This is a genomic window from Streptomyces lincolnensis (genome assembly GCF_021173675.1).
Lineage (GTDB): Bacteria > Actinomycetota > Actinomycetes > Streptomycetales > Streptomycetaceae > Streptomyces > Streptomyces lincolnensis_B.
In genome coordinates, this window is record NZ_JAIHON010000025.1 from 1 (window position 1) to 101,361 (window position 101,361).

General features: G+C 70.7%; 89 protein-coding genes and 2 tRNA genes. 54 read left to right on the top strand and 37 right to left on the bottom strand.

Going from position 1 to position 101,361, the window contains the following annotated elements:
- Positions 1–770, top strand: a 770-nt coding sequence (locus tag K4B79_RS44770; RefSeq protein WP_232033212.1) for a LacI family DNA-binding transcriptional regulator, incomplete at its 5' end; no start/stop codon positions are given.
- A gap of 327 nt (positions 771–1,097) precedes the next feature.
- Positions 1,098–1,703, top strand: a complete 606-nt coding sequence (locus K4B79_RS44775; protein WP_232033213.1) for an SMI1/KNR4 family protein — start codon at positions 1,098–1,100, stop codon at positions 1,701–1,703.
- A 1-nt stretch (position 1,704) separates the two neighbouring features.
- On the opposite strand, the gene K4B79_RS44780 is transcribed toward K4B79_RS44775, so the two are convergent.
- Positions 1,705–6,036, bottom strand: coding sequence for a golvesin C-terminal-like domain-containing protein (locus tag K4B79_RS44780; protein WP_232033214.1), 4,332 nt, complete (start codon positions 6,034–6,036; stop codon positions 1,705–1,707).
- 227 nt (positions 6,037–6,263) lie between these two features.
- Entirely contained in the window at positions 6,264–7,061 is a 798-nt protein-coding gene (locus K4B79_RS44785; RefSeq protein WP_232033215.1) for a peptidase inhibitor family I36 protein, read from the bottom strand.
- Here K4B79_RS44785 and K4B79_RS44790 point away from each other — a divergent pair.
- Positions 7,036–7,398 carry a hypothetical protein gene (locus K4B79_RS44790; RefSeq protein ID WP_232033216.1) on the top strand — a complete coding sequence of 121 codons (363 nt, stop codon included), beginning with the start codon at positions 7,036–7,038 and terminating at the stop codon, positions 7,396–7,398. The two genes, K4B79_RS44785 and K4B79_RS44790, sit on opposite strands and share 26 nt — an antisense overlap.
- A 63-nt stretch (positions 7,399–7,461) precedes the next feature.
- Here K4B79_RS44790 and K4B79_RS44795 read toward each other — a convergent pair whose 3' ends face one another.
- From K4B79_RS44795 to K4B79_RS44810, 4 genes are read right to left on the bottom strand one after another with little or no spacing between them, the layout of a single operon-like run.
- The gene (locus tag K4B79_RS44795; protein ID WP_232033217.1) at positions 7,462–8,745 is read right to left on the bottom strand and encodes an ABC transporter permease; all 1,284 of its coding nucleotides are present in this window, start codon (positions 8,743–8,745) and stop codon (positions 7,462–7,464) included.
- Positions 8,742–9,530: an ABC transporter ATP-binding protein gene (locus K4B79_RS44800; RefSeq protein WP_232033296.1), complete on the bottom strand. Its 789-nt coding sequence runs from the start codon at positions 9,528–9,530 to the stop codon at positions 8,742–8,744. Before K4B79_RS44800 ends, K4B79_RS44795 begins: the two co-directional genes overlap by 4 nt.
- 11 nt (positions 9,531–9,541) lie before the next feature.
- Positions 9,542–10,828 carry a peptidoglycan-binding protein gene (locus K4B79_RS44805; protein WP_232033218.1) on the bottom strand — a complete coding sequence of 429 codons (1,287 nt, stop codon included), beginning with the start codon at positions 10,826–10,828 and terminating at the stop codon, positions 9,542–9,544.
- Positions 10,825–11,760 (bottom strand): hypothetical protein, encoded by a 936-nt coding sequence (locus tag K4B79_RS44810; protein ID WP_232033219.1) that lies wholly within the window; start codon positions 11,758–11,760, stop codon positions 10,825–10,827. The genes K4B79_RS44805 and K4B79_RS44810 overlap by 4 nt, the downstream gene beginning before the upstream one ends.
- Before the next feature lie 427 nt (positions 11,761–12,187).
- Between K4B79_RS44810 and K4B79_RS44815 the strand changes: the two genes are divergently transcribed.
- A complete protein-coding gene (locus tag K4B79_RS44815; RefSeq protein ID WP_232033220.1) occupies positions 12,188–12,403 on the top strand; it encodes a hypothetical protein in 216 nt (71 codons plus the stop codon).
- 25 nt (positions 12,404–12,428) lie between these two features.
- On the opposite strand, the gene cpt is transcribed toward K4B79_RS44815, so the two are convergent.
- Positions 12,429–12,965, bottom strand: a complete 537-nt coding sequence (gene cpt, locus K4B79_RS44820; RefSeq protein ID WP_232033221.1) for a chloramphenicol phosphotransferase CPT — start codon at positions 12,963–12,965, stop codon at positions 12,429–12,431.
- Positions 12,966–13,170: 205 nt separating this feature from the next.
- Between cpt and K4B79_RS44825 the strand changes: the two genes are divergently transcribed.
- The 4 genes from K4B79_RS44825 (at position 13,171) to K4B79_RS44840 (ending at position 16,901) form a co-directional block, all read left to right on the top strand.
- Positions 13,171–13,806, top strand: a complete 636-nt coding sequence (locus K4B79_RS44825) for a dihydrofolate reductase family protein (protein WP_232033222.1) — start codon at positions 13,171–13,173, stop codon at positions 13,804–13,806.
- Positions 13,807–13,809: 3 nt separating this feature from the next.
- Positions 13,810–15,033, top strand: coding sequence for an FAD-dependent monooxygenase (locus tag K4B79_RS44830; protein WP_232033223.1), 1,224 nt, complete (start codon positions 13,810–13,812; stop codon positions 15,031–15,033).
- Between the two features lie 64 nt (positions 15,034–15,097).
- Positions 15,098–16,030, top strand: a complete 933-nt coding sequence (locus tag K4B79_RS44835; protein ID WP_232033224.1) for a bifunctional helix-turn-helix transcriptional regulator/GNAT family N-acetyltransferase — start codon at positions 15,098–15,100, stop codon at positions 16,028–16,030.
- A 70-nt stretch (positions 16,031–16,100) separates the two neighbouring features.
- Positions 16,101–16,901, top strand: coding sequence for a sugar phosphate isomerase/epimerase family protein (locus tag K4B79_RS44840; RefSeq protein ID WP_232033225.1), 801 nt, complete (start codon positions 16,101–16,103; stop codon positions 16,899–16,901).
- 94 nt (positions 16,902–16,995) lie between these two features.
- On the opposite strand, the gene K4B79_RS44845 is transcribed toward K4B79_RS44840, so the two are convergent.
- Both K4B79_RS44845 and aroA read right to left on the bottom strand, forming a co-directional pair.
- Positions 16,996–17,625: a GNAT family N-acetyltransferase gene (locus K4B79_RS44845; protein WP_232033226.1), complete on the bottom strand. Its 630-nt coding sequence runs from the start codon at positions 17,623–17,625 to the stop codon at positions 16,996–16,998.
- Between the two features lie 12 nt (positions 17,626–17,637).
- Positions 17,638–18,873, bottom strand: a complete 1,236-nt coding sequence (gene aroA / locus K4B79_RS44850; protein WP_232033227.1) for a 3-phosphoshikimate 1-carboxyvinyltransferase — start codon at positions 18,871–18,873, stop codon at positions 17,638–17,640.
- 412 nt (positions 18,874–19,285) lie between these two features.
- On the opposite strand from aroA, the gene K4B79_RS44855 reads away from it, so the two are divergent.
- Together K4B79_RS44855 and K4B79_RS44860 are read left to right on the top strand one after the other, a co-directional pair.
- Positions 19,286–21,079, top strand: a complete 1,794-nt coding sequence (locus K4B79_RS44855; RefSeq protein ID WP_232033228.1) for a glycoside hydrolase family 3 protein — start codon at positions 19,286–19,288, stop codon at positions 21,077–21,079.
- A 112-nt stretch (positions 21,080–21,191) separates the two neighbouring features.
- Complete coding sequence (locus K4B79_RS44860) at positions 21,192–21,827, top strand: hypothetical protein (RefSeq protein ID WP_232033229.1); 636 nt, start codon at positions 21,192–21,194, stop codon at positions 21,825–21,827.
- A 64-nt stretch (positions 21,828–21,891) separates the two neighbouring features.
- Here K4B79_RS44860 and K4B79_RS44865 read toward each other — a convergent pair whose 3' ends face one another.
- The 5 genes from K4B79_RS44865 to K4B79_RS44885 form a co-directional block, all read right to left on the bottom strand.
- Complete coding sequence (locus K4B79_RS44865; RefSeq protein ID WP_232033230.1) at positions 21,892–23,322, bottom strand: S28 family serine protease; 1,431 nt, start codon at positions 23,320–23,322, stop codon at positions 21,892–21,894.
- Between the two features lie 120 nt (positions 23,323–23,442).
- Positions 23,443–23,847 carry a hypothetical protein gene (locus K4B79_RS44870; RefSeq protein WP_232033231.1) on the bottom strand — a complete coding sequence of 135 codons (405 nt, stop codon included), beginning with the start codon at positions 23,845–23,847 and terminating at the stop codon, positions 23,443–23,445.
- A gap of 76 nt (positions 23,848–23,923) precedes the next feature.
- Positions 23,924–27,661, bottom strand: coding sequence for an ABC transporter ATP-binding protein (locus K4B79_RS44875; protein WP_374208588.1), 3,738 nt, complete (start codon positions 27,659–27,661; stop codon positions 23,924–23,926).
- A 128-nt stretch (positions 27,662–27,789) separates the two neighbouring features.
- Entirely contained in the window at positions 27,790–28,812 is a 1,023-nt protein-coding gene (locus tag K4B79_RS44880) for an esterase-like activity of phytase family protein (protein ID WP_232033232.1), read from the bottom strand.
- 53 nt (positions 28,813–28,865) lie between these two features.
- Positions 28,866–29,708 carry a serine hydrolase gene (locus K4B79_RS44885; RefSeq protein WP_232033233.1) on the bottom strand — a complete coding sequence of 281 codons (843 nt, stop codon included), beginning with the start codon at positions 29,706–29,708 and terminating at the stop codon, positions 28,866–28,868.
- A 144-nt stretch (positions 29,709–29,852) separates the two neighbouring features.
- Between K4B79_RS44885 and K4B79_RS44890 the strand changes: the two genes are divergently transcribed.
- On the top strand, positions 29,853–32,057 hold the full coding sequence (locus tag K4B79_RS44890; RefSeq protein WP_232033234.1) for a glycosyltransferase family 39 protein: 2,205 nt from the start codon (positions 29,853–29,855) through the stop codon (positions 32,055–32,057).
- Positions 32,058–32,284: 227 nt separating this feature from the next.
- Positions 32,285–33,088 (top strand): endonuclease I family protein, encoded by an 804-nt coding sequence (locus tag K4B79_RS44895; RefSeq protein ID WP_232033235.1) that lies wholly within the window; start codon positions 32,285–32,287, stop codon positions 33,086–33,088.
- Between the two features lie 55 nt (positions 33,089–33,143).
- On the opposite strand, the gene K4B79_RS44900 is transcribed toward K4B79_RS44895, so the two are convergent.
- Complete coding sequence (locus K4B79_RS44900; RefSeq protein WP_232033236.1) at positions 33,144–35,321, bottom strand: P-loop NTPase fold protein; 2,178 nt, start codon at positions 35,319–35,321, stop codon at positions 33,144–33,146.
- 166 nt (positions 35,322–35,487) lie between these two features.
- Complete coding sequence (locus K4B79_RS44905; protein WP_232033237.1) at positions 35,488–36,246, bottom strand: GntR family transcriptional regulator; 759 nt, start codon at positions 36,244–36,246, stop codon at positions 35,488–35,490.
- Between the two features lie 295 nt (positions 36,247–36,541).
- On the opposite strand from K4B79_RS44905, the gene K4B79_RS44910 reads away from it, so the two are divergent.
- From K4B79_RS44910 to K4B79_RS44920, 3 genes are all read left to right on the top strand, one after another.
- Complete coding sequence (locus tag K4B79_RS44910; RefSeq protein ID WP_232033238.1) at positions 36,542–36,868, top strand: ATP-binding protein; 327 nt, start codon at positions 36,542–36,544, stop codon at positions 36,866–36,868.
- Between the two features lie 71 nt (positions 36,869–36,939).
- Entirely contained in the window at positions 36,940–37,239 is a 300-nt protein-coding gene (locus K4B79_RS44915) for a hypothetical protein (RefSeq protein ID WP_232033239.1), read from the top strand.
- On the top strand, positions 37,236–37,694 hold the full coding sequence (locus tag K4B79_RS44920) for a type II toxin-antitoxin system VapC family toxin (RefSeq protein ID WP_232033240.1): 459 nt from the start codon (positions 37,236–37,238) through the stop codon (positions 37,692–37,694). Before K4B79_RS44915 ends, K4B79_RS44920 begins: the two co-directional genes overlap by 4 nt.
- A 15-nt stretch (positions 37,695–37,709) precedes the next feature.
- On the opposite strand, the gene K4B79_RS44925 is transcribed toward K4B79_RS44920, so the two are convergent.
- From K4B79_RS44925 to K4B79_RS44935, 3 genes are all read right to left on the bottom strand, one after another.
- Positions 37,710–39,395, bottom strand: coding sequence for a thiamine pyrophosphate-binding protein (locus K4B79_RS44925; protein ID WP_232033241.1), 1,686 nt, complete (start codon positions 39,393–39,395; stop codon positions 37,710–37,712).
- Complete coding sequence (gene speB, locus K4B79_RS44930; protein WP_232033242.1) at positions 39,392–40,360, bottom strand: agmatinase; 969 nt, start codon at positions 40,358–40,360, stop codon at positions 39,392–39,394. Before speB ends, K4B79_RS44925 begins: the two co-directional genes overlap by 4 nt.
- An 84-nt stretch (positions 40,361–40,444) precedes the next feature.
- Positions 40,445–41,905, bottom strand: coding sequence for a sodium:solute symporter (locus K4B79_RS44935; protein WP_232033243.1), 1,461 nt, complete (start codon positions 41,903–41,905; stop codon positions 40,445–40,447).
- A gap of 122 nt (positions 41,906–42,027) precedes the next feature.
- Here K4B79_RS44935 and K4B79_RS44940 point away from each other — a divergent pair, with 122 nt between their 5' ends.
- Both K4B79_RS44940 and K4B79_RS44945 read left to right on the top strand, forming a co-directional pair.
- A complete protein-coding gene (locus tag K4B79_RS44940; RefSeq protein WP_232033244.1) occupies positions 42,028–43,485 on the top strand; it encodes a PucR family transcriptional regulator in 1,458 nt (485 codons plus the stop codon).
- Between the two features lie 106 nt (positions 43,486–43,591).
- On the top strand, positions 43,592–44,380 hold the full coding sequence (locus K4B79_RS44945) for a phosphatase (RefSeq protein ID WP_232033245.1): 789 nt from the start codon (positions 43,592–43,594) through the stop codon (positions 44,378–44,380).
- Here K4B79_RS44945 and tesB read toward each other — a convergent pair.
- On the bottom strand, positions 44,377–45,258 hold the full coding sequence (gene tesB / locus K4B79_RS44950; protein ID WP_232033246.1) for an acyl-CoA thioesterase II: 882 nt from the start codon (positions 45,256–45,258) through the stop codon (positions 44,377–44,379). The two genes, K4B79_RS44945 and tesB, sit on opposite strands and share 4 nt — an antisense overlap.
- Positions 45,259–45,304: 46 nt before the next feature.
- Positions 45,305–46,462, bottom strand: coding sequence for an acyl-CoA dehydrogenase family protein (locus tag K4B79_RS44955; RefSeq protein WP_232033298.1), 1,158 nt, complete (start codon positions 46,460–46,462; stop codon positions 45,305–45,307).
- Between the two features lie 319 nt (positions 46,463–46,781).
- On the opposite strand from K4B79_RS44955, the gene K4B79_RS44960 reads away from it, so the two are divergent.
- Positions 46,782–47,636 carry a thermonuclease family protein gene (locus tag K4B79_RS44960; protein WP_232033247.1) on the top strand — a complete coding sequence of 285 codons (855 nt, stop codon included), beginning with the start codon at positions 46,782–46,784 and terminating at the stop codon, positions 47,634–47,636.
- A 9-nt stretch (positions 47,637–47,645) separates the two neighbouring features.
- Here the strand turns inward: K4B79_RS44960 and K4B79_RS44965 are convergent, their stop codons facing one another.
- Entirely contained in the window at positions 47,646–48,242 is a 597-nt protein-coding gene (locus tag K4B79_RS44965) for an SACE_7040 family transcriptional regulator (RefSeq protein WP_232033248.1), read from the bottom strand.
- Between the two features lie 96 nt (positions 48,243–48,338).
- Between K4B79_RS44965 and K4B79_RS44970 the strand changes: the two genes are divergently transcribed.
- Genes K4B79_RS44970 through K4B79_RS44985 form a run of 4 tightly spaced genes read left to right on the top strand, consistent with a single transcriptional unit; the run spans position 48,339 to position 54,032 of the window.
- Positions 48,339–49,970 (top strand): carboxyl transferase domain-containing protein, encoded by a 1,632-nt coding sequence (locus K4B79_RS44970; protein ID WP_232033249.1) that lies wholly within the window; start codon positions 48,339–48,341, stop codon positions 49,968–49,970.
- 16 nt (positions 49,971–49,986) lie between these two features.
- Complete coding sequence (locus tag K4B79_RS44975; RefSeq protein WP_232033250.1) at positions 49,987–51,918, top strand: acetyl/propionyl/methylcrotonyl-CoA carboxylase subunit alpha; 1,932 nt, start codon at positions 49,987–49,989, stop codon at positions 51,916–51,918.
- Positions 51,915–52,865 (top strand): hydroxymethylglutaryl-CoA lyase, encoded by a 951-nt coding sequence (locus tag K4B79_RS44980; RefSeq protein ID WP_232033251.1) that lies wholly within the window; start codon positions 51,915–51,917, stop codon positions 52,863–52,865. Before K4B79_RS44975 ends, K4B79_RS44980 begins: the two co-directional genes overlap by 4 nt.
- Before the next feature lie 6 nt (positions 52,866–52,871).
- Positions 52,872–54,032 (top strand): acyl-CoA dehydrogenase family protein, encoded by a 1,161-nt coding sequence (locus tag K4B79_RS44985; protein ID WP_232033252.1) that lies wholly within the window; start codon positions 52,872–52,874, stop codon positions 54,030–54,032.
- Positions 54,033–54,051: 19 nt separating this feature from the next.
- On the opposite strand, the gene K4B79_RS44990 is transcribed toward K4B79_RS44985, so the two are convergent.
- The 5 genes from K4B79_RS44990 to K4B79_RS45010 form a co-directional block, all read right to left on the bottom strand.
- Positions 54,052–54,363 (bottom strand): hypothetical protein, encoded by a 312-nt coding sequence (locus tag K4B79_RS44990; RefSeq protein WP_232033253.1) that lies wholly within the window; start codon positions 54,361–54,363, stop codon positions 54,052–54,054.
- A gap of 50 nt (positions 54,364–54,413) precedes the next feature.
- On the bottom strand, positions 54,414–55,181 hold the full coding sequence (locus K4B79_RS44995) for a hypothetical protein (protein WP_374208590.1): 768 nt from the start codon (positions 55,179–55,181) through the stop codon (positions 54,414–54,416).
- Positions 55,181–55,660: a hypothetical protein gene (locus K4B79_RS45000; protein WP_232033255.1), complete on the bottom strand. Its 480-nt coding sequence runs from the start codon at positions 55,658–55,660 to the stop codon at positions 55,181–55,183. The genes K4B79_RS44995 and K4B79_RS45000 overlap by 1 nt, the downstream gene beginning before the upstream one ends.
- 4 nt (positions 55,661–55,664) lie before the next feature.
- Positions 55,665–57,911 carry a glycoside hydrolase domain-containing protein gene (locus K4B79_RS45005; RefSeq protein WP_232033256.1) on the bottom strand — a complete coding sequence of 749 codons (2,247 nt, stop codon included), beginning with the start codon at positions 57,909–57,911 and terminating at the stop codon, positions 55,665–55,667.
- A gap of 85 nt (positions 57,912–57,996) precedes the next feature.
- Complete coding sequence (locus K4B79_RS45010) at positions 57,997–58,266, bottom strand: DNA-binding response regulator (protein WP_232033257.1); 270 nt, start codon at positions 58,264–58,266, stop codon at positions 57,997–57,999.
- A 486-nt stretch (positions 58,267–58,752) separates the two neighbouring features.
- On the opposite strand from K4B79_RS45010, the gene K4B79_RS45015 reads away from it, so the two are divergent.
- From K4B79_RS45015 to K4B79_RS45060, 10 genes are all read left to right on the top strand, one after another.
- Positions 58,753–61,044 (top strand): glycoside hydrolase domain-containing protein, encoded by a 2,292-nt coding sequence (locus K4B79_RS45015; RefSeq protein ID WP_232033258.1) that lies wholly within the window; start codon positions 58,753–58,755, stop codon positions 61,042–61,044.
- A gap of 41 nt (positions 61,045–61,085) precedes the next feature.
- Positions 61,086–61,505, top strand: coding sequence for a hypothetical protein (locus K4B79_RS45020; RefSeq protein ID WP_232033259.1), 420 nt, complete (start codon positions 61,086–61,088; stop codon positions 61,503–61,505).
- A gap of 15 nt (positions 61,506–61,520) precedes the next feature.
- On the top strand, positions 61,521–62,201 hold the full coding sequence (locus K4B79_RS45025) for a hypothetical protein (protein ID WP_232033260.1): 681 nt from the start codon (positions 61,521–61,523) through the stop codon (positions 62,199–62,201).
- Positions 62,202–62,460: 259 nt separating this feature from the next.
- On the top strand, positions 62,461–63,507 hold the full coding sequence (locus tag K4B79_RS45030) for an ABC transporter substrate-binding protein (protein ID WP_232033261.1): 1,047 nt from the start codon (positions 62,461–62,463) through the stop codon (positions 63,505–63,507).
- A 92-nt stretch (positions 63,508–63,599) separates the two neighbouring features.
- Complete coding sequence (locus K4B79_RS45035) at positions 63,600–64,433, top strand: siderophore-interacting protein (protein WP_232033262.1); 834 nt, start codon at positions 63,600–63,602, stop codon at positions 64,431–64,433.
- A 171-nt stretch (positions 64,434–64,604) separates the two neighbouring features.
- Complete coding sequence (desA, locus tag K4B79_RS45040; RefSeq protein ID WP_232033263.1) at positions 64,605–66,047, top strand: lysine decarboxylase DesA; 1,443 nt, start codon at positions 64,605–64,607, stop codon at positions 66,045–66,047.
- Positions 66,031–67,311, top strand: a complete 1,281-nt coding sequence (locus tag K4B79_RS45045; RefSeq protein ID WP_232033264.1) for a lysine N(6)-hydroxylase/L-ornithine N(5)-oxygenase family protein — start codon at positions 66,031–66,033, stop codon at positions 67,309–67,311. The genes desA and K4B79_RS45045 overlap by 17 nt, the downstream gene beginning before the upstream one ends.
- The gene (locus K4B79_RS45050) at positions 67,308–67,850 is read left to right on the top strand and encodes a GNAT family N-acetyltransferase (RefSeq protein WP_232033265.1); all 543 of its coding nucleotides are present in this window, start codon (positions 67,308–67,310) and stop codon (positions 67,848–67,850) included. The genes K4B79_RS45045 and K4B79_RS45050 overlap by 4 nt, the downstream gene beginning before the upstream one ends.
- The gene (locus K4B79_RS45055; protein WP_232033266.1) at positions 67,847–69,619 is read left to right on the top strand and encodes an IucA/IucC family protein; all 1,773 of its coding nucleotides are present in this window, start codon (positions 67,847–67,849) and stop codon (positions 69,617–69,619) included. Before K4B79_RS45050 ends, K4B79_RS45055 begins: the two co-directional genes overlap by 4 nt.
- A 114-nt stretch (positions 69,620–69,733) precedes the next feature.
- Complete coding sequence (locus K4B79_RS45060; protein WP_232033267.1) at positions 69,734–70,621, top strand: DUF4429 domain-containing protein; 888 nt, start codon at positions 69,734–69,736, stop codon at positions 70,619–70,621.
- A gap of 22 nt (positions 70,622–70,643) precedes the next feature.
- On the opposite strand, the gene K4B79_RS45065 is transcribed toward K4B79_RS45060, so the two are convergent.
- Entirely contained in the window at positions 70,644–72,206 is a 1,563-nt protein-coding gene (locus tag K4B79_RS45065) for a purple acid phosphatase family protein (RefSeq protein ID WP_232033268.1), read from the bottom strand.
- A 187-nt stretch (positions 72,207–72,393) separates the two neighbouring features.
- On the opposite strand from K4B79_RS45065, the gene K4B79_RS45070 reads away from it, so the two are divergent.
- Both K4B79_RS45070 and glmS read left to right on the top strand, forming a co-directional pair.
- Positions 72,394–72,651 carry a hypothetical protein gene (locus K4B79_RS45070; RefSeq protein WP_232033269.1) on the top strand — a complete coding sequence of 86 codons (258 nt, stop codon included), beginning with the start codon at positions 72,394–72,396 and terminating at the stop codon, positions 72,649–72,651.
- Between the two features lie 13 nt (positions 72,652–72,664).
- Positions 72,665–74,482, top strand: a complete 1,818-nt coding sequence (glmS, locus tag K4B79_RS45075; RefSeq protein WP_232033270.1) for a glutamine--fructose-6-phosphate transaminase (isomerizing) — start codon at positions 72,665–72,667, stop codon at positions 74,480–74,482.
- Positions 74,483–74,631: 149 nt separating this feature from the next.
- Here the strand turns inward: glmS and K4B79_RS45080 are convergent, their stop codons facing one another.
- Together K4B79_RS45080 and K4B79_RS45085 are read right to left on the bottom strand one after the other, a co-directional pair.
- Positions 74,632–75,198 carry a GPR1/FUN34/YaaH family transporter gene (locus tag K4B79_RS45080; RefSeq protein ID WP_232033271.1) on the bottom strand — a complete coding sequence of 189 codons (567 nt, stop codon included), beginning with the start codon at positions 75,196–75,198 and terminating at the stop codon, positions 74,632–74,634.
- Between the two features lie 116 nt (positions 75,199–75,314).
- Positions 75,315–75,842, bottom strand: coding sequence for a universal stress protein (locus K4B79_RS45085; RefSeq protein WP_020277234.1), 528 nt, complete (start codon positions 75,840–75,842; stop codon positions 75,315–75,317).
- A 354-nt stretch (positions 75,843–76,196) separates the two neighbouring features.
- On the opposite strand from K4B79_RS45085, the gene K4B79_RS45090 reads away from it, so the two are divergent.
- From K4B79_RS45090 to K4B79_RS45115, 6 genes are all read left to right on the top strand, one after another.
- Positions 76,197–76,559, top strand: a complete 363-nt coding sequence (locus K4B79_RS45090; RefSeq protein ID WP_232033272.1) for a hypothetical protein — start codon at positions 76,197–76,199, stop codon at positions 76,557–76,559.
- A gap of 378 nt (positions 76,560–76,937) precedes the next feature.
- The gene (locus K4B79_RS45095) at positions 76,938–78,203 is read left to right on the top strand and encodes a helix-turn-helix domain-containing protein (RefSeq protein WP_232033273.1); all 1,266 of its coding nucleotides are present in this window, start codon (positions 76,938–76,940) and stop codon (positions 78,201–78,203) included.
- A gap of 165 nt (positions 78,204–78,368) precedes the next feature.
- Positions 78,369–78,971: an oligoribonuclease gene (orn, locus tag K4B79_RS45100; RefSeq protein WP_232033274.1), complete on the top strand. Its 603-nt coding sequence runs from the start codon at positions 78,369–78,371 to the stop codon at positions 78,969–78,971.
- Positions 78,972–79,080: 109 nt separating this feature from the next.
- A tRNA-His gene (locus K4B79_RS45105) sits at positions 79,081–79,153 on the top strand.
- A gap of 88 nt (positions 79,154–79,241) precedes the next feature.
- Positions 79,242–79,532 (top strand): zinc-ribbon domain-containing protein, encoded by a 291-nt coding sequence (locus K4B79_RS45110; RefSeq protein ID WP_232033275.1) that lies wholly within the window; start codon positions 79,242–79,244, stop codon positions 79,530–79,532.
- 16 nt (positions 79,533–79,548) lie between these two features.
- Positions 79,549–80,058, top strand: a complete 510-nt coding sequence (locus tag K4B79_RS45115) for a GNAT family N-acetyltransferase (RefSeq protein WP_232033276.1) — start codon at positions 79,549–79,551, stop codon at positions 80,056–80,058.
- On the opposite strand, the gene K4B79_RS45120 is transcribed toward K4B79_RS45115, so the two are convergent.
- Positions 80,044–80,853 (bottom strand): serine/threonine protein kinase, encoded by an 810-nt coding sequence (locus tag K4B79_RS45120; RefSeq protein WP_232033277.1) that lies wholly within the window; start codon positions 80,851–80,853, stop codon positions 80,044–80,046. The genes K4B79_RS45115 and K4B79_RS45120 overlap by 15 nt on opposite strands.
- A gap of 92 nt (positions 80,854–80,945) precedes the next feature.
- On the opposite strand from K4B79_RS45120, the gene K4B79_RS45125 reads away from it, so the two are divergent.
- On the top strand, positions 80,946–81,263 hold the full coding sequence (locus K4B79_RS45125) for a hypothetical protein (RefSeq protein ID WP_232033278.1): 318 nt from the start codon (positions 80,946–80,948) through the stop codon (positions 81,261–81,263).
- A gap of 89 nt (positions 81,264–81,352) precedes the next feature.
- On the opposite strand, the gene K4B79_RS45130 is transcribed toward K4B79_RS45125, so the two are convergent.
- The gene (locus tag K4B79_RS45130) at positions 81,353–82,405 is read right to left on the bottom strand and encodes a LacI family DNA-binding transcriptional regulator (protein ID WP_232033279.1); all 1,053 of its coding nucleotides are present in this window, start codon (positions 82,403–82,405) and stop codon (positions 81,353–81,355) included.
- Positions 82,406–82,806: 401 nt separating this feature from the next.
- On the opposite strand from K4B79_RS45130, the gene K4B79_RS45135 reads away from it, so the two are divergent.
- The 4 genes from K4B79_RS45135 to K4B79_RS45150 all read left to right on the top strand — a co-directional run bounded on the left by K4B79_RS45135 (position 82,807) and on the right by K4B79_RS45150 (position 87,629).
- Entirely contained in the window at positions 82,807–84,123 is a 1,317-nt protein-coding gene (locus K4B79_RS45135; RefSeq protein WP_232033280.1) for an ABC transporter substrate-binding protein, read from the top strand.
- Between the two features lie 5 nt (positions 84,124–84,128).
- A complete protein-coding gene (locus K4B79_RS45140) occupies positions 84,129–85,145 on the top strand; it encodes a carbohydrate ABC transporter permease (protein ID WP_232033299.1) in 1,017 nt (338 codons plus the stop codon).
- 11 nt (positions 85,146–85,156) lie between these two features.
- The gene (locus K4B79_RS45145; RefSeq protein WP_232033281.1) at positions 85,157–86,065 is read left to right on the top strand and encodes a carbohydrate ABC transporter permease; all 909 of its coding nucleotides are present in this window, start codon (positions 85,157–85,159) and stop codon (positions 86,063–86,065) included.
- Positions 86,066–86,168: 103 nt separating this feature from the next.
- Positions 86,169–87,629, top strand: coding sequence for a GH1 family beta-glucosidase (locus tag K4B79_RS45150; RefSeq protein WP_232033282.1), 1,461 nt, complete (start codon positions 86,169–86,171; stop codon positions 87,627–87,629).
- 85 nt (positions 87,630–87,714) lie between these two features.
- Here the strand turns inward: K4B79_RS45150 and K4B79_RS45155 are convergent, their stop codons facing one another.
- Positions 87,715–89,112 carry a sensor histidine kinase gene (locus K4B79_RS45155; RefSeq protein WP_232033283.1) on the bottom strand — a complete coding sequence of 466 codons (1,398 nt, stop codon included), beginning with the start codon at positions 89,110–89,112 and terminating at the stop codon, positions 87,715–87,717.
- Positions 89,109–89,840, bottom strand: coding sequence for a response regulator transcription factor (locus tag K4B79_RS45160; RefSeq protein WP_232033284.1), 732 nt, complete (start codon positions 89,838–89,840; stop codon positions 89,109–89,111). The genes K4B79_RS45155 and K4B79_RS45160 overlap by 4 nt, the downstream gene beginning before the upstream one ends.
- Before the next feature lie 111 nt (positions 89,841–89,951).
- Here K4B79_RS45160 and K4B79_RS45165 point away from each other — a divergent pair, with 111 nt between their 5' ends.
- On the top strand, positions 89,952–90,461 hold the full coding sequence (locus K4B79_RS45165; protein ID WP_232033285.1) for a hypothetical protein: 510 nt from the start codon (positions 89,952–89,954) through the stop codon (positions 90,459–90,461).
- A 42-nt stretch (positions 90,462–90,503) separates the two neighbouring features.
- On the opposite strand, the gene K4B79_RS45170 is transcribed toward K4B79_RS45165, so the two are convergent.
- Positions 90,504–91,370, bottom strand: a complete 867-nt coding sequence (locus K4B79_RS45170; protein WP_232033286.1) for a spermidine synthase — start codon at positions 91,368–91,370, stop codon at positions 90,504–90,506.
- 45 nt (positions 91,371–91,415) lie between these two features.
- Complete coding sequence (locus tag K4B79_RS45175) at positions 91,416–91,802, bottom strand: hypothetical protein (RefSeq protein WP_232033287.1); 387 nt, start codon at positions 91,800–91,802, stop codon at positions 91,416–91,418.
- A 267-nt stretch (positions 91,803–92,069) separates the two neighbouring features.
- Here K4B79_RS45175 and K4B79_RS45180 point away from each other — a divergent pair, with 267 nt between their 5' ends.
- Positions 92,070–93,539, top strand: coding sequence for a hypothetical protein (locus K4B79_RS45180; RefSeq protein ID WP_232033288.1), 1,470 nt, complete (start codon positions 92,070–92,072; stop codon positions 93,537–93,539).
- Between the two features lie 329 nt (positions 93,540–93,868).
- Here K4B79_RS45180 and K4B79_RS45185 read toward each other — a convergent pair whose 3' ends face one another.
- Complete coding sequence (locus tag K4B79_RS45185) at positions 93,869–94,468, bottom strand: histidine phosphatase family protein (protein WP_232033289.1); 600 nt, start codon at positions 94,466–94,468, stop codon at positions 93,869–93,871.
- Between the two features lie 207 nt (positions 94,469–94,675).
- On the opposite strand from K4B79_RS45185, the gene K4B79_RS45190 reads away from it, so the two are divergent.
- The 7 genes from K4B79_RS45190 (at position 94,676) to K4B79_RS45220 (ending at position 101,219) form a co-directional block, all read left to right on the top strand.
- Positions 94,676–95,662 carry a phosphatase PAP2 family protein gene (locus K4B79_RS45190; RefSeq protein WP_232033290.1) on the top strand — a complete coding sequence of 329 codons (987 nt, stop codon included), beginning with the start codon at positions 94,676–94,678 and terminating at the stop codon, positions 95,660–95,662.
- Complete coding sequence (locus tag K4B79_RS45195; RefSeq protein ID WP_232033291.1) at positions 95,613–96,755, top strand: hypothetical protein; 1,143 nt, start codon at positions 95,613–95,615, stop codon at positions 96,753–96,755. The genes K4B79_RS45190 and K4B79_RS45195 overlap by 50 nt, the downstream gene beginning before the upstream one ends.
- 91 nt (positions 96,756–96,846) lie before the next feature.
- Positions 96,847–98,442 (top strand): hypothetical protein, encoded by a 1,596-nt coding sequence (locus K4B79_RS45200; protein ID WP_232033292.1) that lies wholly within the window; start codon positions 96,847–96,849, stop codon positions 98,440–98,442.
- Positions 98,439–99,803, top strand: coding sequence for an AAA domain-containing protein (locus K4B79_RS45205; protein WP_232033293.1), 1,365 nt, complete (start codon positions 98,439–98,441; stop codon positions 99,801–99,803). The genes K4B79_RS45200 and K4B79_RS45205 overlap by 4 nt, the downstream gene beginning before the upstream one ends.
- Positions 99,804–100,068: 265 nt before the next feature.
- A complete protein-coding gene (locus K4B79_RS45210) occupies positions 100,069–100,437 on the top strand; it encodes a hypothetical protein (protein WP_232033294.1) in 369 nt (122 codons plus the stop codon).
- Between the two features lie 118 nt (positions 100,438–100,555).
- Complete coding sequence (locus tag K4B79_RS45215) at positions 100,556–101,155, top strand: bifunctional DNA primase/polymerase (RefSeq protein WP_232033295.1); 600 nt, start codon at positions 100,556–100,558, stop codon at positions 101,153–101,155.
- Positions 101,146–101,219 (top strand) — tRNA-Lys (locus K4B79_RS45220). The genes K4B79_RS45215 and K4B79_RS45220 overlap by 10 nt, the downstream gene beginning before the upstream one ends.
- Positions 101,220–101,361 lie beyond the last annotated feature (142 nt).

Genomic DNA, 101,361 nt, shown 5'->3' on the forward strand with positions numbered 1-101,361 from the left:
CCGGAGGTGAGCGGCTGGCGGTCGTGTGCAACACGGGGGGTTCTCCCGAGCGGGAGCTGACGTATCTGACCCTGCTGCAGCGGCAGCGGGCCGCGGCGGTCGTCCTGACCGGCGGGGCCGTGGAGGACGTGCCGCACCAGGCGGCCATGTCGGCGAAGCTGCGGAAGCTCGCGGAGGCGGGGACGCGGATCGTGCTGTGCGGGCGGCCGCCGGCGCCGGAGACCGGGGCGATCGCACTGACCTTCGACAACCGTGGGGGCGGGCGGGAGCTGACCGAGCACCTCATCGGGCTGGGGCACCGGCGGCTCGGCTACATCGCCGGACCCGAGGAGCGCACGACCACGCGGCACCGGCTGGAGGGGCACCGGGCGGCCCTCGACGCCCACGGGATCGCCGAGGATCCCCGGTGGACCGTGTGGGGGCGCTACGACCGGCAGTCCGGCTACGACGGCACGCTGGAGCTGCTGCGGCGGGATCCGGCGTTGACCGCTGTCGTCGCCGCGAACGACTCCGTCGCGCTCGGGGCGTGTGCGGCGCTGCGCGATTCCGGGCTGCGGATTCCTGAGGACGTCTCCGTCGCCGGGTTCGACGATCTGCCGTTCAGCGTGGACGCGGTGCCCGCGCTGACGACCGTGCGGTTGCCGCTCGCGGAGGCGGGGGCTCGGGCGGGGCGGATCGCGATGGGGCGGGAGGAGCCGCCGCCGGGGGGTATCGCGACGGTTCGGGGGGAGCTGATGGTCCGGGGGTCTTCTGGGGGGCCGCGCGGGTGACGGTGGGCGTGGGTGCGTGGGGTGCCCTGTGTTCGGGTGACCGCCCCCAGGGGGCTCCGCCCCCTGGACCCCCTGTCGGCCCTTAAGGGGCCTCGTCCTCAAACGCCGGACAGACTGAAAATGCGGGTGGGTGGGGGGGCCGGGACGGCTGGGCCTCGGTCTCGAACACCGGGCGAGCCGAGATGGCCTGGACCGGGAGTGAGATGTACTGCCTCCCACGAGTCAGCCTCCTGCGGGTGGGTGCGGGGTGCGCTTCAGCGCGTCCTTGTGCAGAACGATGCACTCGCATGGCCCGAGGATTAATCACCAGGTGGTAGAGAATCAGTCATGGCTACCGGAATACCTGGTCTCACCGAATTGTGGCAGCGCTTCGACAACTGGCTGGTCGAGCATGCTCCCGGAGACCACGGGTCCTTGCGGCCGGGCTGTTCGAACGGCGAGACAAAGCGCCTGGAGGACAGCCTCGGCTTCCCTCTCCATGAGGATGTGAGGACCACCCTCGCACTGCACAACGGCGTCGCCCCGCGGAGGTCCAGTACGGAGCCGGGAGCCTTTCTCCTCGGCTACAGCCTCCTGGACGTCGACGGAATCCTGGAAGCTCATCGGGATCTCGTCTCGATGGTGGAGGACGCCCGCGAGGAGGGGGAGGAGGACCTGGTCGTCGGCCGCATCGCCGACACGCAATGGGTGCCGCTCGCCCGGAACATCTCCGGCGATCTGCTGTTCGTGGACCATCGGCATCATCACCGGGGAGAGATCGGGGAGATGTCGTTCGGTGATCCCGAGTACCGCCTGCTGTGGCCGCGGATGGATCTCATGCTCGTGGATCTGTGCGACTCGGTGGAGAACGGCACTCCGGTGACCTCCGTACCGCGCGTTCCCGTGCTGCACGAGGGGCGGATGCTCGAATGGCACACCCGCCCCCCGCAGTAGGTCAGCCGAGGTCGCAGACCTGGCTGAGATCGCAGGACTCGTAACCGGTGTTGACGTAGTACGCGTCGTAGTCGAGCAGCCTCACCGCTGTCGTGAACCGGCCCAGCGCACCTCCGGCCGCCGAGTTCTGGGTGCTCGTGATGGCGGCGCGCCCGCAGATCTCGTTCCAGGTCGGGTAGGCGTAGTTCTCGTCGAGCTTGAGCGTGTAGGTGCCGTCGGAGTTCCTCACCGCGTACATCTGTACGCACGACTTGCCCGAGGCCAGCGTCATTCCGCCGCTCTCACGCGATTTGGCGAAGGGGTACTCGTCGCAACTCGTCCCGATCGCGTTCGGGTTCGGGTTCCATTCGGCGACCGCATACAGGCACATCTTGTTCCTGTTGTTCTGTGCGGTCGTGTCGTCCGCGAGGCGGTGGAGTGGCGACTGGTATTTCTTGCTCCCCGGGTGAGAGGCCAATTTCTCCATCAGGACCCAGTAATAGGCCGCGGCGGCCGGGTATTTCTCCCGGGTGAGGAACAGGGTCGGGGTGACCTTGGGGAAGACGCACCCGGTGTTGCCGCCGACCTGGTTGTCGCAGCGGATGGCGAACGCCGTGTCCTTCCACTGGTTGTTCGCCGTGGTCGTGGTACCGGGAGAGCTCCAGCTGGTGTTCCAGTCCAGGCCGAGCGTGGCCTGGCCGCCGGCCACCTTGTTCCAGCTGTAGGTGTCGGTCCGGCTGGCGGTGTGCTGGTCCCCTTCTGTCCAGGTGGTGCTCCCGCTCCAGGGACCCGGCGCGTCCGCGGTGCAGTCGCTCATGGCCCAGCAGTCCTCGAAGAAGTCGTCCAACGTCGCGGAGGCCACGCCGGTCAGGTCCGGCAGGGAGAACTCCGTCCAGGTGGTGAACTGGTTCGAGGTCGGTTCGAGCTTGATCTCCTGGACGACCTTGACGTTTCCGCCGCCGATCACGTCACCGTTGTCGTCCTTGACGTACAGGGCGTAGCCGCCGCGCAGACATCCCTGGGTCCGGGTGTACTGGAAGTCGGATCCGGGAGCGGTCTTGCACCAGGGGACCGGCTCGGAGCTTGCCGCGTGGCTGCCGAGGGATTTCGGCGTGATCGCTGTGGCCGAGCTCTTCGACAGCTCGCTCCACGGCTTGTAGGGGCCCGCGCAGAGGTGGACCTTGCCGCTGGTCGTGGAGCACCCGCCCGCGGTACCGCCCGCGGCCGTGTCCTGTGCGGTGGCGTGTGCGATGTGCGGTGCGGTGTGCTGTGCCGTGAGGGCGGAGAGCCCTTCGTCCGTGGGCGCGGGAGCGTCGTCGGGCGTCTGGGAGGCGATGTCGTCGGGATCCGGGGCGTCCGGGTTCTCCGCCCCGAAGTCGACTTCGGGCATGCCGCTGAAGTCGCCGGGCACGACCGCGACGGCGTCCCAGGCGATGTCGTCGTCCCCGGTGCCGTCGCCCGTGGTGTTGGACAGCTTCACCTCCGGCGGTGTGTCACCGAACCGGTAACCGCCCAGGGACACCCAGGAGTTCGATTCGTTGGCGTCCTGCGAGATGGTCTTGTCGAACGTGCCGAACTTCGTGACGACCTGATAGGTGGCGTCCGTGGTGTCCGCTCCGGTGTCGGGGATGTGCACGTAGACCTTGCCCTGGCCACCCGCGATCGCACTGCCGAACTTCCAGTCGCCGAGGACCGTCATGCGTCCGCCGTCGCCGCCCAGGTGGTCGGCGTCACGCGTGTGGGCGTACCAGAAGTGGCCGTCGTAGCCGCCGCCTATCTGGTGCAGGTCGGCCTTGGCGTCGTACTGCCCGAGGCCGGGACCGGTTGCGTTCGGGTCCGGGTAGAAGGTGAACTGGAACGAGCCGTCGGTCGTGGTCGTTCCGCAGCTGCTCCAGGTGTTGGTGCCCGCCGGCACGTCGTCGACGACGACGGCGCCCGACGGTGCTCCACCGCACACCGGCGTGCCGTACTGGAGGCGGGAGCCGCGTCCTGGCTCGCTGACCAGGGTCTGGTACTTGATGTTCTCGAATCCGCAGGTCGAGGAGCAGTCGGACTTCCAGGTGGCGTTGGACGCGTTCCACCAGTACTGGGTGTAGCAGCCGGCGTCGGGGCAGTTGGGCGGACTGGCGGTGTCGCAGTTGTTCTGGGAGTTGCAGAACGTGTCGAGCGGCGGCGAGACGTGGGCCCGGTTGTAGGTCGCGGCGCCGGGGGTCGTGTAGGCGCCGGTCGTGCCGTTCCAGTAGGCGGGCCGGAAGCCGGCGGAGGAGAAGCCGGACTCGCCGGGCCAGTCCTGGCGGCCGGAGGTGGCGTAGGAGTGGCCGGTGTCGATGGACCAGGCGGACCAGCCCATCACCTTCTCCTCGTAGGGCCAGTCCTGCGGGTGGGCGGCGTCCTTGGCGGCGAGGGGGTCGACGTCGGTGTTCATGAAGCTCAGCCGGGACGCCGGATAGACGGGGTTGGCGGGGTTGTTGTACCAGCCCAGGCCCCAGTTGCCGTTGGTGCCCTCGTCCGCCTTCTTGTTGAAGCCGAGGTTGTAGTTCCACACGGCGGCGAACCAGTTCTCCGGCTTGGCCGGGTCGTCGTTGTTCACCGTGATGGTCTGGCCGGACTCGTGCACCTCGTTCCACTTGTCGGCGAGGATGTGGAGCGAGGCGGCGATGTTGGTGGCGTAGTCGATCGCGACCGCGCGCTGCGTGCTGACGGGGAGGGAGGTCTCGCCCGTCTTCTCGTATCCGGCCTTGCGCATGCCGTCGGTGATCTGGCCGACGCCGTAGCCGCAGTCGGACTGGTCCCAGTGGATCGTCCAGTAGTCGGCGAGCGTGCCGCCGCTCTGGTGTCCGTAGTAGCCGTCGACCGCGGCGAGCGGGCTGCCCATCTGGCCCGGGATGGCGCCGGATTCGGCCTGCCAGAGGTTGGACTCCTGGGCGAGGATGCCCAGTTCGACCTGGGCGGGGATACGACCGCTGCCGCCGGTGTTCAGGGTGGGGACGGGGAACATGCCCTGCGGATCGATGGTGGAGAGGCCGGTCTGGGAGCGCCAGCCGCCCTGGGTGAGGTAGCCGGAGCGCAGGTCGCCCCGGACGGCCATGTCCACGGCCCACTCGACCTGGTTCGGGGTCGGCTGGAGCGCCTGGGTGGCGGTGTCGTTGCGGGGCACGGAGCACCAGGCGTCGGTGTCGACCGGGTCGTTGGCCCTCGGGTCGGCGTCGGCCGCGGTCAGCATGCTCCTGGTGGACGTCCGCGGCTTCGCGGAGCCGGTCAGCGCCGGCGAGGTCCCGCTGCCCGCGGTGGTGCCGGGCGCGGCGGCCGTCTGGGTCGTGTGCCTGCCGGTGGCCGGGACGGTGCCGGTGACGGTCAGCGCGTGGCCGACCCGGCCCGGTGTCGTCCGGGCCGCGGGTTCCCTGACCGTGGTCCTGGTGAAGCCCCGGCCGGCGTCCTCGATGTTCCTGACGCCCGCGAGCACCGCCGGGGAGACGACGGGGTCGACGGCCAGGCGTCCGCGGGTGGAGACCTCCGCGTCGGGGGAGACGTTCAGGGCCTTGATACCGCTGCCCGCGAAGTCCTTGCCGTGGCGGGCCTTTCCGGTGAGGTAGACCGTGCCGTCCGTGCCCTGGCGCAGGTTCATCGCGACGAGCCCGCCGCTCGCGACGGTCCGCTTCCTGCCGTGGGCATACGTCTGCACCTCGGCGCCGGTGTCGCTGGTGCGGTCGATGTAGGTGACCGTGCCGTCGCCGGTCACGTGGATGCCGTACGGGGCGTGCTCGGTGGCGGTGAGTTCGGTGGTCCTGCCCTTGCGGTCGACGTGGACGAGTCGGTTCCCGGCGGCCGCGACGACCCCGTCCTTGGTGGGCACGGCCGAGGTGATCTCGCCCTTCGCCGTGGTGTCGGCGACGGTGGCGCCCCTGGTGTCCACCGTGACCAGGCGCGACCGGGTGTCACGCAGGGCGGTGAAGGCGGCGGTGTGCGTGGCCGGGTCGCAGGTCGGGTCGAAGTAGGCCAGGGAGGCCGTGAACGGCAGCTTGGTGACGCTGCCGTCGTCGAGGTTCACGATGGCCGTGAACGCGCCGCCCATCATCAGGTCCGGCTTGTTGGTGAAGGTGCGGGGGGCGTAGACGACGGCCGCGTGGTGGTCGTCCATGACACAGCTGTCGCCGATCCAGGTATCGGCCGGAAGCCGCGGCTCGCTCAGGACGGTGACCGTCTTCCACGCGTAGCCGTTCTTGCTGTCCGCGACGAGCAGATGCAGTCCGTCGCTGTCGGCGGCGGTGGTCACGGCCCGGTCGGTGGAGGTCTTCCAGCCCTTGCCGAGGACGATGTCCCGCAGGGTGCGGGGGATCGCGGACGACTTGGGCACTTTGGTCGCCTGGGTCGCCTTGGTCGGCTTAGGTGACTTGGTCGCCTTAGGTGACTTCGGAGACGAACTGGCTTGTCTCGGTGCGGAGTCGGGTCTTTGCTGGCTTGCTTGGGCTTGCGTCGCCACGGGTATCGCCAGGGCGGTCACCGCGGCGAGAACCAGCGGTATTCGCCGGCGTCTCAATAGCCTTTTCACGTACGTCCCTATTCCTGTGCGTCTGCGGCTGATCAGAGGTCGGCGTTCGCCAGTTGCGAGGCGTTTTCGTTGTACGTCGCGTTCAGGTTTCCGTAGAACGTGCCGTAGCCCTCGGGGTCCCACTGGTCGCGCGGGCCGCTGTAATTGCTGTTGTAGTAGACCCAGTAGACCCAGCTCGCCTCGTTGTAGACGGAGGCGGCATTGTTCTTCACGTGCTGGTATTCGCCGCTTCCGCTTGTCTCGAAGATGTAGGCGGGGCAGCCCTGGTCGCTGCATGCGGGCTCGATGACGCCGTAGTTCGGAACCTGGCCGTAGATGCCGACTCGGGAGCCGCCGAGGTTGGAGTTGTAGAAGAGGCAGAGGGTGCCCTCGTAGTGGGAGCACGTGGTGTAGTCACCGTTGCCCAGGGCTGCCGCTGACGGGGCTGTGCACAGGAGAGCGGCGATGGCGCAGATCACTGCGCCGGCTGTGAGTCTGAGACGCACGGGAATCCTCTCGGAGTTTTCTCGGATGTTTCGTTTCGGATGTTTGGTTTCGGATGTTTCGCTTCGGATGTCGACGCCCATTTTGGAAATACTTTCCATTCCCTTCCGGCTGGGTCCGATAGGGTGGCGCCACCATTCAAAGGGGTCGACGATGAAGAGATATGTGGTGCCGGTGGCGGCATTGCTCAGCCTGGCGGCGCTTTTCTGCACGGGGTGCAGCGGTTCCGGAGACCAGGGGCCTTCGGTCCGGCCGTCGGGCAGTTCCGCGCCTTCGCCGAGCGAGCCGTCCGCACCGACCAGGGCGCAGATCGCCGAGAAGGTGAAGAACGCTCTGGAGGAGCGCATATCGGCGGACGAGGAAAAGCTCGGGTCGGGTGTGGAGTCCTCGTGTTCGGCGACGTCGCCTCAGCTCTTCACCTCCCAGTGCCAGGCGACGGCCGATGCCACGTCCGACGCCGCCGAGCTGGCCTTGCGTGAGATCGGCGGACGTACGGGATTCGCGACGCTGGACGCCAGTGCGCGGAAGATCCAGGCGGCCGTACGCACGTACGAGTCCTTGGGGTGCGCGACCGGGCCCACGGCGGCGGACGTCCGCCGGGAGTGCCTCGACCCGGCAGCCGTGATCGCGCAGGGATTCTCGGATCTGCGCGACGGGGCCAACCTGGGCCTGGCGGGCAAGTAGTCGGTGGGACATGGTCATCCTGGGGCTCCTTCGTCCGGTGGACTGCGCGGAACGGGCGGCGGCTCAGTGGCGGAGCGCTTCGAGCGGTTCGATGCGGGCTGCGCGCAGGGCGGGATACAGCCCGGCGAGGAACCCGACGGCCATGCCCATGAGCGGGGCGGGCAGGACGGCGTACGGCTGAAGGACGGCGGTCCAGTGGCGGGCCAGGGCCGTGCCGATGACGACGGCGACCCCGATGACCGTGCCGGTCAGGCCGCCCAGGGCCCCCAGCGCGGTGGACTCGGTGAGGAACTGGGCGGTGATGTGACGGCGGCGGGCGCCCAGTGCCCTGCGCAGGCCGATCTCTCCCGTGCGTTCCAGTACGGACACGAGCGTGGTGTTGGCGATGCCGACCGCTCCCACGATCAGGCAGATCGCCGCGAGGACCAGGAACAGCCCGGACAGGTCGGTGTCGACCCGGTCGCGCAGTTCGTGCGGATCGGGCGGCGGGACGGCGTGCAGGAGGCCGGGGTGGACGGGCAGCAGCGCCAGGGGGGCCTGCCGGGCGACGAGCGGGGCCGCACCGGTCCGGGTACGGATCAGCGCCTGGGCGGGGTCGTCCGTCGGAGGGCCGTACGCGTGCAGTGCCGCGCTGGAGGGAATGAGCACCGAGAGCAGGCTCTGGGGCAGGCGCTGAGTGGTGGCGACGATGCCCAGGACCGTGTAGGCGGCTCCATCGATGAAGACGGCCGGCCGGTTGTCGACCCGGGTGATGCCCAGCAGGCGGGCCGCGGTGCTCCCGAGCAGGCAGACCCGTTCCTTGCGGCGCTGGTGGAACTCGTTGAACAGGGTCCCGGTGGACAGCGTCGGCTGCATGGCGCGCAGCGTCCCGGGAGACGCCGCGAGCACCCGCAGACCGGTGAGATCGCTGTCGGTGGTGGCGGCCGTGGTGACCTCGGGCCGCGCGGAGACGGTGGGGTGACGCAGCGGTACGTTCCACCAGACACCGGCGTCCACAACGCCGTTGAGCCGCCCGAGTCGCTCATCGGTGTCGGCCGGGAAGTCCATGCCCGCGTCCATGCCCGCGTCCTGGGCCGCGACGGACGCGACGGAGCCGTGCGGGGTGGCCCCGGTGTCGTCGACGGTCACCGTGGTGTCCTGGAGGAGGCTGAACGAGGCGCCGATCTGTCCGGTGGCGGTGGACGTCAGGCCGAGCACGGAGACGAAGGCGCCCACTCCCAGGACGGTGCCGAGCAGCGTCAGCACGGAGCGTCCCGGCCGCTGGACGACGCCCGCCAGGGCCTCGGCCGCCATGTCGCGCCAGGTGAGCCGGGTGGCGGCCGGGCCGTCGTGTCTTCGCCGGTTCATCGGGGGCCTCCCGCGGTCCGGCCGCTCTTCGCCGTCTCGCTCAGGCGGGCCTTCTCGCTCAGGCAAGCCGTCTCGCTCAGGCGGCCGTCCAGGATGGTGACCCGGCGTCGTGCGCGCTGTGCCACGGCCGGGTCGTGGGTGATGACGACGATGGTGGCGCCGGCCTGGTTGAGCTCCGCCAACAGGTCCATCACCGCGCCGGCCGTCGCCGAGTCCAGGTTTCCCGTCGGTTCGTCGCACAGCAGGATGTCCGGGGTGTTGACCACGGCACGCGCTATGGCCACCCGTTGCCTCTCGCCCCCCGACAGCTGGGAGGGCAGGGCGTCCAGCCGGTGGCCGAGGCCGACCTCGCGCAGGGTGCGCGCCGCGTCGGCCTGACGGTGTGCGCCGCGCGGGGTGACGTAGAGCCGGGCGAGGGCGACGTTCTCCAGCGCGGTGCGGTGGGGCAGCAGATGAAAGGCCTGGAAGACGAACCCGACCCGGCGCCCGCGCACAGCGGCGCGGTCCCGCTCGGTCAGGGTCGCCACATCCGTGCCGGAGAGCCGGTAGCTGCCCTGGGTGGGGCGGTCCAGCAGCCCCAGGAGGTTGAGGAGGGTCGACTTCCCGGACCCGGACGGGCCCACCACGGCCAGGAAGTCGCCGGCCTCGACGCGGAGATCCGTCGGATGGAGGGCGGTCACGGGCGGCGAGCCGGGATACACCTTGCAGACGCGCCGCAGATCCAGCACCGGGGAGGGCGCGGTGGCGGTTGTTGTGTAGTCGGGGGACGCGTACTCAGAGGCCATGTACTCAGAGGTCATGTGCCCACCACCACCCGGTCTCCGGCCCGGAGTGTGTGGCCACGCGTTGTCGTGACCTGCACCAGACCGTCGGCCGACACTCCCGTGGTCACCGGTACGACACGCTGCGCGCCGCCCGAGGCGGGCACCACGGTGACCGTGGACCGGGCGTCCGCGCCCGCCGTGATCGCCGCTTCCGGTACGGCGGTGACGGCCCTGGATGTGGCGGCGGCGGTGATGGTGATGCGGACGTCCTGGCCGGCGAACGTCTTGTCCCAGGACCCGCCGCCCCCGATCCTGACGGGCACATAGGCGCTGTCCTGCCGCGCGTCGGCGGCGCTGTCGTCCGACGCCGAGTCGTCCTTCCCGGCGCCGGGGGTGACCAGGGCACCCACCGAGGCCACCGTGCCCGTGGCGTGCGCGCCGGTCGCCTCGGCGAGGATGTCGGCCTTCGCGCCGGCCGTGACGAGGCCGCGTTCGGAGGGGTCGAGGAATCCGGTGAGCGTCATGTCGCCGCGGGCGAGGGTGACGACCGGGCCCTTGACCGCGTCACCCACGTGCACGGGCACGGAGACCACCCGTGCGGGCAGGGAGGGCACGAAGACGACCTCGGACGAGGGCAGCATCACGGTGGCCTCGGGCCCGGGGCCCCGGGAGACGGTGCCGGCGGACGTGGTGAGCGGGGGTGCGTAGCCCATCGCGGCGTACATGTGCCGCACGGCGGCCGCCGTGCCGGAGCCGAACGTGCCGGACGGGTCGGAGCCGGTCGGCCGGCCGAGGGAGTGCAGCGCCCTCTGCACCTGGACGACGTCCTTGCCTTCGTCGCCCACGGTCAGATCGCGGTACATGGGGAAGGCCCCGGGCAGTGCGAAGACAGGGCGCGCGTCGTACTCCACCAGCGGCTGCGCCGCTTTCACCCGTTGGCCGGGCCGGGCGAACACGTCCGTGACCACGAGTGCGGACGGCTGCGAAGCGGAAGGCTGCGAAGCGGGCTGGGTGGCGGCGACGCCGGTCGGCGTGGCCGTAACGGTTCTCCCGTCCGAGAAGGACCCGCGGAAGACAAGGGTGTTCCGCAGGACCTGGCGCACCACGGGGGCCGTGATGACGCTCGCCTGCGGCACCTGGGTACGGGCGGCGGCCTCCGCCGGCGACTGCACCCACTGTGTGGCGTACACACCGCCCGCCGACAGGACGGCCGAGGAGCACGCGGCCACCACCGTCCACCGGCGGCGACGGGCCAGCCGTGAGCCGGCGACCGCAGCACCCGGCGAGGTCACGTCCCCCGACGCGTGGGAGCGGTTCACGAGGACGCTCCTTCGGCGATGACTTTCGCGGAACGGTCGAGTGTCGTCCGGGCGGTGGACCGCTCCTGGGTCAGGGCTTCCTGGTTCTTCTCGATCAGCGACTTCTGAATGGCCGATTCCACGGCGACCCAGATCCCGATGAGGTTGGTCTTCTCCTTGCACGCCACGTCGGATTCCGCCATGTGAATCTCGGAAGCCGACGGCGAGGCGGACAAACGGGACCTGAGCGGTTCCAGGGGACTGCCGAAGGTATAACCGCTCTTCCGCATGCACGCCGACCAGGACCGGAAAGCGGCGGTCACCTGAGGTGTCGCCATGGACTGCTGGAAACTGGCGTCGTTGATGCTTTCGGACAGCCGTTCGTCGAGCCCCTTGCCGAGTTTCCGCTCCGCCTCGCCGGAACAGCCATGGGCCGGGATCTGCTGCCCCTTGTACTGCCTTACTTTCACCCCGCCGCCGTCTGCCCGCGGGGTGTCACCGAGGAACACCTCACGTGCGGCATCGCTCATCGGCCGCGTGTCGGCCGGCGGGGTCGGCAGGGCGTTCGCGGGCAGGTGGTAGCCGTAGCGTGCCGCGGTCCGCGCATCGGAAATCCCGTAACGGCGGGCCATGTTGGCCGCGTCCCCCTTCGGGTCGACCGGGGACCTCGACCCGGGGTCGACGGCGTAGTCGAAACCGAAGCGGGCCATGCACTGCCGAACGAGGAGTTTCGACGCGTAGAGCATTTCCGCGTGCTCGTCGTTCTTCAGCAGATAGTCCTCGACGGGCAGCGAGACCGACGCGGTGGAAGCGAGCGTGGGCGTGGCGGTCGGCGACACTCGCGTGGCCACGAGGTCTGCTCCTGGCTGATGCGCTGCGGCGGGAGACGCTTCGCAGGCGCTTGTCGCGGCCAGGATTCCCCCGACCGCGAGTGCGGCCGCCACTCCGCGCACGGCTTTTCCACCGGTCACTTTGTTCCCAGTTCTCCAGCTCATCGCAATACCCTGCGACCGGAACAACCAGAGGCCTGCACAGAAACTCTGACGGAGCATCAGCCACCCCCCGCGACTTGGCGTCGACGCCGAGATGCGCGACCGGGGCAGATGCTCGCACGGCCCGTGTGTGACGGATTCCGCAGTTCTGTTTTCCCTCAATCGGCGGCAAAGGAATCTCCAGTTGATCCCCAGCAGAAAGCATGGACGACCTGTGCCCGCCGAGTGAATGGAGCCGTTTTGTCCGGGCTGTCTTCGGCGGCCCGCGGTTCCACAGCTTCGGAAACTTGAACGTGTCTTTGCGGAATATCTCCGAAAAAAGCCAAATGCGGATCTTTCGTAGGAGGAGTGCACAGGCGGCCAGGTGCGGCGCCGATAGCATCACCGCATGCCCTTCCCCATGGCCCGCCGCTACTTGCTGACATCCCTGCTGGTCGTGGCGCTGGCCGCGTTCGGCTACTACGCGCTACAGCCCGTACGGGAATCCTGCGCGCTCACCTCCGGACCGTACGGCTCCACCTTCAGCCCGGGCGGCGCCCAGGCATCCGTCAGCGGCCGGTGCGACGAGGAGCGCACGCGCCTCATGACCTGGCTCAAGGAATAACGGGATAACGGGATAGACGCGCCGGTCAGCCGACGCGCGCCGCGATCGTCTCCGCACACGTCAAGGACTCCGTGTGCGTCGTGTCGACCTCAAGGTCGTAGGAGACACCCTGGTGGACCACGTGGGCCTGGGACGCGGCCATGCCCTGGACGCGGTCGCCGCGGGCGATCTCGCGGGCGGTGGCGGTGGCGGGGGCGCAGTGGACGCCGACCCAGAGGACGGTGAGGCCGTGAAGGGCCCGCTCCCAGCGGTGGCGGGAGGCGGGGCCGCCGAGGAAGACGTCGTCGACGATGACACGGGCGCCGGCGTGGGCCATGGCGGCGATGCCGGTGGTCCAGGCGGCGTCGAGGGCGGCGAAGGCGGGGCCGACGTGGACGCCGCCGTCGGGGGCGAAGGTGATGCCGTCGGCGGAGTCCTGCAGCTTGGCGGGCAGCGCCTCGACGAAGGAGTCGACGCCGAAGGCCAGCCAGGGGTCCGGCAGGACGGCCTGGAGGCAGCGGACGATCCCGGACTTGCCGGAGCTGGAACCGCCGTTCAGAAGGATCACCTGGGTCGTCGTCACCGCGTCACGGTAGGGCGCCCGCGACCCGGGACGAAACGGATTTAGCGCAGGTGCGCCGGAAGCCGCCGTTCAGCCGTGTCGGCGCCGCCCCCGTCGTACGCTCGATCGACCGATGAGTTCCGCCGACCGATGAGTTCCGCACCGCGCCACGGTCTGCACTTCCGTACCTGCTGATCAAGCATCCCGCGAGGAACCGGAGAGTCCCATGCGCATCGTGATCACCGCTTTCATCAGTCTGGACGGCGTCGTACAGGCGCCCGGCGGCGCCAAGGAGGACACGGACGGCGGCTTCGCGCACGGCGGCTGGACGCACCCGTACTTCGACCCGGACGTGGTCGGCGGGTCGTGGGACGCGGCGTTGGCGGAGGCGGACGCGCTGCTGTTCGGGCGGCGGACATGGCAGGCGATGGCCAAGGCGTGGCCGCAGCAGACGGAGGATCCCTTCGCCGACCGGATGAACTCGATCAAGAAGTACGTGGTGAGCCGGACCCTGAAGGACAGCGAGCTGAGCTGGAACAACAGTGTGCTGATTCCGGGGGACGAGGCCCTGGCGCACCTGCGCAAGCTGCGGGAGAGCGGGGAGGGCCGGGACCTGGTGGTCACGGGCAGTTCCGAGCTCGCCCGGACGCTGATGAGCGAGGGGCTCGTGGACGAGCTGCGGCTCATGGTGATGCCGGTCGTCCTCGGCGGCGGCAAGTCGATCTTCCCGGACGACGGTGTGAAGAGCACCTTCGAGCTGGTGTCCACGGCCACCTCCCCGACCGGCACGCAGGTGTGCGTGTACCGGAAGGCGACCGCCGCGCCCGCCCCCGGATCAGGCTCCGACTCCGGCACCGACTGACGTATGGACGCCATCGTCGTGGGGGCCGGCATCGGCGGGCTGGCCGCGGCCGTGAGCATGCGGCGGGCCGGGCTGGACGTCACCCTGGTCGAGCAGACGCCACGGTTCACCGAGATCGGCGCCGGGATCCAGCTCGCGCCCAACGCCACGCGCGTGCTGCGCCGGCTGGGGCTGCTGGACGCGGTCGCCGCGCAGGCGGCCCGGCCCGCCGTGCTGAGCTACCGCACCTGGTCGGACGGGAGCGAGATCTGCCGCTACGCGCTGGGCCGTGAGGTCGAGGAGGAGTTCGGGGCGCCCTATCTGCTGCTCCACCGGGCCGATCTCCAGCGGGTCCTGGCCGCCGCGGTACCGGCCGGGTCGGTGCAGCTGGACACCCCGGTCGTGGGCGTCGACCAGGACGAGGAGTCCGCGTACGTCACGGTCGCGGGCGGTGAGCGGCTGCGCGCGGACCTGGTCGTCGCCGCCGACGGCGTCCGGTCGGCGGCCCGGCAGTGGCTCTTCGGCGCGGATGAGGCGGTCTTCTCGGGTACGGCCGCCTACCGGGCGCTGCTCCCGGCCGCCGCGGTGGCCGATCTGGACCTGCCGGACGTGGCCCTCTGGCTCGGACCGGGCCGGCACTTCGTCCACTACTGGGTGCGCCGCGGGGAGCTGCTCAACGTGGTGGGCGTGGTGGAGACGCGGGCGGCGCCGGAGTCGTGGACCGCGCGGGCCGAACCGGGCGAGCAGCTGCGCCGGTTCGACGGCTGGGACTCCCGGGTGCTCGCCATCCTGGAGCGGGCGGGACAGATGCTCCGCTACGGCATCCACACCCGGGCCCCGCTCACCCGGTGGGGCGTCGGGCGGGTGACGCTGCTGGGCGACAGCGCGCACGCGATGGTGCCCTTCCAGGCCCAGGGCGCGGCGCAGGCGATCATGGACGCGGGGGTGCTCGGCGACGTCCTCGCGGGGGTGGCGCCGGGCGAGGTGCCGGAGGCGCTCGACCGGTACGCGCGCCGGCGGTTCGGGACCGCCAACAGCGTGCAGGCCGGGTCCTCCCGGCAGGGGGCGCTGAACCATCTGCCGGACGGGCCCGAGGCGCGGGAGCGGAACGCCCGGATGGCGGCGCACGCCGCCGCGAACAGGTTCCCGCCGTTCGCGACCGCGTGGGGAGTCGACGTGGTCGACGGGGTCGATCTGGACGGGCCGGCCGTGGACAAAAGCGTGGACGGGCGGCGTCCATCGGCCTAGGCTCAGTCAGAGAAACCTCTGACTGAGTCAACCATCCGCGCCAACCATCCGGGGGTCGACGATCATGACCGTGCAGGACATCCGCGCCTTCAACCGCTTCTACACGAACGTCATCGGGGCCCTCGACTACAGCCGCCACCTCTACGCCCCCTACACGCTCACCGAGTCCCGCGTGCTGTACGAGCTCGCGCACTCCCCGCGTACGGACGCGGCCGATCTGCGGACCGAACTGTCCCTGGACGCGGGGTACTTGAGCCGTATCCTCAACAAGTTCGAGCAGGACGGGCTGATCGAGCGGACCGCCTCGCACCGCGACCCCCGCCGACGGCACGTCAGCCTGACCGCGCGCGGCCGGGAGACCGCCGTACTGCTCGCCGAGCGGGCGAACGAGTCCGTGGGCTCGCTGCTGGCCACCGTCCCCTCCGCCGACCGGCCGCGTCTCTCCGAGGCGATGCGGACCGTCCGCGAACTGCTGTCCGACGGCCGGCCGCCGCGCCGCGAGGACGTCGTGCTGCGCGAACCGGGGCCCGGCGACCTCGGCTGGATCGTGCAGCGCAACGCCGCGCTGTACGCCGCCGAGTACGGCTGGAACGCGGACTACGAGGGGCTGGTGGCGAGGATCGTCGCCGACTTCGCGGAGGACCACGATCCGCATCTGGAGCGGGTGTGGATCGCCGAGCTGGACGGGCGGCCGGTGGGTGCCGTGATGTGCGTACGGGACGACGCCCCGGCCACCGCACGGCTGCGGCTGCTGCTGGTCGAGCCCGAGGCGCGCGGCCTGGGCATCGGGGACCGGCTCGTCACCGCCGTCGTCGACTTCGCCCGGGGCGTCGGCTACCGCGACCTCGTGCTGTGGACCAACGACGTGCTCGCCGCCGCCCGCCGGATCTACCAGCGCCACGGTTTCGTCCTCGTCGGCGAGAAACCCCACCGCTCCTTCGGCAAGGACCTCAACGGCCAGGACTGGCGGCTGGCTCTTCAGGGCAGCGGGGAGTGAACGACGACAGAACCGACCCGCACCGGCCCCCGTCTGGACCGGAGCGGGCACGCGCGTGAGAGTAGGGACCATGAAACTGGCGTTCTCCACCCTCGGTGTTCCCGGCCTCCCCCTCGCCGACGTGCTGCGGCTCGCGACCACGCACGGCTATCACGGCGTCGAGCTGCGCGCCCACCCGGAGGAGCCGGTCCACCCCGATCTCGATCTCGGCCGACGGGCGGACGCGGCGGCCGAGTTCAAGGCGGCGGGCGTGGAACTCCTGGGCCTCGCCGGGTACGCCCGGGTGGCCGCGCCGGGCGACGACGAGCCCGTGATCGAGGAGATCCACCGGCTCCTGGACCTCGCCCGCGACCTGGGCGCCCCCTTCGTACGGGTCTTCCCCGGCGGCGGCACCGAGCAGAGCCGTCAGGAGGCCGACGCCACGGCCGCCCGGCGACTGGGCACGGCGGCGGAGTACGCGGCCGACCTCGGCGTACGCATCCTGCTCGAAACCCATGACTCGCACCGCACCGGCGCCGACGCGATCCGGATCCTGGGCCCGGTCGGCCACCGCAACGTCGGCTCGCTCTGGGACGTCATGCACACCTGGCTGGGCGGCGAGCAGCCCTCGGAGTCCTACGCCGCCCTCGCCCCCCACCTCGGATACGTCCAGGTCAAGGACATCGCCTCCGCCGACGACACCACCCCCCTCCCCCTCGGCGCCGGCGTCCTGCCACTCGCCGAGTGCGTGGAGGTCCTCTCCCGGCACGGCTGGGACGGCTGGCTGTGCTGGGAGTACGAGAAGCGGTGGTACGAGGCCGCCGCACCCCTGCCCGACCTGCTGTCCGCGGGCCGCGACCACCTCGCGAGGCTGCTCAACGACTCGGCCTGACCTGGCTGTCGGGCCCTGACCTGGCCGTCGGGCGGGGCGGCAGGCCGTGGGCGAGTACGAACTCCAGGCGACCGGCCCCCCCTACGACACCCCTCTACGGCCGCCCCCGGAACCCCGCCACCCGCTCCTCCAGCCGTGCCCGGCGTTCCGGCCACTCCTCCGCCGTGATGGAGAAGATCGCGGAGTCGCGGAGGCGGTCGCGCTCGCCCGGGGCCGAGGAGCGGGACCAGTTCCTCAGGACGCCCTCGAAGCGGGCGCCGATGTTCTGGATGGCGGCGCGGGAGCGTTCGTTGCGGGCGTCGGTCTTGAGGTCGACGCGGGAGACGCCCCACTTCTCGAAGGCGTTGGCCAGGAGGAGGAGCTTGGCCTCGGCGTTGATGCCGGTGCCCTGGGCGGAGCGGGCGAGCCAGGTGAAGCCGATCTCGACGGCGTCGAGCCGGTCGTCGGCCAGCCAGCAGCGCGGTTCCCAGTAGGAGGTGGCGCCGACCGCCCGGCCGGTGGCCGCCGAGATCTGCGCGTACGGGGCGAGGCGTCCCGTGGCGGCGCGGGCGAGTTGCGCGTCGACGTACTCCTCGACCTCGTCGGCGCGGGGCACCCAGGTGAACGCGTAGGTGGCACGGTCCTCCTCGGCCGCCGCGGCCAGGTCGGGGACGTGCCGCCGGTCCAGGGGCTCAAGGCGTACCAACTCGCCCTCCAGGACCGGTGCCGCCAGCTTGAAGTCCACCCTCGCCACCTCTCACAACCGCGCGCTCAGCGCCCCGAACTCCTCGTGGAAACCGGGGAAAGTCTTGCGGACGCATCCGGGGTCGTCGAACGAAATACCGGGCACCCGCAGCCCGGTGACCGCGAAGGACATCACGACGCGGTGGTCGCCGTAGGACCTCACCTCGGCACCGGTGGGAACGGCTCCCGGGCGGATCTCGATCCAGTCCGGACCGGTGGCCACCTCGACGCCCAGTCGGCGCAGGTTCTCCGCGCAGGCCTCCAGGCGGTCGCACTCCTTGACGCGGGTGTTGGCCACGTCCTCGATCCGCACCGGTCCCGAGGCGAAGGGGGCGATCGCGGCGAGGGTCGGCATGGTGTCGGAGATGTCCCGCATGGCGACGGTCAGGCCGCGCAGTTCACCGGTCCCCCTGACCGTCGTGCGGTCCTCGCGCACGGACACCTCGGCGCCCATCCGCCGCAGCACGTCCACGAAGCCCAGGTCGCCCTGGAGCGCCCCGGTGCCGAGGCCGGGGACGGTCACCTCCGCGCCGGGGGTCACCGCCGCCGCCGCGAAGAAGTAGCTCGCCGTGGAGGCGTCGGGCTCGACGGCGTAGGTGGTGGCGCGGTAGCCGCCCGCCGGGACGACGAAGACGTCGCCCTCCCTCGTCACCTCCGCCCCGAACGCCCGCATCATCGCGATGGTGATCTCCACGTACGGCACCGAGACGAGGTCGGTGACCCGGATCCGCAGGCCCGTGCGGGTCAGCGGGCCCAGCAGCAGCAACGCCGTCAGGTACTGCGAGGACTGGCCCGCGTCGAGCGTCACCTCGCCGCCCTCGACCCCGGCCGCCGTCACCGTCAGCGGGTGGTGCCCCTCGGCCTCCTCGTGCCGCAGGTCCACGCCGAGGTCGCGCAGGGCCCTGCTCAGCGGGCCCAGCGGGCGCCTGCGCATCTGGGGCGAGGCGTCGAAGCGGTAGGTGCCGTGGCCGGCCGCCGCCAGGGTGGGCAGGAAGCGGGCCGTGGTGGCACCGTCCCGGCAGTACACGTCCGCCTCGGGCACCGCGGGCCCCTGCGGGCGGCCGTCGACCTGCCAGGCGTCCCGTGTCCGGCCCACCCGGTAGCCGAGCCGTACCAGCCCCTCGGCGAAGCCCTCCGTGTCGTCCGAACGCAGCGGGCGCACAAGGGTGGTGACACCGTCGGCCGCGGCCGCCAGGAACAGCGCGCGGGCGGTGATGGACTTGGAACCGGGGATCTCCACTACGGGCATGCCCCGCATGATCGCCCGACGCCCGCACGCACCGCCGGGACGTCCACGAAATGGAACGGCACGGGCCCGGACACCGGGGGTTGGGGCCGCCATCGGCGCTGTTGGAGGGGGGCGCGCCGATGGCGACATGCTGCCGGCCGCGGCGCGGCGGAGAGGGTGGTCAGCGTTCGCAGCCAGCAGCGAGGCCGACACCGCACCGTGGTGACTCTCCGACAGCTTGCGGGTTGGACGAGCGGGAGTGGGGCGGGGTTCCCGCCTCCGCCCTGATTTCCCGAAGTTGGTGAAGCCGGGGGAAACGGGGTTGAGGGGACGGGTGAGCAGCTGCCGCGAGCCCTTGACCGGCAGAAACTTCCCGGATAGTTGTGACCTCTCGGAAGTTTCTTTCAGCGGATCATCTCCGGAAGGAGCCCACGTGCCCTCCAGACGTACCGTTCTTGCCGCCACGGCAGGAGTCGCCGCGGCCCTGGCCACCGGCACCCCCGCACAGGCGGGCGGCCACGACGACAAGAAGCTCCGCTCCCTCGTCTCCCGTATGACACTGGAGGAGAAGGTCGGCCAGCTCTTCGTGTCGCGGGTCTACGGCCACTCCGCCACCGCCCCCGACCAGGCGGACATCGACGCCAACCTCAAGGAGCTCGGCGTCCGCACGGCGGCCGAACTCGTCGAGAAGTACCGGGTCGGCGGCATCATCTACTTCACCTGGGCGCACAACACCCGGGATCCGCACCAGATCGCGGACCTGTCCAACGGCATCCAGCGGGCGGCCCTCACGCAGCCGCGCGGCCTGCCCGTACTGATCTCCACCGACCAGGAGCACGGGATCGTGTGCCGGGTCGGCGAGCCCGCCACCCTCTTCCCGGGCGCGATGGCGATCGGCGCCGGCGGCTCACGGCAGGACGCCCGCGCTCTCGGCCGTGTCGCCGGACGGGAGCTGAAGGCCCTCGGCATCCGGCAGAACTACTCCCCCGTCGCCGACGTGAACGTCAACCCGGCCAACCCGGTCATCGGCGTCCGCTCCTTCGGCTCGGACCCCGGAGCGGTCTCCGCGCTCGTCGCCGCCGAGGTCGCCGGGTACGAGGGCGCCGGGGTCGCCGCGACCGCCAAGCACTTCCCCGGGCACGGGGACACCACCGTCGACAGCCACTACGGCTTCCCGGTCATCACGCACAGCCGTGAGCTGTGGGAGCGGCTGGACGCCGCCCCCTTCCGGGCCGCGATCCGCGCCGGCATCGACTCGATCATGACCGCGCACATCCAGTTCCCGGCCCTCGACGACTCCGGCGACCCGGCCACGCTCTCCCACCCGATCCTCACCGGCATCCTGCGCGAAGAGCTCGGCTACGACGGGGTCGTGGTCACGGACTCGCTGGGCATGGAGGGCGTACGCACCAAGTACGGCGACGACCGGGTGCCTGTGCTCGCCCTGAAGGCCGGGGTGGACCAGCTCCTCAACCCGCCCTCCCTGGACGTCGCGTGGAAGGCGGTCCTGAAGGCCGTACAGGACGGAGAGCTCACCGAGGAGCGGCTCGACGCGTCGATCCTGCGCATCCTGCGGCTGAAGGCGACGCTGCGGCTCTTCGAGGAGCCGTACGTCAGCCGGGACGGGGTCACCCGCACGGTCGGCGTCCGGGCCCACCTGGCGGCGGCCGACCGGATCGCCGAGCGGACGACCACGCTGCTGGTCAACACCGGGCACCTGCTGCCGCTCGACGCCCGCGAGCATCCCAAGGTCCTCGTGGTCGGCGCCGACCCCGCCTCGCCGTCCGGCACGACCGGCCCGCCCACCGGGGTGCTCGCCGGCGCCCTCACCGAACTGGGCTTCACCGCGACCGCCCTGTCCACCGGTACGGCGCCGTCCGCCGCCACGATCGCACGGGCCGTCGCGGCGGCCGGAGAGGCGGACGCGGTGGTGGTCGGGACGTACAACGTCTCGGCGACCAGCGCGCAGAAGGCGCTGGTCGAGCAGCTGGTGGCGACCGGCCGGCCGGTGGTCGCGGTCGCGATCCGCAACCCGTACGACGTGGCCCACCTGCCCTCCGTACCGGCGCACCTCGCGGCCTACTCCTGGACCGACGTCGAACTCCGGGCGGCGGCACGGGTGATCGCGGGGCGGGTCGCGCCGCGCGGGAAACTGCCGGTGCCGGTGCAGCGGGCGGACGATCCGGCGCAGGTTCTGTATCCGGTCGGGCATGGGCTGACGTACTAGACGTACGTCAACCAACCGGTGCAGCACCCCCAAAAGGCGCAAAGCACCCCGCACGTCTGGCGTGTGCCCGCCGCGGCGGGTCACGCTGGGCGGGGGTGTCGGGGGGATGGCCATGCGCGAGAGAGGTTCCGTGGGGGCGGTGTGCGCGCTGCTGGCGCTGCTCGCCGCCCTGCTCACGGGCTGCCAGGGACCCGGCGGCGACGGCGGGGAGGACGGCCGCCTCGCACCGGGAGCGTCGCCCTCGCCCAGCCGGACCTCCGGGTACGGAGCGGTGTTCCTCGCCGTCGACGAGTGCAGTTCCTTCGGTACGACCAGCTTCACCGAGGTCGGCTGCCGCGGTGAGCGCGCCGCGGCCAAGGTGGTGGCGCGCCACGACGGCACGGTCGGCGACGGTCCGGCCTGCCCGGGGACCACGGACTTCGTCCTGCACATCAGCGAGCAAAGCCCGGTGTCCGACGAGGACGGCGACGGGGCGATCCCCCAGGGCTACGCGTGTATGCGCAACCTCCAGCCGCCGCACCCGGGCGATCCGGGCGGCGGGGGCGGACCCCGCACCATCCAGGGCGACTGCGTCTACGGCCTGGGCGACGGCCAGGTCCGCGAGACCGCGTGCGACGGCACCGGCAAGAAGCGCCCCGAGTACAAGGTGACCGAGGCGGTCACCCGGCGCGCGGCGTGCCCGCTGTCCACCGCCCTGTACGTCCAGCTCGGCGGCGAGCGCCCGGTGGGGTGCGCGCGGCCCGTGTGACGCGACGGCCGACCGGTCGGTGAACCGGTCGGCCGCCCCTCACTCAGGTGCTCGTGTCAGACACTCACGGACGCAGGGTGAGCTCGCGCTCCACGTTCCGCTTGTCGAGCTTCGCGTCGTACTTCGCGAGCGGCTCGGCCTGGGCCACGGCGGCGGCGGAGACGCCCGCCCAGTCCAGGATGCGGGCGGTGGCGAAGGCCTCCTCGTCGGCGTCGAGGCCGGCGACGTTGGCACCGTGGTTCATGCCGGGGGCGGTGAGGACGTAGGAGTCCTTGGCGCCCTTGTCGACACGGAAGGGCTCGGCGCCCCACGGGTCGTTCTGGCCGTACACGTAGAGCATGTGGCGGGCGTTGTGGCGGACCCAGTTGTCCACGTCACGCATCACCCACGGCTGGAACCGGGTCGGGATCTCGCGCGGGACGAAGTTCCGGGGCGGCTGGTAGCCGTAGCGGATGTACTTCTTCTCGATGTGCGGGAAGTGGATCGTCGGCGCGCCGAGCTGGGTGGCGGCCTGGTAGTAGTACGGCGTGTACGGGCTCAGGCCCTGGTCCGTGTAGAAGGAGAAGCCGGAGACGGTGTCGATCGAGTTCCAGATCTGGTCGTCGGTGGCGTTCTTCGCGTCCGGCGGGATCAGCTCGTCGTCGGTGCAGTTGGCCAGCAGGTTGTACTGCCAGAAGCCCCAGACGTAGTCCAGGACGGTGGCCTCGTACGCCTTGTCCAGGCTGCCGACGGTGGTGAAGGTGTACTCGTTGTCGGCCGCGTACGCCGCGTACTTCTTCTCCAGGGACTCGCGGCGCACCAGCGCCTCGCGCTGGACGGCGTTCAGCCGGTCGCGGCACTCCTTGGTGCCGACGGTCGCGAAGAAGCGGTCGTAGGCCGAGTCCTCGTGGTTCACCACGTCGTTCGGGGCGACGTAGGCGACGACGCCGTCCATGTCACGGGGGTAGAAGCGCTCGTAGTAGGTGGCGGTCATGCCGCCCTTGGAGCCGCCGGTGGAGATCCACTTCTTGGTGTAGATCTTCTTCAGCGCCTTGAAGATGCGGTGCTGGTCGCTGGCGGCCTGCCAGATGTCCAGCTTGGTCCAGTCGGCCGGGTCGGGCCGGGACGGGGTGAAGAAGCGGTACTCCATGGAGACCTGGTTGCCGTCCACGATCCGGGTCGGTTCGCTGCGGCTGGGGTTCGTGCTGACGTTGTAGCCGCTGGTGAAGAAGACCGTCGGGCGGGCGACGTCCTTGTGCAGCACGGTGATCCGCTGCTGGAAGGTGCCCTTGGCCGGATTCCGGTGGTCGACCGGCTGGGTGTAGTTGAGGACGAAGTAGCGGTAGCCGGTGTACGGCTTCTCCTGGATCAGGCTCATCCCCGGTATGGAGAGCAGCTGTTCCCTGATGTCCGTGGTGGCGGTGGCCTCGGGCTCGGCGGCGGTGGCCGCGCCCGCCGTCGTCAACGTGCCTATCAGCACGGTGAGCGCCAGCAGCCATCTGAGCGCCTTGCGCATGCACCCTCCCCTGTGAGTACAGATGTCCGCCGGAAGCTAGCGGAGCAAGTCGCCCGCGCACCAGGGGAAATGGGGTCCGGATGTACTTCCGTGGGGAAAACCCTGTACAGAGCCGGTGATTCAGAACCGGACCCAGCCGGTGTCGACCGATCCCGCGCCCACCGCGCCCTTCACCCGCACCTTCCGCTGACCGGCGTGTGTCCCCCGCGGACCGGCGAAGCGCGTGTACATGCCCTCGTCCTTGGAGGGGTGGAAACCGCGTGCCTGGACGCTGACCATCATGTACTGCCGTGGTCCGGGGTTCTTGGGCAGCGTGATCACGCAGAACGTGCCGCCCCGCTTGTAGACCCGCACCGATCCGGTGGAGAACGGCAGCGTCTTGATCTTGCGGCCGGAACAGGCTGTGCCGACCGCCTCCGGGGCGGCGGCGTGGGCGTTGCCCGGCACCGCGAGGGTGAGTGTCGCGGATGTGGTCAGCAGGGCCAGCCCGAGCGCGAGGCGTCGGCGGATCGCACCACGGTTCACTGTCGCCCCTCCCGCGCCCGGTCATTGCCGTACTGGTGTACGGACGCACGACGTGTGTCGGATGGTTGCGCGACCGTCACTGGGACGCGCCGACCGGCTCCTCCGGCTCCGCCGCGCCGACGAACGTGCGCCACAGCTCGGCGTACTGCCCGCCCCGGGCCAGCAGTTCCTCGTGGGTGCCGTCCTCGGCGACCCGGCCGTGGGCCATGAGGACCACACGGTCCGCGCGCGCGGCGGTCGTGAGGCGGTGGGCGACGACGAGGGTGGTACGGCGGCTGGCGAGGCGGTCGGCGGCCTGGTTGACCTGGGCCTCGGTGGCCAGGTCCAGGGCGGCCGTGGCCTCGTCCAGCAGAAGGATGTCGGGGTCGACCAGCTCCGCCCGGGCCAGCGCGATCAGCTGGCGCTGGCCCGCCGAGAGGTTGCGGCCCCGTTCGGCGACCTCGTGGAGGTAGCCGCCGTCCAGGGTGGCGATCATCTCGTGGGCGCCGACCGCCCGGGCCGCCGCCTCGACCTCGGCGTCGGTGGCCTCGGGACGGCCGTAGGCGATGGCGTCGCGGACCGTGCCCTGGAAGAGGTACGCCTCCTGCGGCACGACCCCGAGGCGGTGGCGGTACGACGTGATGTCCAGGGCGCGCAGGTCCGTGCCGTCGACGGTGACCCGGCCGGCCGTCGGGTCGTAGAACCGGGCCACCAGCTTGACCAGGGTGGACTTGCCGGCGCCGGTCTCGCCGACGAAGGCGACGGTCTGCCCGGCGGGGACGGTCAGGTCGATCCCGCTCAGGGCCTCCTCCTCGTCGCCGTACGCGAAGTGCACGTCCTCGAAGGCGATGTCGCCGCGCAGGGACAGCACGTCGAGGGGCTCGTCGGCGGCCTTGGTCGAGGTGGGCTCGCGCAGCAGTTCCTGGATGCGGCCCAGGGAGACCGACGCCTGCTGGTAGCCGTCGAAGACCTGGGAGAGCTGCTGGACGGGGGCGAAGAACAGGTCGATGTAGAGGAGGTACGCCACCAGGGCGCCCGTGGTCAGCGTGGCGTCGTCGATCCGGCCCGCGCCGACGACGAGGACGGCGGCCGCGGCCACGGACGACAGCAGTTGCACGAAGGGGAAGTACACCGAGATCAGCCACTGGCCCCGGATCCGGGCCCTGCGGTAGCTGTCGCTGCGCTCCGCGAACCGCGCCCCGCCGTCCCGCTCGCGCCGGAAGGCCTGCACGATCCGCAGCCCGGAGACCGACTCCTGGAGGTCGCCGTTGACCAACGCGACACGCTCACGGGCCAGTTCGTACGCCTTCACGCTCGCCCGGCGGAAGAAGTACGTGGCGATGATCAGCGGCGGCAGGGTCGCGAAGACGACGAGGGCGAGTTCGAGGTCGATCACCAGCAGGGCGACCATGATGCCGAAGAAGGTGACGACCGAGACGAACGCGGTGACCAGGCCGGTCTGGAGGAACGTCGACAGGGCGTCGACGTCCGTCGTCATCCGCGTCATGATCCGGCCGGTCAGCTCGCGCTCGTAGTAGTCGAGCCCGAGCCGCTGGAGCTGGGCGAAGATCTTCAGGCGCAGCGAGTACAGCACCCGCTCGCCGGTGCGGCCGGTCATCCGGGTCTCGCCGATCTGCGCGAGCCACTGGACGAACACGGTGAGCAGGGCGAGCAGGGAGGCGGCCCAGATCGCGCCCAGCGCCATCCGGGAGACGCCGTCGTCGATGCCGTGCCGGATCATCACCGGCAGCAGCAGGCCCATGCCGGCGTCCACGGCGACCAGGCCCAGGCTGATCAGGAGGGGACGGCCGAAGCCTTTGAGGAGCCTGCGCAGGCCGTACGACTCCTCGGGCGTGACCGCCCGCGCCTCGTCGATGTCCGGCGTGTCGGTGGCCGGGGGCAGCGCGTCGACCTCGGCGAGGAGTTCGGGGGTGGCCGGGGTCTCGGCGAGGGCGAGGTCCTTGCGCTCGCGGTCGCCGGTCCACAGCCGGGGCGTCACCCCGCGCTCGGCGTCGAACTCGGCGTCCAGCTCGTCCCGTACGGAGGTGTCCTCCTGCGGACAGCTGGGCAGGGCGTGGCCGGGCGAGACGCCGCCGAGTTCGTCGGGGTCGGTGAGCAGGCGCCGGTAGAGCGGCGAGCGGCTCTGGAGCTCGTCGTGGGTGCCGATGTCGGCGAGGCGGCCGTCGTCGAGGACGGCGATGCGGTCGGCGAGGTTGAGGGTGGAGCGGCGGTGCGCGATGAGCAGGGTGGTGCGGCCCGCCATGACGTGCTGGAGGGCCTCGTGGATCTCGTGCTCGACGCGGGCGTCCACGGCCGAGGTGGCGTCGTCCAGGACGAGCAGCCGCGGGTCGGTGAGGATGGCGCGGGCCAGGGCGACGCGCTGGCGCTGGCCGCCGGAGAGGGTCAGGCCGTGCTCGCCGACCTTGGTGTCGTAGCCCTCGGGCAGCTCGGCGATGAAACGGTCCGCCTGGGCGGCGCGGGCGGCCCGCTCGATCTCCTCCTGCGTCGCCTCCGGATGGCCGTAGGCGATGTTGGCGCGGACCGTGTCCGAGAAGAGGAAGGAGTCCTCGGGGACCAGGCCGATCGCCGCCCGCAGCGAGTCGAGGGTGAGCTCGCGGACGTCGTGGCCGCCGACCAGGACCGCGCCGTGGGTGACGTCGTAGAAGCGCGGCAGGAGCAGGGAGACGGTGGACTTGCCGGAGCCGGAGGAGCCGACGACGGCGAGGGTCTCGCCGGGGCGGATCTCGAAGCTGAGGCCGTTCAGCACCGGGCGCTCGTCGTCGTAGCCGAAGGAGACGTCGTCGAACTCGACGGTGGCCGGGGCGTCGGCGGGCAGTTCCTTGGTGCCGTCGGTCATCGACGGCTCGGTGTCGATCAGCTCCAGGACGCGTTCGGTGCCCGCGCGGGCCTGCTGGCCGACCGTGAGGACCATGGCGAGCATCCGGACCGGGCCGACCAGCTGGGCGAGGTAGGTGGAGAAGGCGACGAACGTGCCGAGCGTGATGTGGCCGCGGACCGCGAGCCAGCCGCCGAGCGCGAGCATCGCGACCTGGCCGAGCGCGGGGACGGCCTGGAGGGCGGGGGTGTAGCGGGAGTTGAAGCGGATCGTGCGCAGGCGTCCGGCGAACAGTCGGCGGCTGACCTCCCGGAGCTTGCCGGTCTCCTGGTCCTCCTGCCCGAAGCCCTTCACCACGCGGACGCCGCTGACGGCCCCGTCGACCACGCCCGCGACGGCGGCGGCCTGGGCCTGCGCGTACCAGGTGGAGGGGTGCAGCTTGCCGCGGGAGCGCTTCGCGATCCACCAGATCGCCGGGCCGACGGCCAGGGCGACCAGCGTGAGCGGCACGGACAGCCACGCCATGATCACGAGGGAGACCAGGAACAGCGCGAAGTTCCCGATGGTCATCGGGAGCATGAACAGCAGGCCCTGGATCAGCTGGAGGTCGCTGGTGGCCCGACCGACGACCTGCCCGGTGGACAGCTCGTCCTGGCGGCGGCCGTCGAGGCGGGTGATCGTCCCGAACATCTCCGTGCGCAGGTCGTGCTGGACGTCCAGGGCGAGCCGGCCGCCGTAGTAGCGGCGGACGTAGGTGAGCGCGTAGACGACGAGGGCCGCGCCGATGAGGGCTCCCGCCCAGGGGGCCATGTCGCGGCTGCCGTCGCCGATGACGTCGTCGATGATCACCTTGGTGATCAGCGGGACGACGGCCATCACGGCCATGCCGACCAGGGACGAGCCGAGCGCCAGGACGGTGTCCATGCGGTGGCGCCACGCGTATCCGGCGAGTCTGCGCGCCCAGCCCTGCCGCCGCTGCTCCCCCTGTTGCGCTGCCACGCGGTGCCCTCCTTCAGACCTGATCTTCCGGAAGGCACCAACGCGGAACGAAGCGGATTTCATCCCTCCGCAACAAAACGGGGGTGAACGATCAAGAAACGGGAGGAAGGGTCAGATGGGAGGAAAGATCAGATACGCACCCGCAGGTGGTAGAACCGTGTCGTCTGTACGGCGTTCTGGTTGTCGTCGCTGACCAGGAGGACCTTGAGGCGGCCCTTCTCGTGGCCCGTGACCGCCATGCCCTCGATGTTGTCGAGCAGTGGGTTCGGCTGGGGCTGCTTGGCGGTCGCTCCGAGTGACGGGCAGGTGACGAGGTCGGTCAGCAGGGTCTTCTTGATCAGACGTACGCCGCTCTGGCCCGTGAGGTTCTCGACGCCGCCGGTGTCCGTCGCGCGGCGCGGGTCGGCGAGGTAGAGGCGGACCGTGTTGCCGACGCCCGCGGTGAAGCCGCGCTCCAGGACGAGGAGGCGGCCGTCGGGGGTGGCCTGGACCTCGGGGACGCCGAGCCCGGCGTCGACGGGGTAGGCGTACTGGGCGCCGAGCCGGAAGGTCTTCCCGTGCCGCTGCCAGGTCTGGAAGCGGACGATGCCCGCGCTGTCGCCGGAGAGCGCGTACTCCATGGACGCCAGCAGGGTACGGCCGCCGGGGAGCAGGGTCAGCCCCTCGAAGGTGCCGTTGGAGACAGCCCGCCCCTTCGGGGCGACCTGAAGCGACGCGGGGACCGGGAGGCGGTCGAGGATCCGGCCGTCGGCCGAGTAGCGGCGGATCGACGGCTCGGTCTCGGAGGTGACCAGGCGGGTGCCGTCCCGGTCGACGACCAGGCCCTCGGAGTCCAGCGCCGCGCCGCTCTCGTCGGCGAGCGGGACGACGGACCTCGGCGCCAGGGTCCTGGCGTCCAGGTCGAAGAGCGCGGAACGGTCGGAGAGGGCGGCGAGCGAGCCGTCCCTGTCCACCGCGAGCGCGGAGAGGTTGCCGACGAAGGTGTTCTCGTACGTCGTCTTGTCGAGCGCGTCGGAGAAGCGGTCGAGGGAGACGGACGGGGAGCAGGCGTGCCGCTGCTGCACGGCGGCACCGGCGGGCCCGGCGGCGGACAGACAGGTGGCCGCCGCCAGGGCCGCGGTGGTGGTCGCGAGTACGGTTCTCAGGCGCATGGGCGCCACCGTAGGACCGGCCGGTGAAGGACGGGAGACCGTCTCGTGAAGCGTCAGCTCGCGGCGAGGTCCTTGTGGATGACCTTGGAGACGCCCTGGATGGTCGTTTTGCCGTACTCCATGGTGCTGTTGCCGTGGGTGAGCACCGTGATCATGTAGTCGTGGCCGCGGCCCTTGAAGGCGCCGATGCTGTGGACGCGCCAGCCGTTGGAGGCCCGGGACAGCCAGCCGTTCTTGAGGGCGACGGTGACGCCGGAGGGCACTCCGTACGGCGTCCCCCAGCGCTGCGAGGAGACGACCTGGCTCATCAGCTTCAGGATGTACGCGCGGGCGTTGTCGCTGAGGACCGCGTTCTTGGCGGTGATCAGCTTGAGCAGCTTCTGCTCGTCGGTGACGGTGATCTGGGTCAGTCCCCAGTAGCCGTTCGCGCCGGGCTTGGTCTGGGTCATGCCGGCCGCGGTGAGGAAGCCCTTGATCTTCGTCATCCCCAGCTGCTTCCAGAGCTTGCTGGTGGCCGCGTTGTCCGACTTGGTGATCATGGCCTTGGCGAGCGAGGCCTCGGTGTCGGTCAGGTACCGGTTGTGCTTCTTCGCGTCCCACAGCAGCGCGGCGAGGACGGTGACCTTGACGACGCTCGCGGAGTCGAAGGCGGTGGACGCCCGGAGCGAGCAGGTGGTGTTGGTGCTGCGGTCGTAGAGGCCGACCGCGATCGTGCCCTTGCGGTTCGCGAGGGCCGCGGTGATGTCCTTCTTGAGCTTGGCCGCGAGGCCCGCCTTGGCGGACGTGCAGCTGACGGCCGGTGCGGCGGCGGCCTGGGCGGGCGTGGCGGCGACGACACACGCGATGAGCGCGCCCCCGGCGACCCATCTCGCACGTCTGGATATCCCGTTGGTCATGCACCAGTTGACCCACGGGCACGGGGGAACGGTTGTAGGGACGGGGAAAACTTGTGCGAGCCGTTACTTCCGCCCGGACTTATTCACAGGAGGTCACCAGGTACGTCACAGCGCACACCCACCTGGGCTCCGCAGGATGCGCGGGTGACATCAGCCACCGATCCCCACCCCCACACGACCGTGACTCCCTCTCCGCCCCCGCCGGTCCCGCCCGCCGCTCCCCCGGACAAGGCGCCCCGCTGGTCGCTGCCCGCGCTGCTGGCGATCCTGGCGCTGGCCGCGGTCCTGTACTCCTGGAACCTGTCCGGGTCGAGCCTCAACAGCTTCTACAGCTCCGCGATCTACAGCGGTACGCAGAGCTGGAAGGCGTGGTTCTTCGGGTCGTTGGACGCGGGGAACTTCCTCACGGTCGACAAGCCGCCGTTCGCGCTGATGGTCATGGGGCTGTCGTGCCGCGTGTTCGGCTTCGGCACCTGGCAGATGATGCTGCCCGAGGTCGCGGCGGCGCTCGGCACGATCTGGATCCTGCACTCCTCCGTGAAGCGGGTGTTCGGGCACGCGGCGGCCGCGATCGCCGCGCTCGTCCTCGCGCTCACCCCGATCACGGTCGCGATCAACCGGGACAACAACCCCGACACGATCCTGGTGTTCCTGATGGTCGCCGGCGCGGCCCTCGCCCTGCGCGCCACGCACAACGACCGGCTGCTGCCCCTCATCGGCTCCGCGGTCTGCTTCGGGCTCGCCTTCAACACGAAGATGCTCCAGGGCTACATCGCCCTGCCCGCCGCCTTCGCCGTGTACGTCTACGCATCGCGGCTCGACCGGCGGAAGAAGGCCGTCAACCTGGCCCTGGCCGCCCTCGCGCTGGCCGTCGCCAGCTTCTGGTGGGCGACGGCCGTGTCCCTGGTCCCCGCGGACGACCGCCCCTACATCGGCGGTTCGACCGACGGCTCCGCCTGGAACCTGATCATGGGCTACAACGGCCTGGGCCGGGTGCTGGGCGGCGAGGGCAACGGCGGGGGCGGTGGAGGCGGAGGTGGAGGCGGGGGGACCTTCGCGGGTACCGCCGGCCTCGGCCGGATGTTCAACGACGTCCTCGGCGGCCAGATCTCCTGGCTGATCCCCTTCGCGGGCCTCGCGCTCGTCGCCGGCCTGGTGCTGTGCGGGCGGGCCCCGCGCACCGACCGGACGCGGGCCGCGCTAGTGCTGTGGGGCGGCTGGCTGGTGCTGCACTACCTGACCTTCGCCCTGGCCGAGGGCACCATGCACCCGTACTACACGACCGCGCTCGCCCCGGGCATCGCGGCGCTGTGCGGGGGCGGCGGCGTGCTGCTGTGGCGCGCCTTCCGCTCCGGCGACGCCCGCTGGTCGTGGGTGCTGCCGGCCGGGCTCGCGGTCACGGGTGTCTGGGCGGTCGTGCTGCTGCGCCGGGCGAGCGACTGGAACACCTGGCTGTGGCCGACGGTGGCCGTGGTCATGGTCCTGGCGATGGTCGGGCTGTTCGCCTTCCGCGCCGCGGACTCCGGCACCCGGGCGCGGCTGCTCGCCGCGTCCGTCGTCGCGGCGGTCGTGGCGGCGCTCGCGGGTCCGACGGCGTACGCCGCGTCCCCGGCCTTCGCCTCCTCCACGGGCGGGGGCATGGGAGGCACCAACCCGACGGCGGGCCCGTCGACCGGTGGCGGCATGGGCGGTCCCGGCGGTGGCGGCATGGGCGGTGGCGGCCGGGGCGGCTTCGGCGCCCGGCAGGGCGGCACCCAGGAGGGCGGCCCGGCGAACGGGCAGTTCCCGGGCGGCGGCCAGACCGGCGGGGAGCTCCCCGGCACCGGCGAGGGGCGGATGACGCCCGGCGGCGGCAACGGCGAACTCCCGCAGGGCGGCGCGCCCGGCGGCGGTAGCGGTCTGGGCCGTGGCGGCGGTATGGGCCGTGGCGGCGGTATGGGCGGCACCGTCGACAGCGCGCTGATCGCCTACCTGGAGAAGCACCAGGACGGCGCCACCTGGCTGCTCGCGGTGTCCAACTCCCAGAGCGCCGGCCAACTGATCCTCAGCACCCACAAGCCCGTCATCTCCATGTGGGGCTTCACCGGCTCCGACAAGGCGATGACGCTCGCCAAGCTCAAGGAGCTGGTGAAGAAGGGCGAACTGCACTACATCCAGCTCGGCGGTGGCGGCATGGGCGGAATGGGTGGCAACAGCGGCCTCAACCAGGAGATCACCGCCTGGGTACAGAAGAACGGCACGGCGGTGAAGGAGAGCGACTACAGCACGGGCAAGAGCTCGGCCTCGGAGACCTCCTCGTCGACCGGTACCTCGACGATCTACCGCCTGGACGCGTCGGACGTCGGCTGACGCCGGACAGATCCACCCGGCCGATCCGCACGACGGCCCCTGAGTGGCCCGACGGCCCCTGACCTTCCGGTCAGGGGCCGTTTCCGCGCGTCAACTCGCGTAGACAAAGGCCGATATGCCGTTTCAGGTCACCCAATGGACACGCACCGTCCATTTACACCGCCGCATGTCCATGTCACGCTCCCATCTGCCGCCTCCGTTCAACCCGCGTAGATGGGACAACCTTTATGCTGGCGACACGCATACGCAGCTGGAAGCCGGTGGCGTTCACCACCGCCGCCGTGCTGGTCGGACTCGCCGCCCCGGTCGTGACCACGACCCCGGCAGCGGCCACGACGACCGCGTACGACGCGACGTACTACAAGAACGCGATCGGCAAGACCGGTACGAGCCTGAAGTCCTCGCTGCACACCATCATCACCCCGCAGACGAAGCTGTCGTACTCGGCCGTCTGGGACGCGCTCAAGGTCACCGACCAGGACCCGAACAACAGCAACAACGTGAAGCTGCTCTACTCGGGCATCTCCCGCAGCAAGACGCTGAACGGCGGCAACACCGGCAACTGGAACCGCGAGCACGTGTGGGCCCAGTCCCACGGCGACTTCGGCACCTCGGCCGGCCCCGGCACCGACCTGCACCACCTCCGCCCCGAGGACGTCCAGGTCAACTCCATCCGCGGCAACAAGGACTTCGACAACGGCGGCAGCAGCTTCACCAACTCCGGCGGCAGCCTCACCGACTCCAACTCCTTCGAGCCCCGCGACGCCGTCAAGGGCGACGTGGCCCGCATGATCCTCTACATGGCCGTCCGCTACGAGGGCGACGACAGCTGGCCCGATCTGGAGCCCAACGACGCCGTCACCAACAGCAGCGTCCCCCTCCACGGCCGCCTCTCCGTCCTCAAGCAGTGGAACGTCGAGGACCCCCCGGACGCCTTCGAGGAGCGCCGCCAGAACCTCATCTACTCCAACTACCAGGGCAACCGAAACCCGTTCATCGACCACCCGGAGTGGGTCGAGGCGATCTGGTAGGCGGTTCGGCCCGCCGTGCGATTCCTGCCTGCACGGCGGGCCGCCCCTGACGTACTCAGGGCGTCGGCACGAGGCTTCCCACGTCCCCTCTGATGGAGGCCAGGGCGGCCATCGTGATGCCGCCGTCCACCCGAAGCGCATCCAAGGCCTCCGCCACCGTTTCGGCGACGCGCACCGACGTGCCCGCGTCCCGTTCCCGCTGCCATGACGCGTTGGTCCTGGGAACACCGAAGTACGCGCAGATCGTGGCCAGGCACGACAGATACACGGCGGCGTCCTCGGACTGGGAGTACTCCCCCACCAGGTGAATCCGGATGCGCTGGACGACCTCCTCGATGGCGGCGACCAGGGCCGCCGCGTCCCCTGCCTCCCGCATGGCCGGCAGGGCCTCGAAGAACGGGGGCGCGACCGGCTGCTGTTCCCGTCTCATCGTGGCGGCCAGAGCCTCGCAGATGAGTCGTGCCTGTCGGCTCACCTGAATTCTGACCACCCGGTCCACCGGTACCGCCGAGCCGCTCTCCTTGCGCACCCGCACACACTCCCGCGCCACCCGGATGAGGTCACGCGGCACCCCGCCGCTCATCGCGTGGCAGAACAGGGCTAGCGGATCGGGAAATCCCACCACCCGGCTCTTCAGCAGATTCTTCGACTCCTCAGCGGTGAACCTCTGCACGGGGATGATGGAGTCGAAGGAGGAGTCGAAGACGTCTCGCACGGGAACGCCCCGCAACGAGAAGTTGTGCAGGGCGTCCTCCGACACCGAGACCAGGAAATGCACCCCTTGAATATGGAGGAGATCCTTGATGCTGTTGACGAAGGCCACAGCATCTTCGCCGTCCTCCATCTTGTCCAGTTCGTCCAGGGCGACGATGATCTGCCGGGGCGAGGTGCGAATGAAACTGCTGACGAAGTTCTTGAACTTAAGGACCAGTTCCGGATGCGTCAACTCACGCTCGGCCAGCTCCAGTTGGTCGTGGTCCTCCATGGTGAACAGTTTGACCGCGAAGGAGTTCTTCGAAAGGCGCTGGTGCGTGGCGGAGTAGTCGAGGGCCCGTAGCGCGTCCGCCGCCAGAGAGATGTCCCGTTCCACGTAGCGGGGCCCCATGAACTCACGGATCGCACGGCGGACGGCCGGGCTGGACAGGGCGGCGACAACCGCTATGCCCAGCCCGGCGAACACGAGCAGGAGCCCGGGAATATCGGTGAGCTTGACGGGGGACGAGTCCGTCGTGCGGCCGTAGGAAATGAGGATCACGCCCACCAGCACGAACACCGGACCAATTGCGAGCCGGACCACATCGATCGGGTGACGGATCAATCGGTTCTGCTGCTCCAGGTATGCCATTCCCTCACGGTTCGACTTGAGGATGGCGTCCGCGACCTCACGGAACAACACGCGGAAGAATTCCGGTGCCTCGTAGTGCACCGGCACCGGCATGTAGACACTGATGTAGTTCTCGGGATTCCAGTTCTGCACGGACTGCATGAGCGTGGTCTTTCCCACGCCACGAGTGCCGCTGATGCCGATCGCCGACGCGCGGTGCTCCTCGATGAAGTCGTAGATCTCCCGCGCCGACTTCGACGGTACGACGTTCACCGACTCCAGTTCCACGAGATTGGGCGCGTCCTTGCTGTCCAGGACGGCCAATTCGCCCTTGCTCTGCTCCCAGCGCTCGTTCAGCACCGTCGACAGGAGTGACTCTGCCTCGGACCTCAGCGCCAGGAAGAACCGGTCCTCCGTACCCGTCAAGTGCAGCTTGGCGCGGGCGGAGGCGACACGTGTCGGCCGCCGCCAAGCCCACAGCGCCAGGGTCATGACCACCGCCATGAGAAGCGCGCCGGCACTGAACGACAGGTTCTGGTGGTCACGGACGGGCAGGTAGTCCTGCCCCTTGGCCACCGCGACCCCGTACGCGGCCGCGGCGAACCAGGTCAGCAGGCAGACGAGGATGGGCGCGATGGTCAGCCGGTTCCTCGCGCGCCGGCGCCGTCTTGTCGTCCACCGTTCGGCGTTCGCCGCGAGCCAGGCACGATGCTGTTCGGCGAGCGCGTTCACCGACAGACGGGCGCGCGCGTCTTCCCGGACCGAATCGTCCAGCACAAGGTCACCAGGCGGGTTGTCGAGCAACTCTGCGGCTTCCGCCACAGCACGTTCGAGAAGGCCCCCCTCGCGGGCCGTCACCCGCTCCTGGTCTTCCTCGTGCATCATCACAAGAACCCGACTGTCGTCCATCTGGCCTCCCGAAGCCGGTGCCGGAGCGCGGGGAGGCAGATCCTCGCACGGTTGCACTGCACACAAGGGCCGAGTCGAATTTTTGCCACGTTCTGATCAATCCAGGTACGTCGGCGCGAACATGCGCAGCACCGCCGGGCGCTACCCGAAGTACGGTCGGAGCAACTCACGCCTCGAAGCCGTACTCCAACACATACGCCGACGAGTCCAAGACCATGTCGTTCACCTCCACGGCAGCCCCCTCCGCGTCGAAAGCAGTGCGGGCAACGAGCACCACCGGCACCCCGGAGGGCAACTCCAGGCGTTCAACCTCGTCGGCATTCGGCATTCGGGACCGGATCTCCTCGCGGAAGCGGACCGGCTTGCGGCCCAGTTCCGCCAGCCGTGCGTAGATGCCGCCCGGGCCGGTGTCCGGCCGTGTGATGGGCGTGCCGGAGACGAGGTCAGCCGCGAGATACGACGTGGCGAGGAGTACCGGCTTGCCGTCGAGGGTGTAGCGGCGGCGTCGAATACAAACTCGCGACCCATCCGCCAGGTCCAGGACACCGGCAATCACTGGCGGCGCATCCCCTTCATGCACCTCGACCAAGTCGACGGCGAGTTCACGCCCCTCCGCGTCCGTCGCCCAGACAGAACGCCCTTCTCCCCACCCCGCGTGCGCCAGACGCTCAATGCCGCGTCGCCGAATGGGCCTGAAGTCCCTGACGAAGACTCCGGCACCCTTACGCGCCTCGACGACACCCTCCGCCTGGAGGACACCGAGCGCCTGCCGAGCCGTCATCCGTGCCACCTCATACGTGGCCATGAGGTCGTTCTCGCCCGGAAGTCGCTCACCGGGCCCGTACTCGCCGGCCTCGATGGCCGCCCGCAACTCCGCGGCGATGCGCTGGTACTTGGGCTGCCGCCCGGCATTCCGGCTGCTCATCCAGACCCTCCTCCGATCATCTCTAGACATCCTAGGCATCAGAGGTCACTCACCTGTGGTCACAGAGGGCTACACACGGGCAATACCGCACACATCTCTAGAGAAGTGTTGCCGACTTCTCATGCCACAAGCTTCACTACTTCTCTAGAGATGTAGAAGCGGACGTTCGCCTCGGAGGTCCTCGGTGTCAGCCCACACCACGCCGCCACGGCCCACAAGCTCCGGCATGGCCGAAGCCCAGTGGCGTTTACCCCATGGTCCCCGGAGCGCGAGTCGCGCCCGCGCTCTCCTGCGTATGCAACTCGTCGAGTGGGAGATCGGTGGGGACGTAGCTCAGACCGCTGAAATCCTGTTGTCCGAGCTCGTGAGCAACGCCGTCATCCACGCCCGCACCCCGCCCGGCCGCCAGATCGGCCTACGCGTCGCCCAGTACGACGGACGCCTCCGAGTGGAAGTGGCCGACGCCAACAGCACCCGCCCCGAACCGCGGGAGGCCGACACCGACGACGAACGGGGCCGAGGTCTCGCCATCATCGACGCCCTCGCCGCGCGTTGGGGTTGCTGTCCACGCCTGCACGGCATCGGAAAGGCAACCTGGGCCGAGTTGGCGCTACCGCGGTGAGCGTGACCGGCACGGCGGTACTGTCGGAACCACCACACATCACACCGAACGGCGCATCTGAGGAGACCCCTGTGGCCGACACCCCCGCCCCACCGCCGGACCACATGCCCCCGCCCGATGACGCCGTCACGGTCACCGTCACCTACACGGGCAACGAAGCCGAAGCGCTGCGCACGCTGGCCGTTCTGGAAGGACGCACCCCGGAGGAAGTCGCGCTCGATCACATCTCACGCGGTATCCCGCTGTCGTTCCCCGCCCCACTGGGTGATGACTCCGAGGCGATGGCGGCGCTGGAGCGGGCGATGTTCGACGGCCCCTCGGACCTGGCCACCCGGTCCGGCGAGAACCTCTTCCAGGAAGGCGAACGTTGAAGCCTCAGCGCCACCTGTTCGCTGTCGCGGACACGTCGGTTCTCCTCGCCATCTACAACCGCAAGGACGCTCACCACGAGGCCGCCGTCCAAACCCTTTCCCTGGTCGATCGGCTCGTGGTGTCACCGATGGTCCTGGCCGAGCTGGACTATCACCTCACAACGAAGATCAGTGGCAAGGCCGCCGCAGAGGCTCTCGCCAGCATGCGCGCCTGGGCCAGCACGGATCGGCTCACGCTTGCCACCGTGGGGTGGCCGCTCCTGGCCGAAGCCGAGCGCCTCATGCGTACGTACGCAGATCATGACGCCATCGGTATGACCGACGCCGTCAACGCCCTCTTGGCGTGGGCGTTGCCACAGCCCGTAGTGCTTGCCCTCGATCACCACTACCGGGACGTCATCGCGCCGCGAACGGCGACTGAGAAACACCTGCACGTGCTTCCTGACGCCCGGTAGAGACAAGCGCGACCGTCAGCTCAGGTGCGTCGGCGCGAACATGCGCAACACCGCCGGCAGCACGACCACCGAGGGCCCCGGCGCCGCGAGGGCTTTCCTCAAGTCGGCCTCCAGAGTCTCCGGCGCCGTACGCACTCCCGGCACCCCGAAGGACTCGGCCAGGGCGACGTAGTCGGGGCGGGACAGTTCCGTCCCCGTCGTGTCACCGAACGCGTCCGTCATGTACTCGCGGAGGATGCCGTAGCCGCCGTCGTCGACGATGAGCCAGGTGACGTTGAGGTCGTACTGCTTCGCCGTCGCGAGCTCGGCGATGGAGTAGAGCGCGCCGCCGTCCCCGGAGACCGCCAGGACCGGGTGGGTCGGGTCGGCCACGGCGGCGCCGAGGGCGGCCGGGAAGCCGTAGCCGAGGCCGCCGGCGCCCTGGGCCGAGTGCATCCGGTTGGGGCCCTTGGCATCGAAGGCGGACCAGGCCCAGTACGCGAGGATCGTCATGTCCCAGAACGAGGGGGCAGAAGCCGGGAGCGCCCGGCGGATCGACGCCAACAGCTCCTGTTCCAGGGTGAGTTCCTGGGCAGCGATACGGTCCGAAACGCGGGCCAGCACCTCACGCACTCGCTCCGGAGCCTCCGCGTCCTCCCTCGGTGACACCGTCTCCAGCAGCGCCTGCAACGCCAGCCGCGCGTCCGCGTGGATGCCCAGTGCCGGGTGGTTGGACTCCAGTTTCCCGAGGTCCGCCTCGATCTGGACGACCCGGCCTCGCGGCTTGAACGTGTGGTAGTTCGACGACAGTTCGCCCAGGCCCGAGCCCACGACCAGTAGGACGTCCGCGTCCTCCAGGAAGTCCGTGGTGTGGCGGTCCTCCAGCCAGGACTGCAAGGACAGTGGGTGCGTCCAGGGGAACGCGCCCTTGCCGCCGGGGGTTGTCACGACCGGCGCCCGCAGCATCTCCGCCAGCTGCTTCAGCTTGCCGCTCGCGTCCGCCCGTACCACTCCCCCACCCGCGATGATCGCCGGGCGGGCCGCACGCGACAGCAGGTCGGCGGCCACCGCCGTCAGTTCGGGGCGCGGCGGGAGTTCCTCCGGGAACGCGTCGCCTCCCGTCACCACCGGGATCAGGGTCTGTGCGAGCAGTACGTCCTGCGGGATCTCCACCCACACCGGGCCGTGCGGAGCCGTCAGCGCCGACTTCCAGGCCGCCTCGATCGCGGACGGGATCTGGGACTGGGTGCGGACGGTGTGGACCGACTTCACCACGCCCCGGAACGAGGCCGACTGGTCGGGGAGTTCGTGCAGATAGCCGTGGCGGCCGCCGCCCAGGCCCGCGGTGGGGATCTGGCTGCTGATCGCCAGCACCGGCGCCGAAGCGGCCGCCGCCTCCTGGAGCGCGGCCAGGGAGGTCAGCGCCCCGGGACCCGTCGACAGCAGCAGCGGCGCCGCCTCGCCCGTGATCCGCCCGTACGCGTCCGCCGCGAAGCCCGCGTTGTTCTCCACCCGCAGGCCGATGTACCGCAGGGACGACCGTCGCAGCGCGTCGAACATGCCGAGCGCGTGCTGGCCGGGCAGGCCGAAGACGGTCGTCGTGCCGAGGGCGGCGAGCGTCTCCACGACCAGGTCTCCGCCGGTGCGCCCGGCGGGCGGGTTCAGGGCAGCCGAAATCTGCGCTTCCGTCGGGCGGAGCACCAGGTCGTGGTCGTGAGTCACTGCGCGCGGGCCTCTGCAATCTGGCGGGACATGATCGTGGTCAGTTCGTAGGCGGTGTGGGAGGCCGCCACGGACGTGATCTCCGCGTGATCGTACGCGGGGGCCACCTCCACGACGTCCGCCGAGACCAGGTTGCAGGACGCCAGGCCGCGCAGGATCTCCAGCAGCTCGCGGGAGGTCATGCCGCCGGCCTCCGGGGTCCCCGTGCCGGGCGCGTGGGCCGGGTCCAGGCAGTCGATGTCGATGGAGATGTACAGCGGACGGTCGCCGATGCGCTGACGCAGCTGGTCGGCCACCTCGTCGACCCCGCGCCGCATGACGTCCGCGGACGTGACGATCCCGAAGCCCATCTTCGCGTCGTCGTCCAGGTCCTGCTTGCCGTACAGCGGGCCGCGGGTGCCGACGTGGGAGAGGGCCGAGGTGTCGAGGATGCCCTCCTCGACCGCCCGCCGGAAGGGCGTGCCGTGGGTGTACTCGGCGCCGAAGTAGGTGTCCCAGGTGTCGAGATGGGCGTCGAAGTGGAGCAGCGCGACCGGGCCGTGCTTCTTCGCGACCGAGCGCAGGAGCGGGAGGGCGATGGTGTGGTCGCCGCCCAGGGTCATCAGGCGGGCGCCCGTGCCGAGCAGGTCGTCCGCCGCCGCCTCGACCGTCTCCACGGCCTCGTTGATGTTGAACGGGTTCACGGCGATGTCGCCGCCGTCCGCCACCTGCGCGAGCGCGAACGGGGACGCGTCCTGCGCCGGGTTGTACGGCCTGAGCAGCCGGGACGCCTCGCGGATCGCGTTGCCGCCGAAGCGGGCGCCCGGCCGGTACGAGACACCCGAGTCGAACGGCACCCCGACCACGGCGACATCGGCCCGGCCGACCTCGTCCAGGCGCGGCAGCCGGGCGAAGGTCGCGGGACCGGCGTAGCGCGGGACACGGGAGGAGTCGACGGGGCCGCGGGGCGTCTCGGTGCTGCTCATGGGGTACTGCCTTCTTTCCTACGCTTCATCGCGTATGGAGGGGTTTGGTGTGATTCTCGTATGACTTTTACGACTTTTACGACCTTAGCGGGGCGCCGGAACCGGGGTCGCCGCCGCCGGTTCGGGTGCCCGTCCGGCCAGGCGCTCGCGCCAGGCGGTGAGGACGGCCTCGTCGGTCGCCGGGGTCGCCAGGGACACGGCGACGTACACGGCCAGGGAGGAGAGCAGGCCGTAGTAGACGGGCTCGTTGGCGAGGATGCCGTAGCCCGCCATCAGGCCGATGACCGCGAGGCCGCCGACGGCCACGGCGGCCAGGGCGCCCTGGGCGGTGCCGCGCTTCCACAGCAGGCCGCCGAGGATGGGGACGAGGAGGCCGCCGACGAGGAGGTTGTAGGCGACGGTCAGGGCCTCGACGACGTTGTTGAGGGCGATGGCCGTACCGATGACGGCGAGGCCCATGACGAGGATGAAGGCCCGGTTGCCCCGCACCTCGTCGTGGTCGCCGCCCGCGTCGGACGTCCCGCGCAGCCGCGACCAGATGTCGTTGTTGGCGACGGTCGCGCAGGCGATCAGCGCGCCGGACGAGGTCGACATCACCGCGGCCAGTGCGGCGGCCAGCACCAACCCCCTTACGCCCATGGGGAGTTCGTCCTTCACGATGGTCGCGAAGGCGTCGTCGGCGTTGGCCAGGTTCGGGTAGAGCGTCTTGGCGGCCGTGCCGATGACGGCTCCGGCGAGGGCGTACGCCAGGCAGTAGGTGCCGGCGACCGTGCCGCCCCACCGGGCGGTCGTGTCGCTGCGCGCGGTGAAGACGCGCTGCCAGATGTCCTGCCCGATGAGCATGCCGAACGTGTAGATCAGGACATAGGTGAAGATCGTCTCGCCGCCGATTCCGAGCGGGTCGAAGTACGACGTGGGCAGCGCGTCGCGCATCTCGCCGAAGCCGCCCGCCTTGACGACCGCGATCGGCAGGAGCAGGAGCAGCACGCCGATCGTCTTGACCACGAACTGCACCATGTCGGTGAGCGTGATGGACCACATGCCGCCGAGCGTGGAGTAGGCGACGACGATCGAGCCGCCGAGCACGATCGCGAGCGTGCGGTTCATGTCGAACAGGACGTCGAAGATCGTGGCGTAGGCGATGGTGGACGTCACCGCGAGCATGAGGGTGTACGCCCACATGACCACCCCGGAGATCACACCCGCCCGGCCGCCGTAGCGCAGGTCGAGCATCTCGGAGACGGTGTAGACCTTCAGGCGGGCGATGCGGGCGGAGAAGAAGACGCTGAGCGCGAGCAGGCCGAGGCCGATGGTGAAGACCATCCAGGCGCCGGAGAGGCCGTACTGGTAGCCGAGGCCGACACCGCCGATGGTGGAGGCGCCGCCGAGGACGATCGCGGCCATGGTGCCGGAGTACATGGTGGGCCCGAGCCGGCGGCCCGCGACCAGGAACTCGCTCTTCGACCGGGCGCGGCGCATGCCCCACCAGCCCATGGCCAGCATGCCGGCCAGATAGACGACGATGACGGTGTAGTCGACGGCCACGGGGCCTCCTTCGGCTCGATGTCGCCGGCGGGTGACGAGCATCGACACTAGGTGGCCGGAAAGCGACTGCGAAGTGTACGTTTCATCCATTCACGGCCCGTCGAGTGGAGGGAACGCACACCATGCCGGACCTGGCCGTTCCTCCCACGCCACCGGTGCCCCTCGCCGCGCTCCTGGCCCGCGAGGACCTGGCCCTGCGGCAGATCGCGGGGCCCGTGGACCCCGCCACGGTCATCCACTGGGCGCACACGTCGGAGATGGCGGACCCGTATCCGTATCTGCTGGGCGGCGAACTCCTGCTGACGGCCGGGGTCCACATCCCGGAGGCCGCGGGTTCCGGGACCTACTTCGACGACTACGTGGCGCGGATCGTCGCGGCGGGCGGCGCGGCCCTCGGCTTCGGGGTGGCGCCGGTGCACGACACGGTGCCGCGGGCGCTGGTCGCGGCCTGCGACGCGTACGAGCTGCCGCTCGTCGAGGTGCCGCCCCGGACCACCTTCTCCGGCGTGGCCCGCGCGGTCTGGCAGCTGATGGCCCAGGCCCGGCACGCCGAGCTCCGCCGTGTCACGGAGGCCCAGCAGAGCCTGGCCGCCGCGGCCTCCCGCCCCCACCCGGTCCCCTCGGTCCTGCGGCAACTGGCCCGGCGGGTGACGGGCTGGGCGGTGCTGTACGGCCCCGAGGGCACCGCGATCGCGTCGGCGGGACGGGAGCCGGGGCGCGAGGCGGGCGAGACGCTGGCGGGGCTCGCCCGGCTGGTCACGGAGCGGTCCTCCACCACCGCCACCGACACCACCGCCGGCCTCCACCTCGCCGCCTACGCCCTGGGCGCCGGGCACGGCTTCGTGCTCGGGGTCGCCGCCCCGCACCGCGACCCCGGCGACCACACCATCGCCTCGGTGGCCGCCGTCCTGCTGTCCCTGCTCACCGGTGAGCACCAGAGCGGTACGGAAACGGCCCGGTCGTCCGCTCTCGTACGGCTGCTGCTGGGCGCGGCGCCCGAGGACGTGGCCGCACTCCTGGGCGCCGGGGAGTGGCTCGTCGTGCACGCGGGCCCGGACACCCCCGGCGCCCCCGACCCGGTCGCCGCCTCCGCGCTGGGCGCCGCGCTCGGGTCGCCGCTGGTCGACGTGGCGCGAGACGTCGTACGGGCACTGGTGCCGGCCGGGCGGGAACCGGCGCCGCAGCCGGGGTGGACGCTGGGCGTCAGTGCCGCCGTCGGGCCGCGGGAGTGGGCCGACGGGGACGTCCAGGCGGCCCGCGCGCTGGCCCGCGCCCGCGCCACCCGCGCCGAGCTGGTCCGGCACGGGGGCCGCCCGGCGTTCGCGGACCTGGTCCCGTCCGACGCGGCGGAGGCGCACGCCCGCGCTCTCCTCGCCCCGCTCACCGGCACCCCGGCGCTCGCCGAGACCCTGCGCACCTGGCTGTCCCTGCACGGCAGTTGGGACCGCACCGCGGTGGCGCTGGCCGTGCACCGCAACACCGTGCGGCAGCGGATCGCCCGGTGCGCGGCGCTGCTGGGGACGGACCTGGACGACCCGGACGTACGGATGGAGCTGTGGTTCGCGCTGCGGCGGGTCTGAGAGCCTGTCCTACGTTTCAGGGGCGGGGTCTGAGGGCGGCGTGACCCGTGTCCCAGCGTGCGGGACGGCGGGCGGGCCCGCGGGACGCTGCCTCACAATGGGAGGCATGCCGATATCCGGGACACCCAGCCGCGCCGACCTCGTCGACCACCTTGTGAAGACCCGTATCGCGGGCGACGTCGCCACCCCGCGTGAGAACAACCTCTCCCACTACCGCCAGTTGGCGAACGGCGTCCGCAACTTCTGGCTCGGCCTGGAGCTGGGCGACCGCTGGACCGACGAGCAGGACGTGCTCGCGGTGATGGCGGAGCGGGTGGGGGTCAACGACGACCCGGAGTACCGCTACGGCCAGGACACCATCGACCCCGAGCTGACGGTGGCCGCCCTGGAGCGCATGGCGGGCCGGCTGCGCAAGGCGGCCGACGGGCAGCAGCGGGTGCTCTTCGCGACCGGTCACCCGGGCGGTCTGCTCGACGTGCACCGGGCCACGGCGGCCGCGCTGCGCACCGCGGGCTGCGAGATCGTGGTGATCCCGGAGGGGCTCCAGACGGACGAGGGCTACGTCATGCAGTTCGCGGACGTGGCGGTCCTGGAGCACGGCGCCACGCTGTGGCACACGCACTCCGGCGAGCCGATGAAGGCGATCCTCACCGGCCTGGAGCGCGAGGGCCGTCCGCTGCCCGACCTGGTCGTCGCCGACCACGGCTGGGCGGGCTACGCCGGTCAGCACGGCGTGGACTCCGTCGGGTACGCCGACTGCAACGACCCGGCGCTCTTCCTCGCCGAGGCCGAGGGCACCGTGCAGGTGACGGTGCCGCTCGACGACCACGTGGTCAGCCCGCGCTTCTACGACCCGATGACGGCGTATCTGCTGGCGGAGGCGGGGCTCGTCTAGCCTTCGGAGTTCCGGCGGGGGACGCGGATCACGCCCTCCTGGATCACCGAGATCGCGAGCCGGCCGTCCTGCGTGTAGATGCGGGCCTGACCGAGTCCCCGGCCGCCGGACGCGGACGGGGACTCCTGGTCGTACAGGAGCCATTCGTCGGCGCGGAAGGGCCGGTGGAACCACATCGCGTGGTCCAGGGACGCGCCGACGACGTCACCGACGGCCCAGCCGCCGCGGCCGTGGGCGAGCAGGACCGAGTCGAGCAGGGTCATGTCGGAGACGTAGGTGGCGAGGACGACGTGGAGCAGGGGGTCGTCGTCGAGCTTGCCGTTGGTGCGGAACCACACCTGGGAGTGCGGTTCGCGCGGCTCGCCGAACGCCCCGTACGGCGGCTCCTCGGCGTAGCGCAGGTCGACCGCCTCGCGTGCCTCCAGGAAGCGTTCCACCACGTCGGGGTCGAGGTGGTCGTAGCCGCGCAGCCGCTCGTGGGAGGTGGGCAGCGTGGCCGGGTCGGGCGCGGGCGGCATCGGGGTCTGGTGGTCGAGGCCTTCCTCGTACGTCTGGAAGGACGCCGACAGGTGGAAGATCGGCTTGCCGTGCTGGACGGCGACCACGCGGCGGGTGGTGAAGGAGCGGCCGTCGCGGATGCGGTCGACGCTGTAGACGATGGGCGCGCCGGGGTCGCCGGAGCGCAGGAAGTACGCGTGCAGCGAGTGGGCGGGCCGGTCGGCGGGGACCGTACGGCCCGCGGCGACCAGCGCCTGGGCCGCGACCTGTCCGCCGAAGACGCGCGGGACGATCGCGGGGCGGGAGCGGCCGCGGAAGATGTTCTCCTCGATCTGCTCCAGGTCGAGCAGATCGAGGAGATCCTGAAGTGCCTGGCTCATGGCAGACAGTTGTACCCGCCAGTCATTTCCTCGGGTTTCGCAGGCCTTACAGGCCCATGTCCTTCGCGATGATCGACTTCATGATCTCGCTGGTGCCGCCGTAGATGCGGTTGACGCGGTTGTCCGCGTACAGGCGGGCGATCGGGTACTCGTTCATGAAGCCGTAGCCGCCGTGCAGCTGGAGGCAGCGGTCGATCACGCGGTGGGCGACCTCGGTGCAGAACAGCTTGGCGCTGGCGGCCTCGGCGGGGGTCAGTTCACCGGCGTCGAGGGCTTCGAGCGCGCGGTCGGCGACGGCCTCGGCGGCGTCCACCTCGGCCTGGCAGGCGGCCAGTTCGAACTTGGTGTTCTGGAAGGAGGCGACCGTCTTGCCGAAGACCGTGCGGTCCTGGACGTACTCCTTGGCGAACCGGACGGCGGCCTTGGCCTGCGCGTAGGCGCCGAAGGCGATGCCCCAGCGCTCGGAGGCGAGGTTGTGGCCGAGGTAGTAGAAGCCCTTGTTCTCCTCGCCGAGGAGGTCCTCGACCGGGACCTTCACGTCGACGAAGGCCAGCTCGGCGGTGTCGGAGGTCTTCAGGCCGAGCTTGTCGAGCTTGCGGCCGACGGAGTAGCCCTCGGACTTGGTGTCCACGGCGAACAGGGAGATGCCGAAGCGGCGGTCCTCGGCGGTCGGCGCGGAGGTGCGGGCGCAGACGATCACGCGGTCGGCGTGGACGCCACCGGTGATGAAGGTCTTGGCACCGTTGAGGACGTAGTGGGTGCCGTCCTCGGAGAGCTTGGCGGTGGTCTTCATACCGGCGAGGTCGGACCCCGTACCCGGCTCGGTCATCGCCAGGGCCCACATCTCCTCACCGGAGACGAACTTCGGCAGGAACCGCTTCTTCTGCTCGTCGGTGGCGAGCATCTTGATGTACGGCAGACCGAGCAGCACATGCACGCCGGAGCCGCCGAACTGCACGCCCGCGCGGGCCGTCTCCTCGTACATCACGGCTTCGAACTTGTACGAGTCGATGCCCGCGCCGCCGAACTCCTCGTCGACACGGATGCCGAAGATGCCCAGCTCGGCGAGCTTGTAGTAGAAGTCGCGCGGCGCCTGGCCGGCCGCGAACCACTCGTCGTAGACCGGGACGACCTCGGCCTCGATGAAGGCCCGGAGGGTCTCCCGGAACGCTTCGTGGTCCTCGTTGAACACGGTACGGCGCACCGCCGCCACCTCCAGCTTCCTCACCATGTCTAAGCGCTTGCTCACTCACCGTACCGGCGAGTAGAGAGCGGCGTCCAGAGGAACCACCCCGTAACGCTCGTCACGCTCGACTCGCCCGGGCACGGACGCCGGTGCTGTACTGGAAGAACAGAACCATCCGGCCTTCCGGGGGGACACCATGTGCCCCAGTCGCCCCCACGATCCGCGCCCGTGGCAGCACGGCTCCTGGCAGCCGCGCCGCCCTCGGCGGCCGCACGGCACCCGGCCTCCCCGTCGCCGCGGGCGCCCCAGCCGCTCATGGACCGCCTTCCTGCTGATCATGGCCGGGCTCCTGCTCGTGGGCGGCCTCGGAACGCTCTTCGACGACGGGGACGAGCCCGCCTCCGAGGTGACGGCACCGACGGCCGACCCCTCGACGGAATCGACGGCCGGCCCCTCGACGGAATCGGCGGAGCCCACGAACACTCCCCCGACGCGGCAGCCGGCCTCCTCGCACCCACCGGCCCGGACGTCCGCGCCGCAGCGCGAGGGTGCCGCGCCCGCGTCCCGGAAGGCTCCCGCAGCGGGCCTGAAGGTGGTCGACGTCATCGACGGCGACACGATCGAGGTGCGAGGCGACGGCGGCATCGTGCCGCGGGGCACCGTGGCCCGGGTGCGGCTCCTGGAGATCGACACGCCGGAACGCGGTGACTGCTACGCCGCTGCCGCCACCGCCCGCACCTCCCGGCTCCTGCCCGTGGGCAGCACCGTGCGCGCCGAGCGGGACGTCGAGCTCTTCGACCGGTACGACCGCTATCTGCTCTACCTGTGGAACGAGGACGGCACCTTCGTCAACGAGTCCCTGGTCCGCAGCGGACATGCCGAAGCGGTGCTCTACCAGCCGAACGACGCCTACTGGCCACGCATCTCCGGCGCCGGGGAGGCCGCCCGGGAAGCGGACGCCGGCCTGTGGAGCGCCTGTCCCACCGCGCCGCCGACTCCGGCCGCCCCGAAGCACACGCCCGAGCCGCCGCCGGCCGCGGACACCCCGGCCCGCCCCGACCTGCCGGCCGGCCCCGCCGCGGGAATCCCCGACGTCGACTGCTCCGACCTGTCCGGGCCCGTCTGGGTGGGCCCGAACGATCCGCACCGGCTCGACAACGACGGCGACGGCATCGGCTGCGACTCCGGCTGACCGGTGCGCTCAGTCCGTCCCGGCCGCCGCGAACGCCCCCCGGGCCATCCGGTGCAGCAGCTCCGCCGTGGCCCCGCGTCCCGGCAGGGAACCCGGCCGCCCCAGGTGTGGTGTGGAGTTCAGGAGGCCGAAGACCGAGTGGACGGCGGAGCGGGCGGCGGGTTCGGGGAGGGTCGGGTAGACCTCGCGGACCACGCTCACCCAGAGCTCGACGTACTGGCGCTGGAGCTGGCGGACGAGCTTGCGGTCGGTGTCGCGGAGGCGGTCGAGTTCGCGGTCGTGGAGGGTGATGAGGGGACGGTCGTCGAGGGCGAAGTCGATGTGGCCCTCGATGAGGGAGTCGAGGAGTACGTCGGCGGACCCGCCGTCGGCCTCGCGCACCCGGCGCTTCGCGCCGGTCAGGAGCTGGCCGCTGATCCCCACCAGCAGCTCGGCGAGCATCGCGTCCTTGCCGGCGAAGTGGCGGTACAGACCCGGTCCGCTGATGCCGACCGCGGCGCCTATCTCGTCGACGCCGACCCCGTGGAAGCCGCGCTCGGCGAAGAGCCGGGCGGCCTCTCTGAGGATCTGCTCGCGGCGGGTGGGGGCGTCGGTTCTGGTGGCCATGAAAGTAATTCTAGACAGGGAGGTTAGCGGTCGTTAACCTGAAGGAAATGGTTAACGCTCATTAACAGTCGATTCGCTGGGTGAGGGGACCGCAGGATGCAACAGGCACCGGAGCTGACGAGCGCGGCCGACCCCGCGTCGGAGGCCTGGAAGGCCAACGAGGAGGCGCACCGCGCCCTCGTCGAGGAGCTGCGCGCCAAGCTGGCCGCGGCCCGGCTGGGCGGCGGAGAGAAGGCCCGCGCCCGCCACACCGCGCGCGGGAAGCTGCTGCCCAGGGACCGGGTGGACACCCTCCTGGACCCCGGCTCGCCCTTCCTGGAGCTCGCCCCCCTCGCCGCCGACGGGATGTACGACGGCCAGGCACCGGCCGCCGGGGTCATCGCCGGGATCGGGCGGGTCAGCGGGCGGGAGTGCGTGATCGTCGCCAATGACGCCACCGTCAAGGGCGGCACGTACTACCCGATGACGGTGAAGAAGCACCTGCGCGCCCAGGAGGTGGCGCTCGAGAACCACCTCCCCTGTGTCTACCTCGTCGACTCCGGCGGGGCTTTCCTGCCCATGCAGGACGAGGTCTTCCCGGACCGCGAGCACTTCGGGCGGATCTTCTACAACCAGGCCCGGATGTCCGGGGCGGGGATCCCGCAGATCGCCGCCGTGCTCGGGTCCTGCACGGCGGGCGGGGCGTACGTCCCGGCGATGAGCGACGAGGCCGTCATCGTCCGCGACCAGGGCACGATCTTCCTGGGCGGGCCGCCCCTGGTGAAGGCCGCCACCGGCGAGGTCGTCACCGCGGAGGAACTCGGCGGCGGCGAGGTGCACTCCCGGATCTCCGGCGTCACCGACCACCTCGCCGAGGACGACGCCCACGCGCTGCGGATCGTGCGCACCATCGCCGCCACGCTTCCCGCGCGCGGGCCCCTGCCCTGGTCCGTGGAGCCCGCCGTCGAGCCCAAGGTCGACCCCTACGGCCTGTACGGCGCCGTCCCCGTGGACTCCCGCACCCCCTACGACGTCCGCGAGATCATCGCGCGCATCACGGACGGCTCCCGCTTCTCCGAGTTCAAGGCCGAGTTCGGACAGACCCTCGTCACCGGCTTCGCCCGGATCCACGGCCACCCGGTCGGGATCGTCGCCAACAACGGCATCCTGTTCTCCGAGTCGGCCCAGAAGGGCGCCCACTTCATCGAGCTGTGCGACCAGCGCGGGATCCCGCTCCTGTTCCTCCAGAACATCTCGGGCTTCATGGTCGGCAGGGACTACGAGGCCGGCGGCATCGCCAAGCACGGCGCCAAGATGGTGACGGCGGTCGCCTGCACACGCGTGCCCAAGCTGACGGTGGTGGTCGGAGGGTCGTACGGCGCCGGGAACTACTCGATGTGCGGCCGTGCCTACTCCCCCCGCTTCCTGTGGATGTGGCCGAACGCCAAGATCTCCGTCATGGGCGGCGAGCAGGCCGCGTCCGTCCTGTCGACCGTCAAGCGGGACCAGCTGGAGGCCCGGGGCGAGCAGTGGCCCGCCGAGGAGGAAGAGGCGTTCAAGGAACCGATCCGCGCCCAGTACGAGCGCCAGGGCAACGCCTACTACGCCACCGCCCGCCTGTGGGACGACGGCGTCATCGACCCGCTGGAGACCCGCCAGGTGCTGGGTCTGGCCCTGACCGCCTGTGCCAACGCGCCTCTGGGCCAAAAGGATCCAACACAGCCCCAGTTCGGCATCTTCCGGATGTGAGAGGACCCCTCGGACCATGTTTGACACCGTCCTTGTCGCCAACCGGGGCGAGATCGCCGTCCGCGTCATCCGCACGCTGCGCGCACTGGGCGTCCGCTCCGTCGCCGTCTTCTCCGACGCCGACGCCGACGCGCGGCACGTCCGCGAGGCCGACACCGCCGTACGGCTGGGACCGGCGTCCGCGGCCGAGAGCTATCTGTCCGTGGAGCGGCTGCTGGAGGCGGCAGCCCGCACCGGCGCGCAGGCCGTCCACCCCGGGTACGGCTTCCTCGCGGAGAACGCCGGCTTCGCGCGGGCGTGCGAGGACGCTGGGCTGGTCTTCATCGGGCCGTCCGCCGAGGCGATCTCGCTCATGGGCGACAAGATCCGCGCCAAGGAGACCGTGAAGGCGGCCGGGGTGCCGGTCGTGCCCGGTGGCCGCGACCCCGAACTGGCCGAGGCCGCCCGCGAGTTGGGGGCACCGGTGCTGCTGAAGCCCAGCGCGGGCGGCGGCGGCAAGGGCATGCGCCTGGTCCGGGACCTCACCCTCCTGGAGGACGAGATCGCCGCCGCCCGCCGGGAGGCCCGCGCCTCCTTCGGCGACGACACCCTCCTCGTGGAGCGGTGGGTCGACCGGCCCCGGCACATCGAGATCCAGGTCCTCGCCGACGGCCACGGGCACGTCGTCCACCTCGGTGAGCGCGAGTGCTCCCTCCAGCGCCGGCACCAGAAGCTCGTCGAGGAGGCGCCCAGTGTGCTCCTCGACGAGGAGACCCGGGCCGCGATGGGCGAGGCGGCGGTCCAGGCGGCCCGCTCCTGCGGCTACCGGGGCGCGGGGACGGTGGAGTTCATCGTCCCGGGCACCGATCCGTCGTCGTACTACTTCATGGAGATGAACACCCGCCTCCAGGTGGAGCACCCGGTCACCGAACTCGTCACGGGCCTGGACCTGGTGGAGTGGCAGCTGCGGGTGGCGGCGGGCGAGCACCTGCCCTTCGCGCAGGACGACATCACGCTCACCGGTCACGCGATCGAGGCCCGTGTCTGCGCCGAGACGGTCTCCGTCAAGGAGGGCTCGCGCGGGTTCCTGCCCTCCGGCGGCACGGTGCTCAGACTGCACGAACCCCAGGGCGACGGCGTCCGCACCGACTCCGGGCTCAGCGAGGGCACCGAGGTCGGCAGCCTGTACGACCCGATGCTGTCCAAGGTGATCGCGTACGGCCCCGACCGGCAGACCGCGCTGCGCAGACTCCGGGCGGCTCTCGCGGAAACGGTGACGCTGGGCGTGCCGACCAACGCCGGGTTCCTGCGGCGGCTGCTCGGGCATCCGGCGGTGGTGGCGGGCGAGCTGGACACGGGGCTGGTCGAGCGGGTGGTGGACGAACTCGTCCCCACCGAGGTACCGGAGGAGGTGTACGAGGCGGCGGCGGCCGTCCGGCTGGACGCGCTGCGCCCTCGCGGGGAGGGCTGGACCGACCCCTTCTCGGTGCCGAGCGGCTGGCGGCTCGGGGGCCTCACCCGGCCCGTCGGCTTCCATCTGCGGGTGCAGGACCCCGTGGAGTACGTCCCGCGCGGCACCCACACCGTCACCGACACCCACGTCCGCGTCACCCTCGACGGCGTCCGCCACACCTTCCACCGCGCCGCCGACTGGATCGGCCGTGACGGCGACGCCTGGCACGTACGGGACCACGACCCGGTGGCCGCGTCCCTGACCGGCGCCGCCCACGCGGGAGCCGATTCCCTCACCGCGCCCATGCCCGGGACGGTGACCGTGGTCAAGGTGGCCGTCGGGGACGAGGTCGCCGCCGGTCAGAGCCTGGTCGTCGTCGAGGCGATGAAGATGGAGCACGTCATCTCCGCCCCGCACGCCGGCACGGTCGCCGAACTGGACGTCACGCCGGGCACGACGGTCGCCATGGACCAGGTGCTCGCCGTCATCGCGCCGCACGAGGAGGAGACGGCATGAGCGGTACCCCCGAACTCGGCCTCCCCATGGCCGTACCGGAAGCCGGCCTCCCGGCCCGCGTCCGGATCCACGAGGTCGGCGCCCGCGACGGCCTGCAGAACGAGAAGGCGACCGTGCCGACCGGCGTGAAGGCGGAGTTCGTACGCCGCCTGGCCGACGCGGGTCTGACGACGATCGAGGCGACGAGCTTCGTCCACCCCAAGTGGGTGCCTCAACTCGCCGACGCCGAGGAGCTGTTCCCGCAGATCGCCGACCTGCCGGTGGACCTGCCGGTCCTGGTGCCGAACGAACGCGGCCTGGACCGCGCCCTCGCGCTGGGCGCCACCCGGGTCGCCGTCTTCGCCAGCGCCACCGAGTCCTTCGCCAAGGCCAACCTCAACCGCACGGTGGACGAGGCACTGGCGATGTTCGAGCCGGTCGTGGCCCGGGCGAAGGCGGCGGGCGGGCATGTCCGCGGCTATCTCTCCATGTGCTTCGGCGACCCGTGGGAGGGCGCGGTCCCGGTCCCGCAGGTCGCGCGGGTCTGCCGGGCCCTGCTCGACATGGGCTGCGACGAACTCAGCCTGGGCGACACCATCGGCGTCGCCACCCCGGGCCACGTCCGCGCGCTCCTGACCGAACTCACCGGGCACGGCACCCCGGTGGAGAAGCTGGGCGTGCACTTCCACGACACCTACGGCCAGGCCCTCGCCAACACCTACGCCGCCCTCCAGCACGGCGTCACCACCGTGGACGCCTCCGCGGGCGGCCTCGGCGGCTGCCCGTACGCCAAGTCCGCCACCGGCAACCTCGCCACCGAGGACCTCGTGTGGATGCTCCGGGGTCTCGGCGTCGACACCGGTGTCGACCTCGGCCGCCTCGTCGCCACGAGCGCGTGGATGGCCGACCACCTGGGCCGACCCAGCCCCTCCCGCACCGTCCGGGCCCTGTCCCACAAGGAGCAGTGAACAACGATGGACCACCGGCTCTCCCCCGAACTGGAAGAACTCCGCCGCACGGTCGAGGCCTTCGCCCACGACGTCGTGGCGCCCAAGATCGGCGAGTTCTACGAGCACCACGAGTTCCCCTACGAGATCGTCCGCGAGATGGGCCGCATGGGCCTGTTCGGACTGCCGTTCCCCGAGGAGTACGGCGGCATGGGCGGCGACTACCTGGCCCTGGGCCTCGTGCTGGAGGAACTGGCCCGCGTGGACTCCTCGGTGGCCATCACCCTGGAGGCGGGTGTCTCGCTGGGCGCTATGCCGCTGTTCCTGTTCGGCACCGAGGCCCAGAAGCGGGAGTGGCTCCCCCGGATGTGCTCGGGCGAGATCCTCGGCGCCTTCGGCCTCACCGAGCCGGACGGCGGCAGCGACGCCGGTGCCACGCGGACGACGGCCCGGCTCGACCCGGACACCGACGAGTGGGTGATCAACGGCAGCAAGTGCTTCATCACCAACTCCGGGACCGACATCACCGGCCTGGTCACGGTCACCGCGGTCACCGGCCGCAAGCCCGACGGCAAGCCGCTGATCTCGGCGATCATCGTCCCCTCGGGCACCCCGGGCTTCACGGTCGCCGCCCCCTACTCCAAGGTCGGCTGGAGCGCCTCGGACACCCGGGAGCTGTCCTTCTCCGACGTCCGGGTCCCGGCCGCCAACCTGCTGGGCGAACAGGGCCGCGGATACGCCCAGTTCCTGCGCATCCTCGACGAGGGGCGGATCGCCATCGCCGCCCTCGCCACCGGGCTCGCCCAGGGCTGTGTCGACGAGTCGGTGAAGTACGCCCGCGAACGCCACGCCTTCGGCCGGCCGATCGGCGCCAACCAGGCCATCCAGTTCAAGATCGCCGACATGGAGATGAAGGCCCACACCGCCCGTCTCGCGTGGCGCGACGCCGCGTCCCGGCTGGTGGCGGGCGAGCCCTTCAAGAAGGAGGCCGCCCTCGCCAAGCTGTACTCCTCCACCATCGCCGTGGACAACGCCCGCGACGCCACCCAGATCCACGGCGGCTACGGCTTCATGAACGAGTACCCGGTGGCCCGTATGTGGCGCGACTCCAAGATCCTGGAGATCGGCGAGGGCACGAGCGAGGTCCAGCGGATGCTGATCGCCCGGGAGTTGGGGCTCGCGGGGTAGCGCCTGTCCTGGAAACCGCTCAGAGGATCTCGATCAGCACCATGAGCACGACCGTCGGAGACAGCGACACCAGCGAGGCGAGGCTCCAGTAACGCCCCGCGGACAGCTCCGAGCGGTCGCGCATCAGCAGGTTCACCGGGATCCACATCCCCAGGAAGAGCCCCCACAGCGGCACCAGCAGCAGGGCCCACGGAAGCATGCCGTCGTTCTCCGTGGGCTCCCTGCTGGTGAACCCCATGCCCGCGAGGGGGAAGTTGACGGCGAACAGGAGGAGGAACCACAGCGGTACGACGGCGATGATCCCCAGCCCGAGGTTGGCGAGCGCGGGCACCACCCGGGTACGGACGATCGTGATCCCTCCTCGGCCCGTGTCCTGCCCGGCTACCGGCCCCGGACCGCGCGGCGGCGCCGGGACGGCTGGGCCATGTCGACGAGGACGCCGGAACCCCGGCCGGGGGTTTCGTTCCAGGCGCGGATCCTGGCCGCGACGCTCACCAGGCGTGGGTCGTCGGGGCCCACGGCGAGGTGGAACAGGCCCTCGTAGGGGCGGCGGTCGTCGCCGCCCCAGCGGACCACGCCCTCGGTGTCGGCGAGGATGTCCCGGATGACCAGCACCTGGCCCGCGGTGAAGTTGCCGCGCGCGCCCGGCGGGTAGGAGCCGGGCCGGATCACGACCGCGGTGCCGGACGCCCGGCCGGACTCCGGCAGGCGGCTGTCGCGGACCTTCGACGGGGCGGTCCAGCCCTCGACGGGCTGCGGTTCGCCTGGCAGGCCGAGCGTGTCGACCTCGTAGTGGAAGCGCCGGATCACATGGATCAGGACGGTCTCCGGGTCCCCGGCGCGGACGGCGACGGTGAGCGGGCCGCGGGTGCCCATGATCTCGGTGGTGCGGATCGAGCCGTCGCCGTCGATCTCCTTCTCCATCTCCCATCCGTTGGCGGACGGGCGGCCGGTGAGGACCCGGCGGCGACGGGCCTCCATGCGGCGCAGCGCCTCCTTCAGCTCGTCGTTCCTCAGCGGCTCGGGATGCGCGGGCGCCTGCGGGGCGGCGGCGGCCGGGGTGGCCAGGAGGCCGGCCGGGACGAGGCCCGCGGCGGTGACTCCGGCCGCGGTGGCGAGGGTCCGTCTGCGGGTCAAGTCGGTTCGGATCAAGGTCTGGGTTCCTTCCGTGATGCCGTCCGCGCCCGGCGAGCGAGCAGGGCGGCCGCCCCGGCACAGGCCAGGGCGAGCAGCAGCAGGACGGCGGTGGACGGGTTGACGTAAGCGGGGATCACGACGGTGAGATCTCGGCCGTCGTCAGTCCGGCACACGAGCCGCAGCGGTACGAAGTCCCCGTGGAACCCGGCCACCCGGACCCCTCCGGCCACCTGCGCGCAGCGGTTGCCGATCTCCTGCCGTTCGAGGAACACGACATGCAGGCACCCCCACAGATAGACCGCGAGGGCGGCGGCGGCACACAGCAGCCCGGTGTCCCGCAGCGCGGTGGCGGGACGGTGGGCACGCAGGCGGCGCGGGGCGAGGCAGGCGCCCAGGTAGGCGAGCAGGCCGAGCAGGGCGGGCGCCCCCGCGATCAGGATCGTGGAGAGGACGGCGTAGTCGTGGACCTGGTACGGGTCGGGTGCCGGCACGGGGTCAGACCCCGCGGGTGAGGAGGTTGTACTTCTCGAAGATCGCGTACAGCGGCATGCGCAGCCTGGCGTCGCTGAACGCGGGCTCCTCCGGGCCCTGGTAGCGGCGCAGGACCTCGTAGATCTCGTCCTCGGCGTAGTCGAGCGCGGGGCGGCGGATCGGGCGCTCCTCCACGTCACCGGCCTTGCCGTCGGCGGACCAGATGTGCACGAGGCCGATGGTGCGGACGTTGAACGCGTTGTCCTGCAGCAGCCGGAGCCACATCTTGTAGCGGTCGGCGTCGGGGCTCGGGCGCACATCGGCCGGGTCCATGATCGTGCCGTCGACCAGGCCGGCGCGGATGGCGTTGTTCCACGCCAGGATGCCGACGCGGCCCTGGATCTGCCCGATGCCGGTGCTGCTGTCCTGGGCTCTCTCGATGCCGGGGATGTCCTTGACGAAGTCCGGGAGGACGCCGGTGTAGTAGAGGCCGACACCGCCGTCGACGTTCATGTCCTCCTTGCCGTAGTGGCAGAACTCCCAGAAGGCGGAGGTCTGGACGAGGGCCTTGCGCATCCGGAACCGGCGCGCGGTCGAGGTGATCACGTCGTCCAGCAGCAGGACCGCCTCCAGGCACTCCCGGCGCGTGAAGATGCTGTTGAAGCCCTCGCCCCGGCCGATGTCCTTCATGTATCCGGTGGCCTCGTCCATCAGCGACGGGATCAGGGAGGGTTCCAGGCCGGTGTCGAGCTTGGTGGTGGACGCCGGGTAGAAGTCGCCCTGGCCGGTGTCGCGTCCGGAGGAGATGTTGTTGTCGATCTCGATGGCACCCGTGCCCGAGCCGACCGTCTGGGTGACGATCTGGTCGAAGGCCCAGTTCTCCGGCAGCGTGTAGCCGAGGTTGCCGGAGAAGCCGGAGGACATGTCGGAGACGAAGCTGGCGTCGGCGTATCCGGCGGCCGAGACCCGTGAACACACGTTGCGCGGGCCGTAGATGCCGATCCTGAAGGGGTTGCCGTAGTAGTCCATCTGGGACTTGATCCTCGCGAAGTACGGCAGGACGTGCGAGGTGACCTCCTCGTCGACCGCGTCGTAGTCGACGGCGAAGTAGATCCGGGTGCCGGCCTTGAAGCCGTGCTGCTCGGCCTTGTAGGCCGCGTTCATGCAGTCCTGCTTGCCCTGGTCGGGGCTGTAGTAGTCGACCGAGCGCGCCCAGGTCTGGTAGATGGGGAAGCAGCGCAGACCGTACTCCTTGATGGTCGCGAGCTCGCCCGGCTGGATCTCCTTCTCCGGCAGGGAGGTGGTCGACGGGTTGTACAGGTAGCGGCCGATGTACTTGTAGCCCGCGGACTTCAGCGCCTGCGCACGGGCGGGCGTGATCTTCGTGATGCCGTCGCAGGCGTCTCCCTTGCGGGTCTGGTCGCCGTAGGAGACCAGCAGGGACGCCCAGGTCTGGAAGTCGCCGAGCCCGGTGACGGGGAGCTTGGCGAAGGCCTGGAAGGTCTGGACGCCGCTCTGGACCGTCCCGGTGTAGTTCCCGAACGGCACCGGCCGGTTGTTGAGGATCATCGCGGCGGTGAACAGCAGGGCCCAGGTGCCGGTGGTGCCGACGGCGACGGTGTGGTTCTTCAGGCCGGACTGGGTGCCGGGGCCGAAGACGCCGTTGGCGGTGCCGTCGGCCATGCCGAGCTCGAACTGGATGGCGTAGAGCAGGGACTTGGCGACGTCACGGGAGTGGTGGCCGTCGCAGGGGATGACGAAGAAGTCCCGGCGGGTGACGTAACGGCCGTTCATCCACTGCTGGATCTCCCGGATGGCGCCCGAGCCGTTGTTGACCGTGACGTAGGCGTCCATGTTGAGCAGGCCCTTGAACACCTTCGGTTCCAGGCTGCTGCCGGGGAAGGCGCCGGCCACGCCCATGTCGGCCTTGAGGGAGGCCACGGAGGAGGCGACCCGGTCGCTGTACTTGCCGTCGATCGCGCCGCCGTCGTAGCCCTTGCAGTACAGGGCGGACTGGATGATCCGGCAGAAGTCGGCCGAGGGCATGGTGGAGGCGTTCAGCTTCGGGTACTTCGACGTGAGGGTCGACAAGGTGGTGGCCCCGAAGCTGTTGGACAGCGCGGAGATACCCAGTTCGTACTGGAGGGCGCGGGTGAGCGCGTACATCGTGGTCCAGCCCGTGCGGCCGTTCTCCTCCACGGTCATGCCGATTCTGCTGCCGTAGGTCTCGTTCACGAATCTCTGGGCGAGCCGCACCATTTCGTCCGCCATGGAATTCCTTTCACGAAAAGGGCAGGTGAGAAGGGCCCGTCCGGGATATCGACCGCGGACGGGTGGAGCACGTGCGGAAAATGCGTCAGGCCGACTCGGCGAACCGCTCTGCCGTGAGGGGCGGTTCGGCGCCCACGCGGCTGTCCAGCAGCCCCAACTCCTGGGCCCTGGCGCCCAGTGCGACCCGTCCCACGATGTTCCAGCGGTCCATCACCCGCTGTACGCGCCGCTGCACGGTCCGATGCCCGATGCGCAGCCGGCGGCCGATGGCCGCGTCCCCCAACCCCTGGTGCAGCAGACGGATGATCAACCTGTCCGTACGGTCGAGCTCAAGGTCGGTCTGGTCAAGATCCAATGACGAAGCATTCAAGACAACCCCCCGGTTAACGGAAGCCAAGCTACCTCTACGCCCACCCTAAGGCCCCGGGATCGATCAAGTCCGGCTTAACAATTAGCCAAAAACACCCACAACCCCCAACTCGAAGTGGCGTGAATACGCCAGATTCGGAAGCAAAGAAACGCGCCAATGCCGTGGTCCGTCCGCAGGCCCGCGGGTCCGCAGGCCCGCAGGCCCGCGGGTCCGCAGGCCCGCCCGAGGCGAGGCCCGTCCGCCACGCTCCCCTCGGCCCGACCCCGGGCCGGCCCACGCAGCCGTCCCGGGCACGGCCTGGACACAGCGGCCCACTCCGCAGGCACATCGGGGGAATTTCATTTCCCGCGGCGGAAAGAAAAATGGGCACGCCCCCCGATCTGGCGTCATTGCGCCAGCCCGATCATCTGTCCCACCCCCGGTGAACTCCCTAGAGTTTCCCGGCAGGTCGTACAGATGAGGAGATTTTTCGTGGCTGACGAGTTGGTCCTGAGGGCCCAGCGGTTCTTCAACACCACCTACAGCGGCTACGCCGGCATGCCCAAGCTGGAGGAGAACGGCAGGACCTCCTGGGCCGTCATGTACGCCCTCACCCGCGCCCTGCAACTGGAACTCGGCGTCTCCCCGCAGTCGAACGCCTTCGGCCCCGGCACCCTGTCCGCGCTGAAGTCGAAGGTGCCCTCGATCAACGAGAACACCAGCCCGTCGGCGAACTTCACCCGCATCATCCAGGCGGCGCTGTACTGCAAGGGCTACGACGGCGGCGAGATCGACGGTATCTACAACGGCCGGGTGAAGGACGGTGTCGCCAAGCTCAAGGCGAACATGGGCGTCGACTCCATCTACCCCGGCACTTCCCTGGAGCCGAAGGTCGTCAAGGCGCTGCTGACCATGGACGCCTACACGACCATCTCGGGCGGCAGCGACAGCGTCAGATCCATTCAGCAGTGGATGAATTCACGGTACATAGGACGCGCCGACTACTTCATCATTCCGTGCGACGGCTTCTACTCGCGCGATGTGCAGAAGGCCCAGATGCTGGCCATTCAGTACGAGCTCGGAATGGCGGACGGTACCGCCAACGGCGTGTTCGGTCCGGGCACCAAGGCCGGTATCAAGAGCCACCCGCTGTCGGTCGGCTCCAGCGGCACCTGGGTGCAGCTGTTCTCCGCGGCGATGATCTTCAACCGCCGTTCGGGCGTGAGCTTCACCAGCTCCTACACCTCGGGCCTGGCCAGTGCGGTCTCCTCGTTCCAGAGCTTCCTGAAGCTGGACGTCAACGGCACCGCGGACTTCCCCACCTGGGCCTCGCTGCTGGTGTCCTACGGCGACGACACCCGCAAGGGCACCGCCTTCGACTGCGCCGACGAGGTCACCGCCGACCGCGCCAAGGCCCTGTACGCGGCCGGATACCGGCTCGGCGGGCGGTACTTGACGAACGTGCCGGGCACCACGCTCGACAAGAAGATCAAGCCGGGCGAGCTGGCGACGATGGCAAGCGCGGGCATCGCCTGCTTCCCCATCTACCAGACGTTCGGCGACTACAAGGACTACTTCAGCCGCCCGCAGGGCACGTCGGACGCGATAGCCGCCACCGACGCCGCGCTCGCGCACGGCTTCAAAAAGGGCACCCGGATCTACTTCGCGATCGACTACGACAACACCGACGAGGAGATCACCGCCAACCTCATCCCGCATTTCAAGGGGATCAACGAGGGGATGGCCCAGGCGGGCGGCTACTTCCAGGTCGGTATCTACGCGACCCGGAACGCCTGTTCACGGGTCTCGGACGCGGGGCTGTCGACCGCGAGCTTCGTGTCCAACATGTCCATGGGCTATTCCGGAAACCTCGGCTTCCCGATGCCGTCGGACTGGGCCATCGACCAGATCAAGACGATCAACGTCGGCTCCGGCAGCGGACTGATCGAGATCGACAACGACATCTCCTCGGGCCGCGAGAGCGGGCAGAAGTCCTACAACCCCGTGCCGGCCAAGGAGGATCTCGACGTCGCGTTCGACCAGACGTGGGCGGACGAGCTGACCAAGGACATCCAGACGTACTTCGACTCGATCGGCATTCCGGAGGAAGGCCCGCCGGACTCCTGGCCGTGGCCCGGAAAGACGAAGTACACCACCAGTTACTGCGTGAAGTTCATGCTGAGCTGGGACACGCTCTTCACGTCCCTGGCGCGGATGCTGAAAATGCGCAAGGCCCTCATCCAGACCTCCGCGATATGGGAACTGCGCCACTTCAACATCACCAACATCGAGGACCTGTCCGTTCCGAAGGTCAACGACAACTTCTCCGACGCGTGCGTGTACGACTACCACAACGACGGTGTGCTGCCGGACTGGGTGACCGAGTGGGGCAACAAGCTCACCACGCTCGACGACTGCTCCACGGGCGTCGGCCAGATCTTCGGCCGCCGGGCGATCAAGGCCCGCAACCACGCCATCGACCTGGGCCTGCTCGACGAGGCGAAGCGGGACGCGACGAAGGACGCCGACGTCTGGGCCGTGTGGGAGAAACTGCACTTCAACCAGTCGTACAACATCTCGACGGTGCCGTTCATGCACATCCTGCACGCCATGGAGAAGGGCATGGCCCGCCCGGGTCTGACGACCAGCGAGGCCGACACCGAGAAGCTGCTCCAGTACTACCAGGGCGACACCGCGGAAGCGGCTCAGCAGGCGAAGCTGCGCATGGGCATGTACCGCATCATCGAGGACAAGTACCAGAGCGTGTTCCGCAAGTACCTGTGACGCCCGTCCGGTACCTGTGACACCAGTCCGGAAAGAGGGCGATGCGCACCCAGGAGGACCAACAGGGCCATGGAGGTCACGGGGGCCGGGAGGCCGGGCCACCGCCACGGCGTGCGCGGTGGCGGCGCTTCGCCCCGGTGGGCATCAACCTGCTGTTCGGCGTTCCGGCCGTCATCCCGCTCCACTCGGCCTGGCTGCTGCTGACCGAGTACCGCTCCTGCGCGCTGGACACCGCCCCGGTCGGCCTCGCCGACTGCGGTGACATCGGCGTCGTCGAGGGCGCCGGCTGGGCGCGGGTCGGCCTGCTCGTCGTGGGCGGGCTGGGGCTGTTGCTGCTCCTGGCGGTGGACGTGCTCTTCCCCGCCGCCACGGGCCGGCCCTGGCGGCGCTGGCTCGCCGCCTCGCTCGCCGTTCCGGTCCCCTATCTGCTCGCCGTCATCACATTCGCCATCTTCGACTGAAGGAACCGATCACCCATGACACCAAGTAGCGTTCCGCGGCGCGCGATGCTCCGGGGCATCGCCGGGGTCGGGGCGGGTGCCGCCCTGGTCTCGGCCTCCGGAGGCCTGCTCGTCCCGGCCCACGCGGCCGAGGCGGCGCCCGGAGCCGGCCCCGCGGCCGGGGCGCCCGGCGGGTTCCCGGCCTCGCTCAACGGCTGGCCCCTGGCCGACCGGGTCAACGCGGCCCAGGGTGTGTGGTCGCGGCCGGTGTCCGGCGCGGGGTTCACGCTCGACGCCCGGCTCGGGATGGTGGAGACGGTCCTCGTCCACATCGTCCGGCGCTGGCACTACGAGATCGAGACGCTGCGGGAGGGCGAGGTGGTCGGCTGGCGTCCGATCGGCGAACTCGACGCCGCCGCACCCGAGTCGAACCAAGCCTCCGGCACCGCGGTCGCCATCCGGCCCGACGCCTATGTCAAGGGCGTCCGGGGCGGACTGACGAAGATCCAGCGGGACGTGGTCGAGAGCATCCTGGACGACGTCGGCGACGTGGTCCGCTGGGGCGGCCACGACCGGACCCCGTACGAGGCGCTGTTCTACGTCGCCACCCCGCCGAGCCAGGAGACGCGGCCCGCGGACCGTCCGGTGGCGGAGCTCGCCGACAAGCTCCGCGGATGGAACCGGACTCCCGGACTGGGGGCGGGCTCGGCCGCCTGAGCGTGGGCCGACCGACCGCGGAGCCACCTGGCCGCGGGGCGTGCTGACGGCCGGGGCCCGACGGGGCATGGATTCACAGGTATTGAGGGCCGGGTCCCTGGGAACACGCTTCCCCGGGGCCCGGCCTTCGTGGTGTTCGTCTCAGACGATCACCTTGGCCCACTCGTGAGGTTAGGCTAACCTAAGCCTGTTTCCAGCCACCCGCCGTAGGCGCACACCCCCCAGTGGCCCCGTACGCACCGAAAGCAGACCCACACCCATGTCGAACGCCAGAACCGCCAACTTCTCCCGCCGCGGCCTGCTCGCCGCTGGTGGCGCGCTCGGACTCGGCGCCTTCCTGGCCGCGTGCGGCGACAGCGACTCGGAGAGCAGCGGCTCGGACTCGACGGCGTCCGCCAAGGCCTCCGGTCCCTGGAGCTTCAAGGACGACCGTGGCACGACCGTGAAGCTGGACGAGGTCCCCACGAAGATCGTCGCCTTCGTCGGCGTCGCCGCCGCCCTGTACGACTACGGCATCGACGTCAAGGGCGTGTTCGGCCCGACGACGCTGAAGAACGGCAAGGCCGACGTCCAGGCCGGCGACATGGACGTCAGCAAGCTGACCGTCTTCGGCAACGTCTGGGACCAGTTCAACGTCGAGAAGTACGCGGCCTTCGCGCCCCAGGTGCTCCTCACCACGACCTTCGACAGCGCGGGCACCCTCTGGTACGTGCCGGAGGCCTCCAAGGACAAGATCGCCAAGCTGGCCCCCAGCGCCGCGATCTCCGTCTTCGACCGCCAGCTCACCGCGCCGCTCCAGCGCATGTGGGAGCTGGCCGAGTCGCTCGGCGCCGACATGACGGCCGCGAAGGTGACCGACGCCAAGAAGCGGTTCGAGGCCGCCTCGGAGCGGCTGCGCGAGGCCGCCAAGGCCAAGCCCGACATCAAGGTGCTCGCCGGTTCCGCCGCGCAGGACGTCTTCTACGTCTCCGGCACCAACCTCTCGGTGGACCTGGAGTACTTCAAGGCCCTCGGCGTGAACTTCGTCGAGCCCTCGGAGGCGGCGAAGAAGGCGACGGGCGGTTGGTTCGAGACGCTGAGCTGGGAGAACGTCGACAAGTACCGGGCGGACATCATCATGATGGACGACCGGTCCGCGACGATCCAGCCCGCGGACATCACCGAGGCCACGTGGAAGCAGTTGCCTGCGGTGAAGGCCGGGCAGGTGATCGCGCGTTCTCCTGAGCCGATTCTGTCGTACGACAAGTGTGTGCCGATGGTGGAGAACCTGGCGAAGGCGATTGAGTCCGCGAAGAAGGTCGGTTAGGCGCGTTGTTCACTGCCGGTCCGTTGTGGCCGGTCGCGCAGTTCCCCGCGCCCCTAAGCAGGCGCACCTGACGTCGATTCAGGAGTTGACCCATGACTGCGGCCATAGCCGCCCCGTTCCGCTTCTTCTCTCTTCAGGTCGTGCGGACGAGGCGGCTCGGGCCGTCTCTCGTGCGGATCTCCTTCGCCGGGGAGGATCTGCGCGCGTTCCACTCCCTCGGCCTCGATCAGTCGCTGTCGTTGTTCATCCCGGCCGAGGGGCTGAGCGAGCCGCGCGTCCCCGTCGAGCTCGGGGACGACTGGTGGCAGGGGTGGCGGGATCTGCCCGACGACGTACGGGCCGTGATGCGGTCGTACACCTTGCGCGGTCTCAGACGCGACCCGGACGAGATCGACATCGACTTCGTGCTGCACACTCCGGCCGGCCCCGCCTCCGCGTGGGCGGCGCGGGCCGCCGAGGGTGACAAGGTCCTGCTGCTCGGCCCGGCGGTCGCGGACAACCGCGCGATCCGCTTCCGGCCGCCGGAGGACACCGACCTCGTGGTCGTCTGGGCCGACGAGACCGCCGTCCCGGCCGCCTGTGCCATCGTCGAGTCACTGCCGGCCGGCACCCGTGCCCGGGTCTGGCTGGAGGTGCCGGAGGCCGGGGACGTCCTGGACGTCGTGACCGAGGCGGACGCCGAGATCACCTGGCTGGTCCGCGGCACGGGGGGCTCCGAGACCTCCCCCATGGCTCTCGGCGCCCTGCGCGCCGCGCGACTGCCGTCCGCCGAGCACCCGTACGTCTGGATCGCGGGCGAGTCGGGGTGTGTGAAGGAACTGCGCCGGCACTTCGTCCGGGACCGCGGGGTCGACCGCCGCAGAGTCACCTTCGTCGGCTACTGGCGTCAGGGCCTGACCGAGGAACAGCTGCGCGAGCAGGCGTGACGCGCCCGTAGCGACCAACTCACGCACCACAGGACTGCGTTCGAAGTGACGGCAGTCACGGCAGGGGCCGGTTTCCCCACAGGTTAGTTAGGTTAGGCTTACCTAAGTTGAACCCGGGGTTCCGCCCCGATCCTGTCCCGCACGGATTGTCCCCACCGGAGGACCCCACACATGCGCTCGCACCTGCTCAACGACACGACCGCGGAGCACTACCGCCGCTCCGTGACCGAAGGCATCGAGCGGGTGGCGGCCAAACTCGCCACCACCGACCGTCCGTTCACCGGCGTCGCGGTCGACGCGCTCTCTCCCCGGATCGACGCGATCGACCTCGACGAGCCGCTGCGCGACACCGCCGCGGTGCTCGACGAGCTGGAGGACGTCTACCTCCGCGACGCCGTCTACTTCCACCACCCGCGCTATCTCGCGCACCTCAACTGCCCGGTCGTCATCCCGGCCGTGCTCGGCGAGGCCATCCTCTCCGCCGTCAACTCCTCCCTGGACACCTGGGACCAGTCGGCCGGCGGCACGCTCATCGAGCGCAAGCTCATCGACTGGACCACCGCCCGGATCGGCCTCGGTGAGAACGCCGACGGCGTCTTCACCTCCGGCGGCACCCAGTCCAACCTCCAGGCGCTGCTGCTGGCGCGCGAGGAGGCGAAGACCGATTCCTTCGCGAAACTGCGTATCTTCGCCTCCGAGGTGAGCCACTTCAGCGTCAAGAAGTCGGCGAAACTGCTCGGCCTGAGCCAGGACTCCGTGGTCTCCCTCCCCGTCGACCACGACAAGCGCATGCAGACCGTGGCGCTCGCCCGTGAGCTGGAGCGCTGCAAGCAGGACGGCCTGGTCCCCATGGCCGTCGTCGCCACCGCGGGCACCACCGACTTCGGCTCCATCGACCCGCTGCCCGAGATCGCCGAGCTCTGCGCCCAGTACGGCGTGTGGATGCACGTCGACGCCGCCTACGGCTGCGGACTGCTCGCCTCGGTCAAGCACCGGAACCGCATCGACGGCATCGAGCGGGCCGACTCTGTCACCGTGGACTACCACAAGTCCTTCTTCCAGCCGGTGAGTTCCTCCGCCATCCTGGTCCGCGACGCCTCGACACTGCGCCACGCCACCTACCACGCGGAGTACCTCAACCCGCGCCGCATGGTGCAGGAACGTATCCCCAACCAGGTGGACAAGTCCCTCCAGACCACCCGCCGCTTCGACGCGCTCAAACTGTGGATGACCCTGCGCGTGATGGGCGCCGACGGCATCGGCCAGCTCTTCGACGAGGTGTGCGACCTGGCGGTCGAGGGCTGGAAGCTGCTGGCCGCCGACCCGCGCTTCGACGTGGTCGTCCAGCCCACCCTGTCCACGCTCGTCTTCCGCTACATACCGGCCGCCGTCACCGACCCGTCCGAGATCGACCGCGCCAACCTGTACGCCCGCAAGGCCCTGTTCGCCTCCGGCGACGCGGTGGTCGCGGGCACCAAGGTGGGCGGCCGCCACTACCTGAAGTTCACCCTGCTCAACCCCGAGACGACGGTCGACGACATGGCCGCCGTCCTCGACCTGATCGCCGGCCACGCCGAGCAGTACCTGGGAGAATCCCTTGACCGCGCTTCCTGAACCCACGAAAACCCACGACTTCGTGGGGATCGGGCTGGGCCCGTTCAACCTCGGCCTGGCCTGCCTCACCGAGCCCATCGCCGAACTCGACGGGGTCTTCCTGGAGTCGAAGCCCGACTTCGAGTGGCACGCCGGCATGTTCCTGGAGGGCGCCCACCTCCAGACCCCGTTCATGTCGGACCTGGTCACCCTCGCCGACCCGACCTCGCCGTACTCCTTCCTCAACTACCTGAAGGAGAAGGGCCGGCTGTACCCGTTCTACATCCGCGAGAACTTCTACCCGCTGCGCGTCGAGTACGACGACTACTGCCGCTGGGCCGCCAACCGGCTGAGCAACGTCCGCTTCAGCACCACGGTCACGGACGTGACGTACGAGGCCGAGGACGAGGTCTACGTCGTGCACACGGCGGCCGGTGACGTCTACCGCGCCCGTCACCTGGTCCTCGGCACCGGCACCCCGCCGTACATTCCGGAGGCCTGCCGGGACCTGGGCGGCGACTTCATCCACAACTCCCGCTATGTGCAGCACAGAAGCGAGCTGGTGAAGAAGGACTCGATCACCCTGGTCGGCTCCGGCCAGTCCGCCGCCGAGATCTACCACGACCTCCTCGGCGAGATCGACGTCCACGGCTACCGGCTGAACTGGGTCACCCGCTCCCCGCGCTTCTTCCCGCTGGAGTACACCAAGCTCACGCTGGAGATGACCTCCCCGGAGTACATCGACTACTTCCACGCGCTGCCGGAGCAGACCCGCTACCGCCTCACGGCCGAGCAGAAGGGCCTGTTCAAGGGCATCGACGGCGACCTGATCAACGAGATCTTCGACCTGCTCTACCAGAAGAACCTCGGCGGCCCGGTCCCCACCCGGCTGCTCACCAACTCCTCGCTGAACAGCGCGCGGTACGAGAACGGCACGTACACCCTGTCCTTCCGCCAGGAGGAGCAGGAGAAGGACTACGACATCGAGTCGCAGGGCCTGATCCTCGCCACCGGCTACCGCTACGCCGAGCCGGAGTTCCTCAAGTCGGTCCGCGACCGCCTGGTCCACGACACGCAGGGCAACTTCGACGTCGGCCGCAACTACGCCATCGACGTCACCGGCCGGGGCGTCTTCCTCCAGAACGCCGGCGTCCACACCCACAGCATCACCAGCCCCGACCTGGGCATGGGCGCCTACCGCAACAGCTTGATCATCCGCGAGCTGCTCGGCACCGAGTACTACCCGGTCGAGAAGACGATCGCGTTCCAGGAGTTCGCCGTATGACCCCTACGACCTTCACCTTCCGCCCCCTCGACCCGCTGAAGGACGCCGAGCTGCTGCACTCCTGGCTCACCCACCCCAAGGCCGCGTTCTGGATGATGCAGGACGCGAGACTGGAGGACGTCGAGCGCGCCTACATGGAGGTCGCGGCCGACGAGCACCAGGAAGCCCTGCTCGGGCTCGACGAGTTCGGCGTGCCGGTGTTCCTGATGGAGAGGTACGACCCCGTACACCGCGAACTGGTCGGGCTGTACGAGCCCCGGCCGGGCGATGTCGGCATGCACTTCCTCACCCCGGCGACCGACACCCCCGTGCACGGGTTCACGCGGTCCGTCATCACCGCCGTGATGGCCCACCTCTTCGAGGACCCGGCCGTGGAGCGGGTCGTCGTGGAACCGGACGTGACCAACAAGGCCGTCCACGCCCTGAACGAAGCCGTCGGATTCGTGCCCGAGCGCGAGATCCAGAAGCCGGAGAAGAAGGCGTTGTTGAGCTTCTGCACGCGAGAGCAGTTCGTCGCGGCCACGGGGGTGAGCGCATGACCCTCGCCGACGCCGTGGCCCACCTCTCCCCCGACCGCTGGGAGAAGGCCAACCGCCTCCTCATCCGCAAGGCCCTCTCCGAGTTCGCGCACGAGCGGCTGCTCGCACCCGAGGAGACGGACAAGGCCCAGTACGTCGTCCGCAGCGACGACGGCCTGACCCGCTACGACTTCTCGGCCGCCCGCCGGTCCCTGGACCACTGGCAGGTCGACGCCGACTCCATCACCCGGCACCGCGACGGCGCCGAACTCCCGCTCGCCGCCCTGGACTTCTTCATCGAGCTGAAGGACACCCTGGGCCTGAGCGAGGAGATCCTGCCGGTCTACCTGGAGGAGATCTCCTCCACCCTCTCCGGCACCTGCTACAAACTCACCAAACCGCAGACCCCGGTCGCCGAGCTGGCCAGAAGCAGCTTCCAGGACATCGAGACCGGCATGACCGAGGGCCACCCCTGCTTCGTGGCCAACAACGGACGGCTCGGCTTCGGCATCCACGAGTACCTGTCGTACGCCCCCGAGACCGCGAGCCCGGTCCGCCTGGTCTGGCTGGCCGCGCACCGCTCCCGAGCGGCGTTCACGGCCGGTGTCGGCATCGAGTACGAGTCCTTCGTACGGCAGGAGCTGGGCGAGGAGACCGTCGAGCGCTTCGACGGCGTGCTGCGCGACCGCGGCCTGGACCCGGCCGACTACCTGCTCATCCCGGTCCACCCCTGGCAGTGGTGGAACAAGCTCACCGTCACCTTCGCCGCCGAGGTCGCCCGCGGGCACCTGGTGTGCCTGGGCGAGGGCGACGACGAGTACCTGGCCCAGCAGTCCATCCGGACCTTCTTCAACCGCTCGCACCCGGAGAAGCACTACGTCAAGACGGCCCTGTCCGTCCTCAACATGGGCTTCATGCGCGGGCTCTCGGCCGCCTACATGGAGGCGACCCCGGCGATCAACGACTGGCTGGCCCAGCTGATCGAGGGCGACCCGGTGCTGAAGTCGACGGGCCTGTCGATCATCCGCGAGCGGGCCGCGGTCGGCTACCGGCACCTGGAGTACGAGCAGGCGACGGACCGCTACTCGCCGTACCGCAAGATGCTGGCCGCGCTGTGGCGCGAGAGCCCGGTGTCCTCGCTCCAGGACGGCGAGTCGCTGGCGACGATGGCCTCCCTGGTGCACGTCGACCACGAGGGCAACTCCTTCGCGGGCGCGCTGATCGAGCGCTCCGGGCTGACCCCGACCCAGTGGCTGCGCCGCTACCTCAAGGCGTACTACACCCCGCTGCTGCACAGCTTCTACGCGTACGACCTGGTGTTCATGCCGCACGGCGAGAACGTCATCCTGGTCCTGCGGGACGGCGTGGTCGAGCGCGCGATCTACAAGGACATCGCCGAGGAGATCGCGGTCATGGACCCGGACGCGGTCCTGCCGCCGACGGTCGAGCGGCTGCGCGTGGACGTCCCCGAGGACAAGAAGCTCCTGTCGATCTTCACGGACGTCTTCGACTGCTTCTTCCGCTTCCTCGCCGCGAACCTCGCCGCCGAGGGAATCCTGGAGGAGGAGGACTTCTGGCGGACGGTCGCGGAGGTCACCCGCGACTACCAGCACTCGGTGCCCGAACTCGCCGAGAAGTTCGCGCGGTACGACATGTTCGCGCCCGAGTTCGCGCTGTCCTGCCTCAACCGCCTCCAGCTGCGCAACAACAAGCAGATGGTGGACCTGTCCGACCCGGCCGGCGCCCTCCAGCTGATCGGCACCTTGGACAACCCCCTCGCGGGTCTGTAAGGGGTCCTCGCAAAGACCTCCAAGTCCCCAACTACCAGGCGGGGCCCGGGAGTACGGTCCTCCCGGGCCCCGTCTTCCTGCCTGCGGACGCCGTCCGAATGCCAGACTTGCCGTATGGCGGAAATCATCCAGAAGGACGGCACGTGGGTTTTCGACGGCGACGCCCTGCGACTGACTCCCGGACGGGACAAGAACGTCAGTCTGCTCCGCAAGAACCTGGGTGAACTCGTCGTCCCCCTGGGCGCGTTGGCCGGGGTCTCCTTCGAACAGGGCAAGAAGACGGGCCGGTTGAGGCTGCGGCTGCGGGACGGCTCCGATCCGCTGCTGCTGGCGACCGGCGGCCGGCTCGGCGAACCGCACGACCCCTATCAGCTGGCGGTCGAGTCCGACCGGTACGGCGTCGCCGAGTACTTCGTGGACGAGGTCCGCAACGCGCTGCTCCTGGACCAGGTCCCGGCCGACCCGGTGGACACCTATCTGCTGCCGGGCCCGTCGGTCCCGCTCTCCGTCTCCGCCGGGGACGGCACCGCCAGCTTCGACGGCGAGCACATCCGGCTGGAGTGGAACTGGAAGACGGAGGACGCCAAGGCCGCCGCCGGGGCCCGCACCCTCGCCCTGACCGACCTGGTCGGCGTCGAGTGGCATCCGGCGGTCGGGCTGGAGAACGGCCACCTGCGCTTCACCGTGCGCAACGCGCCGACCAAGGCCCCGCCCAAGTACGACCCGAACGCCGTGGAGCTGTGGGGCTTCAAGAAGGACCCGCTGATGGCGATGGTCGCGGCGGCGGTCCAGGCCAGGCTTCCGCACCCGGCCCGGGCCACCGCCCACGAACAACTGCCGAAGGGGCAACCGGAAGTGCCCTCTCCTCCGGTCCCCACCGCCGAGGACGACCACGACGCCCTCCTGCGCCGCCTGCGCGAGCTCGGGGAGCTGCACCGCACGGGCGTGCTGACGGACGAGGAGTTCACCATGGCCAAGCAGGCGATCCTCAAGCGAATGTGATGTAACGGCCGTACGAGAGCCGCTACTTGGCCTTGCGGGCCACCGTGAAGTGGTCGATCCGGTCACCGGTCTCGGCGATGCCCTGGACCTTCAGCTTCGCGTAGTGGCCGCGCGGCGCGGGCTCGACGTCCACCCGCAGGAACGAGTAGTTGAGGTAGCGCACCCGGGACCAGGCGACGGTCTCGTCGACCTTGCCGTCCTTGGTGTTGACGAAGGAGGCGACGGAGTCGCGCTCGTTCAGGTGCCCCTCGTAGGAGTCCGGCGCGGAGAAGGCGTACAGGCTCCGCCCGGCCGCGCCCGCCGTGACGTAGACGACGCCCTCGGTCTCGGGGTAGGCCGTGTCGCCGATGGCGAGCTTCTTGGCGACCTTGTTCCCCTTGATGACGTCGGTGCGCTCGTACTGGTGGTTGTGGCCGTTGATGACCAGGTCGACCTGGTACTTCTCGATCAGCGGCACCCACTCCTGGCGCACGCCCCCCTCCGAGGCGTGTGCGGTGGAGGTGCAGTACGCGCAGTGGTGGAAGAAGACGATCACGAAGTCGATGTCGTGGGTGGCCCGGTACTTCTTCAGCTGCCCCTCGAACCACGTGGTCTGGGTGCCGCCGGAGAGGCCGAGGTTGGCGGGGATCTCGTACGACACGTCGTTCGGGTCGAGGGAGATGATCGCCGTGTTGCCGTAGACGAAGGAGTAGACGCCCGGCAGGTTGGCCTTGTCCGGACCGTTGTCGGGGAGCGTGAAGCGGGCCTCCTCGCCGCCGTAGCCGTTGGGCGAGTACCAGGCCTCCATGTCGTGGTTGCCGTAACTGACCATCCACGGCACGGACTTGGCGACCGACTCGGTCTGGGCGAGGAACTGGTCCCACACCCGCGAGTCGAAGCCGGTGTCGGCGGACTTGCCCTGGCCCGCCGGGTCGGCGTAGGCGATGTCGCCGGCGTGCAGGTGGAAGGCCGGGTTCTGGCCGAGCAGCAGGCTGTCGTTGGCGAGGCCGTGGTAGCTGACGCCCTGGTCGCCGAAGGCCGTGAAGGTGAACGGCTTCTTGTGCGCGGGCGCGGTGGTGAAGGTGCCGAGGGTGCCGAGGAGGTGCGGCTCGGCCGGGTCGAAGCCCTGGTGGCCGACGCCGTAGTAGTAGGTCCGGCCGGGGCGCAGGTGGCTCAGCTTGGCGTGGACGTAGTACTGGGTGTGGTCGGCGCTCGCGCCGACGCCGGCCGGGGTGTACAGGGTGCGCACCTCGGCCTCGATCTTGCGGGAGAGGTCCCAGGGGTGGGCGCCGATCCGGATGAAGGGCTTCTTCACCGCGACCGGGACCTGCCAGGAGACGGTCATCTCGGTGCGCGGGTCGTTGCCGTAGGCGAGGTGGCGGCCGAAGGGGGCGACGAGAGCGCCGTCGACGGTCGCGGCACTCGCGAAGGTGCTGGTCGGTGTGGCGGCCTGGGCGGTGGCGCCCGGTACGAAGGCACCGCCGGCGACGGCGCCCAGGGTGACCGCGCCGCCTCTGATCATCGTGCGCCGGGAGAATCTGGCGCGCAGGTACTCGTGCTGCTCGGCCATGCTCATGCGCTCGGCCAGCTGCTCGGGTACGCCCATGCGAGGAATGTCCATGGCGTCTGAAACTCGTCCCCTCAGGCGACGAGCCGCAGGACCACGGATGGACGGCGCACGAACAGGCACTCATGACAGGTTCAACGTTCCCCCAAAGATCCCCCTATAGCACTCTGCCCGAATTCGGGCAGGATTCTTGCGAAACTCCTTCCGGTACCCCAGGATCTACCGGGTGCACGACGAACTTGTTGATCATCTGACGCGCTCCTCGCCCCTCAGCCGGGGCGAGGCGCTGCGCGTGATCCAGGACGTGCTCGCGTACTTCGACGAGACGACCGAGGACTACGTCCGTCGCCGCCACCGCGAACTCCAGGCCCAGGGCCTGGTGAACGCGGAGATCTTCGGACGGATCGAGGCGGACCTGAAATACCGAGCGGTGGCGCCGCCTGAGCTGACACTGAGGCAGCTGCGCCGCATGGTCTACGGCTAAGGGACACATCTGTATGTGCGGAATTGTCGGATACATCGGGAAGCGTGACGTCGCTCCCCTCCTGCTGGAGGGCCTGCAGCGGCTGGAGTACCGGGGCTACGACTCGGCCGGCATAGTCGTCACCTCCCCCAAGGCGACCGGCCTGAAGATGGTCAAGGCCAAGGGCCGTGTGCGCGACCTGGAGGCCAAGGTCCCGGCCCGCTTCAAGGGCACCACCGGTATCGCCCACACCCGCTGGGCCACCCACGGCGCCCCCTCCGACGTGAACGCCCACCCGCACCTGGACGCCGAGGGCAAGGTCGCCGTCGTCCACAACGGCATCATCGACAACGCCTCCGACCTGCGCCGCAAGCTGGAGGCCGACGGCGTCGAGTTCCTCTCCGAGACCGACACCGAGGTCCTCGTCCACCTGATCGCCCGCGCCCAGGGCGCGAAGCTGGAGGACAAGGTCCGCGAGACCCTCCGGGTCATCGAGGGCACCTACGGCATCGCCGTCCTGCACGCCGACTTCCCCGACCGGATCGTCGTCGCCCGCAACGGCTCCCCGGTCGTCCTCGGCATCGGCGAGAAGGAGATGTTCGTCGCCTCGGACATCGCCGCGCTGGTCGCCCACACCCGGCAGATAGTGACGCTGGACGACGGCGAGATGGCCACCCTCAAGGCCGACGACTTCCGCACCTACACCACCGAGGGCACGCGTACGACGGCGGAGCCCACCACGGTCGAGTGGGAAGCGGCGTCCTACGACATGGGCGGCCACGACACCTACATGCACAAGGAGATCCACGAGCAGGCCGACGCCGTGGACCGTGTGTTGCGCGGCCGCATCGACGACCGCTTCTCCACCGTGCACCTCGGCGGCCTCAACCTGGACGCCCGCGAGGCCCGCCGGATCCGCCGCGTCAAGATCCTCGGCTGCGGCACCTCGTACCACGCGGGCATGATCGGCGCCCAGATGATCGAGGAGCTGGCCCGCATCCCCGCCGACGCCGAGCCGGCCTCGGAGTTCCGCTACCGCAACGCGGTCGTGGACCCCGACACCCTCTACGTGGCGGTCTCCCAGTCCGGCGAGACCTACGACGTCCTGGCCGCCGTCCAGGAGCTGAAGCGCAAGGGCGCGCGGGTCCTGGGCGTGGTGAACGTGGTCGGCTCCGCGATCGCGCGGGAGGCCGACGGCGGCATCTACGTCCACGCTGGCCCCGAGGTCTGCGTGGTCTCCACGAAGTGCTTCACCAACACGACGGTGGCCTTCGCCCTGCTGGCCCTCCACCTCGGCCGCACCCGCGACCTCTCCGTCCGCGACGGCAAGCGGATCATCGCGGGCCTGCGCAAGCTGCCCGAGCAGATCGCCTCGGTGATGGAGCAGGAGGGGGAGATCGAGAAGCTGGCCCAGCAGTACGCCGAGGCCCGCTCCATGCTCTTCATCGGCCGCGTCCGGGGGTACCCGGTCGCCCGAGAGGCCTCCCTGAAGCTCAAGGAGGTCTCCTACATCCACGCCGAGGCCTACCCCGCCTCCGAGCTCAAGCACGGCCCCCTGGCCCTCATCGAGCCCGCCCTCCCCACGGTCGCGATCGTCCCCGACGACGACCTCCTGGAGAAGAACCGGGCAGCCCTGGAGGAGATCAAGGCCCGCAGCGGCCGCATCCTCGCGGTGGCCCACCAGCACCAGGAAAAGGCCGACCAGACCATCGTCGTCCCCAAGAACGAGGACGAACTCGACCCCATCCTGATGGGCATCCCCCTCCAACTCCTCGCCTACCACACGGCCTTGGCCCTGGGCAGGGACATCGACAAGCCCCGCAACCTCGCCAAGTCAGTGACGGTCGAGTAAGAAACCTAGGGGCGCGGGGAACGGCGCGATCAACCCCCACCGGCCCGCAGAGGCCGAACAAGAGGACGGCCCCCCACGTGCTGCCACCAAGCACACGGGGGGCCGTCCTGAACGCCGGGGCCGCCCAATACCCCGACGCCGGCTGCCAACTAACCCGTGGCCGTCACGCCCCGGCCGGCAGCACGCCTCGGAACAACCGTCGGCCACTGCGCGAACACCGCCGTCGCCGCGTACCAGGCAACCGCCCCCGCGGCGACGGCGAACCAGCCGCCGACCTTCGCGAGCCCGTCGTTGTCCGCGAAGTTCGCGATGGCCATCAACACCAGGGAGACGAGGAACAACCCGTACGTGCCCTTGGCGAGTTGATCGCCCGCACCCACGGTCAGGGTCAGCGCCACGAGGGCGAACAGCAGCAGGAACAGCCCGGCGGCATTCGCGGAGACCTGGTTGTCGGAGGAGACGGCCCAGGTGAACCAGAGCGCGCCGAGCGCCGAGAACGTCGTACCGTTGACGGCGTCACCGTGGCGGAGGGCCAGCAGGCCGGTGACGAAGAGGGCAACGCCCCCCACATACTGGGCGATTGACATGGCGTCGGCCGCCGTCACGCCGTCGATCACTTCGGTGTACCCCAGCCCGAAGGCCAACAGGGTGACTGCCAGGGCGAGTCGGCCGACCACGGTGGTGGTCGAGTTTCCCGCGGAGACGTCTTTGTCCACGGCGGGCTCCCTTCGTGCATGTGCAGTTGTGCGGTGACCGATATATGCCCTTCACAAGGGCACAAACACCTCTACGCACGAGTAGGTTTGCACATCTCACCTGGGAGAACGACGAGTTACGGAATGACAACGACGGGCCGCTTGGCCCGCTTGGCGAGCCGCCCCGCGACGGAACCGAAGATGCGTCCGACGATGCCGTGCGTGGAACCGACGACGATGGCGTCCGCTTCGTACTCGCGGCCCACCTCTTCGAGTTCGTGGCAGATGTCGCCGCCGCGTTCGACGAGGATCCAGGGCACCTCGGCGAGATAGTCGGCGCAGGCGAGCTCCAGGCCGAGGACCTCGGTGCGATGGTCCGGCACGTCGACGAAGACCGGTGGCTCGCAGCCGGCCCACACCGTGGTGGGCAGCCGGTTGGCGACATGGACGATGATCAGGCCCGACCCGGAGCGATGAGCCATACCGATGGCGTACGCGAGGGCGCGCTCACTGGACGTGGAGCCGTCGAAGCCGACCACGACGCCGTGCTTGAAGGCGGGGTCGCAGGAGTGGCGTGGCTCTTCCGCCGCCAGGGGCTCGGCCGCCGTGGGGTCGGCGACGGGCCGCTTGCGGTCCGCGGGTTCGAAGAATTCGTGACCGGCCATGGCTGTCTCGGCGTATAGATCCTTGATCGGGAGGGACGACAGTGTGCGGCGGAGCTGTGTCCGGGAATCATCTTCCCAACCCCATACCCCCAAGGGTACGGCGGCACGCCTCCTTAGCCCAGATCCCGCCCCCCGTGCGTGGGGGTTCCAGGGAGCATGCACGAGGGGCCGCCCGTAACGCAATGGTTGCTGCGTTGTACAGGCGGTTTGCACAGCATTCACTTACCGGGGCTCCACAGCGCGGTCGAGATACGGCCCGATCGGCCCGCTCACCCGTCCGCGTGACCCACCGACACAGTGACCGACGGGTCGAACACGCGTTGAACCCCCTGAGCCACGCCACAGGGAGCACCCATGTCCGGACCCAGACGCCCCTCCGAGGCTCCCCCCGTGCCGCAAGCCTGGGGAGAGCCGACCCGTGCGACCCCGCCCGCCCACGACTCCACGACGGACGTCGTCCGCTGGGCGGCCTTCAGCTGTGTCCTGGTTCCCGTGGTGCTCCTCTGGTACGGCACCTCGCTCGCGGGCGCCGCCGGCACCGCGCTCGGCCTCGCCGCCGTCACGGCCGTCTGCCGTATCCTCCTGCGCCAGTCGGAGCGGGGCGCGGCACGGCTGTTGGCCGAAGACCGGGCCCCCCATCGCGGCCGTCGGCACCGGACCGGAACCGGTACGCACAGAGGCGGGCGTCACAGTGGGGGAAATACACCGGTCGGCTGACCGGTTTCCGCGCACGCGCCCGACTCTTTTCAGCCAACTTCTGGCCACCCGGCATCCGGGTGCCCAACCACCCCCCAACCCCCGTTCGACCTGCACGGAAAGGGTCCCGGGGGGCCTGCGCACCCTACGTGGATTGGCCACTGCGACAAGGCGCACTTCCCTGCACGCCCCACGAGTGCAACGCTTCGTGATCGAATGCTTCACGCCAAGTTGCCAAGTCGACAATCTGCCGGGTGACGAACTGGTCACCCCGGCACCACGCGACACAGTAGATTCGATCTTGACTGTCTTACGGCGGGGGACTCGTGCAGGACCGAGGGGAAACGTGCAGGAGCGACACAACCGAGGAGCCGCGACCACCGAGGGGGGCTTAGCAGTATGAGCCACGACTCCACTGCCGCGCCGGAAGCCGCGGCCCGGAAACTCTCCGGGCGACGCCGCAAGGAGATCGTCGCGGTGCTGCTGTTCAGCGGCGGCCCCATCTTCGAGAGTTCCATACCGTTGTCGGTGTTCGGGATTGACCGCCAGGACGCCGGCGTGCCGCGCTACCGCTTGTTGGTGTGCGGCGGCGAGGAAGGCCCACTGCGGACCACAGGGGGCCTGGAACTCACCGCACCGCATGGGCTGGAGGCGATCTCCCGGGCGGGCACCGTTGTCGTGCCGGCCTGGCGTTCGATCACCTCGCCACCGCCGGAGGAGGCGCTCGACGCACTGCGTCGCGCGCACGAGGAGGGCGCCCGCATAGTCGGGCTGTGCACCGGCGCCTTCGTGCTGGCGGCGGCGGGACTGCTGGACGGTCGTCCCGCGACGACCCACTGGATGTACGCGCCGACGCTGGCCAAGCGCTATCCGTCGGTGCACGTCGATCCCAGAGAGCTGTTCGTCGACGACGGGGACGTACTGACCTCGGCGGGGACGGCGGCCGGAATCGATCTCTGTCTGCACATCGTGCGGACGGACCACGGCAACGAGGCGGCGGGAGCGCTGGCCCGGCGCCTGGTGGTCCCGCCGCGCCGGAGCGGCGGTCAGGAGCGCTACCTCGATCGATCTTTACCAGAGGAGATCGGCGCCGACCCGCTCGCCGAGGTCGTCGCCTGGGCGCTGGAACACCTCCACGAGCAGTTCGACGTGGAGACGCTGGCCGCGCGCGCGTACATGAGCCGTCGTACGTTCGACCGCCGGTTCCGCTCGCTCACCGGGAGCGCGCCGCTGCAGTGGCTGATCACCCAGCGGGTGCTTCAGGCGCAGCGGCTCCTCGAGACGTCGGACTACTCGGTGGACGAGGTCGCCGGGCGGTGCGGGTTCCGGTCGCCGGTGGCGCTGCGCGGGCACTTCCGGCGGCAGCTGGGGTCCTCGCCCGCGGCCTACCGGGCCGCGTACCGGGCTCGGCGGCCGCAGGGCGAACGGGCGGCCGTCGCGGCGGACGGGGACGGGTCGTTGCCGTCCGCCGGGGGTGGAGCGGGGGCCGGGGTGCCGGTGCCGCTGCATCCTGAGGGTGGGCCGGTGCCGATGCAGACGCGTCGTACGCCGAGTCCTGTCGGGACGTCCGCGGGGTTGTCGTCCTCGTCGCCGTCCTCCGAGAACGGGCGTGAGGCGTACGCGGGGAGCCGGGCGAGTCTGCCGGGGCAGCGCAGCGGGATGTGAGTGCGGGGTGGGGTGGGGTGGGCGTGATCTTTTCTCGCCCCCGCCGCCCCTACCCGTCCCATCCCTGGGGGCTCCGCCCCCAGACCCCCTTATCGGCCCTCAAGGGGCCTCGTCCTCGAACGCCGGACGGGCTGAGATGGCCTCGGTCAGCCTTAGGGTGGTCGCATGAACGATCGCATGGTGTGGATCGACTGCGAGATGACCGGCCTCTCGCTGTCCGACGACGCTCTCATCGAGGTGGCCGCCCTCGTCACCGACTCCGAGCTGAACATTCTCGGTGACGGTGTGGACATCGTCATCCGTCCGCCGGACCGGGCGCTGGAGACGATGCCGGAGGTGGTGCGTCGGATGCACACCGCGTCCGGGCTGCTGGACGAACTCGCCGGCGGCACGACGCTGGCGGACGCCGAGGAGCAGGTGCTCTCCTATGTCCGCGAGCATGTGAAGGAGCCGGGCAAGGCCCCGCTGTGCGGCAACTCGGTGGGCACGGACCGCGGTTTCCTGCTGCGGGACATGCCCACGCTGGAGGACTACCTGCACTACCGGATCGTCGACGTGTCGAGCGTCAAGGAGCTGGCCCGGCGCTGGTATCCGCGGGCGTACTTCAACAGCCCGGAGAAGAACGGCAACCACCGCGCCCTCGCCGACATCCGCGAGTCCATCGCGGAGCTGCGCTACTACCGCGAGGCCGTCTTCGTACCGCAGCCCGGTCCGGACTCCGACACCGCGAAGTCGATCGCCGCGAAGTACGTGCTGCCCGCGCAGTAGCGCAGGTCAGGGGCCCGGGAAGGGGCGCCGCACAAGCCGGGCGCGAGCACCCCTTCGGACCCTGTACACTTTTTCTCGGCAGGTCGGGGAAACCCGGGCCGCCGACATGGTGGGTGTAGCTCAGCTGGTAGAGCACCTGGTTGTGGTCCAGGAAGTCGCGGGTTCAAGTCCCGTCACTCACCCTGAAGTCATCAGCCGGTGACCTTGGAAACAAGGTCACCGGCTGATCGCGTTGCGGCGCCACAGGAACCCGGCCCGGGAGGGACCAACATGATCATCTTCGGTACCAAGGGATATCTGTACCAGCTCGCGATACTGACGCTGGTGTGCGGCCAGTGCGGCAATCCCGCCGCGCACACGCTCCGCAAGCGCGTCACGAAGTTCACGCTGTTCTTCGTGCCGCTGTTCCCGTTCTCCACGAAGTACACGACGCAGTGCACGTTCTGCGGCGCGGAGCACAAGGTGCCCCAGGAGCAGGCCGAACAGCTCCAGGCGCAGGCCGCGAGCGGCCAGGGCGGGCAGCCCCAGGGGCAGTCGCAGCAGCAGCCGTACCAGTACTGAGCGAGTGGGGCCGGCCGTGCGCGCCGAGTTCCTCGCCGGGCCGCGCCTCGACCTCGTCCCGTTGCGGGTCGAGAACGCCGAGGAGATGGCCGTCGTCCTGTCCGATCCGGCGCTGCACGCCTTCATCGGCGGCGCGCCGCTCTCCCCGGCCGCCTTGCGGGCCCGCTACGAGCGGCTGGTCGCCGGGTCGCCCGATCCGGACGTCGTCTGGTGCAACTGGGTGCTGCGGTGGCGGGCGGAGGAGTGTCTGGTGGGTACCGTCCAGGCGACGGTCACGGGAGAGGCCTCGGGGCGCGCCGCCGAGATCGCCTGGGTGGTCGGGACGCCCTGGCAGGGCCGCGGGTTCGCCAAGGAGGCGGTGCGGGTGCTGGTCGCCGGGCTCGGGCGGTGGTCCGTGCGGACGATCGTCGCCCATGTCCATCCCGGTCATCTCGCCTCCGCCGCGGTCGCCGCGGCGGCCGGGCTCACACCGACCGACGAGGAACAGGACGGGGAGCGTCGGTGGCGACTGTCACCGGGTGACTGACCGCCAGGCCGCCGCCAACTCCCCCACTCCCGCGAGGCGTTCGGCCGGGTCCGGGCGCGTGGCCCGTGCGATCACCGCCAGCTGGTCGGGCGTACCCCGGAAGGCCTGCTCGCCCTCGCCGGCGTCCAGGAGCAGGCGGGCGGCGCGGCCCAGGACGTGGACCGTGGTGCGGGTGTCGATGACGGCACCGCGGCGCCACTCCTCCGGGGCCATGAAGCGGCGCGAGCCGGGGAGTCGGTCCGCCGCGAGGACGAAGGGGCCGGGGCGGTAGTCGTCGAGGTCGATCAGATGGACCTCGTGGGCGTCGAAGTCGTACAGCAGGGAGCCGTCGTAGAAGTCGACGGCGACCTGGCCCGCGGCCTCGACCGCGAGGTGGGCGTCCAGGACGCGGTCCAGGGCGGTGAGGATCCTGGGGAGCGGCAGGGCGCGGAAGCGGGGCAGGGGGGCGTCGGGGCGGGAGCGGTGCGCGGCCGGGGTGTAGAGGCACTCGCCGGCATGCCAGGGGGTCACCACCGCCGTACGGCCGTCCCCCACGGTGATCCGGTGCAGGTGCGGGACGATCGCGGGGTGGCGGACCGTCCGGTGGAAGTCGCGGGCGTTCTCCAGGGAGCGCTGGGCCCGGTCGGTCGTGGCCGCCTTGACGAACCAGCGGGTGCCGTCCGGGAGTTGGACGCCGTAGGAGATGTTGCCCGAGTCCTGGGTGCGGAAGGCGCGGAAGATCTCTCCCGCTGTGCGGAGGTACGGCTCGATCTCGGGGACCTCGGTGACGTGCAGCAGGGGGTGGTGGCCGGTCATGGGAACCAGCATGGGCCCACAGGGACGGCGCCGTCCGGGCGCGAGCGGCGTATTGTCTGCTTATGAGCCGTTCGTGAGGTGGGAGGCTCGTCATGCGGTCGCGGCGGGAGCACCGGTGGCGGCTGCTGACCTGGGTGGTCGTCGCGTTCAACCTGGGGATGCTGCTGTGGCTCGTGGTCGCGCTGGACGCGGCGGGCGATGAGTGCTCCGGCGGGCTGTGCCGGGCGGCCAACGAACCGGACTCGCTCACCGGCGCCTGGCTGGTGGTCTTCTTCTGGCTGGCGGGAGCCGTGCTCCTGGGCGTGGCCTGGCTGCTCACACACCAGACCGAACGACCGCACCGGCGACCACACCGGCGGCGGCACGGACAGGGGCAGGGGCGCAGGCAGGGGCAGGGGGACGGATACTGACGGCGGGCCCTCGGCCCTCGCCCCCCAGGCATCCGCCCGGCGCCCGAGCCCCGCCCCTCAGCACGGCATCCGAGCCCCGCACCCCCTCCTCAGCACGACGCCCGGGTCACCAGCTTGGTCGCCAGCACCACCTGGCGCCGCTCCAGGTCCCGGGTGACCGCGGGGCGGCGGTCGGCGATCTCCGTGAGCAGCAGGTCGATCATCCGGCGGCCCATCTCCTCGATGGGCTGGCGCACGCTGGTCAGGGGCGGGTCCATGTGGCGGGCGATGGCCGAGTCGTCGTAGCCGACGAGCGCCACGTCGGCGGGGATGGCGCGGCCCTCCTCGCGCAGCACCTGGCGGGCGCCGGCCGCCATCACGTCCGAGCCCGCGAAGACCGCGTCCAGGTCGGGACGGCGGGCCAGCAGCTCGGTCATCGCGCGCCGGCCGCCCTCCTCGGTGAAGTCGCCGACCTCGATCAGCCGCTCGTCCACCTCGTGGCCCGCGGCGAGCAGGGCGTCGCGGTAGCCGTCGACGCGGCGCTGGGCGCCGTAGACGTCGAGACGGCCGGTGATGTGGGCGACCGCGCAACAGCCTCGGGCGAGCAGGTGTTCGACGGCCGAGCGGGCGCCGCCGTAGTTGTCCGAGTCGACCGACGGGAGCGTCTCCATGGCCGATCTCGGGCCGCTGATCACGGCGGGTATCTCCAGCTGGGACAGCAGGTCGGGCAGCGGGTCGTCGGCGTGCACGGAGACCAGCAGGACGCCGTCGACCCGGTGGGCGGCCAGGTACTGGGCGAGGCGGCGGCGCTCCCGGTCGCTGCCGGCGAAGATCAGCAGCAGCTGCATCTCGGTCTCGGCGAGCTCGGCGCCGACACCCTTGAGCATGTCCGAGAAGTACGGCTCCGCGAAGAACCGGGTCTCCGGCTCGGGCACGACCAGGGCGATCGCGTCCGTGCGGTTGGCGGCCAGGGCGCGGGCCGCGGTGTTGGGGACGTAGCCGAGTTCGGCCACCGCCGCCTCGACGGCCGCCCGGGTGGCATCGCTGACCCTGGGTGATCCGTTGATCACCCGGGAGACCGTGCCGCGGCCCACGCCGGCCCGCGCCGCCACCTCCTCCAGGGTGGGCCGGCCACCGCTCCGGCCCCGTGCTCCGTGGCCCATGGCTCCGCCTTCCCGCCGTAGTCTTGACGCTGGCCTGGAATTTAACAGTCCCACCGGCCGGCGTGACCGTCCCGGGGGCTTGCCGGCCCCGGACCGCCGCCGTCGGCCAGAGCGGTCGGGTCCGCGCTTTCCGGACGCGCCGAGTCCTCTTGCCCGTGGCTGAATCCTTCTCCCACGCTTCCAGTTAACAGCCCGATAACTGAACGCATCTCTTCGCTCGCAGTCCCTTGACACCCTCGCTCGGACCGACGAACCTTCAACACATCACGAGTGGGAGCGCTCCCACGGTACCTGACACATACACATCCCGCACGTTCCCCGCCCGAGCCGCAGCTAGAACTAACGGGCCCAACAACGCAGTTGGCCGGGGGGTCGGCACGTCAGGGCAACAGGAGGACGCAATGCGAGCACGTACCCGATCCGCCCGCAGGGTGGTGGTCCTCGCGGCCGTCGCGTCGCTGGGCGCCGGGCTGCTGGCCGGCTGTGCCGACGACGGCAAGGACGAGGACAGCTCGTCCCAGGGCGGCGGCAGCGGCAAGACCAAGATCACTCTGGGGCTGTTCGGCAGCTTCGGCTTCGAGGAGGCCGGCCTCTACGCCGAGTACGAGAAGCTGAACCCGAAGATCGACGTTCAGCAGACCGTGATCGAGCGGAACGAGAACTACTACCCGCCGCTGGTCAACCACCTCACGACCGACAGTGGCCTCCAGGACATCCAGGGTGTCGAGGTCGGCAACATCAACGAGGTCGCGAACAACTACGCGGACAAGCTGGTGGACCTCTCCAAGTACGGCAAGGAGAGCGACTACCTGCCCTGGAAGTGGCAGCAGGCGACCACCGAGGGCGGTCAGACGATCGGTCTGGGCACCGACGTCGGCCCGATGGCCATCTGCTACCGCAAGGACCTGTTCCAGGCGGCCGGTCTGCCCACCGACCGCGAGGAGGTCGCCAAGCTGTGGGAGGGCGACTGGGCGAAGCTGGTCGAGACCGGCAAGCGGTTCAAGTCGAAGGCCCCCGAGGGCACCACCTTCATGGACTCGCCCGGCGGTCTGCTCAACGCGATCATCGCCAGTGAGAAGGAGCGGTACTACAACGCCGCCGGCGACGTCATCTACAAGTCGAACCCGGCCGTGAAGAATGCCTTCGACCTGACGGCGGAGGCGGGCGAGGAGGGACTGGTCGGCAACCAGACACAGTTCCAGCCCGCCTGGGACACCACCATCGCCAACGGCAAGTTCGCCGCGATGTCCTGCCCGCCGTGGATGCTCGGCTACATCGAGAGCAAGTCCAAGCCCGAGAACGCCGGCAAGTGGGACGTGGCCGCGCCGCCGAAGGCCGGCAACTGGGGCGGTTCGTTCCTCGCCGTGCCCAAGTCGGGCAAGAACGCCGAGGAGGCCGCGAAGCTCGCCGCCTGGCTGACCGCACCCGAGCAGCAGGCCAAGCTGTTCGCCAAGCGCGGCAGCTTCCCGAGCGCGCAGACGGCGTACGACCTGCCGCTGGTGACCGGTGCCAAGAACAAGATGACCGGTGACGCCCCGATCGGCCAGATCTTCGCTCCGCTCGCCAAGAAGAGCCCGATCCAGGTGATCGGCCCGAAGGACCAGATCATCCAGCAGGGTCTGTCGGACAACGGTGTGGCACTGGTGACCCAGGGCAAGTCGCCCAAGGAGGCCTGGGACAACGCCGTGAAGACCATCGACAACAACCTGGAGAAGTGACCGGTATGGCCACCCGGCACGACACCGCCGCCGCGCCCCCCGTCAAGGAGGGGGGCGCGGCCCCGGCCCGTCCGCCCGCCGAGGCGCTGCCTCCGCAGGAGGCGAAGAGGCGTGCCAGGCTCTCCCGGCGCTGGCAGCGGGACGTGCGCTGGAGCCCGTACGCCTTCGTCTCGCCGTTCTTCCTGCTGTTCGCCGCGTTCGGCCTGTTCCCGCTGATCTACACGGCCTGGGCCTCGCTGCACACCGTGGAACTGACCGCGCCCACCGACATGGAGTGGGCGGGCCTGAAGAACTACGTGCGGATCTTCGACGACGAGTTCTACTGGAACGCGGCGAAGAACACCCTGACCATCGGGATCATCTCCACCGTCCCGCAGTTGATGATGGCGCTGGGTATCGCCCACATCCTCAACTACCGGCTGCGCGCCTCGACCTTCTACCGGGTCGCGATGCTCGCGCCGTACGCGACCTCGATCGCCTCGGCCTCCCTGCTCTTCGTGCTGCTCTTCGGCCGCGACTACGGGATGATCAACTGGGCGCTGGGCTCGGTCGGGATCGATCACATCGACTGGCAGAACGAGAAGTGGCCCTCGCAGTTCGCCGTCTCCTCGATCGTGATCTGGCGGTGGACCGGCTACAACGCGCTGATCTACCTGGCCGCGATGCAGGCGATCCCGCAGGACCTGTACGAGTCGGCGGCCCTGGACGGGGCCAGCCGCTGGCAGCAGTTCATCCATGTGACGCTGCCCTCGCTGCGCCCGACGATCCTGTTCACCGTGGTCGTCTCGACCATCGGCGCCTCCCAGCTCTTCGGTGAGCCCCTGCTGTTCAACGCCAACAAGGGCGCGTCCGGCGGTGCCGAGCACCAGTTCCAGACGCTCGGCCTGTACATGTACGAACAGGGCTGGGTGAACCAGCATCTGGGCCGTGCCTCCGCGATCGCCTGGACGATGTTCCTGATCCTGATCGTGATCGGCATCGTCAACTACGTCATCTCGCGCCGGCTGCGCGCCAGTAGTTAGGAGAACCGGCCGTGACGACGACACTGACGAAACCCCCGGCGGACGCGGAGCCCAAGCCTCCCAAGCGGTCGCGCGGGATGAAGGCGGCACGGGCGGGCGGGCACATGCACGCCGGTCCGGTGGCGTACATCATCCTCGGCGTGTTCACCGTCGTATCGCTGTTCCCGCTGGTGTGGACGGCGATCGCCGCCTCGCGCGACAACCAGCGCCTGGCGCAGACACCGCCGCCGTTCTGGTTCGGCGGCGGGCTGTTCGACAAGCTCGAACTGGCCTGGACGGACGCCAATCTGGGCGAGGCGTTCTTCAACACCACGATCGTGGCCGGTGTTTCGGCGCTGACCATCGTGTTCCTGTCGACGATCGCCGGATTCGCCTTCGCCAAGCTGAGGTTCCGGGGCCGGGGCGCGCTGATGCTGATCGTGATCGGCACGATGATGGTGCCGCCGCAGCTCCAGGTCGTCCCGCTGTACATGATGGTCGCCGAGCTGGACTGGACCGACCAGCTCCAGGCGGTGATCCTGCCGTCGCTGGTGAGCGCCTTCGGCGTGTTCTTCATGCGGCAGTATCTGCTCCAGGCCCTGCCGGACGAGATCATCGAGGCGGCCCGGGTGGACGGCGCGAGCAGCTGGCGCGTGGTGTGGCACGTGGTGTTCCCGACCGCGCGCCCGGCGATGGCCGTCCTCGGCATGCTGATGTTCGTGCAGACCTGGAACGACTTCCTGTGGCCCTTCCTGGTCCTCACCCAGACAGGCAATCCGACCGTGCAGGTGGCGGTCGCGGGCCTGGGCAGTGGTTACACGCCCGACCAGTCCCTGATCATGGCGGGCGCGCTGCTGGGCACGCTGCCGCTGCTGATCGTCTTCGCGATCTTCGGCAAGCAGATCGTGGGCGGCATCATGCAGGGCGCCGTCAAGGGCTGAGCCCGTTTCTCACGGGGGCCGAGCCACCGCTGCCTCGGCCCCCCGTCTCCCCCTCCCCTCATCCACCCCGTCGGTCTCCACGACCTTCTATGGGAGCGCTTCCATGCCTGAGTCCGAATCGCCGGTGACACCGGTGACCTTTCCCCCCGCCTTCCTCTGGGGCGCCGCGACCTCCGCCTACCAGATCGAGGGGGCGGTGCGGGAGGACGGCCGCACGCCCTCCATCTGGGACACCTTCAGCCATACCCCGGGCCGCACGGCCGGCGGTGAGCACGGTGACATCGCTGTCGACCACTACCACCGGTACCGCGACGACGTACGGATGATGGCGGACCTGGGCCTGAACGCGTACCGCTTCTCGATCTCCTGGTCGCGGGTGCAGCCGACCGGGCGGGGCCCGGCGGTCCAGCGCGGCCTGGACTTCTACCGCCGTCTGGTGGACGAGCTGCTGTCCGTGGGGATCAAGCCCGCGGTCACCCTCTACCACTGGGACCTGCCCCAGGAGCTGGAGGACGCGGGCGGCTGGCCGGAGCGCGACACGGCGTACCGGTTCGCCGAGTACGCGCAGATCGTCGGCGAGGCGCTCGGCGACCGGGTGGAGCAGTGGATCACGCTCAACGAGCCGTGGTGCAGCGCCTTCCTGGGCTACGCCTCGGGCGTCCACGCGCCCGGCCGGACCGACCCGGCGGCCTCGCTGAAGGCCGCGCACCACCTGAACCTGGCGCACGGTCTGGGCACCACCGCCCTGCGTTCGGTGATGCCGGCCCGCAACTCGGTCGCGGTGAGCCTGAACTCCTCGGTGGTCAGGCCGCTCTCGCCGGACCCGGCGGACCTGGCGGCGGTGCGCAAGATCGACGACCTGGCCAACGGGGTCTTCCACGGGCCGATCCTGCACGGGGCCTACCCGGAGACGCTGTTCGCCGCGACGGAGCTGCTCACGGACTGGTCCTACGTCCTGGACGGCGACCTGGAGGCCATCAACCAGCCGCTGGACGCGCTCGGCCTCAACTACTACACGCCGACGCTGGTCTCGGCGGCGGACCCGGACGCGGACGGCCCGCGCGCCGACGGCCACGGCTCCAGCGACGCCTCCCCCTGGCCGGGCGCGGACGACGTCGCCTTCCACCAGACGCCGGGCGAGCGCACGGAGATGGGCTGGACGATCGACCCGACGGGCCTGCACGACCTGATCATGCGCTACGCCAGGGAGGCCCCGGGCCTGCCCCTGTACGTCACCGAGAACGGCGCGGCCTACGACGACAAGCCCGACCCCGACGGCCGTGTCCACGACCCGGAGCGGATCGCCTACCTGCACGGCCATCTGCGCGCGGTCCGCCGGGCCATCGCGGAGGGCGCGGACGTCCGCGGCTACTTCCTGTGGTCCCTGATGGACAACTTCGAGTGGGCCTACGGCTACGGCAAGCGCTTCGGCGCGGTCTACGTCGACTACACCACCCTCGAACGCACCCCCAAGTCCAGCGCCCTCTGGTACGCCCAGGCGGCCCGCACGGGAACGCTCCCGCCGGTCCAGACCGTACTGCCGCCGCTGGCCACGACCGACTGACCACCACCCGAGGGGGATCCGGGGGACGGGGCGCGGCACGCCGAGGGGACGTGCCGCGCCCCGGTGTTCCACGGCGGCCGGTCGCTCAGGGGTGGGTCCGGGAACGGCTGAGGGCGGAGACCAGCGGGCCCGGTCTGCGTCTGCGTACCCGGTGTCCCCGGCGTACCGGTTCGCGTCCGTCGAGTTGGATCCAGATGCGGACCTCGGTGCCGCCGAGGACGGAGGAGCCGATACGGACGTCGCCGCCGGTGGACTCGGCGAGGCGGCGGACGATGTCGAGGCCGAGGCCGGTCGAGCCGGTGGTGCCGGAGCCGCGGCCGCGGGCCATCGCCGCCTGGGGGTCGGGGATGCCGGGGCCGGCGTCGGACACCAGGACGATGACGGCGTCCTCGCCATTGTGCAGGTCGACGGCGAAGGCGGTGCCCTCGGCGGTGTGCCGGAAGACGTTGCCGAGGAGGGCGTCGAGGGCGGCGGCCAGGTCGGCGCGGGCGACGGGGATGCGCACCGGCCGGTCGGCGCCGGCCACCCGCCACTTGCGGCCCTCGTCCTCGGCCAGCGCCGACCAGAACGCCATCCGCTCACGGACCACCTCGGCCGCGTCGCATCCGGCGCCCGGTCCGGCCGCGGCGGTCTGCGGTTTGGCGTCCCGGGCCGTGCGGATGATGGTGTCGACCTCGCGCTCCAGCTGGGCGACCGCCTCCCGGGTCTGCTCGGCGGCGGGACCGTCCCCGAGGGAGGCCGCGTTCAGCCGCAGCACGGTCAGCGGGGTGCGCAGCCGGTGGGAGAGATCGGCCGCCAACTCCCTTTCGTTCGCCAGGAGTTGTACGACCTGATCGGCCATGGAGTTGAACGCGACCGCCGCCAGCCGCAGTTCCGTCGGCCCGTCCTCGGGCACCCGCGCGCCCAGCTGCCCCTCCCCCAGCTCGTGCGCGCCCTCGACCAGCCGCCGGGCCGGACGCACCATCCGCACGCCCAGCCGGTCGGCGACCGCGACCGAGCCGACGACCAGCGCGACGCCGACCGCGGCGAGCACCGCCCAGGCGGTGGCGACGCCGTTGGTGACCTCGGACTCGGGCACGAAGACCTCGACGACGGCGATCTCGCCGGAGCTCAGCGCGACCGGCTGGAGCAACGTGGAGCCGCCGGGCACGTCGCTGGTGGAGGCCCGGCCGAGCCTGCGCACGGTCGCGATGTCCGCGTCGGCGGCACGCTGCCGCCCCAGGTCCACGGCCGCGGTGCCGTCGCCCGCCGGTATGTGCACGGCCATCCCGGCGTCCGAGCCCGCCGAGGCGACGACCCGTTCCAGCTGGTCGCGGTCGGTGGTGATGGACAGCGCCGGGGCGACCGCGGCGGCCTCCCGCTCGGCGCCCGAGAAGGCGCGGTCCCTGGCCATCTCCTTGATGACGAGCCCGAGCGGGATCGCGAAGGCGACCACGACCATGGTGGTGACCGCCAGACAGACCTTGACCAGGGCCCACCTCATCGGGCCGGCTCCGCTCCCGAGGATCCCGGGGCGGACTCCGCCACCGGCGGCTCCAGCTTCACGCCGACACCGCGCAGGGTGTGCAGATAGCGGGGCCGCGCGGCCGTCTCGCCGAGCTTGCGGCGCAGCCAGGAGAGGTGGACGTCGATGGTCTGGTCGTCGCCGTAGGACTGCTGCCACACCTCGGCCAGCAGCTCTCTGCGCGGGACGACGACGCCGGGACGGCCGGCCAGGAAGGCGAGCAGGTCGAACTCGCGGCGGGTGAGGTCCAGTCGTACGCCGTCCAGTTCGGCCTGTCGGCGCAGGGGGTCCACGGTCAGGCCGCCGACGCGGAGCACGGAGTCCGAGGCGGCCTCGCCGACGGCGGAGCGGGACCGGCGCAGGACGGCCGTCATGCGGGCCGACAGGTGCTCGACGGAGAAGGGCTTGGTCAGGTAGTCGTCCGCGCCCGCGTTCAGCAGGCGGACGATCTCCGTCTCGTCGTCGCGGGCCGTGGCGATGATCACGGGCACGTCGGTGATGCCGCGCAGCATCTTCAGCGCTTCGGCGCCGTCCAGGTCGGGCAGGCCGAGGTCCAGGATGACGAGGTCGAAACGGACGTGGGCGACCTCGCGCAGCGCCTCCAGGGCCGTCCCGACGCTGCGCACGGTGTGCGAGGCGTCGGTCAGATGCCGGATGAGCGCCGAGCGTACGAACTGGTCGTCCTCGACCACGAGCACACTTGCCATGCGCCGCACCGTACGCCATGCGGGACGGCCGCATCCGGGGCCTGTGGACAACTTCGTCCCTGTGGACAGGAGCGCGACACGGGTGGGACGGGTGAGGCAGTATGGCGCGCGATGCGCAGAGGACTCGTACTCGTACTGGCCTGGCTGCTCGCCACGGGCGCGGCGGTCACGCTGTCGTGGTGGGGCGTCCACACGGTGATGGCGGGCACGGCCTACGACCCGCCGCGCGCCCTGCCCGTCACGGCGGCCGACGCGACCACGCAGGAGTCGAGGCCGCTGGCGTCGCCGACCCCCCGGCCGACCCCGTCGGCCACCCCCTCCCCGAGCCCCACCCGGAAGCCGGCCGTCGCGCCGACTCCCACGCCCACCAGGACGGCGAGCCCGTCCCCCGCCGCGTCGGGCCAGGTCAGGAGCTACGACACCGATGGCGGGCGCGCGGTCTTCGACCTCGGCCGGACCTCAGCGACGCTGGTCTCGGCCACGCCCGGCACCGGCTGGTCGATGCAGGTCTGGAAGACCGAGTCGTGGATCAGGGTGGAGTTCAGCTCGGGCGCGGACCGGGTCTCGGTGTTCTGCACCTGGCACGACGGGCCGCCGCGCGTGGAGATCGGCACCTACTGAGTCCCGCCCGCTGAGCCAGACCTGCTGAGTCGGACCGCTGGGTCACCGGAACACGGAGGGCGGCGGCGCCGGGGACGCCACCGCCGCCGCGTCCGTCACGGGTACGGCCCCGCCGGTGAAGTCGGTGAGCTGCCTGCCGTGTTCGACGCGGCCCGGGTGCGGGTCGGAGGCGGCGCGGCGGGTGAGTTCGGCGACGGGGAGCGGGCGGTCGGAGGCGACGAGCACCGCGTTGCCGAAGCGCTTGCCGCGCAGGACGGTCGGGTCGGCGATCAGCGCGAGCTCCTGGAAGCGGACCGCCGCGGTGGCGATCTGGCCGCGCAGGTGGGCCAGCGGCGGACCGTCGGCGAGGTTGGCGGCGTAGCAGCCGTCCGGCTTCATCGCCCGGCGGACCTCGTCGAGGAACTCGGTGGAGGTGAGGTGGGCGGGGGTGCGGGCCCCGCTGAAGACATCGGCCATGACGAGGTCGGCCCAGCCGTCGGGCACCTTGGCGAGCCCCTCACGGGCGTCCACGGAACGGATCCGGATCCGGGCGCCCGGGTCCAACGGCAGCTCCCTGCGGACCAGTTGGACGAGGGCCGCGTCGCGCTCGACGACCTGCTGAGTGGAGCGCGGACGGGTCGCGGCGACATAGCGGGCGAGGGTCAGCGCACCGCCCCCGAGGTGCACGGCCTGCACGGGCTTGCCGGTCGGGGCCACCAGGTCGATGACATGGCCGAGCCGCCGCTGGTACTCGAACGACAGATACGCCGGGTCGTCCAGGTCCACGTGCGACTGCGGCGCTCCGTCGATCAGGAGGGTCCAGGCCCGTGCGCGGTCCCGGTCGGGTATCAGCTCGGCGAGGCCGCCGTCGACGGGTTCCACGACTGCCTCGACAGCCGCCTGCCGCCGCCCGCTCCTGGACTTTCCCATGGGGCCATTATCGGGCGCGGTGCGCAGGTCGGCGCAGCCGGTGGGTCAGCGGCAGTTGTCCGCGGCCTCGATCAGCCGCGCCGCCTCGCCCAGCGCGGCCCGCAGCACCGCCGGGTCGGTCGCCAGGTCGGCGTCGCCCGGAGGCAGCAGCCAGTCGGCGCCCTGGACGGGCGGTTCGGGCTCGGGGCTCAGTCTCAGCCCGCGCCCCTCGGTCTCCGTGCAGGTGCTGCCCGGCACGTCCCACGCGGCGGCGGTCCCGGGCGGCACCAGGAACCCCAGGGTCTTGCCCCCGTCGTCGTGCAGCACGGGTCCCACCGCCTCGCCCACCCCCCGCCGCAGGATGTCGACGGCCTCCAGGCCGTGCCGCGTCGGCACCGTGACCACGTCACAGGACACCGGCGTACAAGGATCGACGCTCTGGTTGAACTCCATCGCGGCCTCCACCAAGGAACCCTCGTCCGACTGCGATGGGTTCAACGCCCGCCCGCGTCAACGGCTACGGCACAAGTCCGCCGCAAAGGATGGCAGTTCATGGCAGATCTCGGATGAGATATCCGGTTTGTAGCCAAACCCCGTGTGGCGGGTCGGACACAGCGGGTACGTTCTTGCCCGCCGGAAACAGGGTGTCACAGGGACAACTCATGCCGAATCCACCCCGGTTCCGGCGTGGTTCGACGGTTCGCACGAGAGGACCCGGCCATGGCGTCGTCAACGGTGACCTCGTCCCAGCCCGCCAGACCACCGCAGCCGAACCTCGTGTTCCGGCAGTTGCGCGGACAGCGCTCGCCGGCCGAGTTCGCCGCGGCGGTACGGCGTGCCGCCCGCGAGATCGGTGAGCGGGTCAGCTGCGACGCGCGCTATGTCGGGCGCGTCGAGGCGGGCGAGATCCGCTGCCCCAACTACGCGTACGAACGGGTGTTCCTGCACATGTTCCCCGGCCGCACGCTCACCGACCTCGGGTTCGCGCCCCGCTCGTCCGTCCGCGGACGCCGGACGCGCACGTCCGAGGACGCGCCCCCGGCTCGCGCCATGAGCCCGGTGTACGCGGCCGGTGAGACGCCCGGGGTGCCCGAGCCGTATGACCCGCAGGACAGACAGGACCCGTACGGCACACAGGGCCCGTACGAGACGTACGACAACTACGAGGAGAGCGACGTGCTGCGTCGCGCATTCATGACCGGCGGGGGCGCCACGGTGGCCGCCGCTTCACTGGGCCCGTTGGGGCTCGTCCCCGAGGCCGTCGCCGTGGGAGGTTCCCTCCGGCGCGTCGGCGCGGGGGAGGCGAGCGCGCTGGAGGAGGCCGTCCGCCGGATCCGGCTGCTCGACGACCGGCACGGCGCGGACGGTCTCTACCGGCGCGCGGCCACTCCGCTGCGCGCCGCCTACGCGCTGCTGGACGCGGGGGTGACCCGGCGGACGACCGCCGACCGGCTCCACTCCGGCGCCGGCGAACTGGCCATCTCGGTGGGCTGGCTGGCCCATGACTCGGGGCGCTTCGACGACGCCCGCTCGCACTACGCGGAGGCGCTCGCCACCGCCCGGACGAGCGGCGACGAGGCCCTGGAGGCACACGCCTTCTGCAACACCGCGTTCCTCGCACGGGATGCCGGGCGCCCGCGCGAGGCGGTGCGCGCCGCGCAGGCCGCGCAGCGCGTCGCACGCCCACTCGGCTCCGCCCGGCTGATGTCGCTGCTCGCGCTGCGCGAGGCGGGCGGCTGGGCCGGACTCGCCGACCGCACCGGCTGCGAACAGGCGCTGGCCCGCGCCCAGGCCCTCTTCGAGCGGGGCCGCTCGGACGCCGACCCCGAGTGGATGAGCTTCTACGGCGAGGCCGAACTGGAGGGGCTGGAGGCGCAGTGCTGGTCCACGCTGGGCGACTGGGGGCGCGCGGCCCGGCACGCGGGCCGTGCGGCGCGTCTCCAGGACCCGCACTTCACCCGGAACATCGCGCTGTACACCGCCGAACTGGCCGACGATCTCGCCCGGGGCGGCCGTCCCGACGAGGCCGCGGCGGCCGGGATGCGGGTACTGGACCTGCTGGGCGAGGTCCAGTCCTCGCGTATCCAGTCGATGCTGGCCGGCACGGCACGCGTACTGCTGCCGCACCGGCGCGCCTCGGGAGTCTCCGCGTTCCTCGAACGCCACGCGGGCCTCCCCCGCACGGCGTGAGCCACGGCGCCGTCTCACGCCCGCCTCCTGCCGCCCCTCCCCGGCTTCACCTCGGCGCACCCGTGTGCCCCGACCTGCGGCTCTACGTCGGTTCGCCCCGACCCCGCCGACACGACCGGGAACCGGAACGCCCCGCGCAGCGCCACCGACGGGAAGAACACCAGCGCCCGCACACGGCATGGCACCGCGAATGATGTGGGGGCGGCCACCCCGTATCCGGGCCGCCGGCCACGACACCCGCCCGCGCCCCCGCCGCGCGCGCCGGGGAGACGGGGCCGCACCGAGTGCCCTGGGCGCCGGTCGCGTCGCCTCGGGGATGGTCTCGCGGGTCAGTCCGCGGTCAGGTGGCCCCGGTCGTTCCAGCTCTCGATGGCCGGTTCGCCGTAGGCCCAGCCGAGGATCGACAGGGAGGTGGGGTAGAGGCGGATCCGCGCGGCGAAGTCGATCGGCAGGCCCAGCCAGCGGGCCCCGATGGAGCGCAGGATGTGGCCGTGCGCGAAGACCAGGACGTCCCGGTCGGCCGAGCGGGCCCAGGCGACGACCTCGTCCGCGCGTGCGGTGATCTCGGCGAGCGACTCGCCCTCCGGGACGCCGTCGCGCCAGATCAGCCAGCCGGGCCGGACGGCCTGGATCTCCTCGGGGGTCATGCCCTCGTAGGCGCCGTAGTCCCACTCCATGAGCGTGTCCCAGGTGCTCGCGCGCTCACCGAAACCGGCGAGTTCGCAGGTCTCCCGCGCGCGGGAGAGCGGGCTGGTGCGTATCTCCACCCCGGCAAGAGCGCCGAACGGCGCGCGGTGCAGCCGTTCACCGAGTAGTTTGGCGCCTCTGCGGCCCTCCTCCAGGAGGGGTACGTCGGTCCTGCCGGTGTGCTTGCCGGACAGCGACCACGCGGTCTGTCCGTGCCGTGCCAGCAGGATGCGCGGTGCCATGAAGGGACCCCTCCGGGAGTGGGCAGAAGCGGAACCCTTCCATCATCGCGCACGCCGAGGCGCCGTCCGTCGGGGGCAACCCGGTGGGCGATCTCTGCGTCTTCAAGGGCCGGGGGCGCTCCATGGGGGAGCGCCGAACACGCCGTAAAGTGGCACGACCGGACGGATACCACCGGACGCGCGCGAGAGAAGGGGGAGGGCGATCGGATGCCGCTGACCGAGACACCAGGCACCGAGGCGGCCCCACGGATCCGGCTGCGCTGGTGGACCGAGCTGCCGCTGATCCTCCTGGTGTACGCCTGCTACTCGGCGGGCCGGCTGCTGGCCCGGGGCGACGTCTCCACCGCCGTCGACCACGGACTGGCGATCCTGCGCGTCGAGAAGTTCCTGTACCTCAACGCGGAGCACCCGCTGAACCGGCTCTTCACCCGGGAGGCGTGGCTCGGCGTACCGGCCGACTTCTGGTACGCCTCGCTGCACTACGTGGTGACGCCCGCCGTCCTGATCTGGCTGTTCCGGTCGCACGCCGTGCGCTACCGGGCGGCCCGCACCTGGCTGATGACGTCCACCTTCATCGGCCTGATCGGCTTCACCCTGCTCCCGACCTGCCCGCCGCGCCTGCTCTCGGCGAACCACGGCTTCGTGGACACGATGGCCCAGTACAGCTCGTACGGCTGGTGGGGCGGCGAGGCCAGCGCCCCGCGGGGTCTGGGCGGGATGACCAACCAGTACGCGGCGATGCCGAGCCTGCACGTGGGCTGGGCGCTGTGGTGCGGTGTGATGCTGTGGAAGTACGGGCGGTCGCCGCTGACGAGGACCGCGGCGGTCCTGTACCCGCTGATCACCACGATCGTGGTGATGGGCACCGCGAACCACTACTTCCTCGACGCGGTCGCGGGCGCGGCCGTGATGGGGGTCGGCCTGCTGCTCACGCCGTACGTCATGCGGACCGCGCAGCGGGCCGGGGCGCTGCTGCGGGCCCGGGTGGCGGGGCTCACGGCGGGTTCGCCCGGCGCGACCACCCCGGTCCCGGCGGGCTCTCGTGGCGCAACCGCCTCAATTGTCAGTGGCGGATGCCAGACTTCCGCGGGTGAGCAATTTCCACGGCATCGCGAGTCACGGTTCCCCGACGGGGCCGAGCCCAGTGCCTCCCCCGCGGAAGCGGGAGACGGCGCTCCGGCACCGGCTCGCTGAGCTGCGCGGCCCCGACGTCCCTGCCAAGGCGCTGGACGCGCGTGCCCTGGCGGCGCTCGCCGCCAACCCCGGGTGCGAGCGGCGCGCGATCCTCGACGGCGCCGGGGTGGACAAGACGACGCTGGCGAGCGCGCTGGGCGCCCCGTCCGCCTTCGGGCAGTCGCAGTTCGCCCTGACCCGGGGCAACGCCTTCGAGGCGCGGGTGAAGTCCGACGGTGGCGCGGAGCTGCTGCGGCTGGTGCACGAGAAACTCGACCCGGGCGCCGAGCCGCCGTCCGGGGCCCAGCTCCCCGACCTCACCGCCATCGGCCCCGAGGGCCGCACGGCCCGTACCGCGCTCGCCCTGCGGGAGGCCACCGCGGCCGGCGCGTGGGCGCTGCTCGACCATCCGATGCTGGCGCTCGACGTGGCGGGCTCCCCCGCCTTCCTGGAGCCGGACGCGGTGGTGGTGCATCCGGACGGCGGCTGGACGGTCGTGGAGATCAAGTCCTTCCCGATGCTCGACGGCTCGGCGGACCCGGCGAAGGTGGGCGCGGCGGCGCGCCAGGCAGCGGTGTACGTGCTGGCGCTGGAGGAGGTCGCGGCCCGTCTGGATCCCGCCCCGCGCGTGCGGCACCACGTCCTGCTGGTGTGTCCGAAGGACTTCTCCAACCTGCCCGCCGCGTCCGCGGTCGACATCCGCAAGCAGCGCGCGGTGACCGCCCGCCAGCTGACCCGTCTCACCCGCCTTGAAGACATCGCCGACGCCCTGCCCGAGGGCACCTGCTTCTCCCCCGACCTGCCAGTCGAGGACCTCACGGCCGCGGTCGAGTCGGTCCCCGCGACCTACGCGCCCGAGTGCCTGTCCGCCTGCGAGCTGGCCTTCCACTGCCGCGACCGCTCCCGTACGGCCGGCGCGGTGACCTCCCTCGGCCGTTCGGTCCGCGCCGAGCTCGGCGGTCTCACCACGGTCGAGGACGTCCTCGCGGCGGCCCGCGGAGAGGCCGGCGATCCGGACGACCCCGCGGTGGCCGCGCTGCGCAGAGCGGCGGAGCTGCGGGCGGAAGCGCTGGGCACGGCCGGGTTCGCGGTCGCGGGAGGTGCGCGTCCATGACGGCACCCGCCCACTCCCAGGCGCAGGTCACCGCTCTCGTCCCGACGGCCCCGCGCGCGAACGCGGCCGGGGCGGGCACCCTGGAGGCGGCATGTCGCTGATCTCCACCCTCGCCCGTCTCGAAGCGGTCAGCAGTGGCCGTGCTCAGCCCGCCGCCACCGTCCGGCACCGGCATCTCGCCGAGCGGCCGCTCGTGTTCGTGCCGCTCACCACCGCGGGTGAGGCCGGCGCCCCGCTGGGCGCGCTGGTGGGCACCGACCGGGACGCGCCGCGCCTGCTGGTCGTGCCGCAGCCCCGCGACCGTGACCTCAGGTTCGCGTTCCTCGCCGAGCTCGCCGACGTCGTCCTGCCGTACATCGACGGGTACGCCGAGTCCGTGGAGGCAGCCGAGCGCACCGACACCGACCCGGAGACCGGCAAGCGGGTCAAGGTCGAGGTCGACCTGTGCTCGGACGCCCCGCAGCTGATCGTGCCGAGCCGCGCGGGCGTGGAGTTCGTCCGGCTGCTGGGCCGCTCGCTGCGTTTTCGGCGTACGGCGGAGCAGGACCCGGAGACGCCGTATCCCGCGCCGCCCCGGCTGCCGTTGCTCGGGAGGTGGCTGACGCATTTCGGGGAGCGGGCCCGGGTGCCGGGCTCCTCGCTGCTGCCGGCCATGACGGACCTGCTGGCCCGGCACTGGACGACCGGCCAGTCCACCCTGGAGGACCAGCATCTGGGCGCGCTGCTCGCCTGGATCGACCCGCCCGAGGGGAGGTCCGGGGCCGAGGCCGCGCTGGACGCGGAGCTGACGCGGGACGCCCGGGGCCAGCTGCTGTGCCCGCCCGCGGGACCGGCCACCGACCCGGCCTTCGACAACAAGCTCCTCGCCCCGGCCATCGAGCGCTACGACCGTGCCCGCACCGCCCTCGCCGCCGCCGAGGACGGTCTGGAGGCCGACGACCGGCTCGGCATCCTCACCGCGGCCGAGCACGAGCTGCGGGAGCTGGTCGAGAGCCGGACCCGCCCCACCTGGGACGCGGTGTGGCGGGGCCTGGACCTGCTGCGGGCGCTGCCGGAGGGCGCGCACGTCGAGGAGCGGTGGACCCGCGACCGCTGGTCCTTCACCGCCCACCGCGACCGCGTCCTGGCCGGTGAGCCCCCGCAGCCGCGCCGCGACGACGCGGTCACCGCCGCGAACAAGCTGGCCGCGCGCGAGCGCGAGCAGGCCCGGCTGGAGGCCCAGGAGGCGCTGGACGACCCGCTGGTGATGGCCGGGCGGCGGCTGTCCGGAGAGGCGTTCACGGGCGAGGTCACGGATGTCGTCATGGCGTACAGCGAGGGAAAGCGGCCGAGCCCCCGCCCGCTGGTGACCGTCCGCACGGACGACCGGCCGCATCTGGGCGAGCGGGCCCGGGTGTACCGCTCGCTGGGCGGCAAGCCGCAGGCGGCGGAGTTCGTCGGGCAGGAGGACGAGGGGATTCTCGTCCTGCGGATCATGGACAAGATGGGCCGCGGCAAGGAGCCCGAGGCGGGATCGGTGCCGGAGAAGGGCGACCGGGTCTGTTTCACGCTCTTCGAGCACGAACAGCGCGGCGGCGCGAAGCTGCCCGACCCGGAGGACACCCCGTGGACGCACGGCGGTCCGCCCGGCGAGGCGGCCGCCGTACCGGAAAGCGCCGATCCCCTGACCGCGGAGGACGTTCTGTGACCACCCCGGCCACTCCGGCCACTCCGGCCATCCCTGCCTTCGACCCCGGCGCCGAGGCCGGCCGGGCCACCGCGGCGATCCTCCACGACACCCTGCACGGCACCCACCGGGGCGTGGTCGTGGACTCCCCGCCCGGCGCCGGGAAGTCCACACTCGTCGTCCGCGCCGCGCTCGAACTCGCCGACGCCGGGCGCCCACTGATGGTGGTCGCGCAGACGAACGCGCAGGTGGACGATCTCGTCCTGCGGCTCGCCGAGAAGAGTCCCGAGCTGCCGGTGGGGCGTCTGCACAGCAGTGACACCGACCCGTACGACAAGGCGCTCGACGACCTGCCGAACGTCCGCAAGTCGGCGAAGGCGGCCGATCTCGCCGGGCTCGCGGTGGTGATCTCGACGGCCGCGAAATGGGGGCACGTCAAGGTCGACGAACCCTGGCGGCACGCGATCGTCGACGAGGCCTACCAGATGCGCTCCGACGCGCTGCTCGCCGTCGCCGGGCTGTTCGAGCGGGCGCTGTTCGTGGGCGATCCGGGCCAGCTGGACCCGTTCGCGATCGTCGGCAGCGAGCAGTGGGCGGGCCTGTCCTACGACCCCTCGGCCTCGGCCGTGACGACCCTGCTCGCGCACAATCCGGAACTCCCCCAGCACCGGCTGCCGGTGTCCTGGCGGCTCCCGGCCTCGGCGGCGCCCCTGGTCTCGGACGCCTTCTATCCCTTCACCCCCTTCCGCAGCGGCACGGACCACGGGGACCGCCGGCTGTCCTTCGGCGTCCCGTCGGACGGCTCGGGTCCCGACCGGGTGATCGACGAGGCGGCGGAGTCGGGCTGGGGCCTGCTGGAGCTGCCCGCCCGGCACACCCCGCGCACGGACCCGGAGGCGGTACGGGCGGTGGCGGCCGTCGTACGGCGGCTGCTGGACCGGAGTGGCGCGGCGGTCTCGGAGCGCTCCCCCGACCCCACGCCGCTGACGCCCGACCGGATCGCCGTCGGCACCGCCCACCGGGACCAGGCGGCGGCCGTCCGCGCGGCCCTGGCCGAGCTGGGCGTGGCGGACGTCACGGTCGACACGGCCAATCGTCTCCAGGGCCGCGAGTTCGACGTCACGGTCGTCCTCCACCCCCTGTCCGGCCGCCCCGACGCCACAGCCTTCCACCTGGAGACCGGCCGCCTGTGCGTCCTGGCCTCCCGCCACCGCCACGCCTGCATCGTCGTCTGCCGCGCCGGCGTCACCGACCTCCTGGACGACTACCCCTCCACGGAACCGGTCCAGCTGGGAACGCTGGTGAAGTTCCCCGACGGCTGGGAGGCGAACCACGCGGTGCTGGCGAAACTGGCCGAGCACAAGGTGGCGTGGCAGGGGTGACAGACGCACCGTCCCGCCGAGCACCCGCACATCGCCCACCACGTCCCACTCCCCCGCCGGACGGAGTCCGGCACACCGCCGGAGGCGGCGGGTCGTGGGGACCGGTGAAACCCGCGGAGCGCCAGGTGGCGTGGCAGGGGTGATCGGCGGGGAACATCACAGCGGTCGGAATCCTTGAGACCGCCGGAGGACCCCGGCCCCCTTGCGCGGGCTTGGGACAATGGACGGTGGCCCACTCACCCGTGACCCACGAGGAGGAGAAGACATGGCGGAGCACACGCCGCGTCGGAACGAATCGCGGCTACGCCCCGCGCCCCTGCTCTTCGAGCCCGCGCAGGCCGCCGCCGACCCGGAGCACTTCTTCGATCTGGAGTCGATCGACGACCCCCGCGCCCTGCTGTCCCGCGCGACGGAGCTGACGCACGCCTTCCGCGCGGCGACCGACCGTGCCGTGGAGTTCCAGGCGATCGCGGCGGCCCAGCTGGCCGACCCGCGCCGCTTCGACCGGCTGACGACGGCGGACATCGCCGAGCGGGCCGAGTGGACCGAGGACTACGCGAAGCGGATGGTCGAGTTCGGCCGTGACCTGCTGCGCGGCGGCGCGGAGGGCCTCGGCTCGGTCGATCCGGTGTAGACGCACCCCGGTTCCTGGCATATGCCAGCCGCGCAAGATACCCCCTCCCGCCCCTTCTCGTCCGGTCTTTCGGCAACTCTGGGAAACGGAACACTCACACCCCGTAGACGTATATGCCATGAGCAACGCACGGGAAGAGCAACGCTGCGACGTCTCCGGCATCTCAGGCGTCACCGCGGACGGCGCGGCCTGGCTCGCCTCTGCCGGAACGTATCCGCGCAGCACCCTGGCCCTCTGGGAGGAACGTCCGGACGCCCCGGTCGTCCTGCCCTGCGGTACCGCGTTCGACGTCGTGGGCGCGCCCGCGATCTTCGGCCGCCGGATGCTCGACCGGCTGTGGGACGAGGGCCCGGGGTCGGGTCCGGTGGCGGTGTTCCGGGGCCGGGTGCTGCTGTTCGCCGCACCGGGCACGGCTCACCGGCTGCCGTCGCTGCTGCACTGGGAGGAGTTCGGCCGCACCGGCGCGATCCCGCCGCTGCTGTGCCACGGCACCGGAGACGCGGTCACCCTCCCCGCCCCGACGGCCGCCTACACCCCCTCCTCCGCCCGCCCCGACTCCCGCTGGCTGGTCGCCCCTGACACCCGTCACCCCTGGCTCCCGGGGCCCGAGATCCTGCTCTGGGCGGCCGTCCGGGCGGCCCGCGCGGCCGTGCGGATATCGATTTTTCCTCCCGCCGATCAGGGTGCTAAGGTCTACGACGTCAGCAGGCGCCGCTAGCTCAGTTGGTTAGAGCAGCTGACTCTTAATCAGCGGGTCCGGGGTTCGAGTCCCTGGCGGCGCACAGACAGGTAAGGCCCCTCGCAAGTGCGGGGGGCCTTCGCCATGGGCGCGAGTGCTTCCCGGTGCCGCAGAGGCGGCCGGGGGTCCGGGGGTTGCCCCCGGGAAATGCAGCATCAGCGGGTCCGGGGTTCGAGTCCCTGGCG

Coding starts and splice junctions, on each gene's coding strand:
- K4B79_RS45140 (WP_232033299.1), top strand. CDS start 84,129: ATGGCCACCCGGCACGACACCGCCGCCGCGCCCCCCGTCAAGGAGGGG.
- K4B79_RS44905 (WP_232033237.1), bottom strand. CDS start 36,246: ATGAGCAGCCGGAATGCCGGGCGGCAGCCCAAGTACCAGCGCATCGCC.
- tesB (WP_232033246.1), bottom strand. CDS start 45,258: ATGAGCCAGGCACTTCAGGATCTCCTCGATCTGCTCGACCTGGAGCAG.
- K4B79_RS44965 (WP_232033248.1), bottom strand. CDS start 48,242: ATGGCCACCAGAACCGACGCCCCCACCCGCCGCGAGCAGATCCTCAGA.
- K4B79_RS45130 (WP_232033279.1), bottom strand. CDS start 82,405: ATGGGCCACGGAGCACGGGGCCGGAGCGGTGGCCGGCCCACCCTGGAG.
- K4B79_RS45085 (WP_020277234.1), bottom strand. CDS start 75,842: ATGGCCGGTCACGAATTCTTCGAACCCGCGGACCGCAAGCGGCCCGTC.
- K4B79_RS45175 (WP_232033287.1), bottom strand. CDS start 91,802: ATGGAGTTCAACCAGAGCGTCGATCCTTGTACGCCGGTGTCCTGTGAC.
- K4B79_RS44815 (WP_232033220.1), top strand. CDS start 12,188: ATGCCCTTCCCCATGGCCCGCCGCTACTTGCTGACATCCCTGCTGGTC.
- K4B79_RS45125 (WP_232033278.1), top strand. CDS start 80,946: ATGCGGTCGCGGCGGGAGCACCGGTGGCGGCTGCTGACCTGGGTGGTC.
- K4B79_RS45180 (WP_232033288.1), top strand. CDS start 92,070: ATGGCGTCGTCAACGGTGACCTCGTCCCAGCCCGCCAGACCACCGCAG.
- K4B79_RS45020 (WP_232033259.1), top strand. CDS start 61,086: ATGCGCACCCAGGAGGACCAACAGGGCCATGGAGGTCACGGGGGCCGG.
- K4B79_RS44940 (WP_232033244.1), top strand. CDS start 42,028: ATGCCGGACCTGGCCGTTCCTCCCACGCCACCGGTGCCCCTCGCCGCG.
- K4B79_RS44880 (WP_232033232.1), bottom strand. CDS start 28,812: ATGCGCCTGAGAACCGTACTCGCGACCACCACCGCGGCCCTGGCGGCG.
- K4B79_RS45035 (WP_232033262.1), top strand. CDS start 63,600: ATGACTGCGGCCATAGCCGCCCCGTTCCGCTTCTTCTCTCTTCAGGTC.
- K4B79_RS45170 (WP_232033286.1), bottom strand. CDS start 91,370: ATGGGAAAGTCCAGGAGCGGGCGGCGGCAGGCGGCTGTCGAGGCAGTC.
- speB (WP_232033242.1), bottom strand. CDS start 40,360: ATGAGCAGCACCGAGACGCCCCGCGGCCCCGTCGACTCCTCCCGTGTC.
- K4B79_RS45200 (WP_232033292.1), top strand. CDS start 96,847: ATGTCGCTGATCTCCACCCTCGCCCGTCTCGAAGCGGTCAGCAGTGGC.
- K4B79_RS44900 (WP_232033236.1), bottom strand. CDS start 35,321: ATGGACGACAGTCGGGTTCTTGTGATGATGCACGAGGAAGACCAGGAG.
- K4B79_RS44885 (WP_232033233.1), bottom strand. CDS start 29,708: ATGACCAACGGGATATCCAGACGTGCGAGATGGGTCGCCGGGGGCGCG.
- K4B79_RS45150 (WP_232033282.1), top strand. CDS start 86,169: ATGCCTGAGTCCGAATCGCCGGTGACACCGGTGACCTTTCCCCCCGCC.
- K4B79_RS45190 (WP_232033290.1), top strand. CDS start 94,676: ATGCCGCTGACCGAGACACCAGGCACCGAGGCGGCCCCACGGATCCGG.
- K4B79_RS44910 (WP_232033238.1), top strand. CDS start 36,542: ATGCAACTCGTCGAGTGGGAGATCGGTGGGGACGTAGCTCAGACCGCT.
- K4B79_RS45055 (WP_232033266.1), top strand. CDS start 67,847: ATGACCCTCGCCGACGCCGTGGCCCACCTCTCCCCCGACCGCTGGGAG.
- K4B79_RS45110 (WP_232033275.1), top strand. CDS start 79,242: ATGATCATCTTCGGTACCAAGGGATATCTGTACCAGCTCGCGATACTG.
- K4B79_RS44775 (WP_232033213.1), top strand. CDS start 1,098: ATGGCTACCGGAATACCTGGTCTCACCGAATTGTGGCAGCGCTTCGAC.
- K4B79_RS44865 (WP_232033230.1), bottom strand. CDS start 23,322: ATGCGCAAGGCGCTCAGATGGCTGCTGGCGCTCACCGTGCTGATAGGC.
- K4B79_RS44975 (WP_232033250.1), top strand. CDS start 49,987: ATGTTTGACACCGTCCTTGTCGCCAACCGGGGCGAGATCGCCGTCCGC.
- K4B79_RS45025 (WP_232033260.1), top strand. CDS start 61,521: ATGACACCAAGTAGCGTTCCGCGGCGCGCGATGCTCCGGGGCATCGCC.
- aroA (WP_232033227.1), bottom strand. CDS start 18,873: ATGCCCGTAGTGGAGATCCCCGGTTCCAAGTCCATCACCGCCCGCGCG.
- K4B79_RS45165 (WP_232033285.1), top strand. CDS start 89,952: ATGCGCAGAGGACTCGTACTCGTACTGGCCTGGCTGCTCGCCACGGGC.
- K4B79_RS45160 (WP_232033284.1), bottom strand. CDS start 89,840: ATGGCAAGTGTGCTCGTGGTCGAGGACGACCAGTTCGTACGCTCGGCG.
- K4B79_RS44785 (WP_232033215.1), bottom strand. CDS start 7,061: ATGCGCTCCTCCAGAGCGTTCTTCACCTTCTCGGCGATCTGCGCCCTG.
- K4B79_RS44840 (WP_232033225.1), top strand. CDS start 16,101: ATGAAACTGGCGTTCTCCACCCTCGGTGTTCCCGGCCTCCCCCTCGCC.
- K4B79_RS45095 (WP_232033273.1), top strand. CDS start 76,938: ATGAGCCACGACTCCACTGCCGCGCCGGAAGCCGCGGCCCGGAAACTC.
- K4B79_RS45090 (WP_232033272.1), top strand. CDS start 76,197: ATGTCCGGACCCAGACGCCCCTCCGAGGCTCCCCCCGTGCCGCAAGCC.
- K4B79_RS45155 (WP_232033283.1), bottom strand. CDS start 89,112: ATGAGGTGGGCCCTGGTCAAGGTCTGTCTGGCGGTCACCACCATGGTC.
- K4B79_RS45120 (WP_232033277.1), bottom strand. CDS start 80,853: ATGACCGGCCACCACCCCCTGCTGCACGTCACCGAGGTCCCCGAGATC.
- K4B79_RS45215 (WP_232033295.1), top strand. CDS start 100,556: ATGAGCAACGCACGGGAAGAGCAACGCTGCGACGTCTCCGGCATCTCA.
- K4B79_RS44795 (WP_232033217.1), bottom strand. CDS start 8,745: ATGAACCGGCGAAGACACGACGGCCCGGCCGCCACCCGGCTCACCTGG.
- K4B79_RS44970 (WP_232033249.1), top strand. CDS start 48,339: ATGCAACAGGCACCGGAGCTGACGAGCGCGGCCGACCCCGCGTCGGAG.
- K4B79_RS45210 (WP_232033294.1), top strand. CDS start 100,069: ATGGCGGAGCACACGCCGCGTCGGAACGAATCGCGGCTACGCCCCGCG.
- K4B79_RS44895 (WP_232033235.1), top strand. CDS start 32,285: ATGCTGGCGACACGCATACGCAGCTGGAAGCCGGTGGCGTTCACCACC.
- K4B79_RS44800 (WP_232033296.1), bottom strand. CDS start 9,530: ATGGCCTCTGAGTACGCGTCCCCCGACTACACAACAACCGCCACCGCG.
- K4B79_RS45185 (WP_232033289.1), bottom strand. CDS start 94,468: ATGGCACCGCGCATCCTGCTGGCACGGCACGGACAGACCGCGTGGTCG.
- K4B79_RS45030 (WP_232033261.1), top strand. CDS start 62,461: ATGTCGAACGCCAGAACCGCCAACTTCTCCCGCCGCGGCCTGCTCGCC.
- K4B79_RS44835 (WP_232033224.1), top strand. CDS start 15,098: ATGACCGTGCAGGACATCCGCGCCTTCAACCGCTTCTACACGAACGTC.
- K4B79_RS44980 (WP_232033251.1), top strand. CDS start 51,915: ATGAGCGGTACCCCCGAACTCGGCCTCCCCATGGCCGTACCGGAAGCC.
- K4B79_RS44830 (WP_232033223.1), top strand. CDS start 13,810: ATGGACGCCATCGTCGTGGGGGCCGGCATCGGCGGGCTGGCCGCGGCC.
- K4B79_RS44960 (WP_232033247.1), top strand. CDS start 46,782: ATGGCCGGGCTCCTGCTCGTGGGCGGCCTCGGAACGCTCTTCGACGAC.
- K4B79_RS45060 (WP_232033267.1), top strand. CDS start 69,734: ATGGCGGAAATCATCCAGAAGGACGGCACGTGGGTTTTCGACGGCGAC.
- K4B79_RS44945 (WP_232033245.1), top strand. CDS start 43,592: ATGCCGATATCCGGGACACCCAGCCGCGCCGACCTCGTCGACCACCTT.
- K4B79_RS45065 (WP_232033268.1), bottom strand. CDS start 72,206: ATGGGCGTACCCGAGCAGCTGGCCGAGCGCATGAGCATGGCCGAGCAG.
- orn (WP_232033274.1), top strand. CDS start 78,369: ATGAACGATCGCATGGTGTGGATCGACTGCGAGATGACCGGCCTCTCG.
- K4B79_RS45050 (WP_232033265.1), top strand. CDS start 67,308: ATGACCCCTACGACCTTCACCTTCCGCCCCCTCGACCCGCTGAAGGAC.
- desA (WP_232033263.1), top strand. CDS start 64,605: ATGCGCTCGCACCTGCTCAACGACACGACCGCGGAGCACTACCGCCGC.
- K4B79_RS45005 (WP_232033256.1), bottom strand. CDS start 57,911: ATGGCGGACGAAATGGTGCGGCTCGCCCAGAGATTCGTGAACGAGACC.
- K4B79_RS44860 (WP_232033229.1), top strand. CDS start 21,192: ATGCGCGAGAGAGGTTCCGTGGGGGCGGTGTGCGCGCTGCTGGCGCTG.
- K4B79_RS44825 (WP_232033222.1), top strand. CDS start 13,171: ATGCGCATCGTGATCACCGCTTTCATCAGTCTGGACGGCGTCGTACAG.
- K4B79_RS45135 (WP_232033280.1), top strand. CDS start 82,807: ATGCGAGCACGTACCCGATCCGCCCGCAGGGTGGTGGTCCTCGCGGCC.
- glmS (WP_232033270.1), top strand. CDS start 72,665: ATGTGCGGAATTGTCGGATACATCGGGAAGCGTGACGTCGCTCCCCTC.
- K4B79_RS44985 (WP_232033252.1), top strand. CDS start 52,872: ATGGACCACCGGCTCTCCCCCGAACTGGAAGAACTCCGCCGCACGGTC.